The sequence below is a fragment of the Profundibacterium mesophilum KAUST100406-0324 genome, from assembly GCF_009835145.1.
In the GTDB taxonomy this organism is placed as follows: Bacteria; Pseudomonadota; Alphaproteobacteria; order Rhodobacterales; family Rhodobacteraceae; genus Profundibacterium; species Profundibacterium mesophilum.
Map to the genome: position 1 here is coordinate 276,516 of NZ_APKE01000014.1, position 104,095 is coordinate 380,610.

The following is a 104,095-nucleotide window of genomic DNA, read 5'->3' on the forward strand; positions in this document are numbered from 1 at the left end:
CCTAGGGGGCTCGCGAACGGGGGCGTGCCGCCCCGGCGATCACAGGAGCCCATGATGGCAGATTACGACAGGCTGCGCGCCACGATCGCCAGCCTCACGGAGGGGGAAACCGACAGCGTGGCGCTCATGGCCACGGTTGCATGCGAGATCCACCATGCCGATACGCGGTTCGACTGGACCGGGTTCTACCGCGTCACCGCGCCCGAGCTTCTGAAGATCGGGCCCTACCAGGGCGGGCATGGCTGCCTCGTGATCCCGTTCTCGCGCGGGGTCTGCGGGGTCGCCGCGCGCCAGGCGCAGGTGCAGATCGTGGACGACGTGGAGGCCTTTCCGGGCCATATCGCCTGTGCGAGCTCGACCCGCTCCGAGCTGGTCCTGCCGGTCTTCGGCCCGGGGGGGGAGGTGATCGCGGTGCTCGATATCGACAGCGACCGGCCCGGCGCTTTCGATCAGGCGGATGCGGATGCCCTCGCGGCGATCCTCGACGATGTCTTCCGCCGCGAAGGCGTGCACTGACCGCCCGCTTCCCACCATAAGACCAATAAAGGTATTCCCAGATGGACATCACCCTTCTCGACGGCGGCATGGGCCAGGAGCTGATCGCCCGCCACGACGCGCCGGCGACACCGCTCTGGTCGACATCCGTGATGATGGATGCGCCCGAGCTGGTGCGCGCCGTGCATGACGATTTCTTCGCCGCCGGTGCCACGATCGCGACCACCAACAGCTATGCGCTGCATGCCGACCGGCTCGATCCGGCGGGGCTCGGCGCCGAGCGTGACGCGTTGATCGCGGTCGCCCTGCGCTTGGCCGCCGAGGCCCGCAACGGCAATGGCGGCGGCAGGATCGCCGGCTCGATCGGACCGCTCGGCGCATCCTACCGCCCCGACCTCGGCCCGCCCGTGGAGCGCACCGCCGCCCTCTACGAGGAGATGGCGCGGAAACTCGCGCCCGGATGCGACATCATCCTCGCCGAGACGCTGTCATCGGTGGAGCAGGCCACCGGCGCGCTGCAGGGGTCCGCGAAGGCGTCCCTTCCGGTGTGGATCGGACTGACGGTCAAGGACGATGACGGAACGCGGCTGCGTTCCGGCGAGCCCCTGGAGGCGCTGCTCGAGGTTCTCGAGGCGCATCCCTGCGCCGCGGTCATGCTCAACTGCTCGCGCCCCGAGGCGATCGCCGAGGGCCTGCCGGTTCTGGCGCGCACGGGGCGGGCCTTCGGAGCCTATGCCAACGGGTTCACGAAGATCTCGGAGGCGTTCCTTGGAAGCCGCCCGACGGTGGACATGCTTTCCGGACGCACCGATCTTGGCCCCGAGGCCTATGCCGATCATGCCATGAGCTGGATCGAACAGGGCGCGAGCATCGTGGGGGGATGCTGCGAGGTCGGGCCGGCCCATATCGCCGCGCTCGCGGAGCGCCTGCGCGCGGCGGGGCACCGGATCGTCTGAGCGGCCGCGCGGGCCCCGCGAAGATCGGATGGCAGAAGACGGGCCGGCAGGGAGCAGGCGCCCGGCACCCTCAAACGCGGTCGCGCGCAATCCCGGCACACGGGTTGCGCGCGGGCACGCGGCGGGCTAACCGCAGCCGCCATGGAGCCTTATGATCCCCCGAGCGATCCGCTCGACATCGTGCATCTCGATCACGAGATCCTTATCGTGAGCAAGCCGGCGGGCCTTCTGTCGGTGCCGGGCAAGGGGCCCGAGCTAGCCGATTGCCTGATCGCGCGCCTTGGCAAGCGTCATCCCGGGGTGTTGCTGGTGCACCGGCTCGACCGCGACACGTCGGGAATCATGGTCTTCGCACGCACGCCGCATGCCCAGCGCCATCTGGGGCTTCAATTCGAGAAGCGCTACACGAAAAAGGCCTACGTGGCGCGCGTCTGGGGCCAGATGGACGAGAAGACGGGCACCGTCGACGCGCCGATCGGCGTCGACTGGCCCAATCGCCCGAGGCAGATGATCGACCCCGAGAACGGGCGCGCGGCGCGGACCGATTGGCGGGTGATGCGGATCGAGGACAACGAGACACGGGTGCGTCTTCATCCCTTCTCGGGGCGGACGCACCAACTCAGGGTGCACATGCTCTCCCTGGGACACCCGATCCTCGGCGACAGCCTCTATGCGCGCGGGGCGGCGCGGAATGCGCCGCGCCTGATGCTCCATGCCGAGAGCCTGCGCCTGCGTCACCCCGATGGTGGTGCATGGATGACCTTCCGCGCGCCCTGTCCGTTCTGAGGGCGCGCGGGGGGCGGGCGCGTCAGTTCAGGAAGGCGTGGATCGCCTGCACTTCCGATTGGGGGATCTCGTGTCCGCCGGGATGCCATGCCAGCGTCACATCGGCCTTCTGCGCCTCGAAATAGGCCGCGAGGGCCTGGGTGGCCGCGGCGGGGCAGATCGGATCGCGCTGGCCGGCAGTGATGAGCACCCGCCTGCCGCCAAGGCCCGGCTGCGGCGCCGGGCTCCACGGGATCAGGGGATGCATCAGCGCCATCACGTCGAAAAGGTCAGGCCGCTCCAGCGCGACGGCTGCCAGGATATTGGCCCCGTTGGAATACCCCATCCCGATCACCGAGGCGGGGGAATGGCGTTCGATCTCGGCCGCGACGAAATCAGCCATCGCGTCCCGCCGGCGCGCCAGATCCTCCATGTCGTAGACCCCTTCGGCCTCCCGGCGGAAATAGCGCAGCATGCCCCCCTCGGAGACATCGCCGCGCGGCGAGACGACATGCGCGCCGGGCACCAGATGCGCGGCCGCGCCGTGAAACTGCGTCTCGTCGGCGCCTGTGCCGTGGAAGGTGAAGACGAGCGGCGCCCCGGGCGCCCCCTCGTGACGGGCGGCTTCATAGCTCATGCGGCATCTCCGATCGGGGCGAGGTGGCGCTCGAGGCGGGCGCGCAGATGTTCGTGCTGCGAAGGCAGCTTCAATGTCTCGCCGAGATGGTCCTGCGGCTCGTCGCGCGTGAAGCCCGGCTCGTTCGTGGCCACCTCGAAGAGGACCCCGCCGGGGGGCCGGAAATAGATCGCCCAGAAATAGTCGCGGTCGATGACCGGGGTGACCTGGTAGCCAGTATCGAGCAACGCCTCGCGCACTTCGAGCTGCCGCGCGCGGTTCTCGACGGCGAAGGCGATGTGATGGACCGAGCCTGCGCCCTGCGCCGCGTGACCGGCCATCGGCAGTTCCTCAAGATCGACGATCGCAGCGGGTCCGCCCCCGGGCACCGCAAGGCGGGTCACGCCATTCTCGCGCCCCAGGGTCTCGTAGCCCATGAAGCCGAGCAATTCGCGCGTCGCACCGACATCGCGAAGCCGCATGGAGGCCGAGTGGAAGCCGCGGATCGCCTGCTCGGCGCCGATATCGCCGCCCGTCCAGGGCGCACGCGGATCGGCGCTTTCGACCAGCACGAGCCGTTCGCCATCGGGCCCGTCGAAGCTGAGCCGCGTCTCGCCGAAACGCTCCTCGGGCGTGATCGCCGTCACGCCCTTCTGCGCCAAGCGCTCGGCCCAGGCGGTGCTGCTGCCTTCTGGAATGGCGAAACCGGTGGCGCCGACCTCCCCGGTGCCGGGCTTGCCGCGGCCCGCGCCGGGGAAGGGGAAATAGGTCATGACCGAGCCGGGGCTGCCGGTCTCGTCCCCGTAGTAGAGATGATAGACATCGGGCGCGTCGAAATTCACCGTCTTCTTCACCCGGCGCAGCCCGAGAATATCGGTGAAGAACGCATTGTTGCGGCGTGCATCGGAACCGAGCGCGGTCACGTGATGCAGTCCCGTGATCTGTTTGAGCATTGGAAACCTCCTCGACTGTTGACGCAGAGATAGGTGATTGCGCCGTCGCATAAAACCATCGCCGTATTGTGCTTAATGTGCATTTCCGAACATGAACGGCGTTGCAATGCGCGCGTGGGGGGGCGGCCGGCGGCGGCTTCCAGCGCAGGACCTGTGCAAGCGGAACGCGCATGCCTACCTGTAGAGGGCAACAACCGGAAAAAGGAGGCCGATATGGCACTTCGCCTGGGCGATACAGCCCCCGACTTCACCGCCGACACCACGGAAGGCGAGATCAACTTCCATGACTGGATCGGCGATGGCTACGCGATCCTCTTCAGTCATCCCAAGGATTTCACCCCCGTCTGCACGACCGAATTGGGGATGATGGCCGGGATGAGCGAGGCTTTCGCCGAGCGAAATGCCAAGATCATCGGCATCTCGGTGGACCCGGTGGAGGATCACCACCGCTGGAAAGAGGATATCAAGGCCTATACCGGCAACCCGGTTTCCTATCCGATGATCGGCGATCCTGACATGAAGATCGCCAAGCTCTACGACATGCTTCCCGCGGAGGCGTCCGGCACCCCCGGCGATCGCAGCCCGGCCGACAACCAGACGGTCCGCACGGTCTTCATCATCGGGCCCGACAAGAAGGTGAAGCTCTCGCTGACCTACCCGATGACGACGGGGCGCAATTTCAACGAGATCCTGCGAGCACTCGATTCGATCCGCCTGACCGCCGAGCACAAGGTCGCGACGCCCGCCGGCTGGACGCAGGGCGGCGATGTGATCGTGACGGGAGCGGTGAGCGACGAGGATGCCGAGAAGGCGTTTGGTGGCTTCGAGCGGAAGCTGCCCTACTTGCGCACCACCAAGCAGCCCGGCTGAACACGGCCGCGAGGCGCAGGAGGGCCCCGCCGCCGGCGGGGCCCTTCGATCACAGGATCATCAGCCGGATCAGGTAGGCGATCATGCCGAGCAGCGTGACGCTTGCCGCCCAGATGAGCACGAACCATCCCGCCCGGCGCCACCACATCAGTGATAACCCTGGTCCGGGTCGAGCTTGCCGCGGAACACCCAGTAGGCATAGGCGGTATAGGCCAGGATGATCGGCACGAGGAAGATCGCGCCCACGAACATGAAGAGCTGGCTCTTGCGCGGGCTCGCCGCATCCCAGAGCGTCAGTTCGGTCGGGATCACGTAAGGCCACATCGACACCCCGAGCCCGGCGAAGCACAGCAAGAAGAGCAGCAGCGTCAGGACCATCGGCATCCAGTCGCGCCCCTCGACGAAGAGCGAACGGGCAAGCAGCACGATCAGCCCCGCCACCAGAAGCGGCACGATCGCGACCTCGAGGATGCCGGGCCATGCGAACCAGCGCTGGAAATATTCCATCTCGAGGAACGGGGTCGCGACGCTCACGGCGATGATGAAGAGCACCGTGATGAAGGCCGCGATGCGCGCCGCGTGCCGCACCCGGTGCTGCACGTCGCCCTCGATCTTCATGTTGAGCCAGCAGGCCCCCAGCAGGGCATAGCCCGCCACCACGGCCGCGCCGCAAAGCAGCGAGAAGGGCGTGAGCCAGTCGAACCAGCCGCCGGCATAGGCGCGGCCCTCGACCTCGATCCCCTGGAGCAGGGTGCCCAGGATGATGCCTTGCGTCAGCGCCGCCATCACCGAGCCGCCGATGAAGGCCGCGTCCCAGAAACGCTCCGAGAAGCGCCGCCCGGCGCGCCAGCGGAACTCGAAGGCGACGCCGCGGAAGATCAGCGCCAGGAGCATCGCGATGATCGGCGGATAGACCGCGGGCATGATGATGGCATAGGCGAGGGGAAAGGCGGCAAAGAGACCGCCGCCGCCGAGCACCAGCCAGGTCTCGTTGCCGTCCCAGACCGGCGCGACGGTGTTCATCAGAAGGTCGCGGTCGCGCTTTTCGGGAAAGAACGGGTAGAGGATGCCGATCCCGAGGTCGAACCCGTCGAGCACCACGTAGACATAGACCGAGAAGGCGAGGAGCAGCGCCCAGGCCACGGTGAGGTCGAAGCTGATTTCCATGGCTGTGATCCTATTTGGCGGTGGCGGTGCCGGTGGCGACGGGCGCGGAGGCCGTGTGACCGGCGGTCCGGATCGGACCGGGTTCGGAGCGCACGCCGCGCTGGCCGGGCTGCGGCGGTACGTGCATCAGCTTTAGCAGGTAGACGATGCCCGCGCCGAAGATCGCGAAATAGATCACGATGAAGGCGATGAGGGAGGCCCCGACCGCCTGTGCCCCGAGGGGCGAGACGGCATCCGCAGTGCGCAGCGTGTTGTAGACCACGTAAGGCTGCCGTCCGACCTCCGTCGTGATCCAGCCGGCGATCACCGCGACCAGCCCCGAGGGGCCCATCACGAGCGCCACCCGGTGCAGCCACTTGTCGTCGAAGAGCCGCCCGCGCACCCGGCTCAGGAGCGACCAGAGCCCGACCAGCGCCATCGCCATGCCGATGGCCACCATCACCCGGAAGGACCAGAAAACGATCGCCACGGGCGGCTCCTCGTCATCGGGAATGGTGTCGAGCCCGGCGAGGGGGGCGTTGAAATCGTGCTTCAGGATGAAGGAGGACAGCTTGGGCACTTCGAGCGCGTAGCGGATGGTGCGGTTCTCGGAATCGGGAATGCCGAAGAGGATGAGGGGCGCGCCATCGGGATGGCTGTCGTAATGCCCCTCCATCGCCATGACCTTGGCGGGCTGATGCTCGAGGGTGTTGAGCCCGTGCAGATCGCCCAGGAAGATCTGCAGCGGTGCGACGATCGCGGCCATCCACATCGCCATGGAGAACATGGTGGTGACGCCGACATTCTTCTTCTCGCCCCGCAGCAGGTGCCAGGCGCCGACGCCGCCGACGATGAAGGCGGTGCTCAGGTAGGCGGCGGTCAGGGTATGGGCGAGGCGGTAGGGGAAGGAGGGATTGAAGACGATCGCCCACCAATCCTCGGGAAGGAACTGCCCATTCTCGCCGATCGAAAAGCCGACCGGGGTCTGCATCCAGCTGTTGACCGACAGAATCCAGGTCGCCGAGATCGCCGTTCCCACGGCCACCATGAGGCAGGCGAACATGTGCAGCCCGTTGCCGACCTTCTCGCGCCCGAAGAGCATGATCCCCAGGAAGCCCGCCTCGAGGAAGAAGGCGGTGAGCACTTCGTAGGCCATCAGCGGGCCGACCACCGGGCCGGCCTTGTCCGAAAAGACGGACCAGTTGGTGCCGAACTGGTAGGACATCACGATGCCCGACACGACGCCCATCGCGAAGGAGATGGCGAAGATCTTGATCCAGTACTTGAAGAGCCGCAGGTAGGCTTCGTTCTTGGTAATCAGGTAGCGGGCGTTGAGCACCGCGAGAAAACTGGCCAGCCCGATCGAAAAGGCGGGGAAGATGAAGTGGAAGGCGACAGTGAAGCCGAATTGTATCCGGGCCAGTGTCACCGCGTCGAAGCCTAGGAATGAGTCCATCTTGTCCCACCGAACTGCTGAAGCGTTGGCTTTCCTTATAGGGCGGAACGGGGGGGAGGTCACGCGGCGGCGGCGGCGCATCGCATCCATGAATGGCGGCAGGATGACGCGGGACCCTGGCGCGGGGAGGCGGGCGGTCCCGGTGCCGGCCGGGCAGGGTGCATTAGAAAAGGGCCGCCCGATCGGCGGGCGGCCCTTCTGTGCGTGTCGTCGGAACGGGCGCGGCGGGGGCCGCGCGCGGTCAGCCGGTGCCCTTGGGGTAGAGGATGACCCGCGTATCCATCGGAACGTCGTTGTAGAGCATCACGATATGCTCGTTGGTCAGACGGGCGCAGCCATTCGAGACGGCGGTGCCGACCGTCCATGGCTGCCCGGTGCCGTGGATGCGCAGGTAGGTGTCGCCCCGCTCGGGCGTGAAGAGATAGAGCGCCCGTGCCCCGAGGGGGTTGTCCGGTCCGCCGGGCATCCCGTCCTCGTACTGTTTGTATTTCTCGGGCTCGCGCTCGATCATGCCGGGCGTGGGGGTCCAGCTCGGCCATTCCTTCTTGGCGCCGACGGTGAACTCGCCGCTCTCGTAAAGGCCCTCGCGACCGACGCCGCAGGTGTAGCTGATCGCCTCGGCCCCCGGCAGTGTCCAGTAGAGCTTGAAGTAATCGGGAAATACGTGGATTTCACCGGGCGCGATGTCATCCCGGATGGTTACCCGCCTGGGAAGGTACTCCTCCGGCAAGACGAAATTCTCGTGCGCGCGCCCTGCGCCGGCGAGCCCTGCGCCCAGGGCCGCGGAACCTGCGGCAAGGAATGTCCGTCTCTTCATATTCATTCTCCGTTCGTGCATCTCGGGTTACCCCCTAACGTATCAGGTGGGGATAAAGTCCCTCAAATATACAGATCTCAATATATCGTGTCCTGCGGGACGCACTGCCCCGTGCCAATGGCGCGGGGAGGTGACCAGGCAAGGCCGGTCACGCCGCTCGTCCGCATGGCAAGCATGGCGCCCCGGGGTCTTTCGGAGCGCCGCGGGGCGCGTGATGCGTATCGACCGGGGCTAATGGCCGCGCAGGGCCTCGATCGTCTCGATCAGAATGATCTCCGCCTCCCGGAAGGCCATGATCGGTTCGTTCGCGGGATTGGTCATCGCGGTGAAAGCCGATTCGCGCAGCTCCGCTGCAAGTTCGGCATCCTCGGACTTTACCCGGATCCGCGAGAAGCCGGCACCGACAGCCTGGTTGGGCGGTGCGGCCTGGTCCGATGCGGCGAGCGGGGCGATCAGGTCGGTGATCGTGTCGCGCAGGGCCTCGAGAGCGTCGGGTTCCAGATGCGCGGTCTGCCTTTGCCCGCCGGGGCCGCGCATGGTGACAGCGCCGTCATCCTCGATGCTCAGCAGGGCCGGCGTGTCGGGGGAGCGGGCCCCCGTCACGTCATATGTCAGGACCGGCTCCGCCATGCCGGGCAGGGCCCGGATGGCGAGAGCGAGGGTCAGGAGAGCGCCGGCGGCCTTCATGCGGCCTTGTTGCGCCGGCGACGAATGGCCCCGAAGGCGCCGAGCCCGGCAACCAGCATCACGCCGCTGGCCGGCAGCGGAACGGGGGAGGGGGCGATCACTTCCTCGAACCCGGCAAGACGGTAGCCCAGGTCGGTGAAGCTGGCGAGGCTGGTGTCGGAGAAGAACGCGTTGGAGCTCAGGAAGCCGGTCATCAGCTCCCTGTTGCCGCAGCCGAATTCCTCGTCCCAGTGGGCGTTGCGCGTGCCTTCGCCGCTGACGATGTCGACGGGAATGAAGGTCGCGTTCGCGTCGCATTCGCCACGATAGGCCTCGAGAGCGGCCGCGCCGGTGTAACGGCCCGATTCGGCTTCATAGAGACCGTTCTCCTCCCACAGGGTGCCGAGGCCGAGCACATGAGCCACCTCGTGGTTGACGAGATCCTCGAGCTGATCGTTGCGCTCGATGTAGTAGAGGTCGATCTGGTCAAGGATCAGCCCGCCGCCGGTGGAGTAGACGTATTCCCCGGCATGCACGGCGCCCGTCGGGCCGGCGGAGGCGAGGGTGCCGAAGGAGCCGTCGATATGGACCGCGCTGGCGTCGATCTGGAACGTGTTGAAGCCCGGGTCGACGATATAGCCGGAGATCATGCTTTCCCAGAACGTCTCGATCCGGCCGAACACGCTCCGCTGGGAGTCGTTGAAGCCGCTGAGGTTGAAGGAAAGGTCGAACGTCGAGGCTTGGACGCTGGCGGCAGCCATAGGAATAGCGGCCGCGGCGAAAGCCGCAGTAAGATAATAGTTCACCTGAGAACTCCTCGATTTTGTCCCGTAACGCGGTTTGTCCGCGCTGTTTGTGTGTAAGGGGACTATCGGAAAGGAATGCTTAAGCGTCAAAGAGAGGGATTGAGATGACCTGCAAATAAGCAGATATGCGCTTCTGGCGCATCGCCCCGGCGGCATTTCGCCGCCGGAGCGTTATTAGGGGAACTACTGACCGGAGGCCTCGGGCAGTTTTTCCTTGCCTGTATCCTGATCGACCATCTTCATCGCGAGTCGCACCTTGCCGCGATCGTCGAAGCCGAGCAGCTTGACCCAGACCTCCTGGCCCTCCTTGAGTACGTCGGAGGGATGATTGAGGCGCTTCTCCTCGATCTGGCTGACATGGACGAGACCGTCACGCTTGCCGAAGAAGTTCACGAAGGCGCCGAAATCGACGATCTTCACGACCTTGCCCTTGTAAACCTTGCCTTCTTCCGGCTCGGCCACGATCGAGTGGATCATGTCATAGGCCTTCTGGATGGCCTCGCCATTGGCGGACGCGATCTTGATGATGCCGTCATCGTTGATGTCGACCTTGGCGCCCGAGGTCTCGACGATCTCGCGGATCACCTTGCCGCCCGAACCGATCACTTCGCGGATCTTGTCGGTCGGGATCTGCATCGTCTCGATGCGCGGGGCGTGGGGGCTGAAATCCGACGCGCCGGAGAGGGCCTTGTTCATCTCGCCGAGGATATGGATGCGGCCATCCTTGGCCTGGGCCAGGGCCTTCTCCATGATCTCGGGCGTGATGCCTGCGACCTTGATGTCCATCTGCAGCGAGGTGATGCCCTTCTCGGTCCCGGCGACCTTGAAGTCCATGTCGCCCAAGTGGTCCTCGTCGCCGAGGATGTCGGTCAGGATCGCGTAATCACCGTCCTCCTCGAGCACGAGGCCCATCGCCACGCCGGCCACGGGGGAGGTCAGCGGAACGCCGGCATCCATCATCGACAGCGAGCCGCCGCAGACCGAGGCCATCGACGAGGAGCCGTTGGATTCGGTGATCTCGGAGACCAGACGGATCGTATAGGGGAAATCCGTCGCCGCCGGCAGGACCGCCTGAAGCGCGCGCCAGGCCAGCTTGCCGTGGCCGATCTCGCGGCGGCCCGGAGGTCCGAAGCGGCCGACCTCGCCCACCGAGTAGGGGGGGAAGTTGTAATGCAGCAGGAAGTTGGAGCGGTAGGTGCCGTGCAGCGCGTCGATCATCTGCTCGTCATCGCCGGTGCCAAGCGTGGTGACGACAAGGCCCTGCGTCTCGCCGCGCGTGAAGAGCGCCGAGCCATGGGTGCGGGGCAGCAGGCCCGTTTCGGCCACAATCGGACGCACCTCGTCGGTGCGGCGTCCGTCGATGCGCTTGCCGTTCTTGACGACATCGCCGCGCAGGACCGCGGATTCGAGCTTCTTGAAGGCGGAGCCGAGATTCTCGTCCTCGAGCTGCTCCTCGCTGAGCTGGCCGCGGATCTGCTCGCGGGCCTGCGAGACGGCAGCGACGCGCTCCTGCTTGTCGGTGATCGCGAAGGCATCGCGCATCTTTTGCTCGCCCGCCGATTTCACCGCTGCATAAAGGTCGGAGTAGTCGGCCGGCTGGAAGTCGAAGGGCTCCTTTGCGGCGTCCTCGGCCAGGTCGATGATCAGGTCGATCACCGGCTGGATCTGCTCATGGGCGAACTTCACCGCGCCCAGCATCTCTTCCTCGGTCAGCTCGTAGGCTTCCGATTCGACCATCATGACGGCGTTCTTGGTGCCGGCCACGACAAGGTCGAGACGCTGCTCGGGCTTGTTGCGCAGATCGTGCATGTCCTCGATCTCGGGGTTCAGCACGTATTCGCCGCCCTCGAAGCCGACGCGGCAGCCGGCGATCGGGCCCATGAAGGGCGCGCCGGAGATGGTCAGCGCCGCGGAGGCCGCGATCATCGCGACCATGTCGGGGTCGTTGACCAGGTCGTGGCTCAGCACGGTGCAGATCACCAGGACCTCGTTCTTGAAGCCCGGAACGAAGAGCGGACGGATCGGACGGTCGATCAGGCGGCTGGTCAGCGTCTCCTTCTCGGTGGGACGCGCCTCGCGCTTGAAGAAGCCGCCGGGCACCTTGCCCGCGGCATAGTATTTCTCGTTGTAATGCACGGTCAGCGGAAAGAAGTCCTGACCGGGCTTTTGCTGCTTGGCGAAGGTGACGTTGGCCATCACGCTGGTCTCGCCGAGCGTGGCGATGACCGAGCCGTCGGCCTGACGGGCGACCTTGCCGGTTTCAAGCGTCAGGGTCTCTTCACCCCATTGCATCGATTTCTTCGTAACGTTGAACATCTACGTTTCCTGTCTCGGCCTCGCGGGCGTTCCCGGACGGCCGTTTGCGTGCGGGGCCCCATGCCCCTTGGCCTTTCGTCATCATTTCCCGGTCGGCAAGGCCCGGACCGCGCGGAAAGATCGCAAGCGTCACGCCCCGCGCCAGGTTCGGCGCGGGGCGTGAGCGATGTCCTTAGCGGCGGATGCCCAGGCGCTTGATCAGGTCCTGATAGCGCGAGACGTCCTTGGCCTTGGTGTAGTCGAGCAGCTTGCGGCGCTGGGCCACCAGCTTGAGCAGACCCCGACGCGAATGGTTGTCTTTCTTGTGGGTCTTGAAGTGCTCGGTCAGCGTGGTGATCCGGCTGGTCAGAATCGCGACCTGGACTTCCGGCGAGCCGGTGTCGCCGTCCTTGGTGGCGAAGTCCTTCATGATCTTCTGCTTGTCTTCTGCGGTGATCGACATCGGGGTCTCCTTTTCAAGTGAGTGTCAGGTATGGCGCAGGCCGGGATGTCGTCCAGCACAGGCCCATGGAGCCCCCCCGCGCGAACGGAAGGGATGCGCGCGTATAGGGGAAAACCCGCCACAAGGGAAGCGCCGCGTCATTTGCGGCGCGAATCGGGCGGGCGGGCCGCGATCATGCCTTGATTGGGGGAACGAACCGGCGGATTTGACCGATTTTCCGGATCAATCTCCCTGTTTCCGGCAGATTGGCGATTGGGTGGCGACAAAAGGGCGGAAAAAAGGCGAAATTCGGGCATGATCCGGAAGAGCGTGTCATTACTTTGTCATCACCACGGCCCAGGCAGAACGCCCAGGTCTCCGTCTGCCAACGGGAGTGCCTTATGATTTACCTGATTGCCTTGTCCCTCGGCGTCGCCCTTGGCGCCTACCTCGTCGGCGAAAGCCGCGCCGCCCGTCCCGCGGCGCCGGTCTTTCCCCGTGCCCGTCTCTCCGAGCCGGGAGCGCCGCGCCGCGCCATGCCCCGGCATGGAAACCGCGGTGCCCATGAATGGGTGCGCGCCGGTGCCCGCGCCCAGCTTCAGCAGACGCTGATCCCGATCGAGGCGCATGCGTCCCACGTGCCCGTCCGGCTCGACCGTCCCTGCCGGATGATCGGCTGAACGCGGCTCCCCCCCCTGCAAGGGTCGCGCCCCCGCGCCGCTGCCATCCGCATCCCGGCCTCGTCCGGCAGTCGCAAGGGCCGCTTCGGATGTCGCTCAGACGGAGAAGAAGGGGACGAAGCTGCGCAGCACGGCCTCGGGGTTCTCTTCCATGACGAAATGTCCGCTGATGCAGGACGCGCTCGTCAGGTCGGGTGCCCAGGAGCGCCAGATGCCCTCCGGATCGCCCGTTTTCGCCGGCATTCCCTCCGCTCCATAAAGATAGAAGACCGGCATGCCGAGCATGCGCCCCGCCGCGCGATCCTCCCGGTCGAGCCGCCGGTCGATGCCGGCTCCGGCACGGTAATCGGCGCACATCGCCGCGCGGCGTGCGGGGTCCGACATCTGCGCCCTGTAGGCGGCAAGGGCGTCCGGCGCGAAGGCCGACAGATCGCCACTGCCCGACCAGTGCGACAGGGTCCAGTCGACATAGCCTGAAGGATCGGCGCCGATCATCCGCTCGGGCAGGGGGGCGGGCTGGGCAAGGAAGGTCCAGTGATAGGCCGTCATCGCAAGCTCCGCCGACCAGGCATCCCAGAAATCGCCCGTGGGAACGATCTCGACCAGGCCGAGACGGCGCACGCGGGCGGGATGGTCGAGCGCCATCCTGTAGGCGGCGCGCGCGCCCCGGTCATGCCCGAGCACACAGGCCGCCTCGATCCCCAGCGCATCGAGCAGCCCGGCGATGTCGTCACCCATGCGCCTCTTGGAGTAGGTTTCATGCGCCGGATCGTCCACCGGGGCGTCGCTCGCGCCGTAGCCGCGCAGATCGGGCACGATCACGTCGAACCGCTCCGCCAGCGCAGGCGCCACTTGCGACCAGCACAGGGAATTTTGCGGATAGCCATGCAGGAGCACCAGCGGCCTGCCGCGTCCCGCGCGCCGCACCGACAGGCGGAGCGGCCCTACATCGACCATGCGGTGATCGAACTGCGAGAATTCCATTCAATATCCTCGTCCGGGCAGGAGGGGTTTCTAAGCATTCATGACGAAGGTGATCTTCTTTCGATACCCCGCTTCAACACAAGTCCCCTAGAGCGACGGAACGCAGGAAAAGCGTCAGGAAGGATCGGCGGTCATGTTCGCGGGAATGTTCTTTGCAAGTCTGCTCGCCGCGACGGCGCTTCCCGATTTCCTCGCGGGGCGGGCCGAGCCGGAGGACGAGGACGATGTCGTGGGCCATCTTCCGGACCCCGACCGCACCTTGCCGGGGGACGCGGCCGGCGCCGAGCCGGCCTCGGCGGAGCGCCCCGGCATGCAGCCGCCGCCATGGCTCGCGCTCCAGGGGCCGCTCGCCCTTGATCCGGGGGGCGCGCCGCGCCTGCCCGCGACGCTCGCCCTCAGTCCCGAACCGGGCGAAACCGTGATCGAGGATTTCATGCCGGGCCGCGATCGCCTGGTGCTCAGCCTCAGCGCGGAGGCCGGCGATTTCGAGTTGGTCGACCGCGGCGATGCGTTGGAGGAGGCGGTGCCGAGCGAGCAGTCGCGCCTGTCCTGGCGTGAGCCCGGCGGCGGCGTCACCGTGATCTTCGCCGATCTCGATCGCCTGCCATCGCACAGCATCGATATGGTCCTCGTCGACCCGAAGACCGGCGAGGCCACGGAACCGGTGATCCTGGCGGAGGTCATGGAGTTCGCGCAGGATGCGGAACCTTCGGATGCCGGCGGGGACCCTGTCGATGATGCGCCCGCCGGTGCGGCCGTCTCGGCCGCGGTGCCCGGCGACATGCCCGAACTGGCCGCCGTGTCGCCGATGCCCTTCGCGGATGCGGCCACGCAACCGCTCGCCGCGGCGGCAGGTCACCTGCCGGAGGGTGGGGGCGTGCATGGCGGTGCCGGCGCGCAGGTGGTGGCGCTGCATCCCAGGTCCCTCCCCGAGGAGGGCACCGCGCCGCCCGGGACCCGCGCGGTCGGGACCCACGAAGCGTCGCCCGCAACGCTCCATGTCCTGCCCAGTGCCGACGAGGGCGGCGAGGATGACATGGTGATCGTGCCGGTTGGCGGGGCAGTCGGGGAGCCTGCCGGGGCGATCGGCCCCTCGGGTGCATATGATGTGCGGGGCGTCCTCGAACCCGAAGCGCCATCCGGCCCCGTCACCGATGAAAACCTCGATGGAAGCGCCGCTGACGGGTCCGCCGGCGAGCCGGTTCTCGTTCCCGTTCCGGGCGCCGATCCGGAGACGTTCTGGCTGACGCGCGGCGGAGAGAGCCTTGCCGAGATCCACGGCTTCCTGCCCGGAGAGGACATTCTCAGGATCAGTCTCGACCCGGAGCAATCGCCGGGGGATCCCACGGTCCGCGTGCTGACGGCGGGTGATGCGGGCGATGCCCTCGTCCTCGTCAATGGCGAGGCGATGGCGATCCTGCGCGGGGCGCCATCCGCACGGGCCGACGATATATATGTCGACCGGAGCCGCACGCTGTTCCGGTAGGGCCTAGTCCTGGCCGGGCCAGGGCTGCGGCTGCGCGGCATAGGGTATGTAGAGCGGATGCTTGGGGTGACCGTGCTTGGTCAGCCCGAGATGACTTATCTCGTGGCCCGCCTGCCGGAGCAGCGTCTCGACCGCCGGTCCGCGATCCTGATAGGCCCCGTGCGTTCCCCAGGCGCAGACGATGCTGTCGGCCCATTCGGCCGAGCCTGCGATCGCGGCATCGTTCTGGGGGCCCACGGGATCGTTCGCGCGGCGCAGGGCCCTGGGATCGGTGTCGCGCCAGGCGAAGATGTTGCAGACCCGGAACCCGCCGAAGCCGAGCGCCCTGGCGCGCCGTTCGCAGCGCTCGACCGTGGGATCGTTCGCCAGCTCCGTCGCGGTGGAGGGGTTGAGCATGACGAAGAGCACGCGGGCGCCCGCGCTGTCCCAGACACGGGTCAGCTCGTAGCGATAACGTTCGCAAGGCGAGTAGAGGGCGCTGCTCTCGGCATCGTTCTTGCGCGCCTCACGCCGGATCATCGCCCGCCTCCCCGCCCGCCGGTGGAACCGGGGCCGCCGCTCCGCCCGAATGCGGCAGGAGCACGCGGCTCGGATGGATCATCCCGGCCCTGTAGGTGCCGATCGCCACCGCGGCGCCCTGATGGGATGCCCAGCAGGTCTCGCCGAACTCGGCCTCGGAGCTGAGAACCTGCGCGGGATTGCCGTTGCGAAGGGCGCGGGCCGCTTCCTGGGTGCAGCGCACCTGCGGCAGATCGACCAGCGCGACCTCGATCGGGTGCAGGAAATCGTCGATCCGTTCCGTCCGCGCATGCGCCTCGAGCGCCTCCAGCGTCACCGCGTCCTCAAGCTCGAACGGACCGGACCAGATGCGCCTGAGGCTGCGCACATGGGCATGGCAGCCCAGCATCTCTCCCAGATCGCGCGCGATCGCCCGCACGTAACCGCCCTTGCCGCAGACCATGCGCAGCACGGCATGATCGTCATCGGGGCGCGCGGTCATCACAAGCTCGTCGACGTGAAGCGGGCGGGCGGCGATCTCGACCGCCTCCCCCGCACGCGCGCGCACATAGGCACGCTCGCCGTCGATCTTGACGGCGGAATATTGCGGCGGCGTCTGCGCGATATCCCCGGTCAGCGCGGGAAGCGCGTCGGCGATCTGCGCGTCGCTCGGACGCGCCTCGCTGCTGGCGATGACCCGGCCCTCGGCATCGTCGGTATCGGTGGCCTGACCGAAGCGGATGGTGAACTCGTATGCCTTCAGCGCATCGGCGATATGGGGCACGGTTTTCGTCGCCTCGCCAAAGGCCACCGCGAGGATGCCCGTCGCATCCGGATCGAGCGTTCCGGCATGCCCGGCCTTGCGCGCCTCGAAGGCCCAGCGCAGCTTGTTGACCACGGCGGTCGAGGTCATTCCGGCCGGTTTGTCCACGATAACCCAGCCGGAGATGTCGCGGCCTTTGCGTCTGCGTGCCATGGATTGGTCCTTCGTCGTCGGGGAGGGGTTCTGGGGGCGGCGCGCCTGTCAGCCGGCGGGAACGGCGGTGCCCAGGATCGGTCCCATGGGCAGGCCGATATCGCGGCGCCCCATCTGCGGCGCGTAGAGCTTGGAGACGCTGCCATCGAGATAGAGTGCGTCCGGTGTGCCGAGCACGTCGCGGAAGAAGCGTGCGAAGCCGTGGAAGTTCACCGGCCCGTCGGACATCGCCAGCCAGACGGTGCGGCCCCCGTCGCGCACGCCCACCCCGTTGCGCAGGTTCAGCGAATCGCTGTCCTCGATGAAGCGCGGATGCAGCGCCCCGTCCAGCACGAGCATCGGCCCGCTCTGCGTGGCATGCAGGCAATCGGGCTCCTGCGCGGCGAAGGCCCGGCTTTCGAGGATGGCGGCGCGGCGCGGCTGCAGGCACAGGACCCCGTTTGGAAGCAGCCCGAAATTGCCGGGCCCCTCCGAAGTGACGACACGCATCGCCTCCTGCCCGTCCTCGACATAGTGCCCGACGGGGGTGCGGTCGGGATGATACATGCCGCCATTCATCGCGATGCCGAGCCGTTCGCCGCCGCGTTCGAGATGGGCGTCGAGCGCCGAGAAACTGCCGAAAGGACGCCCGTCTGGCCCATCGAGCCAGAGGCGCAGGGTCTCGCGCTCCATGTCCACGGCACAGGCGGTGAATTGGGTGCCCTCGAAACGCATCTTGCGGCATTGCCCGCCCTCGCCGGCATCCTCGGCAAGGGCCGGCGCGCCGAGCGCCAGCAGAAGAAGGGCCGCACGCCGCAGCATGGGCTAGGCGCCGTCCCGGCCGTCGGGCGCGCCGCTTCCGTCCTCGCCCCCGCCGCCCTCAGCCTCGCCGTCCTCGTCCCCATCCACGTCCCGGCGCACCTCCTCGCGTGCGAAGAGAGCCCGCGTCTCGTCCATCCGGTCGAAGGTCTCGTCGATCAAGAAACGCAGGTCGGGCGCGAATTTCAGGCTCATCTCCTTGGAGATCGCACGCCGCAGCTCCGACTTGTTGCGCTTGAGCGCCTGGATCGCCATCTCGCGGTTGCCACCCCCGAGCGGCAGGACATAGGCCGTCGCGATGCGCAGGTCCGGCGAGGCGCGCACCTCGCTCACCGTGATCGACATCGCGTTGAGGTCGGGATCGTGGATGTCGGCACGGTTGAGCACATCGGACAGGGTCCGGCGAATCAGTTCGCCGACGCGCAACTGTCGTTGTGAGGGACCGTGCCCGTCTGAGAAGCGGTTCTTTGCCATGGGCCTGCATTTAGGATGCCGGGCGCGGTTGCGCAACTATGGCTTTGCGCCGGGTGGCGCCGCGAGCTAAGCCGGAGGTCTCTGAATGAGGAGGACGAGATGAGCAAGCTTCCCGGAATCGTCGTCACGGGGGCGTCCGGCCGGATGGGCCGGATGCTGATCGAGGCGGTCTGCGCCAGCGACGCGGCACGGCTCGTGGGCGCGGTCGAGCAGCCCGGCCATGACTGGATCGGACAGGATGCCGGCACCGCGATGGGCAATGCGCCGGTCGGGGTCACGGTCACCGACGATCCTCTCGAATGCTTCGCCGCCGCCCATGCCGTCATCGACTTCACCGCGCCGGCCGCCACCCTGGACTACGCCCTGCTGGCCGCACAGGCCCGTGCCGTGCATGTCATCGGCACAACGGGGCTGAGCGAGGCGGATATCGCCAAGATCGACGCCGCGGCACGCCACGCGGCCGTGATCCGGGCGGGCAACATGAGCCTTGGTGTCAATCTGCTGACCCGGCTGGTGGCCCGGGTGGCCGCGGCGCTCGACGACAGTTATGACATCGAAGTGGTAGAGAGCCACCACCGCCACAAGGTCGATGCGCCCTCCGGCACGGCCCTGATGCTCGGCGAGGCCGCGGCCGAGGGGCGCGGCGTCAACCTCGGCGCGATGTCCGACCGTGGACGCGACGGGATGACCGGCGCGCGCGAACCCGGCCGCATCGGTTTCTCGGCCATCCGTGGCGGCGACATCATCGGCACGCATGACGTGATCTTCGCCGGCCAGGGCGAGACGATCACGCTGAGCCATGTCGCGACCGACCGCTGCCTTTTCGCCCGCGGCGCGGTGAAGGCGGCCCTGTGGGGTGTCGGAAAGCCGCCCGGTCATTACGACATGCTCGACGTTCTCGGCCTGAACTGACGCGCCGAGACTGCGCGCGTCCAGGGGCGCGCGCTTTTGCCGGCGGCGCACCCGTGCGTGGAGCCGCCGGCGCGAAGGTGTCGCGGGCTCAGAAGTCGATGGCGAGGCCGCTTTTCTCCCAGTCGCCGTAGCGCACCGGCTCGGGTCCGTCGCGCCCGCCCAGTTCGACGGGGGCGGGATGCGCGGCGGCCTGCGCGAGGCGGCTGGCGCGGCGCTCCTCGGCTTCTGCAAGCGCCCGGCGTGCGGCGGGAGGGAGATCTTCACCTGTTTGCGTTGTCATGGCGTGCGATCCTTGTTGTGGCCCTTGGCTTGATATAACTGCGAACTCGGCCTGCTCAAGGCCGGGGCCGCCGGCGCGGCCCCGCAAATCCGGGCGTGACGACTTGGATCCATGGAGAACGGCCGATGCCAGCACCGACAATCGATCCCGCACGTGCGGCAGCCCACGCGCTGCTGTGGCAGGTCCACAGCGAGCAGCGCCTCCTGCTCGACGTCATGCCCAAGGTGCTTGGCCCACTCGATCCGCCGGTCAGGGCCCGTGCGCAGCGTCTCGCCCTCGGCAGCCTGCGCTGGGCGGATCGCTCCGATCGGGCCCTGGGCCCGTTCCTGCGGATAAAGCCGTGGCCGGGCGTGCATCACGCGATGCATCTGGCGCTCTACGAGGTTTTCGTCGAGGGGGCCGCGGCTCACGGCGCGGTCAACGCGGCCGTTGATCTCGCCCGTCTCTCCGAGCGGGGCCGCGGGCAGGCCGGCCTCGTCAACGGCGTGCTGCGCAACGTGCTGCGACAGGGGCCGGAGGCCTGGGAAAAGCTACCGATACCGCGCCTGCCCAAGTGGTTGCGCAAGCCTCTGATCGCCGATTTCGGCAAGCCTGCGGTGGCCGCCATGGAGGAGGTCTTCGCCGCCGCCCCGCCGCTCGATCTGACGCCGGGCGACGGCGATGGCGCCGGTTGGGCCGAGCGGCTTGGCGGGCGCCTCATGCCGGGCGGTTCGGTGCGTATCGACCAACCGAGACAGGTCAGCGCGATGGAGGGGTTCGCCGAGGGGCGCTGGTGGGTGCAGGACATGGCCGCGGCCTTTCCCGCGCGGGCGCTCGGCGCGGCGCCCGGAATGCGGGTGCTCGACATGTGCGCGGCCCCCGGCGGCAAGACGATGCAGCTCGCGGCGGCCGGCGCGCAGGTGACGGCGCTCGACATCTCCGAGCGGCGGATGCAGCGCGTGGCGCAGAATCTCGACCGCTGCGGCCTGTCTGCAGAGTTGGTGATCGGTGACGCGCTCGAACACGATGCCGAACCCTACGACGCGGTCCTGCTCGATGCGCCCTGCACCGCGACAGGCACGATCCGCCGCCATCCCGACCTGCCGCATGCCAAGACCGGCGAGGATTTTCCCGACCTCTTCGCGCTGCAGGCGAGGATGATCGACAAGGCGCTGTCGCTGGTGAAGCCCGGCGGGCGTGTCGTCTTCTGCACCTGCTCCTTGCTGATCGACGAGGGCGAGGAGCAGGTGCGCGACGCCATGGACCGCCATCCCGGCCTGCGCGCCTGTCCCGAAGCGCTGGACCTGCCGGGGCTCGATCCGTCATGGATTGGTCCGGAGGGCGGCGCGCGGCTGCGTCCGGACTTCGCCGCCGGGATCGGCGGGATGGACGGGTTCTATATCGTGGTGCTGCAGCGGCCCTGAGCCGCGGGCGCCGAGGATGGAGGCGGCGATGACAGGGATCGCGGCGATGCCGGGCAGGGGCGACAGGCCGAAGATCGAAGCCCGGCCGGGGATCTGCGCCGGGCCGGGGGCGCGGCGATGAGCGGCCGTGACGCGTCGGCGCCGGATGCGCCCGCGCGGCCCGGCGGTTTGCGGGCCGGCCTGTCGCGGCTCTTGCGGCGCGAGACAGGTTTCGCGCGCTGGCCCGCCCCGCGCGCCCATGGCCGCCCCGAGGCCGGGCGCCACCTGATGGCGGGCCGCTTCCTGCAGGGCGGGCATCTGGTGGAGGTGCCGCCGGCCGATCTCTGGACTGCCGAGGCGCCGGGCTCGGGCTTCACCGACGCGGTGCAGGGGTTCGCCTGGTTGGACGATCTGGCCGCCGAGGGCGGCATGGCCGCACGCGAGACCGCGCGCCGCCTCGCCGCGGACTGGGTCGCGGCCTTCGGGGCCGGGCAGGGGCCGGGCTGGCGTCCCGACATCGCCGGACGCCGGCTTTCGCGGCTGGTGCTCCATGCCGAGTTCCTCGGGGCGGGGCAGCTTGACGCGCCGGGCCGGGGGGCGGCGGCGCATCGCCGGACGCTGGCGCGGCATATGCGCTTCCTGTCGCGGGGCTGGCGCCATGCGGCGCCGGGCGTGCCGCGGGTCGAGGCGCTGATGGGCCTCGTGCTCGGGGCGCTGACGCTGCGCGGCCAAACGCGGCAGCAACGCCCGGCGCTGCGGCATCTGGGCGAGGAATGCGCCCGCCTCGTGGACCGCGAGGGCGGGATCGCGAGCCGCACGCCCGAGACGCTCGCCATGCTCTTCACGCAGTTGACCTGGTGCGCCGAGGCGCTCGCGGAGGCGGGCCGCCCGCCCGTGCCCGCCATGATCGCGGCACTCGCGCATATGGCGCCGACCCTGCGCGCGCTGCGCCACGGAGACGGCAGCCTCGCGCGGTTCCATGGCGGCGGGCCGGGGCATGCCGCGCAGCTCGACGCCGCGCTCGCAAGTCCCGCGGCCGGGCCGCGCGGACGCCCCCCGCAAGGCATGGCGATGGGCTTTGCACGCCTTGCACGCGGCCGGGTGACGCTGATCCTCGACGCGGCGGCGCCGTATCCCGCCTCTCCCCGCGCGCATGCCTCCACGCTTGCCTTCGAGCTGAGCTCGGGCCGCCGCCATCTCGTGGTCAATTGCGGCTCCGGCCGCGCATTCGGCGAGAAATGGGCGCGTGCGGGAAGGGCCACGGCCTCGCATTCGACCCTGTCGATCGACGGTCATTCCTCCGCGCGCCTCGCGGCGCCCGCGGCCGACCGGGCGCAGATGATGGTCGAGGCCCCCCTCCACGTGCAGATCGAGCGCCGCCGCGCGGTCACGGGCATCGGCCTGATGGTACGCCATGACGGCTACGTGCCGAGCCACGGGCTTACCCACAAGCGCGAGATCGAGCTCGATCACGAGGGGCGGACGCTGCGCGGCGAGGATACGCTCGGCGTTCAGGCCGATACCCATGTTCCGCTGTTCCAGAACGCGCTGCGCGCGGAGGGGCAGGACGGCATTCCCTACCGCATCCGGTTCCACCTGCACCCTTCGGTGGGCGCGCGGCTCGACGATGCGGGGCGGATGGTCGAGTTGATGCTGCCCAGCGGCGAGCCGTGGGTCTTCCGCCATGAAGGGTCGGCGCGGCTTCTGCTCGAGCCGTCGGTCTATTTCGCCGAAGGCAGCCTTTCTCCGCTGGCAAGCAAACAAATCGTTCTAACTTCGCGCGCGGTGGAGTATGCGAACCGCGTCAGCTGGACGCTGGCCAAGGCTTATGGCTCGCCGGATACCGTTCGCGATCTCGATTGGGATCCGTCCGGACGCTCCGGCGGGGATGGATGATAAAGGACCAGACATGACCGCTTCCACCGCCCCGATCCGCCGCGCGCTGATCTCCGTTTCCGACAAGACTGGACTGACGGAGCTTGGCGCGGCCCTGGCCGAACGGGGGGTCGAGCTGCTCTCCACCGGGGGCAGCGCCGCGGCGTTGCGCGGCGCGGGATTGACGGTGCGCGACGTCTCCGAGATCACCGGCTTTCCCGAGATGATGGACGGCCGTGTCAAGACGCTCCACCCCAAGGTGCATGGCGGGCTCCTGGCGCTGCGCGACGCGCCGGAACATCTCGCCGCGATGCAGGAGCACGACATCCTTCCCATCGACCTGCTGGTGGTCAACCTCTACCCGTTCGAGCGCACGGTCGCCGGCGGCGGCAGCTATGACGACTGCATCGAGAACATCGACATCGGCGGGCCCGCGATGATCCGCGCCGCGGCCAAGAACCACGGCGACGTGACGGTGATCGTGGATACCGGCGATTACGATGCCCTGCTGTCCGAGATGGACGCGCAATCGGGCGGCACGCGGCTCGAGTTCCGCAAGTCGATGGCACAGATCGCCTATGCCCGAACCGCCGCCTATGACGCGGCCGTCTCCGGCTGGATGGCCGGGGCGATCGGCGAAGGCGCCCCGCGCCGCAGGGCCGTGGCCGGAACCCTTGCCCAGACGCTGCGCTACGGCGAGAACCCGCACCAGTCGGCGGCCTTCTACCGCGACGGATCGGAGCGTCCCGGCGTGGCCACCGCGCGGCAGCACCAGGGCAAGGAGCTGTCCTACAACAACATCAACGATACCGACGCGGCCTTCGAGCTGATCTCCGAGTTCAGGCCCGAGGACGGGCCGGCCTGCGCCATCATCAAGCATGCCAACCCTTGCGGCGTGGCGCGCGGCGACAGCCCGGCGGAAGCTTACGGGCGGGCCTTCGATTGCGACCGCACCTCGGCCTTCGGCGGGATCATCGCGCTCAACATGCCGCTCGATGCGGCCACCGCCGAGGCGATCACCGGCATCTTCACCGAGGTGGTGATCGCACCGGGCGCGGACGAGGGCGCGCGGGAGGTCTTTGCCCGCAAGAAGAACCTTCGCCTGCTGACCACCGAGGGGCTCGCCGATCCGGCGGCGCCCGGCCTGACCTTCCGGCAGGTGGCCGGCGGTCTGCTGGTGCAGGACCGCGACAGCGGCCGCCCCGACCCCGATGCGCTGCGCTGCGTCACCCGCCGGCAGCCATCCGAGGCAGAGATGGCGGACCTGCTCTTTGCGTGGACCGTGGCCAAGCACGTCAAGTCCAACGCCATCATCTATGCCCGCGACGGGGCGACGGTGGGCGTGGGCGCCGGGCAGATGAGCCGCATCGACAGCACCCGCATTGCCGCCCGCAAGGCCGAGGACATGGCCGAGGCGCTCGGCCTCGATCAGGCCCCGACGCATGGATCGGTGGTCGCGTCGGATGCCTTCTTCCCCTTCGCCGACGGTTTGCTCGCGGCGGCGGGCGCCGGGGCGCGGGCGGTGATCCAGCCGGGCGGATCGATGCGCGACGATGAGGTGATCGCGGCGGCGGACGAGGCGGGGATCGCCATGATCTTCACCGGCATGCGTCACTTCAGGCATTGAGTATGTGGGTCCTGGCCAAGGTCGCGGCGGCGATCATCCTCCTCGATCAAATCACCAAGATCATCGTCGTCGAATGGCTCGGGCTCAGGCATGTGGGCGAGATCGACGTGTTGCCGCCCTATCTCAACCTGCGCATGGCGTGGAACGAGGGGGTCAATTTCGGGCTCTTCGCGAGCGGCAGCGACGTGGTGCGATGGGGGCTGATCGGCGTGGCGCTGGCGATCTCGGCCTGGGTGGTGATCTGGGTCTGGCGCGAGGGCGCGCGCCATGCGGCGCTGATCTGCGCGGGACTGCTCGTCGGCGGAGCGCTCGGCAACGTGATCGACCGGCTGCGCTACGGCGCCGTGGCCGATTTTCTCAACGTCTCGTGCTGCGGTTTCGACAATCCCTATGCCTTCAACATTGCCGATATCGCGATCTTCGCGGGGGCGATCGGCCTCGTGCTCTTCACCGGGCGCAAGGACACGGCAGGCTGACCCGGGAGAGGGCATCGACCGGGCCTCGTGCGGGCTGGCCCGGTCGGGCAATCCCGTTAACGACCCCCCGTGACGGCGCCCGCGGATTGCGGTAAACCCGCCGTCACGGGGGATGGCGCGCGGGGCGCGCGGGTGAAAGGGAAGCGGATGAAGCTCAGGATCGTGACACGTGGCGGCGTCGCTCTCGCAATGGCCCTCCTGGCGGGTTGCGGCGGCGGCGAGCCGCGCCTGATGAGCTTTTCGGGTTCGGGCAGCGGTCCGGACGAATTCGCGATCCTTCCCGGCAAGCCGCTCGAGCTGCCGCCCCCCGCGGCGCCGCTTCCGGTGCCCGTTCCCGGCGGTGCCAATCTTGCCGATCCCACGCCGCAGGCCGACGCGGTCGCGGCCCTCGGGGGCAGCCGCGCGGCATTGGCCGGCGGCGCGATCACCGACCAGGCGCTGATCGCCCATGCGGGGCGCAACGGGATCGACGGCAACATCCGCGGCGAGCTTGCCAGCCGCGATCTCGATTACCGCCGCCGCAATGACGGCCGGCTTCTCGAGCGGCTTTTCGGGGTGAATGTCTACCTGCGGGCCTACGAGCCGCAATCGCTCGACCAGTATGGCGAGCTCGAACGCCTGCGCGCCTCCGGCATCCGCACCCCCGCCGCCCCGCCGCCCAGCGCCGCCCGGTGATCCGCTGGCGCAGGTTTCACCCTGCGCTCTCGCGTCCCGCCGCGGGCCTGCCGGATGCGCCGCGCCGCCCCGGCATGGTCACAAGAGTGGCACCGGGGATTGAAGCGGCGCGGCCCGCCGATAAATTGATCGCATATCTCACCCGAGGAGAATTCATGCCGCGTTTCCATGCCCCGGCCCTGTGCGCCGGCTTCCTGTCCCTCCTTGCCGTGCCACCGGCCCTGGCCGCCGAGGTCAGCAGCTTCACCCTCGACAACGGCATGGACGTGGTCGTGCTCGAGGATCACCGCGCGCCCGCCGTGGTGCAGATGGTCTGGTACAAGGTCGGCGCGGCCGACGAGCCGGCAGGGGTCTCCGGCATCGCCCACTACCTCGAGCACCTGATGTTCAAGGGTACCGACACCCTGGCGCCGGGCGAGTTCTCCGAGGTGGTCGCGGCGCAGGGCGGCAGCGACAACGCCTTCACCGGGCAGGACTACACCGGCTATTTCCAGCGCGTGGCCGCCGATAGGCTCGAGCTGATGATGGAGATGGAGGCGGACCGGATGCGCAACCTCCAGCTCGACGGCACCGATATCGTGACCGAGCGGCAGGTGATCCTCGAGGAGCGCAACCAGCGCACCGAGAGCGATCCAGGCGCGCTCTTCGGCGAGCAACGCGACGCGGCGCAATACCAGAACCACCCCTATGGCATTCCGGTGATCGGCTGGAAGCACGAGGTCGAGCAGCTCGAGTTGCATGATGCGCTTGATTTCTACGAAACCTATTATGCGCCGAACAACGCCATCCTGATCGTGGCGGGCGATGTCGAGCCGGACGAGGTGCGCCGCCTTGCCGAAACCTATTACGGCCCCGTGGCGCCGACGCCGGGCCTCGAGGAGCGGACCCGCCCGCAGGAGCCGCCGCAGCGTGCCGAGCGGCGCATCGTCTACGAGGATGCCCGCGTCGCGCAGCCCTATGTCATCCGCAGCTATCTCGCGCCCGAGCGCGATCCGGGCGCTCAAGAGACGGCGGCGGCGCTGACATTGCTGGCCGAGCTCCTGGGCGGCGGGCAGACCTCCGAGCTTACGCGCGCCCTGCAATTCGGCACCGGCGAGGCGCTCTATACCTCGGCCTTCTACAACGGCACCGCCTATGACGACACGACCTTCGGGCTGGTCATCGTGCCCGCGCCGGGCGTGAGCCTCGAGGCGGCGGAAGATGCGCTCGACCGGGAAGTGGCCGCCTTCATGGAGCGCGGCGTCGACGAGGCGCAGCTCGAGCGGATCAAGATGCAGCTGCGCGCCGCGCAGATCTACGAGGAGGACAGTGTTCAGGCGCTTGCCCGCCGCTATGGCGCCGGCCTGACCACCGGTCTCGGGATCGACGATATCGAGGCTTGGCCGCAGATCCTGCAGGAAGTGACGCCGGAGCAGATCATCGCGGCGGGACGCGAAGTCCTGCGCCGCGACGCGGCCGTCACGGGCTGGCTGCGCGCGCCCGAGCCCGATGTCGAGGCATCCCGGGACGCCGCCGCGAGCCCCGCGCAGGCGACCATCGCGCCGCTCGATCTGCCGGCGGGCCAGAACGCCGATCCCGAGCCGCAGGAGGCCGGGCCCGGCGGAGATGCCACCGGCGACGAGGACACCGCGCCCCGCGGCGCTTCCACCGATGAGGTGACACAATGATCAGATTCGCGCTCTCCGCCGCCGCCGCCGCGGTGCTTGGCCTGCTCTCCACGGCGCCGGTCCATGCCATCGAGATCGAGCAGGTGAAATCGCCGGGCGGCATCGAAGCCTGGCTGGTCGAGGAACCCTCGATCCCCTTCACCGCGCTCGAGATCCGCTTTCGCGGCGGCACGGTGCTCGACCGGCCGGGCAAGCGCGGCGCGGTCAATCTGATGACCGGGCTTCTGGAGGAGGGCGCGGGGGATCGCGACGCGCAGGCATTCGCCCTTGCCCGTGAGAGCCTCGCCGCCAGCTTCGCCTTCGACGCCTATGACGACGCGGTGTCGATCTCGGCCCGGTTCCTGACCGAGAACCGCGACCGAGCGGTCGCACTCCTGCGCGATGCGCTGGTCGCGCCGCGCTTCGAGCAGGACGCGATCGACCGGGTGCGCGACCAGGTGCTCTCGATCATCGCGACCGACAGCACCGATCCGGGCGCCATCGCCCGGCGCAGCTTCGATGCCGCCGCCTTCGCGGGCCATCCCTATGCCACCCCCAAGGACGGCACCGCCGAGACGGTCGGCGCGCTGACCCGCGAGGACATCGTGCAGGCCCATGCCGACACGCTCGTGCGCGACCGGGTCTTCGTGGGCGCGGTCGGTGACATCACCCCCGACGAGCTTGGGCTCCTGCTCGACAATCTCCTGGGTGACCTGCCGCAAAGCGGTGCGCCCTTGCCCGGGGATGCGGGATACGCGCTCGAAGGCGGTGTGAACGTGGTGCCGCTCGACACGCCGCAATCGACCATCCTCTTCGGGCACGAGGGGATCGAACGTGACGATCCGGATTTCTTCGCCGCCTATGTGGTCAATCAGATTTTCGGCGGGAGCGGCTTTGAATCGCGCCTCATGCAGGAGGTCCGCGAGAAGCGCGGCCTGACCTACGGCATCGGCACCTATCTCGCGCCGATGCTCAACGGCGAGCTGCTCATGGGATCGGCCGCGACGGCCAATGCCCGTGTCGGCGAGACGATCGAGGTGATCCGCGACGAATGGGCCGCGATCGCGCAGGGCGTCACGCAGGAGGAGCTGGACGCGGCGAAGACTTTCCTGACCGGGGCCTACCCACTGCGCTTCGACGGCAACGCGACCATTGCCGGGATCATGGTCGGCATGCAGATGGAGGGCCTTCCGCCCGAATACATCACCAGCCGCAACGAGATGGTCGAAGCCGTGACCCTCGACGATGCCCGCCGGGTGGCCGAGCGGATCTTCCATCCCGAGGATCTGCATTTCACCGTGGTGGGACAGTCCGAGGGGCTCCCCGGCCAGGAGTGAGACGAGCGCGCGCCCGACCGGAAGGCGCGCGTTTTCACCATGTCGAATCGCGAAGTGGCATGCTACCCATGGTGGCATGTCACTTGATGCACCCAACATGAGCCAGCAGCGCCCGATCATCAGGCAGCTTGACGACGCCGCGATCAACCGCATCGCGGCGGGCGAGGTCGTCGAGCGGCCCGCCTCCGCGGTCAAGGAACTGGTCGAGAATGCCCTTGATGCCGGGGCCCGCCGTATCGATGTCGAGATCGCCGATGGCGGCAAGACGCTGATCCGTGTTGTGGATGACGGCTGCGGGATGTCGGCGGCCGAACTGCCGCTCGCGTTGTCGCGGCATGCCACGTCCAAGATCGACGGTACCGACCTTCTCAACATCACCAGCTTCGGGTTTCGGGGCGAGGCGCTCCCATCGTTGGGCGCGGTGGGCCGCTTGTCGGTCACCTCGCGCGCTGCGGGCGAGGAGGGGGCTTGCCTGAAGGTCAATGGCGGGGCGCTCGACCCGGTTCGCCCCGCCGCGCATAACGGCGGCACCACGGTCGAGCTGCGCGATCTGTTTCACGCGACCCCGGCGCGGCTCAAGTTCATGCGCACCGACCGCGCCGAGGCGCAGGCGGTGGGCGAGGTGCTGCGGCGCCTCGCGATGGCCGAGCCCTTCGTCTCCTTCACCCTGCGCGACGTGAGCGGGGCGGCCGGCGGGGCGGGGCGGTTGAGCTTTCGCGCCGATGCGCAGACCGGCGATCTCTTCGATGCGATGCGCGCGCGCCTTGGCCGGGTGCTCGGCCAGGACTTCGCCGAGAACGCCCTCAGGATCGAGGCGGAGCGCGAGGGGATCGGCCTGTCGGGCTTTGCTGCCCTTCCCACCTATTCGCGCGGTTCGGCCAGCCTGCAGCATCTCTTCGTCAATGGCCGCCCGGTGCGCGACAAGCTGCTCTACGGCGCGTTGCGCGGGGCCTATGCCGATTTCCTGTCGCGCGACCGGCATCCCGCCGCCGCCCTTTTCGTCGAATGCCCGCCCGAACTCGTCGATGTGAATGTCCACCCCGCCAAGGCCGAGGTGCGGTTCCGCGATCCGGGCCTCGTGCGTGGGCTGATCGTCTCGGCGCTGCGCCATGCGCTGGCCGAGGCGGGGCACCGTGCCTCGACGACCGTCGCGCATGGCGTGCTCGGCGCGATGCGGCCGCAAGGGGAGGGGCCGCCCCGCGCCTACCAGATGGACCGCCCCTCTGCCGGGGCGCGGCAGGCAGCTTATGCGGCGCAGGAGCCGGACCTTGCCGGTTTCGGCGAGCAAAGCGCCCGCGTCGTGACGCCGGAGGCACATCCGGAAGTCCGGCCGGGACAGGCCGTGGCGGCGCAAGACATCCCGCAGGGCGCCGATCCCGCGCCGGCGCCGGAGGGCGCGCATCTGCCCCTCGGGGCGGCGCGCGGCCAGGTGCACGAGAATTACATCATCGCCCAGACCCGCGACGGCATGGTCATCGTCGACCAGCACGCCGCGCATGAACGGCTCGTCTACGAGAAGCTCAAGGGCCAGATGGCGCGCAACGGGGTCGCGGCGCAGGCGCTTTTGATCCCCGAGATCGTCGAGATCGGCGCGGAGGGTGCCGAAAGGCTTCTCGATCACGCGCAGGAACTCTCGCGGATGGGCCTGACGATCGAGCCGTTCGGCGCGGGGGCGGTGGCGGTGCGCGAGACGCCGGCCATTCTTGGCACGGTGGATGCGGGCGCGATGCTGCGCGACATCCTCGACGAGCTGGACGATCTGGGCGACAGCCAGGCGGTGCAGGCCCGCATCGAAGCGGTGCTCAGCCGCGTCGCCTGCCACGGCTCGATCCGTTCGGGACGCTGGATGCGCGCCGAGGAGATGAACGCGCTCCTGCGCGAGATGGAGGCGACGCCGCATTCGGGGCAGTGCAACCATGGCCGGCCCACCTATGTCGAGCTGAAGCTTTCCGACATCGAGCGGCTTTTCGGGCGCACGTGAGCGTGGAGGGCACATCCCTCGCGGCGGCCCTGCCGGCGCTGCTCCTGGGGGCGGCACTGCTTCTGGGATTGATGCTCGTGCTTCTGGTCATGGCGGTACGGCGCGCCGGCCGCAGCGCCGCCCTGGCTGCCCCGCTCGCGCGCCAGATCGAGCGGCTCGGCGCCGCGCAGCAGCAGCTCGCCGGCGGCCTCGTGCAGGTCTCCGAGGCGCAGGCTTCCAGCCAGTCGGGAATGCTCCAGCTGATGGAGGCGCGGCTTGCCGATGTCTCGGCGCGCATGGAAGGGAGCCTGCATGGCTCGAGCACGCGCACCTCGCGCTCCTTGGGCGAGCTGCACCAGAAGCTCGAGACGATCGACCGGGCGCAGGCCAAGATCGAGCGGCTGAGCGGCGAGGTCCTGGGGCTCCAGGACATCCTGTCGAACAAGCAGACACGCGGCGCCTTCGGGGAAATCCAGCTGCGCGACATCCTCTCCAGCGCCCTGCCGCCCGACGGCTACAGTTGGCAGGCGACGCTGGGCAACGGCAAGCGGGCCGATTGCCTCGTGCATCTTCCCGACCCGCCGGGACCGATCGTCATCGACAGCAAGTTCCCCCTCGAAGCCTACGAGGCGCTGCGCCGGGCCACGAGCCAGGCCGAGAAGATCGAGGCCGCCCGCCAGATGCGCGTGGCCCTGCGCACCCATATCAAGGCGATCGCGTCGAAATACATCCTGCCCGGGGAGACGGCGGAGGGGGCGATCCTCTTTCTGCCCAGCGAGGCTGTTTATGCCGAGCTTCACGGCAATTTCCCCGAACTGGTGCGCGAGGGGTTCGAGGCGAAGGTCTGGATCGTCTCTCCGACGACCTGCATGGCGACGCTGACGACGATGCGCGCGATTCTCAAGGATGCGCGGATGCGCGAGCAGACCGGCGCGATCCGGTCCCTTCTGCGCCAGCTGCACCGCGACATGGAGCTGGTGGTAAGCCGCGCGCAGAAGCTCGAGACCCATTTCGGCCAGGCGCGCAGCGATCTGGAGGGCATCACGATCGCCGCCGAGCGGGCGGGGCGCCGGGCCTCGAAGCTCGACGATTTCGAGTTCGGCGAGGAGGAGCCGCCCGCCAGAAGCCCGCAAGCGCCCGGCCCGTCCCCCGCCCAAGCTCAGGCGCCCGCCCGCGATCATGTCCGCGAACCCGCGCGCGATCCCGGTCCTGATTTCAGCCGCGATCCCGGCGCGGACCCCGGCGTACCGGCAGACGCCGCGCCCGCCTTCATCCGGCGCGGATTGACCATCCGCCGGGATTGAAAACGCCAGGAGCGGATCGCGCGGGCCGGGCCTGGGTGCGCTAGATCCGCAAGAAGGGCTGCGCGAGGCGGGGCAGCAGGCTTGTGAAGCGCAAGGGCGCGTCGGTCACCGCGAGGCAGATGCAGGGCTGGCCCTCCTCGGCCACGGGCATATGTTCGAGCGCGGGAGCGGCGACCTGCATATCGCCGCGGGCGAACCGTTCGGTGCCGTCATGGAAGGCGCCGCCGAGAACCAGGGTAAGTTCGATCCCGCGATGACCGTGATGGGGCATCGCCATGCCGCCGGGAATGCGCAGGAGGCGCGCCCGCCCCGGCCCTTCGGCTTTCAGGATGATCTGCATCACGCCGCCGCCCACGGCACGCCAGCGCAGACGCGCGCTGCTGGTGCCCGCATAGCGCTCCAGCGGCGCTGGCAGATCGCCGTCCCGCGCGGCGGCCTCCTGCATCCCCGGCGTGGCCTGCGGCCGGCGATCGGCGGCGGGCTCCGGCATCGCGCGTGCGAGGGGGGCGGGCGGCATCGTCTCGAGCAGGCCCCCGCCGAGCGCCTCGAAGCTCATCACCTCGGCCCGGCAGGCATCGCACAGGCTCACATGCGCCGCGATCGTCAGATCGAAGCTCTCGCTCAGGGTGCCGGCCGCATAGGCCGACAGAAGCGCCGCGCCGGGGTGTTTCGCCGGGGCATGCGGGGCGCCGGCCGTATCGTCGCGATCGGTCATGACCTGTCCATCCCATGGCGCAACCTGTCGAGGGCGAGACGGATGCGCGACTTGATCGTTCCAAGCGGAAGCCCCGTCAGGACGGCGATCTCCCTGTGGCTCTGCTCGCCGAAATAGGCCCGCTCGATCAGCTCGCGTTGCGCTTGCGGCAAGCCGTGCAGCGCCCGGTGCAGAAGGTCGGTTTCGGCCTGCACCGACAATGCCTCCGTGGGGTCGGGTTCGGGTTCGGGCCCCCAGTCGAGCACCTCGGGCTCCGGCCGTGCGGCGCGGCGTTGATCGTCGATCCGCCGGTTTCGCGCGATCGTGAAGATCCATGTCGATGCGCCCGCCCGCGCGGCGTCGAATTGCGGGGCCTTGTGCCAGACGCTCGCCATCACGTCCTGCGCGATATCCTCGGCAAGGGTCTCGCCGGCGCCACTGCGCAGCATGAACGACTTGAGCCGCGGTGCGAAATGCGCGTAGAGCAAGGCGAAGGCGGCCCGGTCGCCCTCTGCGACCCGCCGCAGCTGGGCGCTCCAGTCCGTATCGCCGGGCTCTGGGCTCATCGGGGCGTCATGTCCGTTCCTGCTTCGGCCTGAGAGGGGCACACTAGCTCCCGGGCAGCCGCTGGCAACCGCGCGCGCCATCCCGGCAGGTGCGGATACGGGTGCGGCATGGAGGGCGGAGGGCTGGAGATGCATCATTCCCTCTTTACGTGCCGGACGCATCGGCGGATCAGATCGAGGGCACGATTTTCTGGCGATGCGGCGCGGGGCGCGAGTGATCCGGCCTCCTCCCTCCGCCGTATCAGAACAGAACCTACGGAGCAGAGCACCACATGCCATTCGAAACCTTCAAGGCCCCGCCGCGCAACATCGCGGTCATCGGCGGCGGCATCTCGGGCATGGCGGCGGCACATCTGCTATGCGGCGCCAACAGGGTCGTCCTGTTCGAGGCCGGCGCGCGGCTCGGCGGTCACGCACGCACCGTCATCGCCGGGCGGAACGGCGATCAGCCGGTGGATACGGGCTTCATCGTCTACAACCGCAGCAACTATCCGCATCTGAGCGCCCTGTTCGACGAGCTGGACGTCCCGGTCGTGCCCAGCGACATGAGCTTCGGCGTCTCGGCGGCCGGCGGGCGGATCGAATATGCCCTGCACGGGCTGCGCAGCCTCTTTTGCCAGCCGCGCAACGCCGCCGATCCGCGCTTCCTGCGCATGGTGGCCGACATCTTCCGCTTCAATTCAAAGGCCCTCGCGGCCTGCGACGATCCGGGGATGACGATCCGCGATCTGCTGGCGCGTCTGCGCACCGGGCCGTGGTTCCGGGATTACTACCTGTTGCCGCTTTCCGGCGCGATCTGGTCCACGCCGGTGCAAGGGATCCTCGATTTCCCGGCCCATGCGCTTGTCGAGTTCCTCGACAATCACAACCTGCTCCAGCACAGCGGCCAGCATCAGTGGTATACGGTGAAGGGCGGTTCGGCGCGTTATGTCGAGCGGCTGGAGGCCGACCTGATCCGGCGCGGCGCGCGGATCCGCACGAATGCCGCCGTGAGCGCCGTTCACCGGGTGCCCGGCGGGGTCGAGATCACCTGCGCCGGGGGTATGCCCGAGCAGTTCGACGAGGTGGTCATGGCCACGCATTCCGATGACAGCCTGGCGCTGCTGGCCGATGCGCGGCCCGCCGAGAAGGTCCTCCTTGGCGCCGTGCGATACCAGCCCAACCGCGCCGTGCTGCACCGCGACACGGCGGTGATGCCGCGCCGCCGGCGGGCCTGGGCGAGCTGGATCTACTCCGAGCCCGCGCCCCTGCCCGAAGGCGCCGCGCGCGAGCGGATCGACCTGACCTACTGGATGAACTCGTTGCAGCCGATCCCGCATGACGATCCTCTCTTCGTCACCCTCAACACCGAGCGGCATATCGACGAGGCGCTGATCTACGACGAGACCACGTTCCGTCATCCGGTCTTCGATCTCGCCGCGATCGACGCGCAGTCCGGCATCGCCGCGCGCAACGGCACGGATGGCACCTGGTTCTGCGGCGCATGGATGCGCAACGGCTTCCACGAGGACGGCTTCGCCAGTGCCGTGGCGGTGCGCGATGCGATGCTGGCACGCGACGAGAAGGCCCAGGACGGCGCGGTGGCCGCGGCGTGAGCGACGCGGTGGAATATCTCGCCGGCACCACCTTCCACGGGCGGCGCGGGGCTGTCGCGAACCGGTTTTCCTACAAGGTGGATTACCTGATCGTCGATCCCGAACACGCGCAGACCGCGCCGCGCCTGTTCGGACGCAACCGCGCCGGGGCGATCTCCCTGCACGACAGCGATCACGGCGGGCCGCCGAAGAGCGGGCTCGGGGCGCGTTGGCTGCGCACCGCGCTCGAGCAGCGCGGCCTGGGCGATATCGGCGGCGGGCGGATCGAGCTGATCACCCAGCCGCGCGTGCTCGGGCATGTCTTCAACCCGGTGAGCTTCTGGCTGGTGCATGACCGGGCCGGCGCGCTGCGGATCGTGGTGCCCGAGGTCAGCAACACCTTCGGGGACCGTCACAGCTATCTGTGTCATCGCGACGACCTGGCGCCGATCACCCGCGACGACCGGCTGGAGGCGCGCAAGGTCTTCCATGTCTCGCCCTTCCAGCCGGTCGAGGGTCTTTATCGTTTCCGCTTCGACATCCGCGCCGAACGGGTCGAGATCGCGATCGATTACGAGCGCGCCGATGGCGGGCTGCTCGCCACCCTGGGCGGGCCGCGCCGTCCCCTGCGCACGCGCGACATCCTGCGGGCGGCGCTGCGCCGGCCCTTCGGCTCGCGCCGGGTGCTGGGCCTCATCCATTGGCAGGCGCTGAAGCTGTGGTGGCGCGGTGCGCGGTTCCGCCCGAGGCCGGCTCCGCCGGTCTCGCCGATCAGCCGGTGAGACCTATGCGCCTTCCGAACCAACCGGCTCCCATGGTGGAACCTTGCAAGGGAGCCACGCGCTTGTCAGGCGGACGGAACCGCGCCACGGCATCGCCCTGCCGAGCTCTGTTTCGCACACGACCGCAATTCCGGAAGGCATAGGCTTGGAACTCGTCATCATCTTCATCGTCTGTGCCGCCATCGTGCTGCTGCCCGTCTGGCTGCGCTGGCGCTTCGTGTCGTTTCGCGGGCAGGCGGTGGATGAATACCAGGCGCTCGGACCGGAGCTCGATCCGCAGGTGCATCTTGCCGGGCCGCTCCTGTGCGAGGGGGTGATCTACGGGCCGACCGGACGCGTCACCTCCCGCTTCGTCGCGAAGATGATGGGGACATGGTCGGACGGGAAGGGCATCCTGACCGAGGATTTCGTCTATGACAGCGGCATCAAGCAGCGCCGGGAATGGCGGATCGAGCTCGACGGGCAGGCGATGCGTGCCGAGGCGGATGACGTGAAGGGACAAAGCCGGGGGTGGCTTGCCGGCCCCGCGCTGAGGATGCGCTACAAGATCGTGCTGCCGCCCGAGGATGGCGGGCATGTGCTCGACGCGGTGGACTGGATGTACCTTCTGGACAATGGCACCCTGGTCAACCGCAGCCAGTTCCGGAAGTTCGGCATCCTGGCGGCCGAGCTCGTGGCGACCATACGCAAGGACGAGACGGCATGAGGGACTGGGCATCGAAGCGCTACTGGATCGTCGGAGCCTCGGAGGGGCTGGGACGGGCGCTGTGCGAGCGGCTGAGCGCGGCGGGTGCGGAACTGGTACTCAGCGCGCGGAACGAGGAGCGGCTCGAGACACTGGCCGCCCGCCTGCCGGCGCCGGCGCGCGCGGTGCGTGTCGATGTCTCCGATTCGCGCGATGTCGCCCGCGCGGCCGGTGCCGCGGGCGAGATCGACGGTCTGGTCTATGCCGCCGGGGTCTACTGGCCGCAGGCGGCGCGTGACTGGACCCCCGAGGAGGTGACGGCGATGTGCGACATCAACTTCACCGGCGCCGCGCGGGTGCTGGGCGAGGTGGTGCCGGGCATGGTGGCGCGCGGGCACGGGCATGTCGTGCTGACCGGCTCGCTATCGGGGTTCAGGGGGCTTCCGGGCTCGATAGGCTACAGCGCGTCCAAGGCGGGGGTCATGCATCTCGCCGAATGCCTGAGGGCGGATCTGAACGGCACCGGGGTCGAGGTGCAGCTGGTCAATCCCGGCTTCGTGCGCACCCGGCTGACCGACAAGAATGATTTCAGGATGCCGATGATCATGGAGCCGGAGGCCGCCGCGCGCGAGATCTTCGAGCATATGTGCAGCGGCGGCTTTTCCAAGTCCTTCCCGCGCAGTTTCGGCGCGCTGTTCCAGCTCTCGCGCTTCGTTCCGGCGCCGCTCTACTACCGGCTCTTCGGTCGCGGCTGAGCATCGCCGGCGGCGCCGATGCCGCAATCGGGCCGTCATGGGGCGCAACGGGGCGTCCGCGATCGGCCGGGCGATACGAAAGTCTGCAGGGGCACCGTCCCGTCAAGACCTGACACGGTGCCACGGGGCGTTATGATGGCCCAAGGCACAGGGAGGTTGCGCCATGTCCGACACGATCAGGTTCACCCTCGATGGAAGCACGCTCGAGGCGCGCCCCGGCGAGACGATCTGGGAGGTGGCCAAGCGCAACGGCACCGTGATCCCGCACCTGTGCCACAAGGATGCGCCGGGCTATCGCTCGGACGGCAACTGCCGCGCCTGCATGGTCGAGATCGAGGGCGAGCGCGTCCTCGCCGCCTCCTGCATCCGCGCGCCCGCCGAGGGCATGGTGGTCTCCTCGCAGGGCCAGCGCGAGACACAGGCGCGCCGGATGGTGATGGAGATGCTCCTGGCCGATCAGCCCGAGCGCGCCGCCGCCCATGACCGCAGCTCGCACATGTGGGACATGGCCGAGATGCAGGGCGTCACCGAGAGCCGTTTTCCGACCATCGAGCCCGAGCGCATTCCGTTGCTCGATGACAGCCACATCGCGATGTCGGTCAATCTCGACGCCTGCATCCAGTGCGGGCTGTGCGTGCGGGCCTGCCGCGAGGTGCAGGTCAATGACGTGATCGGCATGGCGGGACGCGGGCACGACGCCTACCCGGTCTTCGACATCGACGATCCGATGGGCGCGAGCAGCTGCGTGGCCTGCGGCGAATGCGTGCAGGCCTGCCCGACGGGCGCCTTGATGCCCGCCTCGGTGCTCGACGAGGCGCAGGAGGGCGACAGCGCCGATTTCGACAGCGAGACGAAATCCATCTGCCCCTTCTGCGGAGTGGGCTGCCAGGTCTCGATCAAGGTCAAGGATGGCAAGGTGCGCAACGTGGACGGCATCAACGGGCCGTCCAACGAGGGAAGGCTTTGCGTCAAGGGCCGCTTCGGCTTCGATTACATCCATCACGGGCACCGGCTCACCAAGCCGCTGATCCGGCGCGAGGACGCGCCCGAGAAGGGGCTCAACGTCGATCCGGGCAACCCGCTGACCCATTTCCGCGAGGCCAGTTGGGACGAGGCGCTCGCCAAGGCGGCAGAGGGGCTCGTCGATCTGCGCAGCTATTACGGCGGCAAGACCGTGGCCGGCTTCGGCAGCGCCAAATGCACCAACGAGGAGGCCTACCTCTTCCAGAAGCTGATCCGGCAGGGCTTCCAGCACAACAACGTCGATCATTGCACACGCCTATGCCATGCCTCCTCGGTCGCCGCCCTGATGGAGAACGTGGGCTCTGGCGCCGTCACGGCGAGCTTCAACGAGATCGAGAATGCCGACGTGGCCATCGTCATCGGCGCCAACCCGACCGAGAACCATCCCGTCGCGGCGACCTTCTTCAAGCAGTTCGCCAAGCGGGGCGGCGATCTCATCATCATGGATCCGCGCGGCCAGGCGCTGGGCCGTCACGCCCGCTCGATGCTGCAATTCCGACCCGGCTCGGATGTCGCGATGCTCAACGCGATCATGAACGTGATCGTCGAGGAAAAGCTCTATGACAGGCAGTATGTCGAGGGCTTCACCGAAGGCTTCTTCGAGTTTCGCGAGCATATCCGCGCCTTCACCCCCGAGCGGATGGCCGAGCAATGCGGCATTGCGCCGGACATCCTGCGCGACGTGGCGCGCCGCTTCGCCGGTGCCCAGCGCGGCATGATCTTCTGGGGCATGGGGATCAGTCAGCACGTGCACGGCACCGACAATTCGCGCTGCCTGATCAGTCTCGCGCTGCTTTGCGGTCATGTCGGACGGCCCGGCACCGGGCTGCATCCGCTGCGCGGGCAGAACAACGTGCAAGGCGCCTCCGATGCCGGCCTGATCCCGCAGGTCATGCCGGATTACCAGAGCGTCACCGATCCCGAAGTGCGCGAGCTCTTCCGCCACATCTGGAAGGGCACGCAGATCAATGCGGCACCGGGCCTGACGGTGGTCGAGATCATCGACGCGATGTATCGCGGCGAGATCAAGGGCCTTTACGTGCTGGGCGAGAACCCCGCCATGTCCGACCCCGATGTCGAGCATGCGCGCGCCTCGCTCGCCAAGCTCGATCACCTTGTGGTGCAGGACATCTTCCTGACGGAAACGGCGATGTTCGCCGATGTCGTCCTGCCGGCCGCGGCCTTCCCCGAGAAGCGCGGCACCGTCACCAATACCAACCGGCAGGTGCAGATGGGCCGCCGCGCGGTGCAGGCGCCGGGCGAGGCGCGCGAGGACTGGCGGATCATCGTCGACCTGGCACGCCGGATCGGGCTCGACTGGGATTACGACGGGCCGCGGGGGGTCTTCGACGAGATGAAGATGTCGATGCGCTCGCTGCATCACATCACCTGGAAGCGGCTCGAGGCCGAGGATTCGGTGACCTATCCGTGCAGCGGCCCCGACGATCCGGGGCAATCGGTCGTCTTCGGCGACGGCTTCCCGCGCCGCGCGGGGCGCGCCAAGTTCACCCCGGCCCGCGTCACGCCCCCCGCGGAGCTGCCGGACGAGAATTTCCCGATGGTCCTGACCACGGGCCGGCAGCTGGAGCATTGGCATACCGGCTCGATGACCCGGCGGGCCAGCGTGCTCGACGCGGTCGAGCCGGAGGCGAACTGCTCGCTGCATCCCGACACGCTGCGCCGCATCGGGGTGGTGCCCGGCGGCATGATCCGCCTGACGACGCGGCGCGGGACGCTCACCGTCATGGCCCGCGCCGACCGCGCGGTGGCCGAGGACATGGTCTTCCTGCCCTTCGCCTATGTCGAGGCGGCGGCGAATATCCTGACGAACCCGGCGCTCGATCCCTTCGGCAAGATCCCCGAGTTCAAATATGCCGCCGTCAGGGTCGAAAAGGCCGAGGACACGCTCGCCGCCGAATGAGCGGCCCGCGCCGCCGGTGGCCCGATGCCGGTGCGTGCGGCCGGGAGACGGCGCGTGAAGCCGTCTATCCAGCATTAAAATATTGATAAAGCTTCGCGCCGATTCGAGAGTTTTCGCTAACATGGGGCAGAACCTGTCGCTTCTGGCAAAAGGCGTCGCGTCGTTCTGGGAAAATGTTGACCCGTTGAAAAAACTCGCCACGGTAGGGGCAAGGATCCGCGGAAAGCGGACACGGGGTCGGGGAGACCCGGCAAGGGAGGAACATTCGTGACAGAGACATTCGTCTCCATCCCCGCGCTTCTGGCGCGGAATGCGGTGCAGTATGCGGACAAGACCGCCTACCGCGAGAAGGAATTCGGCATCTGGCAAAGCTGGAGCTGGTCCGAAACCGCCGGGGAGATCGAGGCGCTCGCGCTCGGTCTGATCGATCTGGGATTGCAGCCCGGCGAGCATGTCGCGCTGCTGGGACGCAACCGCCCGGCGCTCTACTGGGCCATGGTCGCGGTGCAATGCGCCGGCGCGGTCCCGGTGCCGCTCTATCACGACGCCGCCGCCGAGGAGGTCGCCTACGCGCTTGATCACTGCGGCGCGGTCTTCGTCATCGCCGCCGACCAGGAGCAGGTCGACAAGGTCGCGGACATCGCCTCCGGGTTGCCCAGGCTACGCCAGACGGTCTATCTCGACGGGCGCGGTCTGCGCCGCTACGACCATACCGCCCTGACATCCTATGCCGACATCCAGGAACGCGGACGCGGGGCGAAGGACCGCCTCGGGGGCGAGTTGAAGTCGCGCCGCGACGCGCTGGGATATGACGATACCTGCGTGATGCTCTACACCTCCGGGACGACCGGGCGGCCCAAGGGCGTCGTGCTGAGCAATCGCAACATCGTCGAAAGCTCCCGCAATTCCGCCCAGTTCGACCGGCTCACCCGCGACGAGGAGGTGCTGGCCTACCTGCCGATCGCCTGGGTGGGGGATTTCATCTTCTCGATCGGGCAGGCCTACTGGACCGGCTTCTGCGTCAACTGTCCCGAGAGCCCCGAGACGATGATGACCGACCTGCGCGAGATCGGGCCGACCTATTACTTCGCGCCGCCGCGGGTCTTCGAGACGCAGCTGACCTCGGTGATGATCCGCATGGAGGATGCGACGTGGGGCAAGAAATGGCTCTTCGACCGCTGCATGGCGCTCGCGCGCAAGGTCGGGCCGGCGATCCTCGACGGACGGCCGGTCGGCATGGCGGACAAGCTGGCCTACAGGCTGGGCGAGCTGCTGATCTACGGCCCGCTGAAGAACACGCTCGGGCTGAGCCGGGTGCGTGTCGGCTATACCGCCGGCGAGGCGATCGGGCCGGAACTCTTCGATTTCTACCGCGGTCTTGGCATCAACCTCAAGCAGCTCTACGGCCAGACCGAGGCCAGCGTCTTCATCACCCAGCAGCCCGATAACGAGGTCCGTTCGGACACCGTGGGCGTGCCCTCTCCGGGGGTCGAGCTCAGGATCGACGATGGCGGCGAGGTTTATTACCGCTCCCCCGGCAGTTTCGTGGAATACTACAAGAATCCCGAGAGCACCGCCTCGACAAAGGATGCCGAGGGCTGGGTCGCGACGGGAGATGCCGGCTTCATCGAGGAGGAGAGCGGCCATCTGCGGATCATCGACCGCGCCAAGGATGTCGGAAAGCTGTCGGACGGGCGGATGTTCGCGCCCAAATACGTGGAGAACAAGCTCAAGTTCTATCCCAGCATCCTCGAGGCGGTGGTCTTCGGGGCAGGCCGAGACACCTGCTGCGCCTTTCTCAACATCGACCTGACAGCGGTGGGCAACTGGGCCGAGCGCAACAACATCGCCTACGGCTCCTACCAGGAGCTGAGCCAGCATCCACGGGTGCTCGAGGCGATGCGCGATCACGTGCGCGAGGTCAACGAGAGCGTCAGCGCCGACCCGATGCTGTCGGGGTGCCAGGTGAGCCGCTTTCTGGTGCTGCACAAGCAGCTCGATGCCGATGACGGCGAGTTGACGCGCACCCAGAAGGTGCGCCGCCGCATCATCGAGGAGAAATACGGCGACCTGATCGATGCGCTCTACGGGGGGCAGGACGAGATCAGCACCGAAACCGAGGTGACCTACGAGGACGGCCGGCGCGGCAAGATCAGGGCGAGGCTGAACATCCAGGATGCCGAGATCTTCCCCGCCGAGCAGCGGATCGCGGCGCAATGACGGGGCCGGGGATGAGCGCGGGCGCGCGAGGGAGGAGCGATGTGAGGGACAGTCTGGACCATGAGGTGACGGCCGATGGCCGCAAGATCGGCGGTGTCCTGATGGACATGCGCAGCATCACCCTGCGTTTCGGCGGCGTCGAAGCGATCAAGAATATCAGTTTCGACATCCGCGAAGGGGAGATCAGGGCGATCATCGGGCCCAACGGCGCCGGCAAGTCCTCGATGCTCAACGTGATCTCGGGTTTCTACGTCCCGCAGGAGGGCGAGGTCTGGTTCAGGGGATCGCGGCGGCCGCCGATGAAACCCTACCAGGTGGCGCGCCAGGGCATCGCGCGCACCTTCCAGAACATCGCGCTCTTCGAGGGGATGAGCGTGCTCGACAACGTGATGACCGGGCGCCTGACGCAGATGAAGACAGGCATGGCGGCGCAGGCGCTCTGGTGGGGCAAGGCCCAGCGCGAGGAGGTCGAGAACCGGGCCCGCGTCGAGCAGATCATCGACTTCCTGGAGATCCAGCATATCCGCAAGACCCCCGTGGGGCGGCTTCCCTACGGGCTGAAGAAGCGGGTGGAGCTGGCGCGCGCGCTGGCCGCCGATCCGATGCTGCTGCTGCTCGACGAGCCGATGGCGGGGATGAATGTGGAGGAGAAGGAGGACATGTCGCGCTTCATCCTCGACGTGAACGACGAGTTCGGCACCACCATCGCGCTGATCGAGCATGACATGGGGGTGGTGATGGATCTCAGCGACCGGGTGGTGGTGATGGATTACGGCCGCAAAATCGGCGATGGCACCCCCGCCGAGGTGCGCAGCAACCAGGATGTCATCGACGCCTATCTGGGGGTGTCCCATGACTGATGCGGCCAGCTTGCCCGCCCCGCACGCGTGGACCCTCGCGCGCGCCGGCACCCGCCATGCATTCGTGACAGGAGGCATCGATGCCTGACCAACTTCTCTTCGCGATCGAGGTGACGCTGAACGGGCTGATGGCGGGCGTGCTCTACGCGCTCGTGGCGCTCGGCTTCGTGCTGATCTTCAAGGCCAGCGGCATCTTCAACTATGCCCAAGGTGTCATGGCGCTCTTCGCCGCGCTCACTCTTGTCGGCATCATGGAGGGGCAGGTGCCGTTCGAGCACCTGATCAACGTGACATTCGGCACCGAGATCCACGGCTTCGGCTGGGAGGTGCCGGCCCTGCTGGCCATCCTGCTGACCATGGTGGTGATGGTGCTCTTTGCCTGGGCGGTGAACTGGATCGTGCTGCGCCATCTCGTGAACCAGGAGCCGATCATCCTCTTCATGGCAACCATCGGCCTTGCCTATTTCCTCGAGGGGCTCGGGGACATGATGTGGGGCTCCGACATCAAGACCCTCGACGTGGGGCTGCCGCAGGGGATCAACACCTGGATCGACGAGACGACCTTCAACGCGTTCGGCTACGGCTTCTTCATCGACAATCTCGACCTGGTGGCGACGTTGATCGCGATCCTGCTGGTCGCGGCCCTCGTGGCATTCTCGCAATACACCAAGCAGGGCCGGGCCTTGCGGGCGGTGGCGGACGATCACCAGGCGGCGCTTTCGGTGGGCATCTCGCTCAACTTCATCTGGGTGCTGACCTGGTCGATCGCCGGTTTCGTGGCGCTGGTCGCCGGGATCATGTGGGGCGCCAAGTCCGGCGTGCAGTTCAGTCTCTCGCTGATCGCGCTGAAGGCGCTTCCGGTGCTGATGCTGGGCGGCTTCACCTCGATCCCCGGGGCCATCGTCGGCGGGCTGATCATCGGGGTCGGGGAGAAACTCTTCGAGTTCCTGATCGGACCGCTGGTGGGCGGCGCGACGGAGAACTGGTTCGCCTACGTGCTGGCGCTGATCTTCCTGGTGTTCCGCCCGCAGGGGCTTTTCGGGGAGAAGATCATTGAGCGCGTCTGAGCGGGTAGCGGCCCCGCGGGGGCCGCGCGCCTCCGGCGGAGGTATTTTCGGCGAAGCTGAAGGGGCGGGCCGCGCGGCCGGATGGCGGAATGCGCGGAACGGACGGGCGGCGGTAACAGGAGGGCGGCACGATGCTCTATCGTGAGGCGGGCGATTTCAAGACGAGCTACGAGGCGGACGGACAGACCTTCCCCATCAGGCTCGACCGGCGCGGCTATTACGCGATCCTCGTGATGGCGCTGGCGGTGGTTCCGTTCGTGCTCAACGATTACTGGGTCAATGCGGTCTTCCTGCCGTTCCTGATCTACGCGATCGCGGCGCTCGGGCTGAATATCCTGACGGGCTATTGCGGGCAGGTCAGCCTCGGGACGGGCGGGTTCATGGCGGTGGGGGCCTACTCGGTCTACAAGCTGATGACGGCCTTCCCCGAGATCAGCATTGCGATCCACGTGGTTCTCGCCGGTCTGATTACTGCTTTGGTGGGGGTTCTTTTCGGATTGCCCTCGCTCAGGATCAAGGGCTTCTATCTCGCGGTCGCGACATTGGCGGCGCAGTTCTTCCTGGTCTGGCTCTTCAACCGGGTGCCGTGGTTCTACAACTACTCCGCCTCGGGCCAGATCAGCGCGCCGGAGCGCACGCTCCTGGGCTACCGGATCACCGGGCCGGAGACGCAGGCCTGGGCGGTCTATCTCTTCTGCCTCGTATTCCTCGTGGCCAGCGCCTGGATCGCGCGGAACCTCACGCGCGGCTCGGTGGGCCGCAAGTGGATGGCGATCCGCGACATGGACATCGCGGCCGAGATCATCGGGGTCAACCCGCTCACGGCCAAGTTGAGTGCCTTCGCGGTCTCGTCCTTCTTTGTCGGGATCAGCGGGGCGCTCTTCTTCGCGGTCTATCTGGGCGCGGTCGAGGTGGGGGAGGCCTTCGGGATCAACAAGTCCTTCCTGGTGCTCTTCATGATCATCATCGGCGGGCTCGGCAGCATCTTCGGCAGTTTCGCGGGCGCCGCCTTCATGGTCCTGATGCCGGTCTTCCTCAAGAACGTGCTGGTGGGCGGGCTTGGATGGCCGACCGATCTCGCGGCGCATCTGGAGTTCATGATCGTGGGCGCGCTGATCATCCTCTTCCTGGTGCTCGAGCCGCATGGGCTGGCACAGCTGTGGCGGATGACGAAGGAAAAATTGCGGTTGTGGCCCTTCCCGCATTGAGGGGGCGCCACGCAACGTGACGATCAAAGAAAAAACGGGAGGAGAACGACAATGAAACTCAAACTGGCGACCCTCGCCCTCGGCACGGCACTCGCGGCCGGACCGGCCATGGCGGAGCTGGTCTTTCCCTCGCTCAGCTATCGCACCGGGCCCTATGCCGCGAACGGCATTCCCTTCGCGGACGGCTATGCCGACTACCTGACGCTCGTGAACGAGCGCGATGGCGGTATCGGCGGCGAGAAGATCAACATGATCGAATGCGAGACCGGCTATAACACCGAGAAGGGCGTCGAGTGCTATGAAAGCACCAAGAGCCAGGGCGCTCTGGTCTACCAGCCGCTCTCGACCGGCATCACCTACCAGCTGATCCCGAAGGCGACCGCCGACGGCATCCCGATCCATTCGCTGGGCTATGGACGCACCTCGGCCAAGAACGGCAAGGTGTTCAGCCATGTCTTCAACTACCCGGCCAATTACTGGGACGGCGCGTCGATCGCGGTCAAGCACCTGCTCGACGAGAATGGCGGCGATCTGTCCAGCAAGACGATCGCGCTGATCTATCACAACTCCGCCTATGGCAAGGAGCCGATCCGCACGCTCGAAGAGCTGAGCGAGAAGCACAACTTCGACCTGACGCTGCTGCCGGTGGACCATCCCGGTCAGGAGCAGAAATCGCAATGGCTGCAGATCCGCCGCGAGAAGCCCGACTACGTCCTGATGTGGGGCTGGGGCGTGATGAACCAGGTGGCGATCCAGGAAGCGGCCAACATCCGCTACCCGATGGATCAGTTCATCGGCATCTGGTGGTCCGGCTCGGAGAATGACGTGAAGCCCGCCGGCAAGGCCGCCGATGGCTACAAGGCGCTCAATTTCCACGCGCCCGGCGACGATTTCGCGGTCTATGACGCGCTGGAGGAGCATGTCTGGTCCGCCGGCAAGGGCGCGGGCGCGGGCGACCAGAAGGGCACGGTGCTCTACAACCGCGGCCTTTATGCCGCGATGCTGGCCGTCGAGGCCGCCCGCAAGGCGCAGGAAATCCACGGCACCATGCAGATCGACGCCTCGATGATGCGCGACGGGCTTGAGCAGCTCAGCATGACCGAGGCGAAGATGGAGGAGCTCGGGCTCAAGGATTTCGGCCCCACTTTCGAGGCAAGCTGCGAGAACCATGGCGGATCGGGCAAGGCCGCGGTCAACCAGTGGGATGCCGAGAGCGGCACATGGGAAGTGATCACCGATTACATCCAGTCCGACCAGGAGGTGCTCGACGCGCTGATCGAAGAGGACAGCGCCGCCTACGCCGCCGAGAACAACATCGAGCAGAGCTGCTCGTAAGGGTGGCGGCCCGCCCCGTTTCGGGGGGCGGGCCATGACGGACGCGGCCCGCCCCTCGAAACCGGGCGGGTCGCGAAAAAGACCCCCGCATGCAAGAAGGAAACCCGATCATGCTCGACGCCGGACGCACCGAAGAGACATTGCTCGAGGTCAAGAATATCGAAGTGATCTACAATTCGGTCATCCTCGTGCTCAAGGGGGTCAGCCTGTCCGTGCCAAGGGGCGGTATCACGGCGCTACTGGGCGGCAACGGCGCTGGCAAGACGACCACGCTCAAGGCGATCTCCAACCTGCTGCGCTCGGAGCGCGGAATGGTCACGAAGGGCTCGATCCTGCATCGCGGCGAGCGGATCCAGGACCTCAACCCCTCCGACATGGTCAAGCGCGGGGTGGTGCAGGTGATGGAGGGGCGCCACTGCTTCGAGCATCTCACGGTCGAGGAGAACCTGCTGACGGGGGCCTACACGCGCAGCGATGGGCGCGCCAAGATCGATGCCGATCTGGAGATGGTCTATGCCTATTTCCCCCGCCTCAAGGAGCGCAGGCGCAGCCAGGCCGGCTATACTTCCGGCGGCGAGCAGCAGATGGTCGCGATCGGACGCGCGATGATGGCACGTCCCGAGACGATCCTGCTGGACGAGCCGTCGATGGGATTGGCACCGCAGCTGGTCGAGGAGATCTTCGGCATCGTCAAGAGCCTGAACGAGAACGAGGGGGTGAGCTTCCTGCTCGCCGAGCAGAACACCAATGTGGCGCTGCGTTTCGCCCATCACGGCTACATTCTGGAATCAGGGCGCGTGGTGATGGATGGCGCGGCTGCGGATCTACGCGAGAACCCCGACGTGAAGGAGTTCTACCTGGGAATGTCCGACGAGGGCCGCAAGAGTTTCCGCGACGTGCGCAGCTACCGGCGCCGCAAGCGCTGGCTGAGCTGAACGGCGCGCGGGCAGCCGCACCGGCGCTTTGAAACGCACCCCGGTTATCGGATAACATGGGCACGGATATTGCATGACCGGTCCGGCCGGGCCCAGATCGGCCCGCGCCCCGGTGGCGAGAGGATCGAGATCGCATGACAACCCAACGAGATGACGCCCCCTTCGACGCGCTGGAGCGCCGCACGCCGCGAGCCCGCGAGGCGGCCCTCGCCGAGGCGCTGCCGGCGCAGATCGCCCGTGCCGCCGCCCTTCCGGGCTATGCGAGCAGCCTGTCCGGGATCGCGCCCGAGCGGATCACCACACGCGCCGCGCTCGCCGCGCTGCCGGTGCTGCGCAAGTCGGCGCTGACCGAGGCGCAGGGGCCAGGGGCGCCGCTCGGCGGCTTTGCCGGCGCCGTCACCGACTTCACCCATCTCTTCCAGTCGCCCGGACCGATCTACGAGCCCGGCCGGATCGATGGCGATTGGTGGCGCGTGGGGCGTTTCCTGCATGCCTGCGGCATCGGGCCCGGCGACATCGTGCAGAATTGCTTCGGCTATCACCTCACCCCGGCGGGGATGATCTTCGAATCGGGCGCGCGGGCGGTCGGGGCGACCGTGATCCCCGCGGGAACCGGACAGACGGACCTTCAGGTGCGCGCCGCGCATGATCTCGGCAGCACCGCCTATGCCGGCACGCCCGACTACCTCAAGGTTCTGCTCGAGAAGGCGGACGAGATGGGGCTGAAACTGAAGATCTCGAAGGCGGCTGTGGGCGGCGGGGCACTCTTTCCTTCCTTGCGCGACTTCTACGAGGCGCGCGGGATCACCTGCCTGCAGAATTACGCGACCGCCGACCTGGGCAACATCGCCTATGAAAGCCCCGCGCAGGAGGGCTTGATCGTCGACGAGGGGGTGATCGTCGAGATCGTGACCCCCGGCACCGGCGATCCGGTGGCCCCCGGCGAGGTCGGAGAGGTGGTGGTGACGACCCTGACGCCGGACTACCCGCTGATCCGTTTCGCGACCGGCGATCTGTCGGCGCAGATGGAGGGGACGAGCCCGTGCGGGCGCAGCAACATGCGCATCAAGGGCTGGATGGGCCGTGCCGACCAGACCGCGAAGATCAAGGGCATGTTCGTGCGGCCCGAACAGGTCGCGCAATTCGTGGCGAGCGATCCGCGCATCGAGCGCGCCCGCGTCATCGTCACCCGCGCCGACGAGGCGGACCGGATGGAGGTCCGGATCGAGTGCCGCGAGGGCGATCCGTCGGAGTTCGAGCCGGCCCTGAAGGACGCGCTGAAGCTGCGTGGACGGATCGAGATCGTTGCACCCGGCAGCCTGCCGCGCGATGGCAAGGTCATCGACGATCAGCGCAGTTACGAGTAATACCAAGGAGACGCGACATGGCATCGACACGTTTGGCCGGATGGCTCTTGACCACGGCGCTCTGCACCATCGCCGCCCCGCTGGCGGCGGCCGATATCGGGCTCGTTCTGGGCAATGGCGACTATCGGCGCGGCACCGATCCGGCCGGCGCCGAGCGGGTGCTGGGCGCGGTGGACCGGCTCGAGGATGCCGGGGTGGACGTGATCTCGGGGCGCAACGCCGATCACGACAGGCTGCGCCGGGCCCTGTCGGAGTTCGAGCAGATGGCGCCGGAGGCCGATGGCCTTCTCGTCGTCCTCTCCGGCCGGTTCGTCCATAGCAGCACGGAGACCTGGTTCCTGCCGGTCGACACGCAGGCCGAGACGCTCTCGGAGCTGTCGCGCGAGGCGCTCGCGCTCTCCAGCGTGATGGCGATGCTCGAGAAGGCGCCGCGCCGCGCGGTGCTGGCGCTGGCGGCCAGCGACGAGACCGAGACCGAGCTCGGCCCCTATCTTCGCAGCGGTCCCGGACGCATCGAGGCCGCGCAGGGCGTGACCGTGATCACCGGCAGGCCGGACGCGCTGGAGGGGGTGCTGCGCGACACGCTGGCCGTGCCGGGCGCGTCGATCCCCGCGCGGCTGCGAAACGAGCGCAGCGTGCGCGCCTACGGTTTCGTGCCCGAGGATCATGCCTTCCTGCCGCGCGGCGCCGAGCGTGAGCGCGACAGCGCGCTCGCCGAGGTGCTGCGCCGGCGCGAAGCGGAGCGCGACCGTGAAGCGGCCGAGCGCAGGCGCCAGGAGGATCTGCGGGAGCGTGAGCGCGCCGCGGCCGAACAGCTCGCGCGCGAACGGGAGGCCGCGAGCGCCGCCGAGAAGGCGCGCCGTGACCGCCGCGACGACGGGCTCTGGGCCGAGACCGTGCAGCGCAACACCGAGGCCGCCTATGCCGCCTATCTCGAGGCTTTCCCGCAAGGGCGCCGCGCCGATGCCGCGCGCACCCGCCTCGACGAGATCCGCAACGGACCGGCCAATGACGAGGCACGGCTCAATCTCGGCCGCGATGCCAGACGGCAGATCCAGCGCGATCTTTCCTTGCTGGGCTATGACACGCGCGGGATCGACGGGATCTTCGGCCAGGGCACCCGGCAGGCGATCCGCGCCTGGCAGGGCGACCGCAATTTCGGGCAGACCGGCTATCTCGATGTCAGGCTGATCCGCCAGCTCGAGGCGCAGGCGGAGGCCCGTGCCGCCGAGCTTGAAGCCGAAAGCCGCAAGCGGCGCGACGAGCTCGACCGTGCCGACGCGGCCTATTGGAAGAAGCTTGGATCGGGCAATAACGAGCTGGGGATCCGCACCTATCTCGAGCGTTATCCCGATGGACGCTACGCCGAGGTCGGCCGCGAGAACCTCGTGGAACTGGAGCGGCGCCGCGTGCAGCAGGCCGATCCGGGCGACCGGAGCACCTGGCGCGAGGCGCGGCAGACGAACACGCGGCGCGCCTACCAGGGTTACCTGTCGCGCTATCCGCAAGGCAGTTTCACCGACCAGGCCGTCGAGGCGATCAAGGAGCTCGACCGGCAGCCCGATCCGGCCATCGCTCAGGCCGAGGCCGCCGAGGCCGCGCTGAACATGGCGCCCCTTGCCAAGCGGCTGGTCGAGCAGCGTCTCGACGCGCTGGGCCATGCCCCCGGCGAGATCGACGGCGTCTTCGACGACCGCACCCGCCGGGCGTTGCGGCGCTACCAGGACGAGGCGCGGCTGCCGGTCACCGGCTACATGACGCAGGACACCGTCGTGCGGCTCCTGGCGGACACGGTGCGCGGCATCCTGCGATAGGCCGCGCCCGGCGGCGCGCTCCCGCTCTCAAGGGACCGGGAGCGCGCTTTCGTCAAGTCCGGTTCACGCGGTCCGGTTCACGCGGTCCGGGTCGCGGCGCCGATGGGGGCCGGATGGCACCGGGCAGGGCCCGCATGGCGGCAGACGCACTGCTACGTTCGCCGTGACCGCCGTGGCGGTCAGGCGCAGACATCCTCGAGATCGGCCTGCGGGTAGGGCAAGATCACCCGCGCCGCCGGCAGGGCCTCCGGCCGCCGCAGGGGCGGGAAATGTGGTGCCAGCAGCGCCCTGAGCCGTTCGGTGCGCGCCCCGTCCGGCGCAAGGGTGCGGCAGCAGACATATTCCTCGAGCAAGGCGGCCTGCTGCTCGTAGGGAAAATCGAGAAACCGGCGTCCGGGGACAATCTCGAAGAGGTAGGGATCGCCGCCCGGACGGTGCTCGGCGGCCGCCGCGAGCGGACTGTAGCCGGTCGTGCCGCGCTGTTGCCATTGCCAGACATGGGTCAGCTCATGGGCAAGGAGCATCGCATCCGACAGACGCAGCTTCCGCGGCCAGTCCCGAAGGTAGTTCTCGCGCCACCAGGGCCGCGAGATGAAGATCGTCTCGAAAAGCACGAAGGCCGCGGTCGAGGTGGTGACGCTCGGGCCCGTTTCCGGCGGGCCGATGCGCTCGCGGCAGGCGATCTGCGGTCGCGGTGGGCGCTGGCGGGTGATCCCGCCGATCAACGTCCCCCTGTTGAGCCGCACCGATCGCGTATCGAGGGCGGCGCCGTGAAAGGCCATGGCGAAGTCGTGCTCCTGCGGGGCAAGCGGACGGGTGCAGGCCGCCAGCAAGGCCATGCAGGCCAGCAGGCAGGCGTTGAGGGACAAGGTCGCGGGCATTGCGGGCTCCTGCGTGTCGGGGGCGGCGAGGGGGCCGAAGCGGCCTCGATGCGCGGCATGACGCAGTCTCGATTGCCGGTGGCCGCGGCGCAAGCGCGAGTTGCCGGCGCCGCGCGCCGCGATGACAGGCTCGTGATGCGACGTGAATGGCGCGGGCCGCCGTTCGGGTGCAGGCTCGCGGCTCGGTGCCCCCTTCGTGCACCGCGCAACCACGGAAGGTGATGCCCCATGTCCAGACCCGAAGCGCAGCCGCGCCGCTCGCCGGCCCTTCGGATGGCCCTGCCGCTCGCGGCCCTTGCCGGGGCTCTCCTGGCAGGCACACCCGCCGCCGCCGCGCAGATCGCCTTCTCGGGTTGGACACTGCAGAAGTTCTCGCTCTTCTCGAAGGTCGATTTCGGCCAGCAGGGCGCGGTTCTGACGATCGACGCACAGGATGCCGCATCGCTGCTCTGGACGGCGGTGCCCGCTTCGGATCGCGGCCGCGGTTCGGCCGCGTGGGACTGGTCGGTCGCGCGCTCGGTGCCGGCCACGGACCTCACGCGCAAGGGCGGGGACGACCGCAACGCGGCGGTCTATTTCGTGTTCCTGCCCGAGGCACAGGCGGCCGCGGCGGCGGGCGGCTCCATCGCCTCGCTGCTTTCGAACGAGGCGGCGCGGGTGCTGGTCTATACCTGGGGCGGGGCTCATCGGCGCGGCGAGATGTTGGCATCGCCCTATCTGGGTCCGCGCGGCCGCACGGTGGTCCTGCGTCCCGCGGGCACCGGACGTCATTCCGAGAAGGTCTCGCTCGCCAAGGATTACGCGGCCGCCTTCGGCGGTGCGCCCGGTGCGCTCGTGGGGGTCGCCGTCTCCGCCGACAGCGACGATACGGACGGTGTCATCGCGGCGCAGGTCTCGGGACTGCGGCTCGACTAAGCGCCGCGCGGGTCCGCCGCGTCCGGCGTCTCGATGCGGTAGGTGTCGAGCGCGGCGGCGGGCTGCGGATCCTCCGCCAGCCGCTCGAGGAATTCGATCACGTTGCCTTTGGGCAAGATGTCGAGTTGCGATTTGGGCAGTTCCCACCAGCGCGAGGCTTCGAGCCCTTCGCGCACCGGCTCCGAGAAGCGCCGCTTGAGCACCCGCGCGGGCACGCCCCCCATGACCGAATAAGGGGCCACGTCGCCGATCACCACAGCATTGGCGGCGAGCACGGCGCCCACCCCGATCCGGATGCCGGGCAGGATGACCACCCCGTCGCCGATCCACACATCGCTGCCGATCACGGTGAACTGCTCGGAGGGACGCGGGGCGATCCCAAGGGCCTCGCGTTCTGATGAGGTGTAGGGGCGGCTCGGCCCGCCCCTGAAGGCCGGAGAGGTGGAGACGCCGCTCATGCCGTGCATTCCGGCACCGATCGTGACCCTGCGGCCGATCGAGCAATAGCGCCCGATGATCGTGCCGCCCCTGAAATAGCCGCCATCGTTCATGTAGGAATGCGCCCCGATCAAGCAGCGCGCAGCACGGGCACCTGCGATCATCGGGGATCGCAGCATCGTGCCTTCCTCGAAGAAGTAGCTGCAGGCCGCGGGAGGGGTCGCGGTCAGGTGGAACCCCCGCGCGGGCGCGGCCGGCACGGCGGGCAGGTGCCCCGTCCCGGTGAGGATCTCGATCTTGCGGGAGAAAGCCACGGCCGCGTCCTCCCCCGCAGAAGGCTTTCGTTCAGACATCGAGATCCTCGACGAATTGCGCGTTCTGCGAAATGTACTGGAAGCGCATCTCCGGCTTCTTGCCCATGAGGCGCTCGACGAGATCATCGGTCTCGCCCGGCTCGTCCTCGTCGATGGTCACCCGGATCAGCTTGCGCGTCTCGGGGTTCATCGTCGTGTCCTTGAGGTCCTTGGCATCCATCTCGCCAAGGCCCTTGAAGCGCGAGACGTCGATCTTGCCCTTGCCGCCCAGCCCGCGCGCCATCCACGCCTCGCGCTCGGCCTCGTCGAGGCAATAGACGCGGCGGGCGCCCTGCGTCAGCCTGTAGAGGGGCGGGCAGGCGAGGTAGAGATGCCCCGCATCGATCATCGGGCGCATCTGCGAGAAGAAGAACGTCATCAGCAGCGAGGCGATATGGGCGCCGTCGACATCGGCATCGGTCATGATGATGATCTTGTCGTAGCGCAGATCGTCGAGGTTGAATTTCGATCCCATGCCGACGCCGAGCGCCTGGCACAGATCGTTGATCTCGGCATTGCTGCCCAGCTTGGAGCTGGCCGCGCCCAGCACGTTGAGGATCTTGCCGCGCAGGGGCAGGAGGGCCTGGGACTTGCGCTCGCGGGCCATCTTGGCGCTTCCCCCGGCCGAATCGCCCTCCACGATGAAAAGCTCGGTGCCCTCGCGCGCATTCGAGGAGCAATCGACCAGCTTGCCGGGAAGCCGCAGCTTCTTGGTCGCGCTCTTGCGCGCGGTCTCCTTTTCCTGGCGGCGGCGCATCCGCTCCTCGGCCCGCAGCACGAGGTAGTCGAGGATCGCCCCGGCGGCCTTGGTATCGGCGGCCAGCCAGTTGTCGAAATGGTCGCGCACCGCCCCCTCGACAAGGCGCCCGGCCTCCGTGGTGGCAAGGCGGTCCTTGGTCTGGCCCACGAATTCGGGCTCGCGGATGAAACACGAGACGAGCGCGCAGCCGCCCCCCGTCAGATCCTCGCGCATGATGTCCTTGGCCTTGCGGTTGTTCACCAGTTCGCCATAGGCGCGGATGCCCTTGAGCACGGCGGCCCAGAATCCCGCCTCGTGGGTGCCGCCCTCGGGGGTCGGCACGGTGTTGCAGTAGGACTGGATGAAGCCGTCACGCGAGGGGGTCCAGTTGATCGCCCATTCGACGCTGCCGGGGGTGGAGAACTTCTCCTGGAAGGAGACCTTGCCGGCGAAGGGACGCTCGGCATAGGTCGCGGCGCCTCCCAGCGTCTCGGCGAGGTAGTCGGCAAGCCCGCCCGGGAAGTGGAAGGTCGCCTCGCGCGGGGTCTCGCCATCGTCGATCGCGCTCTTCCAGCGGATCTCGACCCCCGAGAAGAGATAGGCCTTCGAGCGCACCATCTTCAAAAGCCGTGCCGGCTTGAACTTCAGCGCGCCGAAGATCTCGGCATCCGGGTGAAAGGTCACGGACGTGCCGCGCCGGTTCGGCGCCGCGCCGATCTCCGCCACCGGGCCTTGCACGATGCCGCGGCTGAATTCCTGCGCGTAGAGGCGGCGATCGCGCGCCACCTCGACCCGGACATGATCGCTCAGCGCGTTGACCACCGAGATCCCCACGCCGTGCAGGCCGCCCGAGGTCTCGTAGGCCTTGCCACCGAACTTGCCCCCCGCATGCAGGGTGCACAGGATCACCTCGAGCGCGGACTTGCCGGGAAACTTGGGATGCGGGTCGATCGGGATGCCGCGCCCGTTGTCGCGCACGGTGATCGAATGATCGGCATGCAGCTCGATCTCGATCCGGTTGGCATGGCCGGCCACCGCCTCGTCCATCGAGTTGTCGAGGACTTCCGCGACGAGGTGATGCAGCGCCCGCTCGTCGGTGCCGCCGATATACATGCCGGGGCGTTTGCGGACCGGCTCCAGCCCCTCCAGAACCTCGATCGAGGAGGCGTCGTAGGACTGCTCGGGAGCTCCGCCAAGAAGGTCGCTTGCCATGTCTGCCGCTCTTTTGTGTAACTGCTCTCGTGCATAGTCATAGAGTAAAAGCGCGGGGCGGGGAAAGGCGCGACTGCCGGCGCCTCTGCGCATCCCCCATCACGCGGGCCGGCGATCGAGCACGGACCGCACAGACAGGAAACGGAGCGGCGCATGCGAATACTTCTGACCGGCGGCAGCGGCAAGGCGGGGGCCCATGTCGCCGCGCATCTGGCCGCCGAAGGGCACAAGGTGACCAATCTCGATCTCGTTCCGCTCGGCGCGGAAGGGGTGGAGGACCTGCGCGCCGACATCACGCAAGGGGGGCAGGTCTGGGGCGCGCTGCGGATGTATGCCGGCTTCGACGAGCTGGAGCCGGGCACCGGGGTGCCGAGCTACGACGCGGTCGTCCATCTCGCCGCCGTGCCCCGGATCGGCCTGACCCCCGACGGGGAATGCTACAGGGTCAACACGGTGGGAACCTACAACATCCTCGAAGCGGCGACGGGCCTCGGGATTCCCAAGATCGTGATCGCCTCGTCGGAGACGGTCTACGGGGTCTGCTTCGCCGATGGCGAACGGCTGCCCGAATACCTGCCGCTCGACGAGGATCACCCCACCGTGCCCGAGGACAGCTACGCCATGTCCAAGGTCGCGAACGAGGCCGCCGCGCGCAGCTTCCAAAGGCGCAGCGGCGCCGACATCTACGCGCTGAGGATCAACAACGTGGTGGAGCCGGGCGATTACGCCCGCGATTTTCCCGCCTACCTGGCCGATCCGTCGCTGCGGCGGCGCAACTTCTTCGCCTATATCGACGCGCGGGATCTCGGCGGCTTCGTCTCGCGCTGCCTGGCGGTGGACGGGCTGGGATACCAGGTCTTCAACGTCGCCAATGAAGATCATTCGGTAAAGGAAAACACTCAGGAGCTGATCGAACGATTCTATCCCGAGGTGCCGGTCCGCCGCGAGATGGGCCCGGCCGAGAGCTTCTATGACACCACGCGGGCGCGCCGGCTTCTCGATTGGCGCCCGCGCCATTCGTGGCGCGGGGCGCTCGGCCGGATGACCTGAGGCCCCGCCCGGAGCGGGCGCGGGCGCAGATCGGGGCATCGCGGTACATATCCCGATGCCCCGATCGTGAGGGCCGGAGCCTTCAGAGTTCGGCGGCTGCCTTGTCCCCCGGCCACACTTTCACGATGATCGGGTTGATCACCTTGGTGACGATGGGGATCAGGATGAAGCCGAGGATCAGGCCGATGATCCCGTCGAGCAGCGCGGTGACGGTCCATTCCACCGTGCCGGCGATGGCGGGCACGGCATGGCCGGCCTGCACCGCGATGTCATGGATGATCTCGTAGGGTGCCTTCCAGCCCATTTCCGCGAGGCTGTGCACGATGATCGACCCGCCGACCCAGATCATCGCGGCGGTCCCGATGATCACCAGGGCCTGCATGAAATAGGGCATCGCCTTGACAATGGCGCGTCCAAGGCTGCGCATCGCCCCGCTGCGGCTCTCGTTGGCCAGGTGCAGTCCGACATCGTCGGCCTTCACGATCAGCGCGACCGAGCCGTAGACGGCGATGGTGATGATGACGGCGGCGGCGGCGAGGCTCCCGGCCGTCATCCAGATCGACCCGTCATCGGGCAGGGCGCTCAGGACGATGGTCATGATCTCCGCCGACAGGATGAAGTCGGTCTTCACCGCGCCCTTGACCTTTTTCTCCTCGAGCTGCGCGGCGGTCAGCTTCTGGCCGACCAGCTCCTCGCTGCTGTGATCGGAGGGGTTGATCACGTGCCAGACCTTCTCGGCCCCCTCGAAGCACAGGTAGAGCCCGCCCAGCATCAGGAGGGGCGGGATCGCCCATGGCGCGAAGCTGGCCAGCAGCAGGGCCACCGGCAGCAGGATCACCAGCTTGTTGAAGATGGACCCGCGGGCGATCTTCCACACGATCGGCAATTCGCGTTCGGCCGAGAAGCCGCGCAGGTATTTCGGGGTCACGGCGGCATCATCGATTACCGCGCCGGCGGCCTTGGACGACGCCTTCACCGCCTGTCCGACCACGTCGTCGACGGAGGCCGAGGCGACCTTGGCGATCGCCGCGACATCGTCGAGGAGGGCGACCAGCCCGCTCATGTTTTCTGATCCATCTGTCCCGGCTCCGTCTGTTTCGGTGTCAATCTGCTGCTCTGTCGACGCGCGAGGCAAGTTAGGACATTTCACGCATATTGACAGCCCCGCATGCCGTTCACCGCGCATCAATGCCGCGCCCCGCTGCATCTGGCCGCCCGTTCGGGGCCGGGCCCTTCGATGAGGCCGCCGCATATGCCCGGGGGCGCCGATCCTGTGCCGGGCGCGCTATGCTTCCGGGCGGGCCTTGCCGGCCGGAGCGCATGCCGCTACGGCTTCGCGGATGCACATGCCGGAAGTGACATCGCGGATCGGAACGGCCGGGCATCTGCGCCGGATCCTGACGCTCGGACTGCCCCTCGTGGGCAGCCATGTCGCGCAATTCGCCATCACCCTGACCGATGCGCTGATGCTGGGCTGGTACGGCGTCGCCGACCTTGCGGGGCAGGTGCTGGGCGGGACGCTCTTCTTCGTGCTCTTCATCATGGGCTCGGGCTTTGCCTGGGCGGTGATGCCGATGGTGGCCCGCGCCTCGGGGGCGGGGGAGGACGCGCAGGTGCGCCGTGTCACGAGGATGGCCCTGTGGCTGTCGCTGCTTTTCGCGGCGCTGGTCATGCCGGTCTTTCTCTTCGCGCGGCCGCTGCTGGACGCGATGGGGCAGGAGCCGAAAGTCTCCGCCCTTGCGGGCGGCTACCTCGCGCTGCAGGGCTGGGCCATCGCGCCGGCGCTGGTGGTGATGGTGCTGAAAAGCTACCTTGCCGCGCTCGAGCGCACGCAGTTCGTGCTGTGGGTGACGCTCGCGGCGGTGGCGCTCAACGCCGCGGTGAACTACGCGCTGATCTTCGGGAACTGGGGAATGCCCGAGCTTGGGATCATCGGCGCGGCCTGGGCCTCGCTCGCCGTCAATATCGCCTCGATGCTCGCGATCATCGCCTACGTCATCGTGAGCACGCCGAAACATGCCCTCTTCACCAGGTTCTGGAAGCCCGATGGCGAGGCTTTCGTCACCGTCTTCCGTCTCGGCTGGCCGATCGGGCTGACCAATCTCGCCGAGGTGGGGCTTTTCGCGGCCTCCTCGGTGATGATGGGCTGGCTGGGGACGGTGGCCCTCGCCGCGCACGGGATCGCGCTGCAGATCGCCTCGGTCAGCTTCATGGTGCATCTGGGGCTGAGCAACGCGGCCACGGTGCGCGCGGGCAACGCGATGGGGCGCGGCAACGGGCCGGAGCTGCGGCACGGGGCCTGGGTCGTGACGGTCCTGTCTCTCGTCTTCGCCGTGGCGACGATGCTGCTGTTCGTGCTGCTGCCGCGTCCCTTGCTGGGACTGTTCATCGATCCCGCCGACCCCGCGCGCGGCGAGGTGCTCGCGATCGGCACCGGCCTTCTGGCGGCGGCCGCGCTCTTCCAGCTCGTCGATGCCGCGCAGGTGATGGCGCTGGGACTGCTGCGCGGGGTGCAGGATACCCGCGTGCCAATGGTCATCGCGGGGATCAGCTACTGGCTGATCGGGATCACCATCAGCTACGTGCTGGGCTTCACCCTGGGCTGGGGCGGGGTCGGCATCTGGCTGGGGCTGGCGGCGGGCCTCGGCGCGGCGGCGGTGCTGCTGATGGTGCGCTTCTGGCGGCCCGGCGGCCTTGCCTGGACGCTCGATCAGCCGGTGAAGGCCCCGGGCGCCGCGAAGGGATCCTCGGGGTAGCCGACCCCCGTGAGATAGAGCCCCTGCGGCGGCGCAACCGGCCCGCAGGCTGCCCTGTCGCGCGCGGCGAGCGCCTCGGCCACGGCGTCCGGTGCCCATGCGCCCGTTCCCACCCGCTCCAGCGTTCCTGCGATGCTGCGCACCTGGTTGTGCAGGAAACTGCGCGCGCGCAGGTGGAAGCGGAACTCGGTGCCGGGCTCCGCGTCGCGCTCCTCGATCTCCAGCGCGTCGAGGGTGCGCATGGGAGAGTCGGCCTGGCACATGGTCGAGCGGAAGGTGGTGAAGTCGTGATGGCCCAGAAGATGCGCCGCCCCGGCGCGCATCGCGTCGGCGTCCAGCGGATGGCGCAGATGCCAGACCAGCCCGGCGAGGTGAACGGGCGGCGCCCGCCGGCACAGGACGCGGAAGAGATAGCGCCGCTCGGTGGCCGAGAAGCGCGCATGCCAGTCATCCGCCACGCGCGCCGCCGCCGTGATCGCCACGGGGGCGGGCTTGAGGTGATAGTTCAGCGCCTCGGCAAGACGGAAGGGGGACCAGTCGCGCGGCAGGTCGCAATGGGCCACCTGACCGGTGGCATGCACGCCCGAATCGGTGCGCCCCGCCGCCGCGATCCCCTCGAGGCCCGGCGAGATCCTGCGCAAGGCCGCCTCGACCGCGCCCTGCACCGAAGGCTGGTCCTTCTGACGTTGCCAGCCGGCGAAGGGATGGCCGTCATATTCGATCCTGAGAGCATAGCGCGGCATGGCGGGGCAGTAGCGCGGCGCGCGCGCGCGGGCAAGCATCACTGGCAACCGGCCCTGCCGCGCCCTATGTTCGCGCCGAGGCCAGAGGAGCGCTGCGACGTGATCATCGGAGATATCGCCGAAGGGCTGACGCGCGGGGTCGAGACCGTGACGGGCACCGTGTCCGAAACATTCTTCGAGCCGACGATCCGGCTCGGGGTGACAGGGCTCAGCCGTGCGGGAAAGACGGTTTTTATCACCTCGCTCGTGGCCAACCTGCTCAACCGCAGCCGGATGCCCCAGCTCGCCGCCGCCGCGAACGGGTCGATCCGCTCGGCCTACCTGCAGCCGCAGCCCGACGACACCCTGCCGCGCTTCGACTTCGAGACCCATCTCGCGGCAATGACCGGCCAGCAGCCGCATTGGCCCGAAAGCACTCGGGCGATCTCGGAGCTGCGGCTGTCGTTCAGGGTGCAGCCCGGCGGCATGATCGGGGGCTTGCGCGGGCTGCGCAAACTGCATCTCGATATCGTGGATTATCCCGGCGAATGGCTGCTCGACCTGTCGCTGATGGAGCGCAGCTACGAGGAATGGGCCGGCGAGGTGCTGGAGCGGATCGCGAAGCGCCCGATGGCGGCCGATTTCCTGAACGCGCAAGGCGCCGCCGATCCCGCCGCTCCGCTCGACGAGCCGCGCGCCCAGGCGCTGGCGCGCAGCTTCACCGGCTACCTGACCGAAGCGCGCGAGGCCGGTTTCTCGGACTGCACGCCCGGGCGGTTCCTGCTGCCCGGCGATCTCGCCGGCTCGCCGGTCCTGACATTCGCGCCCCTGCGCAAGGAGGGGCAGATGCCGCGCGGCAGCCTGTGGCGTGAGATGGAGCGGCGCTTCGAGGCCTACAAGCGCGAGGTGGTGCGCCCGTTCTTTCGCGATCATTTCGCGCGGATCGACCGGCAGGTGGTGCTGATCGACGCGCTGGGCGCGATCCATGCCGGGCCGCAGGCCGTCGATGACATGCGGCGGGCGATGACCGATATCCTCGGGGCCTTCCGTCCGGGGCGCAATGCCTGGCTCAGCCGCCTTCTGATGGGGCGAAGGGTGGAGAGGATCCTCTTCGCCGCCACCAAGGCCGATCACCTCCATCACCGCCAGCATGCGCGCCTCGCCGGCATCATGCAGGCGCTGGCCGCCGATGCGCGCGCCCGCGCCGATTTCGCCGGGGCGCAGACGGCGGCGATGGCGATCGCCTCCCTGCGCGCCACGACCGAGGACACCATCACCCACGAGGGCCACTCACTCGACGTGGTGCGCGGCACCCTGCTGGACAGCGGGCGGCGCGCCGCGTTCCATCCCGGCGAGCTGCCGGAGGATCCGGGACGCCTGCTTGGACCGGCGCGGCAGGGGGCGGATCGCTGGCTGGACGAGGATTACTCCGTCATGCGCTTCGCGCCGCAGCCGCTCGCGCTCAAGCCCGGCGAGGGACCGCCGCATATCCGGCTCGACCGGGCGGCGCAGTTCCTGATCGGCGACCGGCTGTGACGCGGCCCCAATCCCCACCGCAGCAGGAGTGCCGATGATGGCAGCCAGCCCCTCAGCAGGCCCCCGCGGCCCGATCCTGATCGAGGATGACATGCCGGGGGCCGAGCGCCCCGGTCCGGCGGAGGCCCCGCCCGTGCCGGACCTGCCGCAAGGCGCGCCGGACGGCGCGGCGATGCGCAGCATGGCGGCGCTTGCGACACGGCGCAGCACCGCGCTGGGGCGCTGGTTCTGGCGCCTCCTCGGGGCGCTGGCGGTCCTGTCGATCTCGCTGGCGGGCTGGGCCGCGATCGATGCGCTCATCACGGCGCAGCCGGTGCTTGGGATGATCGCACTCGCGCTGGCGGCGGCCTTCGTCGCGGTCTGCCTGCTGATCGTCCTGCGCGAGGCTCTCGCCCTGCGGCGGCTCGCGCGGCTCGACCACCTGCACACGGCCGCGGCCGCCGCCCTCGCCGGCAACGACCTGCCCGCCGCGCGGGCCGTCACGGGCGAGCTTGCGGGACTTTATGCCGCGCGCGAGGAGCTGCGCTGGGGGCGCGAGCGCCTCGCCGAGCGCAGCGCCGAGGCCTTCGACGCGGATGGTCTGTTCCACTTGGCAGAAGCCGAGCTTCTCGCCCCGCTCGATGCCGCCGCCCGGCTCGAGGTCGAGGCCGCCGCCCGGCAGGTGGCCATGGTCACCGCCATCGTCCCGCTCGCGCTTGCCGACGTGGTCTCGGCGCTCGGGGCGAACCTGCGGATGATCCGCCGCATCGCCGAGATCTACGGCGGACGCGGCGGCACATTGGGAAGCTGGCGACTGACCCGCGCGGTGATGACCCATCTCGTGGCGACCGGCGCGGTGGCGGTCGGGGACGATCTGATCGGATCGGTCGCCGGCGGCTCGGTCCTGTCGAAGCTGTCGCGCCGCTTCGGCGAGGGCATCGTCAACGGGGCGCTGACCGCGCGGGTGGGGGTCGCGGCGATGGAGGTCTGCCGGCCCTTGCCCTTCTCGGGCCAGAAACGCCCGCAGATCCATGCCGTGGTGAGCCGGGCGCTGACCGGGCTCTTCGGCGGTGCGGGGCGCTGAGCACGGCCATGGCGGCTTGTCCTGCCCCGGCGGGATGCCTATAAACGCGGCTGATATGTGGGCCTTTGCGATCATTCCGCGAATTATCTGCCCGGCGCTCTGATCCGCGAGCCGCCGGGACAAGGCGCATGGACCGCCGCGCCGCCCCCCACCTTCTTCCAGACATTCCTGCCCAGAGGACGATCCTCCATGTGCGCCGATACGCCCGCCGATACCGACCGGACCGCCGATTACAAATCCACCCTGAACCTGCCGCAGACCGATTTTCCGATGCGCGCGGGCCTGCCCAAGCGCGAGCCCGAATGGCTGGCCCGCTGGGCCGAGATCGGCATCTATGACCGGCTGCGCGAGAAGGCAGAGGGGCGCAAGCCCTTCACCCTGCATGACGGCCCGCCCTACGCCAACGGCAACCTGCATATCGGCCACGCGCTCAACAAGATCCTCAAGGACATGGTGGTGCGCTCGCAGCAGATGATGGGCCGCGACGCGCGCTACATTCCCGGCTGGGACTGCCACGGCCTGCCGATCGAGTGGAAGATCGAGGAGCAGTACCGCAAGAAGGGCCGCGACAAGGACGCCGTGCCGGTCGTCGAGTTCCGCCGCGAATGCCGTGATTTCGCCGCCGGCTGGATCGACATCCAGCGCGACGAGTTCAAGCGGCTCGGCATTACCGGCGCCTGGGACGATCCCTACCTGACGATGGATTACCATGCCGAGCGGGTGATCGCCGAGGAGTTCCAGAAGTTCCTGATGAACGGCACGCTCTACCAGGGCTCCAAGCCGGTGATGTGGTCGCCGGTCGAGAAGACCGCGCTTGCCGAGGCCGAGGTCGAATACCACGATCATGTCAGCCACACGATCTGGGTGAAATTCCCGCTGACCAAGCTGCCATCCTCGGCGATGGACGCGGTGATGTTCATCGGCGATGACGAGGGACAGTTCGACCTCGCCTCGCTCGATCACACGCTGCGACAGGCATCGGTGGTGATCTGGACGACGACGCCCTGGACCATCCCGCAGAACCGCGCCATCGCTTTCAGCTCGGACATCAAGTACGGCGTCTACCAGGTGACGGAGGCGGCCGGGGACAACTGGGCCAAGCCGGGCGATGTGCTGATCCTTGCCGATGACCTGGCCGAGGAGGTCCGCAAGAGCGCGCGCATCGATGCCTGGCAGCGGGTGATCGGCTTCAACCCCGATGGCGCGGAATGCGCGCACCCGCTGCGCGGCGCCGAGGGCGGCGAAGGCGAATGGGACTTCGACGTGCCGATGATCTCGGGCGATCACGTCACCGCCGAGGCCGGCACGGGCTTCGTCCACACCGCCCCCAGCCATGGCGACGACGATTACCAGATGGGCCTGAAATACGGGCTGCCAATGACCTATAACGTGATGGAGGACGGGCGCTACCGCGATGATCTGCCGCTCTTCGGCGGCAAGGCGATCCTGAAGCCGAACGGCAAGGAGGGCAACGCCAACAAGGCCGTGATCGAGGCGCTGCAGGAAGCCGGCGGCCTGATCGCGCGCGGCAAGCTCACCCACAGCTATCCGCATAGCTGGCGCTCCAAGGCGCCGCTGATCTACCGCAACACGCCGCAATGGTTCGCCGCCATCGACCGCGAGGTCGGCGACGGGCTGGACACCCATGGCAAGACCATCCGCGAGCGCGCGCTGACCTCGATCGACGAGCTGGTGACATGGACGCCGCCGCGCGGGCGCAACCGGCTTCACGCGATGATCGAGCAGCGCCCCGACTGGGTGCTCTCGCGCCAGCGCGCCTGGGGCGTGCCGCTGACCTGTTTCGTCAAGAAGGGCGCCAAGCCCGATGACGAGGGCTTCCTGCTGCGCAACGAGGAGGTCAACGCCCGCATCGTCGAGGCCTTCGAGGCCGAGGGGGCCGATTGCTGGTACGAGGAGGGCGCCAAGGAGCGGTTCCTCTCCGGCATCGTATCCCCTGACGATTACGCGCAGGTCTTCGACATCCTCGACGTGTGGTTCGACAGCGGCTCAACCCATGCCTTCGTGCTGCGCGACCGCGAGGACGGCTCCGGGGACGGGCTTGCCGATCTCTATCTCGAGGGCACCGATCAGCATCGCGGCTGGTTCCACTCCTCGATGCTGCAGGCCTGCGGCACGATCGGGCGCGCGCCCTATCGGGGCGTGCTGACCCACGGCTTCACCCTCGATGCCAAGGGCAACAAGATGTCGAAATCGGTGGGCAATACCGTGGCCCCCGAGAAGGTCGTGCAGCAATACGGCGCCGACATCCTGCGGCTCTGGGTGGCGCAGTCCGACTATACCGGCGATCTGCGCATCGGGGACGAGATCCTCAAGGGTGTCGCGGACAGCTACCGCCGGCTGCGCAACACGTTGCGCTTCGTGCTCGGCAGCCTGCCCGAGACCGTGCCGGACCTGCCCGCCCAGGGCGATCTGCCGGAGCTCGAGCGGCTCATGCTGCACCGGCTCTGGCAGCTCGACGGGCAGGTGCGCGCCGCCTATGACGCCTATGACTTCCAGAAGGCCTGGCGCGCGATCTTCGATTTCGCGACGCTGGACCTGTCGGCCTTCTACTTCGATATCCGCAAGGACGCGCTCTATTGCGATGCGCCGGACAGCCCGCGCCGCCTGGCCTGCGAGGCGGTTCTGGGGGCGATCTACGACCGGCTGATCCCGTGGCTCGCGCCGATCCTGACCTTCACCACCGAAGAGGTCTGGCTTGAGCGGCACAAGGATGCGGGGGCCTCGGTTCACCTCGCGGACATGCCCGCCACACCTGAGGACTGGCGCGACGATGCGCTGGCCGAGCGGATGGGCCGGGTGCGGTCGGTGCGCCGCGTGGTGACCGGCGCGCTCGAGGAGAAGCGCCGCGACAAGACCATCGGCGCGAGCCTCGAAGCGGCGCCGGTCGTCTACCTCGCCGACGAACTGGCGCGGGCCGTGAGCGATCCGGCAACCTTCGCCGACCTGTGCATCACCAGCGGCATCACCCTGAGCACCAACACGGCACCCGAAGGGGCCTTCACGCTGGAGGGCGTCGAGGGCGTCGCGGTTGTCTTCGACGAGGCGGATGGCGCAAAATGCCAGCGCTGCTGGAAGATCCTGCCGGATGTGGGAACGCATGCGCATCCGGATGTCTGCGGCCGCTGCGACGCGGCCCTGGCGGAGATCGAATGACCGCCCGCCCCGGTGACGCGGAGATCGCGGCGGTCCTGATGGACCTGGCGCATCGACGGGGCACCGGGGCGAGCTTCTGCCCCTCGGAGGCGGCGCGCGTGCTTGCCGCCGATTGGCGCCCGCTGATGCAGGACGTGCGGCGCGTGGCGGCCGGACTGCCGCTCAGGGCATCGCGCAAAGGGGTCGAGATCGCGCCGGAAGCCCCCGGCGGCCCGATCCGCCTGAGCCTTCGACCGGGCGCATGAGCGCGGGGGTCTTCGCGGCCGTCCTCCTGGCCGCTTTCCTGCACGCCTTCTGGAACGCCCTGGTGAAGACCGGCGAGGACAAGGTCGCGGCGATGCTCTTGCTAAGCGCGGGGAATGCCGCCGTCGCGGCGGTCTTCGTCGCCTTCAAGCCGCTTCCCCCCGCCGAGCTGTGGCCATGGCTCCTGGCATCCGGCCTTATCCACACCGCCTACCAGGTCTGTCTCGCGATGGCCTACGAGCGCGGCGATCTGAGCCGGGTCTACCCCATTTCACGTGGAACAGCGCCGCTCCTCGTGCTCGCGGCGGGAGCGTTCGTCCTTCCCGACCGGCTCATGCCGACCGAGATCGCCGGCATCGCGCTCCTGGGTCTCGGGATCGTGTCGATGGCCCGTGGCATCGGCCGGGACGGCGAGCGGACCGCGCTGCTGCCCTTCGCCCTGGGGGCCGCGATCTGCACCGCGGGCTACTCCATCGTCGATGGCAGCGGGGCGCGCCTTCTGGGCGATGGGCCGACCTACGTGGCCTGGTCGCTCCTCGTGGGGCTGGTCTTCTTCGTGCCCGTTGCCCTGCTGCTGCGCGGGCCCGGGGTGCTGCGGGCGCGCCCGGCGGCCCTGCTGCGCGGCGGGCTTGGGGGGGCGGCTTCCTTTACCGCCTACGCGATCGCCGTCTGGGCCATGACGCAGGCGCCGATCGCGCTTGTCAGCGCGCTGCGCGAAAGCTCGATACTTTTCGCGATGCTCATCGGCTGGGTGCTGGTCGGCGAGCCGATGAGCCGCCACAAGCTCGCCTCCGGCGCGGTCATCCTCGCGGGCGTCGTCCTGACCCGGCTCTGAAACCGCGCGCGGGACCTCAGCCGTCGGGCCCGTAGAGCGCCTGCTGCAGCACCCCGGCGAACGCGAGGTAGGCCGACGTGACGACCAAGCCCCAATGCGCCCAGCTTGCCGGATCGAAATCGACCCATGCCGCCCATGCCCCGAAGAAGACCCAAGCCAGTGCCATCGGCAGGGTGACCGCGCGCCAGCGCTGGGTGCGGACGGGATGGACGAATTTCAGCGGCAGGAACATTGCCACCGACAAGAACCCGGTGATGATCAGGATCGCCCACCAGGGCGGGGCCACGGCGAACATCACGAGCACCATCATGTTCCAGCAGCCCGGAAAGCCGGAAAAGCTGTAATCCTTGGTCTTCATGCCGGTATCGGCGAAATAGACGACGCTGGCGAAGGTGATCACGATGATCGCGATCCACCCGGTCCAGCCCGGCAGCAGCCCCGAGCTGAAAAGCGCGAAGGCGGGGATGAAGACATAGGTGATGTAGTCGATGATCAGGTCCATCAGCACGCCGTCATAGCGCGGCGCGTTGCGGCCGACATCGTATTTGCGTGCAAGGGGCCCGTCGATCCCGTCGACGAAGAAGGCCACGACGAGCCAGAGCCACATCAGCCCCCATTGCTCGTCGACGGCGGCCAGCAGGGCCAGCATGGCGAAGACCACCCCCGTGGCGGTCAGAAGGTGAACGAGGAGGGCACGGAACTGAACTGTCATCGCATTGTCATGACGCAATCGTGCCCAAGGCGCAAACACAATGACGCAAGGGGCCGGGAGGGGCGAAGCTCCGCCGCCGGGCGGACGGGACAGGGCGGGACGGGCCGGGCGCGCGCGGCGGCGCCGGCCCTGCGCAAGGTGCCGGCGGGCGCGGGAAAGCCGCCCCATGCCGCGCGTTCGGCGGCACGAAGGTGGCCTCAGGAGACGGGTCGGTGCTGACGCTCGATGCGCGCGGCGATGGTGTCGATCCGCGTGTCGAGCCGGCGCGACAGGGCCGGTTTCGTCAGCTTCATCGATTGCACGAGGATGCGGGCCGGCAAGGTGCGCGGGCGCAGCTCGATCCCGAGCGCCAGGCGGGTGCGGTCGGGGGCAAGGGCGATCACCTCGATGTCGATCTGAAGGGTGATCCCGTCGGAGACGCCCGAGATCGTGAAGCCCTCCGGCGGCGTGTAGGAGGTCACATGCGCATCGAGCCGGCGCTCGCGCCCGCGAAACTCGTAGCTGATCATCCAGCGCGAGGCTTCGGGGGGCGGGCCTGCCAGGCGCTCGACCCGGACGCCGCGACCCTGCGCCAGGCGTTCGGCGGCCGAGAAATCGGACAGCTGATCGAACACGACCTCCTGCGGAGCGGCGATATCCCTGCGCGACGAGAACTTCATGAGGCTTGGTTCCGTGTGCTTTATCTTGGTGTCCCCGTTGTCGCGTCAATCCAGCCTGTCCGCAAGCCAGTTGGCCAGCAGAAACCGCGCGATGGCCCCCTCGCGCGGGGGCGCGATGCGCGGATGGTCACCGGCAAAGGCCAGCGCGACATCCTCGCGGCTGACCCAGAGCGCCTCATCGATCTCGGTGGGGTCGATGGTTATCGCGGTCTCGAGCGCCTCGCCCCGGCAGCCGATCATCAGCGAGGCGGGAAAGGGCCAGGGCTGGCTGGCCAGGTAGCGCACGGGCCCCACCACGACGCCGCTCTCCTCGCGCACCTCGCGCCGTACCGCGGCCTCGACGGTCTCTCCGGGCTCGACGAAGCCCGCGAGCAGCGAGAACATTCCCTCCGGCCAGCCCGGCGAGCGGCCCAGAAGGACCTCGTTGCCATGGGTGATGAGCATGATGACGACCGGATCGGTGCGCGGGAAATGGGACGCGCCGCAGGAGGGGCAATGCCTTTGCCAGCCGCCTTGCGCGCTTTGCGAGGCGGCCCCGCAGCGTGCGCAGAAACCGTGGGTGCGATGCCATTCGAGCAATCCGCGGGCGGTCGCGGCAAGCTCGGCTTCATGGGGTTCGAGGCGGGCCATCACCCCGCGCAGGTCGGCAAAGCCCAGATCCGGTGACAGGGCAGGGTGGGGCTGCACCGAATCGTCGCCGAAGCCGCCCGGTCCCGAAAGCGGGGCGCAGCCCGGCCAGTCGCGCAGCTCCGCCGCGAATCGGGGGGCGCCTTCATCGAGCCCGAGAAAGAGCAGCGGGCCGCAGCCGGCATCGGCGGCCACAGGCCGGCGCGACCAGCCCAGCCGCGGATCCTGCCCCCCCTGGACCAGCAACGGCTTGCCGCGCCACATGAGCAATACCCGCGCCCGCGCATCGTCGGCGAGGGTGGCCAGCGTCTCCGGCGCGGCACGAAGTTGCGCGGTCCGGTCGAGCCGGGCCGATCCGCCGAAGGTCACCGTTTCCGCAAGGCGCATGACTGTTCTCCCGATGCCGCACGGGCATATCCATTCCAGAGCGACGATTGCAACGCCACCCGAAACGGCTTATGCAACCTTAGGTAGAGAAGGCCGCGGCTTGCCCGAAAGCGGCTCTTCCTGCACTGTCGGAGGATCGGAACGATGCAGCGCATCACGCTCGGCAGCACAGCAAGGACAGTGGTATGGGGAGCATTGCGGCACACTCTGGCATATCGATGAGCCGGCGCGGGTTCATCGGGGGCGCGGCCTGCGGCGGGGGGCTGGCGATCGTGCATCCCTTTACCGCCAATGCCGCCGCCGGGCAGGTCCATCTGCGGGTGATGGAGACCACCGACCTGCACATGCATATCTGGCCCTATGACTATTACGCGGACCGGCCCGATGCCGCCGTGGGGCTCGCGCGGACCGCCACCCACGTCGCGGCGATCCGCGCCGAGGCCCGCAACAGCCTGCTGCTCGACAACGGTGATTTCCTGCAGGGCAACCCGATGGGCGATTACATGGCCTATGATCGCGGGATGCTCGCCGGCGACCGCCACCCGATGATCACCGCCTTCAACACGCTGGGCTTCGATGGCGCGACGCTGGGAAACCACGAGTTCAACTACGGGCTCGATTTCCTGCTGAACTCGCTGGCCGGTGCGAAATTTCCGCTCGTCCTGTCCAATGTCGTGACCGAGCGGGGCGCGTCGCCGCTCGATGACACCACCCTCCTGCCGCCCTATGTCATCCTCGATCGCGTCCTGCTGGACGGGTCGGGCGAGGGACACCCCATCCGCATCGGCCTCATCGGGTTCACCCCGCCGCAGATCATGAAATGGGACCGCCATCACCTCGAGGGACGGGTAACGGTGCGCGACATCGTCGACTGCGCGCGGGCCTATGTCCCGCGGATGCGGGCGGAGGGGGCCGATATCGTCATCGCCCTGTCGCATTCCGGCATCGGTGCCCCCGAGGCGCTGGAGATGATGGAGAACGCCTCGACCGCGCTGGGCGCGGTGCCGGGGATCGACGCGATCCTGGCGGGCCATTCGCACCGTGTCTTTCCGGGTCCCGATTACGAGGGGCATGCCGGCGTGGACGTGGCCGGCGGCACGTTGCAGGGCACCCCGGCGGTGATGGCCGGTTTCTGGGGCTCCGATCTGGGGGTGATCGACCTGCTGCTCGAGCGCGCCGGGGCGGGCTGGCGCGTGGCGGGGCACGAGGTGGCGATCCGCCCGATCGCGCAGCGCGGCGGGGCGGGCCGGGCGGAGGCGCTGGTGCCGAGCGATGACAGGGTGCTGGCCGTCACGCAGGCCGATCACGAGGCGACCCTCGACTACGTGCGCCGGCCGGTGGGACGCAGCGACGCGCCGCTGCACAGCTACTTCGCCCTGGTCGCCGACGATCCCTCGGTGCAGATCGTCAACCGCGCCCAGAAATGGTATATCGAGCAGATGCTCGAAGGCACGCCCTACGAGGATTTGCCGGTGCTGAGCGCCGCCGCCCCCTTCAAGGCCGGGGGGCGCGGCGGGCCGCAATACTATACCGACGTGCCCGCGGGGGACCTGGCGATCAGGAACATCGCCGATCTCTACCTGTATCCCAACACGATCCGCGCGGTGAAGGTGAGCGGCGCACAAGTGCGCGAATGGCTCGAACGCGCGGCGGGCATGTTCAACCAGATCGCGCCGGGGGCGGTGGACCAGATGCTGCTCGATCCTGACTTCCCGAGCTACAATTTCGATGTCATCGACGGGCTGAGCTACACGATCGACCTGTCGCAGCCGTCGAGATACGGGCGCGACGGCGCGCTTCTGCACCCCGGCGCGCATCGCATCGTCGATCTGCGCCACGAGGGCGACCGGGTGAAACCCGATGACGGTTTCGTCGTCGCCACGAACAACTACCGCGCCGCGGGGGGCGGCGATTTTCCGGGCGCCGACGGCGACACGATCATCTTCGAGGGGCCCGATACCAACCGCGACGTGATCGTGCGCTACATCATGGAGCGCGGCACGATCAGCCCGCGCGCCGACGGCAACTGGCGCTTCGCGCCGATGCCGGGCGCCACGGTGCTCTTCGACAGCGGACCGGGGGCGGGCGCGCATGCCGGCGCGGTGCCGGGCATGTCGATCTCGCCGGCGGGGCAAGGGCCGGACGGCTTCGATCGGTTCCGCATCGCCCTGTAATGGGCTAGACCGGGGGCGCGTTTGCAAGAAGGATCGCGCTCGATGTCCCACCCACCCGCCGGCCGGCCATTCGCCGCGGAGATCTTCGATCTCGACGGCACGCTGCTTGACACCGAGAGCCTTGGGCTCGAGGCCGGGATCGAGGCGCTCGCGGAGCTGGGGCACAATGTCGATGCCGCCACGATGCGCGGATTGATCGGTCTCGACAGCCCCACCGCCCTCGCCGTCCTGTCGCGCCACCTGGGGGTGGTGCTCGAGCAGGAGCGCACGATGTCGCATTGGCGCGCCGCGATGGCCCGGCGCTGCCGCAGCGGCGTGCCGGTCATGGAGGGTGCGCTCGCTCTTCTCGACCGGATCGACGCGCTCGGACTGCCGCGCGCGGTGGCCACGAACAGCCGCACGCAGGGCGCCGTCAGCAAGCTCGAGGCCTCATCGCTCGCCGGACGCTTCGAGGTGGTGATCGGCTTCGAACAGGTGGCGCGCGGCAAGCCGGCGCCCGATGTCTTCATCGAGGCCGCGCGGCGCCTCGGGATCGCGCCCGCGCGCTGCCTCGTTTTCGAGGATTCGGATGTCGGAACGCGGGCCGCCCTCGCGGCCGGAATGACCGTGGTGCAGATCCCCGATCAATCCGCCCGGGGTCCGAGCGGCGCGCATTTCCTCGCCAGAACCCTCGCCGAAGGGGCCGCCTGGGCTGATCTGGTGCCCGCCGGGGGTTGATCTCGGCCATGGCGGCGCGTATTTGGGGCGTGAGAGGTTGGCGCGGGCAGGCACCTCGCCAACCCGGTCAGGTCCGGAAGGAAGCAGCCGTAACGAGCCTCGCTTGGGTCGTTGTCCAGCCTCTCACCTCACGCCCCCTCGCGCGGCAGGCCGCCCTGCCCGGAGCGGCGCAGGCCCCGGCGCTAGCGCAGCGCGGAGACGAGGAAGCCCCAGCCCAGCAAGGCGATCAGACCCAGAACCAGCGCCCCCGACAGAAGACCCGGCACGGCGGCCGCGCGGCGCAATGTCGTTCTGGGCGCAAGGCGCGGGCGCAGGCACCAAAGGACGGTCGCGGCCGTTCCGGCGCCGAGCTGCCAGATGGCAAAGCCGCGAATCGCTCCGATCGCATCCGCCGCGCGCAGCGACGCGATCACGCTTGCCACCGTGAGAGCCGTCCAGACGGCCAGCCAGACCGCCACTTTCATCCTGTTGTTCATCCGCCTGGGACCCCGTGCGTCTTGCGCTGCGGTCCTCATATCACCGCGCCCCGGATCGTCCATGCGGCAAAACCCTGCATGTCCATGGCGCTTGGCCGCCCGGCATATGCCCCAGCGGCTCGACATGCCCGGCCCGCGCATTAAAATGCCCCTCATGGGAACACGCGACAAGAAAAGCGCTCTCGCACGGGATCGCACCGACTGGGCGGAGGACCGCACGGACTGGGCCGAGGACCGCACCATTCTGGCGAACGAGCGCACCTTCGCAAGCTGGCTGCGCACCGGGCTGACCGCGCTCGCGGTGGCGATCGCCCTGGCGGCGATCTTCGGCGATGCCGAGGGGCCGATCTCCCCCGCGCGCAGCGTCGCCAGCATCTTCGTGCTCGGGGCGATCATCGTCTTCTGGATGGCGCGCGGCAAGACGCTCTCCTCGCTCGACGATCTCGACCGGCACAGCGTGGACGCGATGCGCCGGCGGGGGATCACCGCGATCACCGTTCTGATGATGCTCGGTGCGGCGGGGACGGGCGTGCTGCTGTGGATCGTCTGAGCCGGGTGGACGCGCCGCATCGGCGCGCCTAGTCTGCCGCCGGTCCGCTCCCTTCTTTCCACAAGCCGCAGGCCCCCATGTCAGACAGTCCCGCCTATCAGGTGCTCGCCCGGAAATACCGCCCCGCGACCTTCGCCGACCTGATCGGCCAGGAGGCGATGGTGCGCACGCTCAGGAACGCCTTCGAGGCGGACCGGATCGCCCAAGCCTTCATCATGACCGGCATCCGCGGCACCGGCAAGACGACGACGGCACGCATCATCGCCAAGGGCATGAACTGCATCGGGCCGGACGGGCAGGGCGGCCCGACCACCGAGCCCTGCGGTGTCTGCGAGCATTGCCGGGCGATCGCCGAAGGGCGCCATGTCGATGTCCTGGAGATGGACGGCGCCAGCCAGACGCGGATCGACGACATCCGCGACAACGTCCTGAACTCGGTGCAATACGCGCCCGGGTCCGCGCGCTACAAGATCTACATCATCGACGAGGTGCACATGCTCAGCACCTCCGCCTTCAACGCGCTCCTCAAGACCCTCGAGGAGCCGCCGGCGCATGTGAAGTTCATCTTCGCCACCACCGAGATCCGCAAGGTCCCGGTGACGGTGCTCTCGCGGTGCCAGCGCTTCGATCTGCGGCGCATCGAGCCCGAGGTGATGATGGCCCATCTGGGCGCGATCGCGGCGAAGGAGGGGGCCGAGATCGACGAGGAGGCCCTGGCGCTGATTTCCCGCGCCGCCGAAGGCTCGGTGCGCGATGCGATGAGCCTGATGGATCAGGCGATCGCCCATGGCGCCGGCGCGACCACCGCCGAACAGGTGCGCGCCATGCTCGGCCTTGCCGACCGGGGGCGGGTGCTTGACCTGTTCGACCTGATCATGGCCGGCGATCCCGGCGGCGCGCTCTCCGAGCTTGCCGGGCAATATGCCGACGGGGCGGACCCGGTGGCGGTGCTGCGCGATCTGGCGGAGATCACCCATTGGGTCAGCGTGGTGAAGATCACGCCGGCCGCGGCCGAGGATCCGACCGTGGGGCCCGACGAGCGGAGCCGCGGCCTGTCGATGGCAGAGCGCCTGCCGATGCGCGTGCTGACGCGGACATGGCAGATGCTGCTCAAGGCGCTCGAAGAGGTCTCCTCCGCGCCGAACGCGATGATGGCGGCCGAGATGTCGATCATCCGCCTGACCCATGTGGCGGACCTGCCGCCGCCCGAGGATCTGCTGCGCAGGCTGCATGACGCGCCCCCCCGTGGTGGCAGCGGCGCTCAGGCAGGCGGGCAAGAGGGCGGCCAGGGCACCGGTGGCGGAGCGGCACGGTCCTCCGCCGCTCCGGCGGCCGGCGCATCCGGCGGTGCGCGGGCCGGGGGACAGGAACCCCGTCACGCACCGAACCCGGGGGCCGCGCAAGGCGCCACGGCGAGCCCGCGGGCGAGCGGCGCGGGTCCCGGCCCCTCGGCGGCACTGGCGCCCGAGACCGTGCCGGCCCTTGCCCGTTTCGCCAGTTTCGACCAGGTCGTCGCGCTGGTGCGCGCCAATCGCGACGCCAAGCTGCTGATCGAGATCGAGACCTGCCTGCGCCTTGCGAGCTACGCCCCCGGACGGATCGAGTTCGAGCCGACGGGCGATGCGCCGCGCGATCTTGCCGGGCGGCTCGCGCAGCGGTTGCAGCTGTGGACCGGGGTGCGCTGGGCGGTCAGCCTGGTCAACGAGGGCGGCGCGCCCACCATCGCCGAGGAGCGCGACGCCGAAGGGGCCGCCCTGCGCGCTCGTGCCGAGGCCCATCCGCTGATGCAGGCGGTGCGCAGCGCCTTTCCCGCCGCCAGGATCGAGGACATCCGCAGCATGGGCGAGATCGCAGCCGCGGCCGCCGTCGAGGCGCTGCCCGAGGTCGAGGACGAATGGGACCCCTTCGAGGAAGACTGAGCGTCCCTTGCCGCGGGGGGCGCGGGTGAATACATGGCAAGTGATCGACAACAGGGAGACGACGTGATGTTCAAAGGTTTGGGCGGGCTCGGTGACATGGGCAAGATGATGAAGGCCGCGCAGGAGATGCAGGGCAAGGTCGAACAGCTTCAGACCGAGCTCGCGTCGATCAGCGTGACGGGAGAGTCGGGCGCCGGACTGGTCAAGGCGACCGCAACCGCCAAGGGCGAGCTGACCGGGCTCGACATCGATCCCTCGATCTTCAACCCCGACGAGAAGGAAGTCGTCGAGGACCTGATCCTCGCCGCGATCAAGGATGCCCAGCAGAAGGCCAGCGCCAAGAGCCAGGAAGAGATGGGCAAGCTGACCGAGGGGCTGGGACTGCCCGCCGGCATGAAGCTGCCCTTCTGAGCGGGGAGGACGGGGCGCCCCACGGGCGCCCGGATGCCAGATGAGCGACGCCGCCACCGATATCGACGATCTGATCGCGCTGATGGCGCGGCTTCCGGGGCTCGGGCCACGCTCGGCGCGCCGTGCCGTGCTGCATCTCGTGAAGAAGCGCTCGATCCTGATGAAGCCCCTTGCCGAGCAGATGGGCCGGGTCGCGGCGACGGCGCGCGAATGCACGCTCTGCGGCAACATCTCCGGAACCGAGCTTTGCGCGATCTGCGCGTCCGAGGCCAGGGCGAATGGCGAGCTTTGCGTGGTCGAGGATGTCTCCGACCTGTGGGCCATGGAACGCTCGGGGATCTTCAAGGGCCGCTACCACGTCCTTGGCGGGACGCTCTCCGCGCTTGATGCCGTCGGGCCGGACGAGCTGCGCATCCCGCGCCTTGTCGCCCGCCTCGCGCCCGAGGGGGTGCGCGAGGTGATCCTGGCGCTCGGTGCGACCGTGGACGGGCAGACGACCGCCCATTACATCGCAGAGCAGATCGAGCCGCACGGGATCGAGCTGACATCCCTGGCGCAGGGCGTGCCGATCGGCGGTGAGCTCGACTACCTCGATGACGGCACCATCACCGCCGCCCTGAACGCCCGCCGTGCCTTCTGAGCCGCGCTCCCCGAGGGCGCCGGGTCATTCCGCAGGAGATCTTCCGTGAAGCTGACACATCTGCAATCCGCGACCGTGATGATCGAGACCAACGGCACGCGCATCCTTACCGATCCCTGGCTGGTGGATGGCGAGTATTACGGAAGCTGGTTCCATTACCCGCCTTATCCCGGGCGGCCCGAGGACCTGGAATACGACTACATCTATGTCAGCCATATCCACCCGGACCACATGTCGCGCAAGACGATGGCGCGTCTTGACAAATCCAAGCCGGTCCTCATCCACGACTTCGAGGAGAAGTTCCTCAGGATGAACCTCGAGCGGATGGGTTTCGAGGTGATCGAGCTGCCGCATAACGAGCGCTTCGATCTGCCGGGTGGCGGGTTCATCCAGATCCTCGGTGCCGACAACTGCGACCCCGAGCTTTGCGCGCGCTATTTCGGCTGCGCCCCGGTGGAGGCGAAGTTCCGGATGACCCGGATCGACACGCTCTCGGTGATCTCGGACGGAACCCACGTCATCCTCAATACCAACGACTGCCCCGAGCCGCTGGCGCGCGACGCCGTGGACCGGGTATTGGCCGAGCATGGCTCGATCGACCTGATGCTGGTCGGCTATGCCGGCGCCGGGCCCTTCCCGCAATGCTTCGCCTTTGCCGACACCGCGCAGATGCGCGCCGCCGCCGACCGCAAGAGGGCGCAGTTCATCGACCAGGCGGTCGCCTATATCGAGCGTGTGCGCCCGGCGGCGTTCATGCCCTTCGCCGGCACCTATGTGCTGGGCGGGCGCAAGGGGGCGCTCAACGACGCACGCGGGGTGCCCGGCCTCGACGAGGCCCTCGCCGAGATCGTCCCGCGCGTTCCCGCCGAATGCCAGGGCTTCATTCTGGATGCGGCTCAGAGCTGGGATCTCGGGGCCCGCGAGGCAAGCGCGCCGCCCACCGCCCCCGATCCCGCCGCCCGCGCGGCCTATCTCGCGCAGATCGCGGAGCATCCCTACGACTACGACGCGCTGCCCGCCCCGGGCGATGACGCGCTCCTTGAGATGGCGCAGGCCGCCTATCCCCGGTTTGCCGGCAAGGCCGCCCAGATCGGACTGTCGGATGCCACGCGGATCGTGGTAACCGCCGATGATTTCGCGATCGGCTTCGATGCCGCCCGCCCGCCCGAGCGCATCCATGCGCTGCCGGCGGGAGATTATGTCAGGATCGAAACCGATCGCCGGCTTCTCGGCGCGTTGTTGCAAGGGCCGCGACACGCGCATTGGAACAATGCCGAGATCGGCTCGCATCTCAGCTACGAGCGCCGGCCTGACAGGTTCGACCGAGAGCTCTACCATGCAATGTCCTTCTTCCATTCGTGAGGACGGCCGGGCCGGGCATTGCGCGGCATATCCACAACTTGCGCGGCCCGGCTGCCACGAAAACGCTTTACAGGCTTGACCTGTTGCAACACGATGCCACCCAGAGTGGTCGATCCTGAACGAACCATTCCCCGCAGGCATTTCGCCGCGACGCCGATCGGCGCATCGCGGCTGCAAGTTATGAGGCCGAGGATGGCATCAACCCACGATCTCGACGGCGCCGAGGCGTTCGATCCGATCGATATCGTCGAGAGCATCGCAGCGCGTCATGACTGGGAGTTCGACCGGATCGCCGACGATCAGATCACCATGTCCGTCGAGGGGCAATGGCGGACCTATGCGCTGACGCTGGCCTGGTCGTCGGCCGACGAGATGCTGCGTCTCATCTCGACCTTCGAGATGGAGCCGCCGGAGGATCGCCTTCCGCAGCTCTACGAACTGCTCAACCTGACCAATGACCAATGCTGGGCGGGGGCCTTCACCTACTGGGCGGATCAGCGCCTGATGGTCTGGCGCTACGGGCTCGCCCTCGATGGCGGACAGGTGGCCGACCCCGAACAGATCGCGCGCATGATCAGCGCGGCGGTATCGGCGGCGGAACGCTTCTATCCCGCCTTCCAGCTGGCCACCTGGGGCCGCCGTACCGTGGACAGCTCGATGAAGATCGCGATCTGCGAGGCTTACGGGCGCGCCTGACCGGCCGCTCCGGTCCGCCCCGCCCCGACCGACCCGGACCGGCCCCGATTTTCCGCGACGCCCGCACACCCTGACACGCCTTGCCGGGGCATCCGTGCGGCGCGCTCCCCCAAGGCGATCGCGCGAATGCCGTCCCGTTTCTCCCCCTTCTTCCTGCTTGCCCCTTGCGCGCGGTGCGGTCCCCCAAGGCGCCGCGGGGCGCGTGCCTTGCAATTCCTGCCTTCCGCTCCCCGGCCTATGGGGCTTGCGCCGCCGGCGTTCCGCAGAGTGCTTGCACCCCGCGCCGCGCCGCGACACTCTGCGCCGACGGGGCCGGGGACCGCGGCCCGGCAAGGGGAGTTGGACGGTATGGATGATCTTCGGACGCGCGGACTGGTGCTCGTCGGCTGCGGCAAGATGGGCTCGGCGATGCTCGATGGCTGGCTGCGCAGCGGCTTTCCGGCAAGCTCGGTCTGGGTGATCGATCCCAAGCCGGGCGACTGGCTCGCGGCGAGCGGTGTGCACCTCAACGAAGGTCTGCCCGAACGTCCCGCGATGGTCGTCGTGGCGGTGAAGCCGCAGGTGATGGACACCGCCCTTCCGGGCATATCGGAGCTGGGCCGCGGTGATACGACCTTCCTTTCGGTGGCGGCCGGGGTTACGATCGCGACATTCGAGGATCGCCTTGGCGCCGGTACCCCGGTGATCCGCGCGATGCCCAACACGCCCGCCGCGATCGGCCGGGGCATCACCGCGATCGCGTGCAACGCCGCGGCCCAATCGGCCCTCCCGGATGCCGAGGCCCTTCTGGGGGCCGTGGGACAGACGGTGCGCCTGGATGGCGAGGCGCAGATCGACGCCGTGACGGCGCTCTCGGGATCGGGTCCGGCCTATGTCTTCGCCCTGATCGAGGCGATGGCCGCCGCTGGCGAGGCCGAGGGTCTGCCGGCGGACATGGCGATGCGTCTTGCCAAGGCGACCGTCGGCGGGGCCGGACAGCTGGCCGAGGAAAGCACCGAGCCGCCCGGCATCCTGCGCCGCAATGTGACCTCGCCCAATGGCACGACGCAGGCCGGGCTGGAGGTCCTGCTGTCCGACCGCGACGGGCTCGGGGGGCTCATCGGACGCACGGTCGCCGCGGCGGCCGCCCGCTCGCGCGAGCTGCGCGAATGAGCGCGAGTTTCGACGATTTCCTCAAGCTCGACATCCGCGTCGGGCGGATCACTCGCGCGGAGCCCTTTCCGGAGGCGCGCAAGCCGGCCATCAAGCTCTGGATCGATTTCGGACCCGAGCTGGGCGAGAAGCGCAGCTCGGCGCAGATCACCGCCCATTACACCCCGGAATCGCTCATCGGCAGGAACGTGCTCGCGGTGGTGAACTTCCCGCCCCGGCAGATCGGCAAGGTCATGTCCGAGGTTCTCGTGCTGGGTCTGCCGGATGCGGCCGGCGAGGTCGTGCTGGCCGTGCCCGATCCGTCGGTGACGGGTGAGGGGCCCGCCCCTGGCGCGCGGCTTTACTAGGGCGCCCCGACCGCGCGGCGCCAATGGCGGCGGCACAGGGAGACGTAGCGCTCGTTGCCGCCGATCTCGACCTGCTCGCCCTCGGTGAGAATCCGGCCCCCGGCATCCTGCCTCACGACCATCGTCGCCTTGCGCCCGCAATGGCAGATGGTGCGCACTTCGCGCAGATGGTCTGCGATCGCCAGAAGCGCAGCCGAGCCTGGAAAGAGCGCACCCCTGAAATCCACACGTAATCCGTAGCACATCACCGGCACCGACAAATCATCCGCGATCCTGGCCAGCTGCCAAACCTGCTCATGGGTGAGAAACTGCGCCTCGTCGATAAAGAGGCAAGCAAGGGGGCCATGGGCCATATGCGCCTCGGCTAGGCCGAGAAGGTCGGTGCGCGGCGTGTATGTGCGCGCATCCGACCCGATGCCGATCCGGCTGGCGATCTTGGCCTGTCCGGCTCGCGCATCGAGCTGTGCGGTCAGAAGAAGCACCTCCATGCCGCGCTCGCGGTAGTTATGCGCCGCCTGCAAGAGCAGCGTCGACTTGCCCGCATTCATCGTGGAGTAGTGGAAATAGAGCTTGGCCATGAGGCGGTCAGGTAGCGGCTGCCGCGCCGGTGGGCAAGGGCATCCCGGCCCCGGACATCTCCCAGGGCCGGCGCGGTGTCAGTCCTGCAGCGCCCTGACGGTCAGTTCGCCCTCGCCGCGCACCCGCATCGCGAGCGCCGCGGCATGGCTGGCAGCGAGCGTGGTGAAGTAGGGGATCTTGTCGTAGAGCGCCACCGAACGCATCGAGCGGCTGTCATCGACCGCGCGCGCCCCTTCGGTCGTGTTCATCACCAGGGCGATCTCGCCATCCTTCATGATGTCGACGATCGAGCGTCCGCCCTCGTAGACCTTGTTGACGATGCGTGCCTCGATCCCGTTCTCGGCGAGGAATTTGGCCGTCCCGCGCGTCGCGACGATGCTCATGCCCAGATCGCGCAGTGTCGCGGCCGTCTCGATGAGCTGTGCGGTCTTGTCGGCATCCTTGATCGACAGGAAGGCAGTGCCCTCGGTCGGCAGGTTGGTGCCCGCGCCCATCTGTGCCTTGAGGAAGGCGCGCGGGAAATCGCGGTCCCAGCCCATGACCTCGCCGGTCGAGCGCATCTCGGGGCCAAGCAGCGTGTCGACGCCCGGGAAGCGGGCGAAGGGCAGCACCGATTCCTTGACCGAGAACCACGGCATGTTGGGATCGGCCAGGGTCATCGGGTCGGCGAAGGGCAGGGTGTCATCCACCCCGGTGCCATCGGGATAGGCCGCGCGCAGCGGGAAGTTCGAAAGGGGCTCGCCCGCCATCAGGCGCGCGGCAATGGAGGCGATGGCGCTGTCGGTGGCCTTGGCGACGAAAGGCACGGTGCGGCTGGCACGCGGGTTCACCTCGAGCACGTAGATCGTGCCGTCCTTGATCGCGAATTGCACGTTCATCAGGCCGACGACACCGAGCTTGAGTGCCATCGCCTTGGTCTGGCGCTCCATCTCCTCGACCATGTCGCGCCCGAGCGTGTAAGGCGGCAGCGAGCAGGCGCTGTCACCCGAATGGACGCCGGCCTCCTCGATATGCTGCATGACGCCGGCGACATGGACATCCTTGCCATCCGACAGCGCGTCGACATCGACCTCGACCGCGCCGGCCAGGTAACTGTCGAGCAGGACCGGGTTCTTGCCCGAGACATTCACCGCGTCACGGATGTAGCGCTTGAGGTGATCGTCGTCGCGCACGATCTCCATCGCCCGGCCGCCCAGAACGTAGGAGGGGCGGATCACCAGCGGGTAGCCCACCTCGCCGGCGATGCGCATCGCCTCCTCGTCCGAGCGCGCAAGCCCGTTGACCGGCTGTTTCAGGCCCAGCTCGCCGAGCATCTTCTGGAACCGTTCGCGGTCCTCGGCGAGATCGATCGCATCGGGCGAGGTGCCGAGGATCGGGATGCCCGCCGCGTGCAACGCATCGGCGAGTTTCAGGGGGGTCTGGCCGCCGAATTGCACGATCACGCCGTGCAGCGTGCCGTTCTCCTGCTCGACGCGCAGGATCTCCATCACGTGCTCGAAGGTGAGCGGCTCGAAATAGAGCCGGTCGGACGTGTCGTAATCGGTGCTGACCGTCTCGGGGTTGCAGTTGATCATGATCGTCTCGTAGCCCTGATCGGTCAGGGCGAAACAGGCATGACAGCAGCAATAGTCGAACTCGATCCCCTGGCCGATCCGGTTCGGGCCGCCGCCCAGGATCACCACCTTCTTGGCATCCGATGGGCGCGCCTCGTCCTCGGCCTCGCCCATCACAGGATGCTCGTAGGTCGAATACATGTAGGGGGTCTGCGCCTCGAACTCGGCGGCGCAGGTGTCGATCCGCTTGAAGACCGCCTTCACCCCGAGATTGTGCCGCGCCCGGCGCACCTGGTCCTCGTCCCGCCCGGTCAGGCTGGCAAGGCGCGCGTCGGTGAAGCCCATCATCTTGAGCGCGCGCAGTTCCTCTTCGGTGACCGGAAGGCCGCCCGCGCGGATCTCGGCCTCCTTGTCCACGATCTCGCGGATCCGGGCCAGGAACCACGGGTCATAGGAGGTCGCGGCACCGATATCGTCGTCGCTCAGCCCGTGGCGCATCGCCTCGGCGATGACCCGGATGCGGTCCGGGGTCTGGCGCGACAGGGCGGCCACGACGGAGGCATGGTCCGGTTTCTGGACAGTCGAGCCGGGAATGACGATCTCGTCGAAGCCGGTCAGGCCGGTCTCCATCGAGGCCAGCGCCTTCTGCATCGATTCGTGGAAGCTGCGCCCGATCGCCATCGCCTCGCCCACGGATTTCATCGCGGTGGAGAGGAGCGGCTCGGAGCCTGCGAATTTCTCGAATGCGAAGCGCGGGATCTTGGTGACGACGTAGTCGATCGTCGGCTCGAAGCTGGCGGGCGTCACCTTGGTGATGTCGTTGTCGAGCTCGTCGAGCGTGTAGCCCACGGCCAGCTTGGCGGCGATCTTGGCGATCGGGAAGCCCGTGGCCTTGGAGGCCAGCGCCGAGGAGCGCGACACGCGCGGGTTCATCTCGATCACGACCATGCGCCCGTCGACGGGGTTCACCGCCCATTGCACGTTGGAGCCGCCCGTCTCGACGCCGATCTCGCGCAGCACGGCGATGCTGGCGCTGCGCATCCGCTGATATTCCTTGTCCGTCAGCGTGAGCGAGGGCGCGACGGTAATCGAATCGCCCGTATGCACGCCCATCGGATCGACGTTCTCGATGGCACAGACGATGATGGCGTTGTCGGCGCGGTCGCGCACGACTTCCATCTCGTATTCCTTCCAGCCCAGCAGCGACTCGTCCACAAGGATCTGCCCGACAGGCGAGGCGTCCATGCCGCTGCGGCAATAGTGCATGTATTCTTCGCGGTTATAGGCCACGCCGCCGCCGGTGCCGCCCAGCGTGAAGGCGGGGCGGATGATCGCCGGCAGGCCGATATGCTCGAGCGCATCGAGCGCTTCCTGCACCCCGGCGGCAAGATCATAGGCGCCGTTCGCCTTCTTGGGCGCGGAGATGATGGTCGCCTTGGGATTCTCCAGCCCGATCCGGTCCATCGCCTCGCGGAAGAGCTTGCGGTCCTCGGCCATCTCGATCGCGCGCCGGTTGGCCCCGATCAGCTCGACACCGTATTTCTCCAGCACGCCCATATCCGCAAGGGCCAGAGCGGTGTTGAGCCCGGTCTGGCCGCCCATCGTCGGCAGCAGCGCGTCGGGGCGCTCCTTGTCGATGATGCGTGCGACGGTGTCGGGGGTGATCGGCTCGATATAGGTCGCATCGGCAAGACCCGGATCGGTCATGATCGTGGCCGGGTTGGAGTTGACCAGGATGACCCTGTAGCCTTCCTCGCGCAGGGCCTTGCAGGCCTGTGCGCCGGAATAGTCGAACTCGCATGCCTGCCCGATGATGATCGGCCCCGCTCCGATGATCATGATCGACTGGATGTCGGTTCTTTTCGGCATAGCTGGGGTCCCTTCCACGCAAAACGTCGTGAGGTATAGGGATTGGTGGCGGCGGTGCAAGGGGGGATCGCGCGAGCCTGCGCGAAAGCCGGCATGCGGCCGGTCAGGCGCGCCCCTTCGCGGTGGCTCCTCCCGCCCGCGCGGGCAGCAGGGCGAAGCCGGCGGCCAGCCCCGCCATCGCGAGCGCCCCGATGGGCGCCACGGCATTCATCGACGCGCCCGCCATCTGCAACAGCGCGAGCCCGCCATAGGACAGGGGCCCGAAGATCGCGAGAAGGGCGAGAAGCCGCGCCGCGCCGATCCCGCCTCCCGGCCCGGGCCCCGGCTCCGATCCCGATCTCGAAGCACAGAGCAGTCCCGGTGCCAGAAGGGCCGGTGCCAGGAAATGGTAGCTCCAGGCGAGCGGCCCCGCGAGCGACAGGACGATCATCGCCGCCGGCCAGACCGACCGGATGCGCCGCGGCGCCGCGCAGCGATGCGCCCAGAGCGCCAGCCCGCACAGCGCCGCCACGAGAAGCGCGCGGGTGGCCCATAGCCAGGGGGCCGGTTTCTCGAGCACCAGCCATTCGGGCAGGCCGGCCGCGCCGGGCGCGGCGGCGGCCACCACCGCCGTGCCGCCGCCGAGAAGCCCGCCCACGAGGCCGTCGAGCCCGAAGGAGAGCGGGATGATGATCGCGCTGCGGCTGATCGAGGAGATCACCGAGAGGAAATCGGCATGGAGCGGCCAGCCGGCAAGCGTGATGGAGAGCGCGGCAAGGCCGCCCCCCGCCGCCGCGAAGCCGCCAAGCGCGCGCCAGTTGCCGCTGGCCAGCCACAGGACCGCGTAGAGCGCGGGATAGAGTTTGATCGCGGCGGCGAGCGCGAGGATTGCCCCGGCCCGCGCCTCGGCCCCGGCGCGCATCCGCTCGAGGGTGAAGAGGACGAGCACGCTCACGAGGATCTGCGGCTGGTTCTGCATCAAGGCGACGCCGCCGATGACGGTGCCGTAGGCGATGAGCTGCCCTGCCGCCACGAAGAGCCAGAGCGGCGGGCCGGGACGCATCGCGCGCCATGCCGCCACGCTGCCCGCAAGGAGCAGCAGCGGATTGAGCAGGTTCGCGCTCATCCGCAGGAACGCGAAGCTCGGCGGGTCGGGCAGCGCGGCCAGGAGCGCCGCCCAGAGCGGCGGATAGATATAGGGATAGATCGGGGCATCATGCCCGATCGCCGCGGCCCGCGCCGTCCAGCCCTCTGGCGGGCGCATCGTGAAGGGCAGCTCCGGCGGGGCATAGATCGGCAGCCCCTCGGCAAGGGAGCCCGCCGCCAGATGCAGTGCCAGCAGGTCACTCGAGACATGGGGCGCCAGGAGGACGTCGCCCATGACCGCACCGAGCGCCGCGAGGCATACCAGCGCGATCGCGCCACGGATCGGGTTGTCGGCCGCCGCCGTGATCGGCTTGATGGCCTCGGGGCGGGAACATCTCGTCATTGCGCAAGGCTAGGGGGCCGCCGCGCGCCACGCATCCCCGCATGTCGCCGCCGGCGCGTGTGCACCGGCGTCTGTGGCTACGGTGCCGCATGGACGGGCGGGGCACGGGGGCCGCGCAGGCGGGCGGAATGCACGCCGGCGGCGGGGGCGCGCGGATCGCGGCCGGCGCGCGCGGCGGGCGGCAAAGCTTGACTTATCGGGCAAGGCACGATGTATCGGCGCGGACCTGATCCTTGACACGAGCACGCCCCCCGGAGGGATGACCCATGCACGCCTACCGCTCCCATACCTGCGCCGATCTCGACAAGAGCAATGTCGGTGATACCGTCCGTCTCGCTGGCTGGGTGCACCGCGTGCGCGACCATGGCGGGGTGCTCTTCATCGATCTGCGCGACCATTATGGCATCACGCAGATCCTGTGCGACAGCGACAGCCCGGCCTTCTCGGAGGTCGAGAAGGTGCGCGCCGAATGGTGCATCCGCATCGATGGCAGCGTGAAGGCCCGTGACGAGGGGCTGGTCAATGCCAAGATCCCCACGGGCGAGATCGAGGTCTATATCCGCGATATGGAAGTGCTGGGCCGCGCCGGCGAGCTGCCGCTGCCGGTCTTCGGCGAGCAGGACTATCCCGAGGAGACGCGCCTGCGCTACCGCTTCCTCGATCTGCGCCGGCAGGGCCTGCATGACAACATGGTGCTGCGCTCGGACGTGGTGCGCGATTTGCGCGAGCGGATGTGGGACCAGAAGTTCAACGAGTTCCAGACCCCGATCATCACCGCCTCCAGCCCCGAGGGCGCGCGCGACTTCCTCGTGCCCTCGCGCCTGCATCCGGGCAAGTTCTATGCCCTGCCGCAGGCCCCGCAGCAGTTCAAGCAGCTGATCATGGTCTCAGGCTTCGACAAGTATTTCCAGATCGCGCCGTGCTTTCGGGACGAGGATCCGCGCGCCGACCGCTCGCCCACCGATTTTTACCAGCTCGACATGGAGATGAGCTTCGTCACCCAGCAGGACGTGTTCAACACGATCGAGCCGGTGATGCGCGGCTGCTTCGAGCGCTTCGGCGGGGGCCGCAAGGTCGACCAGACCTTCGAACAGATTTCCTACAAGGATGCGGCGCTGTGGTACGGCACCGACAAGCCCGACCTGCGCAACCCGATTAGGATGCAGGTCGTCTCGGAGCATTTCGAAGGCTCGGGCTTTGCCATCTTTGCCAAGCTGCTCGAGCAGGAGGGCACCGAAATCCGCGCCATTCCCGCGCCCAAGGGGGGCAGCCGCAAGTTCTGCGACCGAATGAACAAGTTCGCACAGGAGCAGGGCCTGCCCGGCATGGGGTATATCTTCTGGCGTGAGGGCGAGAATGGCCTCGAGGCCGCCGGTCCGCTCGCCAAGAATATCGGACCAGAGCGCACCGAGGCGATCCGTCAGCAGCTCGGTCTCGAGATGGGCGACGCGGCCTTTTTCCTCGGCGGCAAGCCGGGCGATTTCGAGGGCGTCGCGGGACGTGCGCGCACCGTGATCGGCGAGGAGCTGGAGCTGACCGACAAGGACCGCTTCGCCTTTTGCTGGATCGTCGATTTCCCGATGTACGAGAAGGATGACGAGGGCCGCATCGATTTCAGCCATAACCCCTTCTCGATGCCGCAGGGCGGGATGGAAGCGCTGGACGGTGATCCGCTGGAGGTGCTCGGCTACCAGTACGATCTGGCCTGCAACGGTTACGAGCTGATCTCCGGGGCGATCCGGAACCACCGGCCCGAGATCATGTTCAAGGCCTTCGAGATTGCCGGCTATGACGAGGCCGAGGTGCGCAAGCGGTTCGGCGGCATGGTCAACGCGTTCCAATACGGCGCCCCCCCGCATGGTGGCTGCGCCGCCGGGATCGACCGGATGGTGATGCTCCTTGCCGAGGAGGAGAATATCCGCGAAGTCATCATGTTCCCGATGAACCAGCGCGCCGAGGACCTGATGATGGGCGCGCCGTCCGAGCCGGTGAACGAGCAGCTGCGCGAGCTGCACCTGCGCGTGATCCCGCGCGAGGCGTGAAACCGAAACCGCGCCCGGGCGTTGGACCTTCGATTCTGGACAGGAGGATGTCATGCGCAGATTCGTGAAGTTCTTCGCCCTGTGGAAGATCGTGCGCCGCGTGATGCGGCGCTGAGGATCGTCGGCGGCGCGTGACGCGCGGCGCCGTGATGGGGATACGAGATGACAGGGCGTCGCATCATGCGGCGCCCTTTCTCCATTCTGCGAGGGGTGATACCCTCTTTCGTCGTCGTGAGGATCGGCTTTGTGCCGCCCTCCGAACGCCCCGCTGCCCCGCCTGCGCAGTTTGGCGCATCCTGTCGGTGCGCTTGGCGCGGCAAAATCCGCGTGCTTTCCTTTCGGGCGATCCTGCTCTCGACCGGCTTCGATCTCGTCTCGTGCTGGCGCAGGGGGGATCGAACGGAAAACTGGCCGCGATCCGCTCGAGAGTTTGTGCGCCGGGCCGTCCTCGCCCCAAGACCGCTCGCCGCGTCGCGAGCAAACCGGCAAGCGACAATGAAATCTGGACCGATCGCTCCGGTTCAGGGAAAGCTGCTGCAATCGGGGAGGGCTCGTGGCGTCATCGCACGCTGGAAACCGGGATCGGGGACGATAGGGCTGCGGCGTTTATCCACGAGACGGTCGCGGATGCGGTCTTGCCTATGAAATCGTGGCCCCGATGGTCCATGGCGCACGGATTCGGCGGCACTCGGCCGGCAAACGCGGGATCATTCTGCCGCGACACCGGAGTTGTAGCCGTAAGTCTTCCAGCCGGGTTTGTAATCGGCATCCGCCTGGTTGCCCCAAACCGTCCAGCCCTCGCGAAGGCCCCTGCCGAAAAGCTCCAGGTAAGGCCCCCAGGAACAGCTCTCGATCAGGTCATATTGCTCGTCGGGCTTGCGCGAGTGCTCACGCTTGCGGGTCTGCATCATGTTGACCTGCCGGCGACCGGGCGCCTCGGTGCGCACGTTCCTGCCGCGAGTGCCAAAAAGCAGGATCTCGGTCACGTTGCGGAAGTAGAAGCCGACGCCGCGCCCGTCGCTGCCGCCATCCTTGCGGATCTTGTGCCAGATAATGTTCGACTTGTAGTCGAACCCCCATGCCGACAGCACCCGGAGCCCGTCCGGCAACAGCGCGTTGGGCACCCAGATGTAGCAATGCGCCCGATCGGCGAGATGCTCGGCCACCGGAAGCGCGCAGATGTCGTCGAGCGTCATCGTGGGATACCGGTTGAGCCGCCTGTGCTCGGGCGCGACCTTGCCGGTGCGGTTGGTGAAGCGCCATGGCGGGTCGGCCATGACGCATCCGAAACGGTCATCGCCAAGAAATTGCCGCAGGTCGCTGGAGGGATCGGTGCTCATATCCGGCATGTTCCGCCTTTGACGGCGCGTATGCAACGCGAAGTTCGCCCCGGGCCCCGGCCGGCTCCGAAGATGGCGGGAAATAGGAGCCGGGCGCGATCCCGCGAGGGGTCAGTCCTCGAGGCTGTCCTCACGCTTCTCGTCGACGAGCTTGCGCTCTTCTTTCTTCCGCTCGAGGAAACGGGTGCCGTAACCCTCGATCTCCTTTTCCTCGATCACCTCGCGCGCGCGGGTAAAGACCTCGTCCTCTTCTTCGTCGATATGGTGCTCGTAATCGTGGCGCAGGGTCTTGAATTTCTCAATCCACTGCGGCGCGCCCATGTCCATCTCGTTGAGCTCTTCCATCAGGTCGTCGAGCTGCTGATGCTCATGCACCGAATGGCGGGCCGAATCCTGGCCCCATGTCTTGGAGATCAGCTTGGAGTAGAAGGTCTCTTCCTCGGCGGCGGCATGGCTTTTGACGTCGTAGTAGAACTTCTCCCATGCCGTGCGCCTCGCCTCGCTGCCACTCTCGCTGCCGGAAATGGTTTCAAGCAAGGCACGGTGGTCGTCGTGATCCTTCTTGATCGCGTCGTAGATGGAAGGCATGGGGCATCCTCTTTCGGTCGGGTTCCCGGCCCAACCCGGATGCGGGGGAGGGGGTTCCGCCGATGCGGGACGCGCCTCAGACGTAGAGCGTCAGCGTTCCGAAGACCGCGACGGAGAGCGACAGGATGCCGGCGCCGAAGACGGCGCGGTCGAGGGCCGCGTTGCGCGCCTCCGCGAGCAGAACGGTATCGATAAGTTTCAACATCATGGCACTGGTCCCTGGTTGCATTGTTGCGGGCCGCTCCCCGGTTTGGCCACCATCCTTGCGGCGCATTATGGCGGAAACGAGGAGCGTTCGGCGTTTTCACGTGACGGCCTTGGTGCGAGGCGTCCTGCGATCCCCATCATCGGACAGAAAGTGTTGACGTTGTGCTAAGAGGCGGCGCGGAAGGGCTGCGGCCTTGCGCCGCTTGCACAAGTGCCGCCCGGGCCGCATATCAGGGGCAACACGCAGCCAGAGGGGAGTTGAGCGCGATGATCGGACGGTTGAACCATGTGGCGATCGCGGTGCCCGATCTCGAGGCCGCCGCGCAGCAATATCGCGGCACGCTCGGCGCCGAGGTCGGAGCGCCGCAGGACGAGCCCGATCACGGCGTGACGGTGATCTTCATCACCCTGCCCAACACCAAGATCGAGCTTCTCTACCCCTTGGGAGAGGACTCCCCGATCGCCGGCTTCCTGCAAAAGAACCCCGCCGGCGGCATCCATCACATCTGCTACGAGGTGGAGGATATCATCGTCGCCCGCGACCGGCTGCGCGCCGAGGGTGCGCGGGTGCTCGGCGATGGCGAGCCCAAGATCGGGGCGCATGGCAAACCCGTTCTTTTCCTCCATCCCAAGGATTTCAACGGCTGTCTCGTCGAACTCGAGCAGACCTGAGCCAAGGAGCCCGCCGCGATGACCATCACCTCCGCCATCGTTCTTTACGCCGTGATCTGGTTCATGGTGCTCTTCATCGCCCTGCCGATCCGCCTGCGCACGCAGGGGGACATGGGCGAGGTGCTGCGCGGCACGCCCGCCGGGGCGCCCGCCGAATTCGCGATGAAGCGCAAACTGCTCTGGGTCAGCGCGATCTCGGCGGTATTGTGGGTCTTCTTCGCCGGCGTGATCCTCTCTGGCTGGATCAGCCCGCGCGATCTGGACTGGTTCGACCGGATGGAGCCGGGGGTTTCGGCAAGCGGTGATAAAGATGGGTGAAGGTCGCGGCGCCGAGGACGGGCACCAGCAGGTTGGCGACCGGCACCAGTAGCGGCAGCGCCATCACCACGCCGGCGATCCAGATCCGCACCGCGTGACGCCTTCGCATCCGCGCCGCGCCCTCCCGTCCCAGCCGCCGCGCCGCGATCAACTGGAAATATTCGCGCCCCAGCAGGTAGCCGTTGAGCGACAGGAAGATCAGCGGCGCGGCGGGAGGCAGCAGCAGGTAGGCGATGAGCGCCGCCGCGTTCCCGAGCAGAAGCACCCCGAGAAAGCCGAGCGCGTCACCGGCGCTTGCCAGCAGGCCAAGCCGCGGCGCCGGGGGCAGGTGGGCGTAATGCCGTGCCTCGACCGCGTCGGTCACGTCGTCGAGGAGGAACGAGATCGCGAAGGAAGCCACCGGGATCATCAGGAAGACCGAGGCCAGCAGGAAGGCCGGCACCGTGGCGAAGGAGGCCAGATCGTCGATCCAGGTGACAGGGCCGATCCATGGCAGGTTCAGCTCTTCGGGGATCGCGCGGTCCAATAGCAGCAAGATGGCGCCGTAGCTGGCACCAAGGACCAGCAGCGTCGCGCCAACGCCGCGCAGAAGCACGCTGCGAAACGCCCTGTCGCCCATCTGCGCCGCGGCGCGGGTCACGTCACGTGTAAGGCTCATTCCGTCATCCAGGTGATCGCGCGCTCGGGATCGGGACGGGGACGCTCGGGCGGTGCGCTGCTTTCGGTGCCGATATGGATCAGCCCCGCGATCCATTCGCCCTCGTCAAGGCCGAGCCCCTCGGCGGCGAAACCGCTGTCATGGCTGGCCCAGCCCGAGAGCCAGTTCGCGCCCCAGCCGGCGGCGAGCGCGGCATTGAGCAGTTGCATGCAGACGGCGCCCGCCGAAAGGGTTTGCTCGATCCGCGGGATCTTCTCGGAAGGGACGGGGCAGGCGATGACCGCCACGGCGAGATGCGCGTTTGAAAAATGGCTGCCCTGCTTTTCGATATCCGCCGGTTCGCGGCCCAGCGCGTCGCCCCGCACGGCCGCGAGCCGGCCGAGACGCTGCAGCGCGGCCCGTTCGAGCACGATGAGGCGCCATGGCTCGAGCTTGCCGTGATCGGGGCTGCGCAGCGCGATCTGCAAAAGCGGCAAGAGCGCCTCGCGCGCGGGAATCGGCGGGCCGAGCGTCTTGGCCGGCCGCGAGCGGCGGCTTGACAGGAAGGCGAGGGTCTCTGGGCTGGGGCGCGGCATCGCGAAGCTCCTTCGGCAGGTGAACGTCGTCCGGTCGGGCAAGGTTCGGTAGGGCGGGGTTCGGGCGAGATCGGGTTGGGTGGAGGGCATGCGGGCCGAGGCCTCGGACGCGTTTGCCCGGCGGCGGCCGGCCCCGCCCGGCGGCACACGGTTTTCCGCAGTTTCCGTGCCGGGGTCAAGCGGTGCGCGATGCACGGAAATGGCGCCGTGGCCGATCACCGCGCAAGCCGGGGCAGGCCGCATTCCGGTCCCACGGGCGGGATGACTCGCACGTTGAGGCATTGGCGCCGGGAGGGCGATTTTCCCTAGCGCCGGCGCGACAGTCGGTAGCTGCCTTCCGGAAGGTCAAGCGCGGCGGCGAGATCGGCAAGCTGCGCGCTCGACAAGGTGACGGTGGCGACGCTGTCGGTGCGCGGATCGTATTGCTCGAGCGTGACGCATTCGGCGAAGGCGTTCACGGTCACATCCTCCTGTCGGTGCCCGGCGGGGTCGTCGACGAGGGTGATCACGGTCGCGTCGAATTCGTGTTCGATGGTAAACATGACCCGAGCCTAGCGGATCGGCAAGGCGCCGCAAGCGGTCACTGCACGGGGCAAGGTGCGGGCGGGCGGTGGGGACGGGGCGACCCCGGAGGGGTGGAGGTCCGTGCCGCGCGGGCTATGCTGTGGGCTACAGGGACATGCAGCAGGAGCTTTCGATGATGAGATGGATCGCCATTGTGGGACTGGCCGCCGTGACGGCCTGCGGCCCGGTCGTGGTGAGCGGACCCGGACCGCTCGGCGCGCCCGGCACCGGCACATCCGCGCCGCGTCCGGCGCCCGCACCGGCGCCGAGCCGCGCCGAGGTCCCGCGCGCCCAGGTGAACGCCCAGCTCGCGGCGCGCAACTTCGTCTCCGTCGTCTCGCGGGTGGAGCCGGTGGCCGAGGCCGAATGCCGGGCCCGCACGCGCGGCACGAATTGCGACTTCGCCATCGCGGTGGACGATACGCGCGGCGCCCCGCCCAACGCCTTCCAGACGCTCGACCGCAATGGGCGGCCGGTGATCGGCTTCACCCTCGCGCTCATCGCGCAGGTGCGCAACCAGGACGAACTGGCCTTCATCCTCGGGCACGAGGCGGCGCATCATATCGCCGGCCATATCTCGCGCGGGCAGCGATCGGCTGTGACGGGCGCGGTGCTGGCCGGGATCCTGGCACAGGTGGGCGGCGCGGATGCGACCGTGGTGCGGGAGGCGCAGAATGTCGGCGCGACCCTCAATTCACGCCGTTTCTCCAAGGATTTCGAGCTCGAGGCCGATGCACTGGGAACGGTGATCGCGGCCAGGAGCGGGTTTGATCCGGTGCGCGGGGCCGAATATTTCGCCCGCATCCCCGATCCGGGCAATCGCTTCCTTGGCACCCATCCGCCCAATGCCGAGCGCATCGCCACCGTGCGCCGCACCGCCGCCGGCCTCTGAGGGGAGGGGCGTGGCGCTCAGGGTCCTGACGGGCGTTCTGAACGACCGGGGGTCGAAATATGCCGTCTCCGGCGGCCCGGCTCGTGACCGGGCCGGCGCCGAGGCCCTGCGCGCCGAGCTTCTGCGGCGCAAGAAATTCGCGAAGGCCACGCATAACAGCTGGGCCCTGCTGCCCAGTTCCGGCGATCCGGTCAAGGCCGATGACAGCGAGGCCGGCGCCGGGATGGTGATCCTCAGGATGCTCGAGCGCGAAGGGCTCCACGATCACATGGTCATCGTCACCCGCTGGTTCGGTGGCACCCATCTCGGCGGCGACCGCTTTCGCCACGTGCAGGACTGTGTGCGCCATTACCTGGCACAGCGCGGCGCAGGCGACTGACCGGCCCGTTCGTGGTATCCTGACCGGGCGAATCCCGCCGCGCGCCAGCGAGCAGTGCGGGTATCGAGGGCCGCACGCGCGCGCACGAGAAAGCGGCGCGCGCTTGATGCCCGCGCCGCGCCGTCGGTCAGCGCCGGAATGGTAATCCGGCCGGCCGGGTTCGCGTCATAGCGTCGAGTTGGCCGGAGATGAAGGAATGAACTTCTACCAGCGGACGAACCTGTCGATGGGGCTCGCGGTGATCTTCGGTCTGGAGCTGGCGATCGCGGACTGGATGCGTGGTCCGGGGATTTCGGGGCCTGCGCTTCAGGCCTTCTTCTGGATCGCCTTCCAGTTCATGTTCCGCATCAAGCTGACGCTCGACGATCACTGGCATTTCGGCGCGTCGGGTCCGCCCCTGAGCGATCGGCAACTTTTCACCGATCACATCCTGTCGTCGGTCTCCGCGCTGTTCTTCGCCCTCGCCGCGATCTTCTCGTTCCGCTTCGGCCCGAGCCTTTTGTTTTTCTGCTCAGGGCTGGCCACTGCGACCATCTGGATCCTGGTCCGTGCCGGAACACAGGCGCGCAACCTCGCCTGGCTCCGCTTCAACCTCGGCTATGGGGGGCTCGCCGCGCTGGCCTACTTGCTGCCGGGCGGGCTTGGCGTGATTGTCCTGCTGGGGGCCATGGCCCTTCTGCTGCGTGACCTGATCGTGAGCGAGACACCCGACAGGATGCCGGCCCGCTGAGCGCGCGCCGCAGGCTCTTGGTCAGACCCGGCAGCCCCAGAGATCGTATTCGCCGGCCTCGTCGACCTTGACGGTGACCATATCGCCGACCTTCAGCCCTTGCGTGCCCTCGTCGATGAAGAGGTTGCCGTCGATCTCGGGCGCGTCGGCGGCGGTGCGGCAGGTGGCCACGCCATCCTCGTCGATCTCGTCGACCAGAACCTGCATCACCTGCCCGAGCTTGGCGGCGAGCTTTTCCTCTGAAATGGCCTGCGCCTTTTCCATGAACCGCTCCCAGCGCTCCTGCTTGATCGCCTCGGGGACGTGATCGGGCAGGGCATTGGAGCGTGCGCCGGCGACATTCTCGTATTTGAAGCAGCCCACCCGGTCGAGCCGGGCCTCGTCGAGCCAGTCCAGCAGGTGGGTGAACTCTTCCTCGGTCTCGCCGGGATAGCCGACGATGAAGGTCGAGCGCAGCGTGATGTCGGGACAGACGGCGCGCCAGGCCGCGATCTCCTCGAGCGTCTTCGAGCCGGCGGCGGGACGGGCCATGCGGCGCAGCACGTCGGGATGCGAGTGCTGGAAGGGAATGTCGAGATAGGGCAGCAGCCCGTTCGAGGGGTCGGCCATGATCGGGATCAGGTCACGCACATGGGGGTAGGGATAGATGTAATGCAGCCGCACCCATGCGCCGAGGCTCCCCAGGTCACGCGCGAGATCGGTGACATGCGCCCGGTGGCCGCGCTCCTCGGCATATTTGATGTCGAGCCCGTAGGCGCTGGTATCCTGGCTGATGACGAGCAGCTCCTTCACCCCCGCGCTCACCAGTTTTTCGGCCTCGCGCATCACCGCATGGGCGGGGCGCGAGCGCAGCCGGCCGCGCATGTCGGGAATGATGCAGAACTTGCACTTGTGATTGCAGCCCTCGGAGATCTTCACATAGCTGTAATGGCGCGGCGTCAGCGACACCCCGCTGGCGGGCAGCAAATCGACGAAGGGATCGGGGCTGGGCGGCACGGCACCATGCACCGCGTCGAGCACCTGTTCGTATTGATGCGGCCCGGTGACGGCGAGGATGCGCGGATGATGCTCGCGAATATAGTCGGGCTCGGCCCCAAGGCAGCCGGTGACGATGACCTTGCCGTTCTCGCTCAGGGCCTCGCCGATCGCATCGAGGCTTTCGGCCTTGGCACTGTCGAGAAAGCCGCAGGTATTCACGATCACCGCATCCGCCCCGGCATAATCGGCCGAGATGCCGTAGCCCTCTGCGCGCAGCCGCGTCAGGATGCGCTCGCTGTCCACGAGGGCCTTGGGACAGCCGAGGCTGACCATGCCGATGGTGGGCTGACCGCTGCGCGCGGTCTCGGTGACGCGGGCGCGGGCAAGATCGGGGCGGAGGTCGGGCGGGTTCTGGCTCATGGCGGTGCTATAGGCGAAAGGATGCATGGGGGGAATGTGCAACTTGAACGCAGGGGGCAGCGCCCCGTGCCCGGCCGCTAATTGTCGCTTGCCCCTCTTTTAGCCTGGAGCCGTTCTGGAGAGCCCGCCCGGGACCGGTAGGTGCTCTAGGAAGAACGTGCACTGGCTCGGCTGCAAGAGCACTTGGGTGACGACTTGATCCAACCAACCAATTCCGCGCGAGGAAAAGCCGACATCCCAGTGGCCACGAAAATCAGATCGTGTAGAAGGCCAGGCGTCAGGAAAACCGTCTCGGTATCGACGCGGTGAAATCATGCTCCCGCTCAAGCTCGTCGTTGCACCAGGCGCGCAGCTTTGCGCTGATGTGGTAGGATTCGCCATCACATGTCAGACGTGTCCATGTCTCGGTTCGGACGCGCCAGTCATCACGAGCCATCTCGTGCATCCAGGTTGCCTCTCCCTCCGCGGATCGCGGATCGGATGGCAGCACCGAATAGCGCTCGTTTCCTTCGGCGGAATGGAAGAACCGGTGCGGCTCGATTATTGCGGCCCCCTCGTGGTCGCGGGTCTCCACGGTCACGCGGCCTGTGTCGAGATCCTCACTCAGGCGCCATTCCGAGCGGGGGGGCTGGCGGAACGAGACGTCCAGCGGCGTGCCGGCACGGGGCGGGGGAAAATCCGGCAAAGGCAGGACCGGATCCGCGCGCAGCGGCAAGACAAGCTCCGAGGCGCCGGGCAAGATGGTCAGTGTCACGGGGTCCGGTGCGGGCCAGGCGATCGGAAAATAGCTCGTGGACAGCGACAGGCGCAGGCGATGGCCGGCGCGCAGGGTCTGGGCGATGTGTTTGAACGAGATCTCCATGATATAGATCTCGCCCGGGACCAGATCGGCGGGCGCGGCATGTCCGTCGCGGTGGCAGAGATTGAGAAGGCCGTAGCTGATGCGGGTGGACGCGCCGCCGGGCGAGACATCGACCAAACGGGCGGCGATCTGCGCGACCGGTTGATCGACGCGGCAGTGCAGGCGCAGGCGGGCGTCGCCGACGATGTGGAGGTCGGCCTCCAGGGGGGCGGTCTCGAAGGGCAGGCTGCCGGCATCGTCGCGCCGCTGGTCGCTCGGCTGGTCGCCCGGATGGGCATAGGAGCACCACTTGCCGCCATGCACGCCGACCCAAAGCGGCGAGCAGATCGAGAGGTCCGGGCCGGACCGACCGGGGCCGCGGATGAGGGATTGATCCGATCCCAGGCCAAACGCGACCGGCTCGACATTCGGCGAGGGCCAGGCCGGCTCGCCGATCCAGACACCGTCGCGCGAATCGTAATGGCTGCGCGGCTCGGCTGCATCCTGCAGGAACAGGCGGAGGGGGGGCTCGGCCATGATGCCGGTCTCGCGCCCCTTGAGCCAGTGATCCCACCAGCGGGTCTCTTCCGACAGCCAGTCGATCGCCGGACCCGGCGCGCCAAGGTGCGGATAGCGGTGTGCCCACGGTCCGACGATGCCCTTGGCGGGGCTTTTCAAATTCTCGAGCAGCCGGAATACCGAGCGGCAGTAGCCGTCGGCCCAGCCGGAGACCGCATAGACCGGAACCTGGATGTCGTCCCAGTTCTCGCAGACCGAGCCGTGACGCCAGAAGTCGTCGCGGGTCTGGTGGGACAACCAGGTTTCCAGCCAGAGACCGGAGTCGTCGAGCCTCTGGTGCCACATCTCGCGCCATTTCTCGCCGACGTGCTCGGGGTCCGGGGGCAGCGTGTTGATCCCGAACATAACCGACGCCCAGGAGAGTTGGTCGCAGAGCGGCACACCGCCCATGTAATGGATGTCGTCGGCATAGCGGTCGTCGGTCGAGCAGATCGTCACTACCGCCTTCAGCGCAGGTGGTCGGAGCGCCGCGATCTGGAGGCCGTTGAATCCGCCCCAGGAAATACCAACGATCCCGACGCCGCCGTCGCACCAGGGCTGCTCTGCGAGCCAAGCGATCACGTCGCAGCCGTCGGCCAGTTCGATCTCGGTGTATTCGTCCTCCATCAGGCCTTCGGATTCGCCGGTGCCTCGCAGGTCGACGCGGACATAGGCGTAGTCGCGGGCAGCAAGCCAGGGCGCGCGGGCAGCGTCGCGTTCCAGCGTCTTGTCGTTCTTGCGATAGGGAATGTATTCGAGGATCGCGGGCACCGGCGCGGTCTCGGCCCCCTCGGGCATCCAGATGCGCGCGGCCAGCAATGTGCCGTCGGGCATCGGGATCTCGACATGTTCGCGTTCAACCACGCGACGTGGCAGGTCGGTGTCGATCTTCATGTAACTGTCTCCGGTCCGGTCGGCATTTCACTACCGCGCCGCGTTGGCGGGAGCCAGCGCGGCTAGTCCTCGATGTCGGTGAACTCGTAGTTCAACCGTTTCATCACCTGCTCGTAGTTCCACAAGAGCTTCGATGTCGTGCCGGCTCCCATCCAGACCGAGGCCACGGCGAAACTATAGGCATCCTGTTCCGGTAACTCCGACAGCTTCATGCCCTTGCTCAGGTTCGACACGATGCGTGTGCCCTCCACCTGCTCGGCGGCCACCTCGATCTCGGCCCGCGACGGGACACGCGCAGCGGTCGCATCACCGAAGAACACACGGTAGAAGAACTCCGCCGCGACGTTCTGCGTGCCTTGGCGCTGCGGCATGTCCGGCTTGCGGCCAAGCCCCAGATCGACCGTCACCTGCTGATGGCTCACTCCGTCGACCATTTCAAACAGGTCGCAGTGGGATTGGGCGATGCGGGTGTTGATCTCGAGCAGCCAGATCTTGTCGTCCACTTCGTCCCAGAAATATTCGATGTTGAAACCGGCATTGTCATAACCGATGTGCTTCATCACCTTGCGCGAGATTTTCCACATCTGGTCCTGCACCTGGCGCGGCAGCGTCGATGGATAGAGGTAGTAGAAGAAGCTCAGCACCTGTGGATAGCGGATCGAATCCACGGTGCCGTACAAGGTAACCTCGCCGTCGTGAACATACCCTTCGACGGTGCACTGCCGCCCGCCGATGACCCTTTCGGCCATGCAGTAATGCCCTTCGATGGCGCGGATGTCGTCTGGCAGGTCGGCCCTGTCGAGCACGACGTTGAAGGGCTCCGAGATCTGGCCGATTTCGGCCCGCAGCTTTTGGACCGCGAAATCGAAGTCCTCGGGGCTGTCGATGCGAAAGCCCAGCCGCGAACCCGAGGATTTGATCGGCTTGACGAAGAACGGAAACCGCAGGTTCGACTCCCCGATCTTCGAAAGCGCGTCGTCGTCGAACGGATCGAAGGCGGTGAATGCGGGCACGTGGTCCGGGATCACCTCGGCCATCACCTTGCGCGACCAGAACTTGTGCTCGCATTTCAGGAGGCTTTCCAACGAGGTGTTGGGCGTGCCGTATTTCCTGCTGAGCAGCGGCAGCATGGTCGAGACCGGGAAGTCCATGTAACCCACGATCGCATCGATCGAGCCGTCGAAGGCGTCCAACGTCGCTTCGGCCTCGGCCAGCATCGAAGGGATGTCGAACTCCTGGGTCTCGTAGACCTGCGCGGGGGTCAGAAGCTGGTGGAAGACAACATCCTCCACCATGCGCAAGGTCTTGAGGCGTTCGGCATTGTAGTCGTTCAGACCGACGACGAAGACGTTTCTGGTCATTGCTGGTTCCTTCCGCGCCGATGCACCGGCGCTTGCCGGTGTCGGCGGATTCCATGGTTCAGGGCTGGGCGAGCTCGGCCTGGCGCTGGAAACTCCGGCCCTTTAGGCGTTCGGTCGTTCCCTCGATGTCGTCAACCAGCAGCAACAGGAAGTCGCCCGTCTTGGCCTCGTCTATCGCCTCGGCCACTGCCTCGTGTTCCTCCGGAACGGTCTTGACCTCGCAGGACGTCCCGGCACCTTCCGCTCCCTCGTGGATCAGCTTTGCCGTTTCGCCGGCCTCCCGGCCACGGGCATCTGTTTCGCACACGTAGAGAGTGTCGCACATCCGGGCGAGTTGTGCGCCCAACGCGGCCAGATCCTCGTCGCGCCGGTTGCCCGGGGCGGAGGCGACACCGATCCGGCGCTGGTTGCCAAGCTCGCGCACCAGCGGCTCCAGCGCCTCCAGCGCCGGCACGTTGTGGCCGTAGTCGATCAGGCACTTCACGCCGTCGGCCTCGAAGTAATTGGTACGGCCGGGCATCTGCGCGGGCGTCGGGTGGAACGTCATGAGACCCGCACGCACGTCGCCGACCTCGATCCCGTGGGCGATGGCGGCCGCAGCTGCTGCCATGGCGTTCTGCACGTTGAAGCGTGCATGGCCTTCGAAGGCGATCGGGACGTCGTTGACCTCGCAGATCTCGACCGTGACCTTGCCGCGGAGCATGACGATCTTGCCATGCTGCACCGTCAGGACCATGCCGAGTTCGCTCAGATGCTGCTTGAGCGCCGCGTTCTCCGGGTCCATCGTGAAATAGATGATCTCGCCGCGCGCCCAGTAGGTGCCTTGGTCCATCACCAGAGGGTCGTCGGCGTTCAGCACGCAGTAGCCGCCCTCGCGTTTGACCGCGTCGACGATGACAGTCTTGCAGCGCGCAAGTTCCTCAAGCGTGTGGATGTCGCGTTCGCCCAGGTGGTCGGAGGCGATATTCAGCAGCACGCCCACGTCGCATTCGTCAAAGCCGAGGCCCCGCCGCATGATGCCGCCACGGGCGCATTCGAGCACCGCGTGTTCGACCGTCGGTTCGCGCAGGACCGCATGTGCGGCGGCGGGTCCGGAATAGTCGCCGCGCAGGATGACGTGGTTGTCGATCTCCACAGTTCCAGTGCAGCCCATACCAACCGAATGGCCCGCCTGCCGCAGGATGTGCGAGATCAGCCGTGTCGTCGTGGTCTTGCCGTTGGTGCCGGTGATCGCCGTGATCGGGATGCGCCCGTTATCGGTGGAATCGGGGAACAGCATGTCGACCACGTGTTCGCCCACCGGGCGCGGGGTGCCATGCGTAGGCGCCATGTGCATACGGAAGCCAGGGCCGGCATTGACCTCGACCACACCCGCCGATTGCTCTTCGAGCGGTTTCGCCAGGGTCTCGGCCAACAGGTCAATGCCGATGACGTCGAGCCCGACAAGGCGCCCGATCCGCTCCATCGAGAACTTCACTGCGGGATGCACTTCGTCGGTCAGGTCCGTCGCGGTGCCGCCGGTGGAGATGTTGGCGGTGGACTTGAGAAATGCCACCTCTCCCTCGGGCAGCACGGTGTCCAGCGCCAGTCCGGCCTGATCGAGCATGCGGTGGGTCTGTTCGTCAACTTCGATCCGGGTGAGCAGATTCTCATGACCCACACCGCGGCGGGGATCCGCGTTCTCGCGCTCGATCAGCGCCTGGACGGTGCTTGTGCCGTCTCCGGTGACATGCGCCGGGCGGCGGCGGGCGGCGGCGACCAGCTTGCCGCCGATCACCAGGATCCGATGATCCTCGCCCTTGATGTAGCTTTCGACGATGACGCCGTCCGAGCCCTCGCGCAGTCGCTGGACCGCCGCGTCATAGCCCGAACGCAGATCCTCCTCCGAGCGGATATCGGTGGTCACACCGCGGCCGTGATTGCCGGAAAGCGGCTTGGTGACCACCGGCCAGCCGATCCATGCGGCCGCCTCCTGCGCCTCTTCGAAGGAATAGCAGGTCTGGCCCTGCGGCACCTGCACGCCGGCCTCACCCAGGATCTGCTTGGTCCAGTCCTTGTCGTCGGCGATGGAGTGGCCGATGATGCCCGAGGCATCCGTGACCGTCGCTTGGAACCGGCGCTGCTTCACACCATGGCCGAGCTGGGTGTAGCTCGTCCCTCTGGTCAGATTGTAGTACGGGATGTTCCGCGCCTTGGCCGCGTCCACGATCGCGCCAGTCGACGGGCCGAGCGCATGGGCGTCGCGCACCTCTTTCAGATGATCGATGTATGGCCCGAGGTCGATGTCCTCGCTATCGTAAAGCTTTCGGACGATCTCGACCGCAGCCTCGCCCGCGGCAAGCCCCGTCGCCTCGTCCCGGTAACGATAGACGACGTTGTAGATGCCCTTTTCATAGCTGTCGACGGTCTTGCCGTAGCCCACCAAAAAGCCGACCTGGTTCTGCAGTTCGATGGCGAGATGCTCGACCACGTGTCCGGCATAGGTTCCGTTGCGCACCCTTTGAAGAAATCCCCCGGGCTCGCCGACCGAGCAGCGATGTTCGTAGATGTCGGGGATGAGCGTCTGCAATCTCTCGGCCAGGTCAGACACCTTATCGCTGGGCCGCTGTTCGAGGTCGCCGATATCGAGCCGCATGTAGATGGCCTGATATCGGCTGTAATAGTTTGGCCCACGCAGGGCACGGTGTTCAAGTATAAGCAATCCTTGGCTCCAGGCTGGTCGCCTTGAGCTCTTCAGGCCCAAGGACACGCCGGTCGCTCAGGCTGTATCCATACCCGTCGACCAACGCATGCATCCTGACGTTGAGGACCGAGACAGCCTCTCCATCGTCAAGCTCAAAAACATTCGAACTTGTAACGTCCGAACTGTCTACAAGGATGACGTGACCGGGGCCAAAGGCAAGGATGGTATTTTTGTCGAAAAGAACGGCGGCATCTTCACCGATGCCGACGCCAAGGAATTCGGGGTTTGTCGCGCCCACTTCCATCAGTCGCGAAAAGCGGCCCCGCTCGAGGAAATGCGTGTCGATGATCACCCCGTCGACCAGACCGAAACCGGCCGCCATCTTCACCGCGCCTTTGCGCAGGCTGTCGGTCGCCGCGCCGCCATAGACCATGGTAGTGGATTGGCAGGCCGCGCCGGCGCTGGTGCCCGCGATGACCGCGCCTTCTTGGTGACGTCTGCGCAGGGCGTGCAGCACGGGTGAGCCGCCTAGAATGCTGGTCAGCCGCATCTGATCCCCGCCAGAGATGAAGATGACGTCGGCCCGCTTTATCATCGCGACGAATTCCGGCGCGGCCGCATCAATCCGGTCGCGTATGCGCAGGTCAAGCACCTCCGCGGCGCCAAGCATGGAGAACACGTCTTTGTAGCTGTCAAAAACCTCCTGCGGGATCGAGCTTGCCGTGGTGATGACGGCCACAACCGGGGCTTCGCCGCCCGAGAAATTCATGACACGGCTCAGGATGGCCGCTTCCTGCGACCGGTCCTCTGCACCACCGATCGCGACGAGAGGACCGGGTCTGGGCACCTGTAGTTGCATGTTCATCCGTAGGCCTATCGTTCGTTTGCGCTGTCTCTACATTGCCGTCGACTGTATCACCAAAGAATGAAATGCCCACTGTTGCAGCAGGGTATTGACGGTATAGTGTGCTATTGCGACTAGATGTGGCGCTCAGGCAGGCTTTCGCCCTCCGTTTTTGCCGGATTGGACTGGTCAGGGATCGCTGGAGGCGTTCATGGGTTACACTCTTGCAATCCACGGTGGAGCCGGTGTCATCCCGCGCGACCGTCTCACGTGCGCGCGCGAAGCAGACGTGCGGGCGGCTCTCGACCGGGCCCTCAATGCCGGTGAGGATGTCCTCTCAACGGGCGGGTCTGCTCTTGATGCGGTCACCGCGGCGGTCTGCGCCTTGGAGGACGAACCGCTGTTCAACGCCGGCCGCGGCGCTGTCTTCACGCGCGAGGGGTGCCACGAAATGGACGCCGCCGTGATGAACGGAAGCGACCGCCGCGCAGGCTGCGTGGCGGGGATTTTCGGCCCCCGCAATCCGGTGCGGCTGGCGCGCTGCGTCATGGAGCGAACCGACCACGTGCTGATGATTGGTGAAGGCGCGCTGCGTCTGGGCCGTGAGGCCGGGCTCGAGGACGCGCCGGCAGAGTATTTCTTCACGCAGGAGCGTTACGATACGCTTCAGGAAACGCTGCGGATGGAGGCGGCCGGCACGCTCGATGACGATCCTGCACGACGCCATGGCACGGTAGGCGCCGTAGCGCGGGACCTTTCGGGTGGGCTGGCCGCGGCGACCTCGACGGGCGGGATGACCGCCAAGCGCCCCGGCCGGGTCGGTGACAGCCCGCTGATCGGCGCCGGGACCTTCGCCGACGACCGCACCTGCGCCATCTCGGCTACAGGAGACGGCGAGGCCTTCATCCGCCTTAGCGTCGCGCACGAGATCGACGCCCGGATGCGGCTGGCGGGAGAGACGCTTTCCGAAGCCGCCGATCATGTCGTCAAAGTGGAGCTCGCAAGGTTGAATGGCTCCGGCGGTCTCGTCGCAGTCAACGCGGAGGGCCGAGTCGCGGCACCCTTCAACTGCGAGGGCATGTATCGCGGATGGACCGGCGATGGACTCGAACGGTCGATACTCATCTATTGAAACATTGACCAGAGTACTCCATTCATATCGCAGCCATCCGACCTGCGGAATTTCTTAAGAGCGAGGACCGACAGGGGCAGGTCAACGGGACGATTTCCATGTTGAGGCGCCGCAAGGCGCTCGAGATGACAATTTTCGGTTCACCATCCACCGGGCTACCCCGAACACCGACGCAGCGCAGGGGAGCTTTGCATGATACCCAATCTCCGCACCGTCGAAGCTGCGGGGCGGCCCCCGGAAGCCGGACGAGCGGCAGCTATGGGCCGGTCTTGTCCATAGTTCTGGGTAGGGAGCCGATGTCTTGTAAGCGTCCGGCCTGACCGTCCCTACGATGCAGTTTTCCAAGGTAGCAGCTCATCGACGCGGTTGCTCTTGTAGTCTGGGATGCGGGCGAGTGTGTCGGCACGCCATGCCTGCGGAACGACGCCATTCAGTTTGGCGGTTTCGATGAGGGAGTAGGCGATGGCCAGCGGCCTTTCCGCCGGTCTGTGTTCCGACGAACAGGTAGGTTTTGGGCCCGACTGCGACGGATCGCATGGCGCGTTCTGCGGTGTTGATGTCCAGTTCCAGAATGCCGTGATCGAGGTAGGGCCGTAGCCGTACCATGCGCGTCAGAGCATAGTGGATGGCTCCCGCCAGAGGCGATTTTCCGGAGATACTGTGAATAGCCCCGTGTTTCTTAGACGCCCTCGTGCCTCAGTTTCTGCTGCCGCTCGAACTCGAGGGGCGACAGCATTCCGTTCCG

The 104,095-nt window shown here is 67.8% G+C and carries 95 protein-coding genes, 1 other RNA gene and 1 pseudogene; 55 read left to right on the forward strand and 42 right to left on the reverse strand.

The genetic code is table 11. From position 1 onward, the window contains the following. Positions 1 to 51: 51 nt before the first annotated feature. The 3 genes from PMES_RS06360 (at position 52) to PMES_RS06370 (ending at position 2,237) form a co-directional block, all read left to right on the forward strand. Complete coding sequence (locus PMES_RS06360) at positions 52 to 516, forward strand: free L-methionine (R)-S-oxide reductase MsrC (protein WP_159964674.1); 465 nt, start codon at positions 52 to 54, stop codon at positions 514 to 516. Positions 517 to 557: 41 nt separating this feature from the next. After that, complete coding sequence (locus tag PMES_RS06365) at positions 558 to 1,451, forward strand: homocysteine S-methyltransferase family protein (protein ID WP_159964675.1); 894 nt, start codon at positions 558 to 560, stop codon at positions 1,449 to 1,451. Between the two features lie 141 nt (positions 1,452 to 1,592). Beyond that, complete coding sequence (locus PMES_RS06370; protein WP_159964676.1) at positions 1,593 to 2,237, forward strand: RluA family pseudouridine synthase; 645 nt, start codon at positions 1,593 to 1,595, stop codon at positions 2,235 to 2,237. Between the two features lie 22 nt (positions 2,238 to 2,259). On the opposite strand, the gene PMES_RS06375 is transcribed toward PMES_RS06370, so the two are convergent. Together PMES_RS06375 and PMES_RS06380 are read right to left on the reverse strand one after the other, a co-directional pair. After that, positions 2,260 to 2,853 (reverse strand): alpha/beta hydrolase, encoded by a 594-nt coding sequence (locus PMES_RS06375; RefSeq protein ID WP_159964677.1) that lies wholly within the window; start codon positions 2,851 to 2,853, stop codon positions 2,260 to 2,262. After that, positions 2,850 to 3,785 carry a ring-cleaving dioxygenase gene (locus PMES_RS06380; protein ID WP_159964678.1) on the reverse strand — a complete coding sequence of 312 codons (936 nt, stop codon included), beginning with the start codon at positions 3,783 to 3,785 and terminating at the stop codon, positions 2,850 to 2,852. The genes PMES_RS06375 and PMES_RS06380 overlap by 4 nt, the downstream gene beginning before the upstream one ends. Before the next feature lie 213 nt (positions 3,786 to 3,998). Here PMES_RS06380 and PMES_RS06385 point away from each other — a divergent pair, with 213 nt between their 5' ends. Then, entirely contained in the window at positions 3,999 to 4,655 is a 657-nt protein-coding gene (locus PMES_RS06385; protein WP_159964679.1) for a peroxiredoxin, read from the forward strand. A gap of 49 nt (positions 4,656 to 4,704) precedes the next feature. Here PMES_RS06385 and PMES_RS06390 read toward each other — a convergent pair whose 3' ends face one another. The 8 genes from PMES_RS06390 to rpsO all read right to left on the reverse strand — a co-directional run bounded on the left by PMES_RS06390 (position 4,705) and on the right by rpsO (position 12,304). Then, on the reverse strand, positions 4,705 to 4,803 hold the full coding sequence (locus PMES_RS06390) for a DUF2474 family protein (protein WP_159964680.1): 99 nt from the start codon (positions 4,801 to 4,803) through the stop codon (positions 4,705 to 4,707). Further along, the gene (gene cydB, locus PMES_RS06395) at positions 4,803 to 5,822 is read right to left on the reverse strand and encodes a cytochrome d ubiquinol oxidase subunit II (protein WP_328809148.1); all 1,020 of its coding nucleotides are present in this window, start codon (positions 5,820 to 5,822) and stop codon (positions 4,803 to 4,805) included. The genes PMES_RS06390 and cydB overlap by 1 nt, the downstream gene beginning before the upstream one ends. A gap of 10 nt (positions 5,823 to 5,832) precedes the next feature. Further along, the gene (locus PMES_RS06400; RefSeq protein WP_159964681.1) at positions 5,833 to 7,257 is read right to left on the reverse strand and encodes a cytochrome ubiquinol oxidase subunit I; all 1,425 of its coding nucleotides are present in this window, start codon (positions 7,255 to 7,257) and stop codon (positions 5,833 to 5,835) included. Positions 7,258 to 7,498: 241 nt separating this feature from the next. Continuing rightward, positions 7,499 to 8,074 carry a L,D-transpeptidase gene (locus PMES_RS06405; protein WP_159964682.1) on the reverse strand — a complete coding sequence of 192 codons (576 nt, stop codon included), beginning with the start codon at positions 8,072 to 8,074 and terminating at the stop codon, positions 7,499 to 7,501. A gap of 231 nt (positions 8,075 to 8,305) precedes the next feature. Next, a complete protein-coding gene (locus PMES_RS06410) occupies positions 8,306 to 8,761 on the reverse strand; it encodes a hypothetical protein (RefSeq protein WP_159964683.1) in 456 nt (151 codons plus the stop codon). Further along, a complete protein-coding gene (locus PMES_RS06415; protein ID WP_159964684.1) occupies positions 8,758 to 9,546 on the reverse strand; it encodes a VPLPA-CTERM sorting domain-containing protein in 789 nt (262 codons plus the stop codon). Before PMES_RS06415 ends, PMES_RS06410 begins: the two co-directional genes overlap by 4 nt. 183 nt (positions 9,547 to 9,729) lie before the next feature. Continuing rightward, positions 9,730 to 11,862, reverse strand: coding sequence for a polyribonucleotide nucleotidyltransferase (pnp, locus tag PMES_RS06420; RefSeq protein ID WP_159964685.1), 2,133 nt, complete (start codon positions 11,860 to 11,862; stop codon positions 9,730 to 9,732). Between the two features lie 172 nt (positions 11,863 to 12,034). Further along, entirely contained in the window at positions 12,035 to 12,304 is a 270-nt protein-coding gene (gene rpsO, locus PMES_RS06425; RefSeq protein ID WP_159964686.1) for a 30S ribosomal protein S15, read from the reverse strand. Between the two features lie 380 nt (positions 12,305 to 12,684). On the opposite strand from rpsO, the gene PMES_RS06430 reads away from it, so the two are divergent. Then, positions 12,685 to 12,963, forward strand: a complete 279-nt coding sequence (locus tag PMES_RS06430; RefSeq protein ID WP_159964687.1) for a hypothetical protein — start codon at positions 12,685 to 12,687, stop codon at positions 12,961 to 12,963. A 96-nt stretch (positions 12,964 to 13,059) separates the two neighbouring features. Here PMES_RS06430 and PMES_RS06435 read toward each other — a convergent pair whose 3' ends face one another. Continuing rightward, positions 13,060 to 13,947 carry an alpha/beta hydrolase gene (locus PMES_RS06435; RefSeq protein ID WP_159964688.1) on the reverse strand — a complete coding sequence of 296 codons (888 nt, stop codon included), beginning with the start codon at positions 13,945 to 13,947 and terminating at the stop codon, positions 13,060 to 13,062. 133 nt (positions 13,948 to 14,080) lie between these two features. On the opposite strand from PMES_RS06435, the gene PMES_RS06440 reads away from it, so the two are divergent. Further along, positions 14,081 to 15,433: a hypothetical protein gene (locus PMES_RS06440; protein ID WP_159964689.1), complete on the forward strand. Its 1,353-nt coding sequence runs from the start codon at positions 14,081 to 14,083 to the stop codon at positions 15,431 to 15,433. Between the two features lie 3 nt (positions 15,434 to 15,436). Here PMES_RS06440 and PMES_RS06445 read toward each other — a convergent pair whose 3' ends face one another. From PMES_RS06445 to rbfA, 4 genes are read right to left on the reverse strand one after another with little or no spacing between them, the layout of a single operon-like run. Next, positions 15,437 to 15,952, reverse strand: a complete 516-nt coding sequence (locus PMES_RS06445; protein ID WP_159964690.1) for a DUF1643 domain-containing protein — start codon at positions 15,950 to 15,952, stop codon at positions 15,437 to 15,439. Then, positions 15,939 to 16,907 carry a tRNA pseudouridine(55) synthase TruB gene (truB, locus tag PMES_RS06450; RefSeq protein ID WP_159964691.1) on the reverse strand — a complete coding sequence of 323 codons (969 nt, stop codon included), beginning with the start codon at positions 16,905 to 16,907 and terminating at the stop codon, positions 15,939 to 15,941. The genes PMES_RS06445 and truB overlap by 14 nt, the downstream gene beginning before the upstream one ends. A 48-nt stretch (positions 16,908 to 16,955) precedes the next feature. After that, positions 16,956 to 17,708 carry a phosphodiester glycosidase family protein gene (locus PMES_RS06455; protein WP_159964692.1) on the reverse strand — a complete coding sequence of 251 codons (753 nt, stop codon included), beginning with the start codon at positions 17,706 to 17,708 and terminating at the stop codon, positions 16,956 to 16,958. Between the two features lie 3 nt (positions 17,709 to 17,711). Continuing rightward, positions 17,712 to 18,179: a 30S ribosome-binding factor RbfA gene (rbfA, locus tag PMES_RS06460; protein ID WP_159964693.1), complete on the reverse strand. Its 468-nt coding sequence runs from the start codon at positions 18,177 to 18,179 to the stop codon at positions 17,712 to 17,714. Between the two features lie 99 nt (positions 18,180 to 18,278). Between rbfA and dapB the strand changes: the two genes are divergently transcribed. Further along, on the forward strand, positions 18,279 to 19,091 hold the full coding sequence (dapB, locus tag PMES_RS06465) for a 4-hydroxy-tetrahydrodipicolinate reductase (RefSeq protein WP_159964694.1): 813 nt from the start codon (positions 18,279 to 18,281) through the stop codon (positions 19,089 to 19,091). Between the two features lie 88 nt (positions 19,092 to 19,179). Here the strand turns inward: dapB and PMES_RS06470 are convergent, their stop codons facing one another. Beyond that, positions 19,180 to 19,371: a DUF1674 domain-containing protein gene (locus PMES_RS06470; protein WP_159964695.1), complete on the reverse strand. Its 192-nt coding sequence runs from the start codon at positions 19,369 to 19,371 to the stop codon at positions 19,180 to 19,182. Positions 19,372 to 19,496: 125 nt separating this feature from the next. On the opposite strand from PMES_RS06470, the gene PMES_RS06475 reads away from it, so the two are divergent. The 9 genes from PMES_RS06475 (at position 19,497) to PMES_RS06515 (ending at position 31,653) form a co-directional block, all read left to right on the forward strand. Further along, positions 19,497 to 20,774: an RsmB/NOP family class I SAM-dependent RNA methyltransferase gene (locus PMES_RS06475; RefSeq protein WP_159964696.1), complete on the forward strand. Its 1,278-nt coding sequence runs from the start codon at positions 19,497 to 19,499 to the stop codon at positions 20,772 to 20,774. 117 nt (positions 20,775 to 20,891) lie between these two features. Beyond that, positions 20,892 to 22,649 (forward strand): heparinase II/III family protein, encoded by a 1,758-nt coding sequence (locus tag PMES_RS06480; RefSeq protein ID WP_159964697.1) that lies wholly within the window; start codon positions 20,892 to 20,894, stop codon positions 22,647 to 22,649. A 13-nt stretch (positions 22,650 to 22,662) separates the two neighbouring features. Then, on the forward strand, positions 22,663 to 24,255 hold the full coding sequence (gene purH / locus PMES_RS06485) for a bifunctional phosphoribosylaminoimidazolecarboxamide formyltransferase/IMP cyclohydrolase (protein ID WP_159964698.1): 1,593 nt from the start codon (positions 22,663 to 22,665) through the stop codon (positions 24,253 to 24,255). Between the two features lie 2 nt (positions 24,256 to 24,257). Then, complete coding sequence (gene lspA, locus PMES_RS06490) at positions 24,258 to 24,731, forward strand: signal peptidase II (protein ID WP_159964699.1); 474 nt, start codon at positions 24,258 to 24,260, stop codon at positions 24,729 to 24,731. A gap of 147 nt (positions 24,732 to 24,878) precedes the next feature. Next, the gene (locus tag PMES_RS06495; RefSeq protein ID WP_159964700.1) at positions 24,879 to 25,406 is read left to right on the forward strand and encodes a DUF3035 domain-containing protein; all 528 of its coding nucleotides are present in this window, start codon (positions 24,879 to 24,881) and stop codon (positions 25,404 to 25,406) included. A 155-nt stretch (positions 25,407 to 25,561) separates the two neighbouring features. Next, entirely contained in the window at positions 25,562 to 27,073 is a 1,512-nt protein-coding gene (locus PMES_RS06500) for a M16 family metallopeptidase (protein WP_159964701.1), read from the forward strand. Then, entirely contained in the window at positions 27,070 to 28,389 is a 1,320-nt protein-coding gene (locus PMES_RS06505) for a M16 family metallopeptidase (protein WP_159964702.1), read from the forward strand. The genes PMES_RS06500 and PMES_RS06505 overlap by 4 nt, the downstream gene beginning before the upstream one ends. A gap of 76 nt (positions 28,390 to 28,465) precedes the next feature. Then, positions 28,466 to 30,370 carry a DNA mismatch repair endonuclease MutL gene (gene mutL / locus PMES_RS06510; RefSeq protein ID WP_159964703.1) on the forward strand — a complete coding sequence of 635 codons (1,905 nt, stop codon included), beginning with the start codon at positions 28,466 to 28,468 and terminating at the stop codon, positions 30,368 to 30,370. 2 nt (positions 30,371 to 30,372) lie between these two features. Then, positions 30,373 to 31,653 (forward strand): DNA recombination protein RmuC, encoded by a 1,281-nt coding sequence (locus PMES_RS06515; RefSeq protein WP_236549717.1) that lies wholly within the window; start codon positions 30,373 to 30,375, stop codon positions 31,651 to 31,653. Between the two features lie 40 nt (positions 31,654 to 31,693). Here PMES_RS06515 and PMES_RS06520 read toward each other — a convergent pair whose 3' ends face one another. Further along, on the reverse strand, positions 31,694 to 32,368 hold the full coding sequence (locus tag PMES_RS06520; RefSeq protein WP_159964704.1) for a ChrR family anti-sigma-E factor: 675 nt from the start codon (positions 32,366 to 32,368) through the stop codon (positions 31,694 to 31,696). Then, complete coding sequence (locus tag PMES_RS06525; RefSeq protein WP_201288964.1) at positions 32,365 to 32,913, reverse strand: sigma-70 family RNA polymerase sigma factor; 549 nt, start codon at positions 32,911 to 32,913, stop codon at positions 32,365 to 32,367. The genes PMES_RS06520 and PMES_RS06525 overlap by 4 nt, the downstream gene beginning before the upstream one ends. Positions 32,914 to 33,185: 272 nt before the next feature. On the opposite strand from PMES_RS06525, the gene PMES_RS06530 reads away from it, so the two are divergent. The 13 genes from PMES_RS06530 (at position 33,186) to PMES_RS06590 (ending at position 50,459) form a co-directional block, all read left to right on the forward strand. Next, positions 33,186 to 34,508 carry an NAD(P)/FAD-dependent oxidoreductase gene (locus tag PMES_RS06530; RefSeq protein WP_159964705.1) on the forward strand — a complete coding sequence of 441 codons (1,323 nt, stop codon included), beginning with the start codon at positions 33,186 to 33,188 and terminating at the stop codon, positions 34,506 to 34,508. Beyond that, positions 34,505 to 35,269, forward strand: a complete 765-nt coding sequence (locus PMES_RS06535; protein WP_236549718.1) for a DUF1365 domain-containing protein — start codon at positions 34,505 to 34,507, stop codon at positions 35,267 to 35,269. The genes PMES_RS06530 and PMES_RS06535 overlap by 4 nt, the downstream gene beginning before the upstream one ends. A 145-nt stretch (positions 35,270 to 35,414) precedes the next feature. After that, positions 35,415 to 35,975, forward strand: coding sequence for a DUF3833 family protein (locus PMES_RS06540; RefSeq protein ID WP_159964707.1), 561 nt, complete (start codon positions 35,415 to 35,417; stop codon positions 35,973 to 35,975). Then, on the forward strand, positions 35,972 to 36,709 hold the full coding sequence (locus PMES_RS06545) for an SDR family NAD(P)-dependent oxidoreductase (protein WP_159964708.1): 738 nt from the start codon (positions 35,972 to 35,974) through the stop codon (positions 36,707 to 36,709). Before PMES_RS06540 ends, PMES_RS06545 begins: the two co-directional genes overlap by 4 nt. Positions 36,710 to 36,872: 163 nt before the next feature. Further along, on the forward strand, positions 36,873 to 39,653 hold the full coding sequence (fdhF, locus tag PMES_RS06550; protein ID WP_159964709.1) for a formate dehydrogenase subunit alpha: 2,781 nt from the start codon (positions 36,873 to 36,875) through the stop codon (positions 39,651 to 39,653). Positions 39,654 to 39,920: 267 nt separating this feature from the next. Beyond that, positions 39,921 to 41,873 carry an AMP-binding protein gene (locus tag PMES_RS06555; protein ID WP_159964710.1) on the forward strand — a complete coding sequence of 651 codons (1,953 nt, stop codon included), beginning with the start codon at positions 39,921 to 39,923 and terminating at the stop codon, positions 41,871 to 41,873. Between the two features lie 101 nt (positions 41,874 to 41,974). Further along, positions 41,975 to 42,733 (forward strand): ABC transporter ATP-binding protein, encoded by a 759-nt coding sequence (locus PMES_RS06560; RefSeq protein ID WP_438943228.1) that lies wholly within the window; start codon positions 41,975 to 41,977, stop codon positions 42,731 to 42,733. 80 nt (positions 42,734 to 42,813) lie between these two features. Continuing rightward, positions 42,814 to 43,800: a branched-chain amino acid ABC transporter permease gene (locus PMES_RS06565; protein ID WP_159964712.1), complete on the forward strand. Its 987-nt coding sequence runs from the start codon at positions 42,814 to 42,816 to the stop codon at positions 43,798 to 43,800. Positions 43,801 to 43,931: 131 nt separating this feature from the next. Next, positions 43,932 to 45,008: a branched-chain amino acid ABC transporter permease gene (locus tag PMES_RS06570; RefSeq protein ID WP_159964713.1), complete on the forward strand. Its 1,077-nt coding sequence runs from the start codon at positions 43,932 to 43,934 to the stop codon at positions 45,006 to 45,008. Between the two features lie 51 nt (positions 45,009 to 45,059). Then, a complete protein-coding gene (locus PMES_RS06575; RefSeq protein WP_159964714.1) occupies positions 45,060 to 46,343 on the forward strand; it encodes an ABC transporter substrate-binding protein in 1,284 nt (427 codons plus the stop codon). A 110-nt stretch (positions 46,344 to 46,453) separates the two neighbouring features. Then, positions 46,454 to 47,278, forward strand: a complete 825-nt coding sequence (locus PMES_RS06580) for an ABC transporter ATP-binding protein (protein ID WP_159964805.1) — start codon at positions 46,454 to 46,456, stop codon at positions 47,276 to 47,278. Between the two features lie 134 nt (positions 47,279 to 47,412). After that, positions 47,413 to 48,645 carry a phenylacetate--CoA ligase family protein gene (locus PMES_RS06585; protein ID WP_159964715.1) on the forward strand — a complete coding sequence of 411 codons (1,233 nt, stop codon included), beginning with the start codon at positions 47,413 to 47,415 and terminating at the stop codon, positions 48,643 to 48,645. A 17-nt stretch (positions 48,646 to 48,662) separates the two neighbouring features. Further along, entirely contained in the window at positions 48,663 to 50,459 is a 1,797-nt protein-coding gene (locus tag PMES_RS06590) for a peptidoglycan-binding domain-containing protein (protein ID WP_159964716.1), read from the forward strand. A gap of 179 nt (positions 50,460 to 50,638) precedes the next feature. On the opposite strand, the gene PMES_RS06595 is transcribed toward PMES_RS06590, so the two are convergent. Further along, positions 50,639 to 51,340, reverse strand: a complete 702-nt coding sequence (locus tag PMES_RS06595) for a hypothetical protein (protein WP_159964717.1) — start codon at positions 51,338 to 51,340, stop codon at positions 50,639 to 50,641. A 228-nt stretch (positions 51,341 to 51,568) separates the two neighbouring features. Between PMES_RS06595 and PMES_RS06600 the strand changes: the two genes are divergently transcribed. Further along, positions 51,569 to 52,255: a DUF3047 domain-containing protein gene (locus PMES_RS06600; protein WP_236549720.1), complete on the forward strand. Its 687-nt coding sequence runs from the start codon at positions 51,569 to 51,571 to the stop codon at positions 52,253 to 52,255. Here the strand turns inward: PMES_RS06600 and PMES_RS06605 are convergent. Then, positions 52,252 to 53,007, reverse strand: a complete 756-nt coding sequence (locus tag PMES_RS06605) for a CatB-related O-acetyltransferase (RefSeq protein WP_159964718.1) — start codon at positions 53,005 to 53,007, stop codon at positions 52,252 to 52,254. The genes PMES_RS06600 and PMES_RS06605 overlap by 4 nt on opposite strands. Positions 53,008 to 53,038: 31 nt before the next feature. After that, the gene (gene parE / locus PMES_RS06610; protein WP_159964719.1) at positions 53,039 to 54,997 is read right to left on the reverse strand and encodes a DNA topoisomerase IV subunit B; all 1,959 of its coding nucleotides are present in this window, start codon (positions 54,995 to 54,997) and stop codon (positions 53,039 to 53,041) included. A gap of 153 nt (positions 54,998 to 55,150) precedes the next feature. On the opposite strand from parE, the gene PMES_RS06615 reads away from it, so the two are divergent. Then, the gene (locus PMES_RS06615) at positions 55,151 to 56,047 is read left to right on the forward strand and encodes an NAD-dependent epimerase/dehydratase family protein (RefSeq protein WP_159964720.1); all 897 of its coding nucleotides are present in this window, start codon (positions 55,151 to 55,153) and stop codon (positions 56,045 to 56,047) included. A gap of 82 nt (positions 56,048 to 56,129) precedes the next feature. Here PMES_RS06615 and PMES_RS06620 read toward each other — a convergent pair whose 3' ends face one another. Beyond that, positions 56,130 to 57,110, reverse strand: coding sequence for a DUF808 domain-containing protein (locus tag PMES_RS06620; RefSeq protein WP_159964721.1), 981 nt, complete (start codon positions 57,108 to 57,110; stop codon positions 56,130 to 56,132). 283 nt (positions 57,111 to 57,393) lie between these two features. Between PMES_RS06620 and PMES_RS06625 the strand changes: the two genes are divergently transcribed. Continuing rightward, the gene (locus PMES_RS06625; RefSeq protein WP_159964722.1) at positions 57,394 to 58,803 is read left to right on the forward strand and encodes an MATE family efflux transporter; all 1,410 of its coding nucleotides are present in this window, start codon (positions 57,394 to 57,396) and stop codon (positions 58,801 to 58,803) included. On the opposite strand, the gene truA is transcribed toward PMES_RS06625, so the two are convergent. After that, positions 58,758 to 59,546 carry a tRNA pseudouridine(38-40) synthase TruA gene (gene truA, locus PMES_RS06630; protein ID WP_159964808.1) on the reverse strand — a complete coding sequence of 263 codons (789 nt, stop codon included), beginning with the start codon at positions 59,544 to 59,546 and terminating at the stop codon, positions 58,758 to 58,760. The genes PMES_RS06625 and truA overlap by 46 nt on opposite strands. 99 nt (positions 59,547 to 59,645) lie before the next feature. On the opposite strand from truA, the gene PMES_RS06635 reads away from it, so the two are divergent. From PMES_RS06635 to PMES_RS06655, 5 genes are all read left to right on the forward strand, one after another. Then, positions 59,646 to 61,061 (forward strand): YcjX family GTP-binding protein, encoded by a 1,416-nt coding sequence (locus tag PMES_RS06635; RefSeq protein WP_159964723.1) that lies wholly within the window; start codon positions 59,646 to 59,648, stop codon positions 61,059 to 61,061. Between the two features lie 34 nt (positions 61,062 to 61,095). Beyond that, positions 61,096 to 62,124, forward strand: a complete 1,029-nt coding sequence (locus PMES_RS06640; protein WP_159964724.1) for a YcjF family protein — start codon at positions 61,096 to 61,098, stop codon at positions 62,122 to 62,124. 189 nt (positions 62,125 to 62,313) lie between these two features. Next, positions 62,314 to 65,298: an isoleucine--tRNA ligase gene (gene ileS / locus PMES_RS06645; protein WP_159964725.1), complete on the forward strand. Its 2,985-nt coding sequence runs from the start codon at positions 62,314 to 62,316 to the stop codon at positions 65,296 to 65,298. Then, positions 65,295 to 65,543: a DUF3253 domain-containing protein gene (locus PMES_RS06650; protein ID WP_159964726.1), complete on the forward strand. Its 249-nt coding sequence runs from the start codon at positions 65,295 to 65,297 to the stop codon at positions 65,541 to 65,543. Before ileS ends, PMES_RS06650 begins: the two co-directional genes overlap by 4 nt. Further along, a complete protein-coding gene (locus tag PMES_RS06655) occupies positions 65,540 to 66,376 on the forward strand; it encodes a DMT family transporter (protein WP_159964727.1) in 837 nt (278 codons plus the stop codon). Before PMES_RS06650 ends, PMES_RS06655 begins: the two co-directional genes overlap by 4 nt. Positions 66,377 to 66,392: 16 nt before the next feature. Here PMES_RS06655 and PMES_RS06660 read toward each other — a convergent pair whose 3' ends face one another. From PMES_RS06660 to nudC, 3 genes are all read right to left on the reverse strand, one after another. After that, positions 66,393 to 67,088 (reverse strand): CDP-alcohol phosphatidyltransferase family protein, encoded by a 696-nt coding sequence (locus tag PMES_RS06660; RefSeq protein WP_159964728.1) that lies wholly within the window; start codon positions 67,086 to 67,088, stop codon positions 66,393 to 66,395. A 197-nt stretch (positions 67,089 to 67,285) separates the two neighbouring features. Then, a complete protein-coding gene (locus PMES_RS06665; RefSeq protein WP_159964729.1) occupies positions 67,286 to 67,747 on the reverse strand; it encodes an SRPBCC family protein in 462 nt (153 codons plus the stop codon). 45 nt (positions 67,748 to 67,792) lie between these two features. Continuing rightward, positions 67,793 to 68,761, reverse strand: a complete 969-nt coding sequence (nudC, locus tag PMES_RS06670; protein WP_159964730.1) for an NAD(+) diphosphatase — start codon at positions 68,759 to 68,761, stop codon at positions 67,793 to 67,795. Positions 68,762 to 68,946: 185 nt separating this feature from the next. On the opposite strand from nudC, the gene PMES_RS06675 reads away from it, so the two are divergent. The 3 genes from PMES_RS06675 (at position 68,947) to ffs (ending at position 71,781) form a co-directional block, all read left to right on the forward strand. Then, positions 68,947 to 70,935, forward strand: a complete 1,989-nt coding sequence (locus PMES_RS06675) for a bifunctional 2',3'-cyclic-nucleotide 2'-phosphodiesterase/3'-nucleotidase (protein WP_159964731.1) — start codon at positions 68,947 to 68,949, stop codon at positions 70,933 to 70,935. A gap of 42 nt (positions 70,936 to 70,977) precedes the next feature. Beyond that, the gene (locus tag PMES_RS06680; protein WP_159964732.1) at positions 70,978 to 71,652 is read left to right on the forward strand and encodes an HAD family hydrolase; all 675 of its coding nucleotides are present in this window, start codon (positions 70,978 to 70,980) and stop codon (positions 71,650 to 71,652) included. 30 nt (positions 71,653 to 71,682) lie between these two features. Further along, an RNA gene (gene ffs / locus PMES_RS06685) (signal recognition particle sRNA small type) lies at positions 71,683 to 71,781 on the forward strand. Between the two features lie 53 nt (positions 71,782 to 71,834). Here ffs and PMES_RS06690 read toward each other — a convergent pair. Continuing rightward, positions 71,835 to 72,116: a hypothetical protein gene (locus PMES_RS06690; protein ID WP_159964733.1), complete on the reverse strand. Its 282-nt coding sequence runs from the start codon at positions 72,114 to 72,116 to the stop codon at positions 71,835 to 71,837. Positions 72,117 to 72,282: 166 nt separating this feature from the next. On the opposite strand from PMES_RS06690, the gene PMES_RS06695 reads away from it, so the two are divergent. From PMES_RS06695 to PMES_RS06730, 8 genes are all read left to right on the forward strand, one after another. Next, positions 72,283 to 72,678, forward strand: a complete 396-nt coding sequence (locus tag PMES_RS06695; protein WP_159964734.1) for a DUF202 domain-containing protein — start codon at positions 72,283 to 72,285, stop codon at positions 72,676 to 72,678. 77 nt (positions 72,679 to 72,755) lie between these two features. Then, positions 72,756 to 74,597, forward strand: a complete 1,842-nt coding sequence (locus PMES_RS06700; protein ID WP_159964735.1) for a DNA polymerase III subunit gamma/tau — start codon at positions 72,756 to 72,758, stop codon at positions 74,595 to 74,597. Between the two features lie 66 nt (positions 74,598 to 74,663). Then, a complete protein-coding gene (locus tag PMES_RS06705) occupies positions 74,664 to 75,008 on the forward strand; it encodes a YbaB/EbfC family nucleoid-associated protein (RefSeq protein ID WP_159964736.1) in 345 nt (114 codons plus the stop codon). A 40-nt stretch (positions 75,009 to 75,048) separates the two neighbouring features. Next, positions 75,049 to 75,648 (forward strand): recombination mediator RecR, encoded by a 600-nt coding sequence (recR, locus tag PMES_RS06710; RefSeq protein WP_159964737.1) that lies wholly within the window; start codon positions 75,049 to 75,051, stop codon positions 75,646 to 75,648. Positions 75,649 to 75,693: 45 nt separating this feature from the next. Next, on the forward strand, positions 75,694 to 77,010 hold the full coding sequence (locus tag PMES_RS06715; protein ID WP_159964738.1) for an MBL fold metallo-hydrolase: 1,317 nt from the start codon (positions 75,694 to 75,696) through the stop codon (positions 77,008 to 77,010). 192 nt (positions 77,011 to 77,202) lie between these two features. Then, positions 77,203 to 77,706, forward strand: coding sequence for a type III secretion system chaperone family protein (locus PMES_RS06720; protein ID WP_159964739.1), 504 nt, complete (start codon positions 77,203 to 77,205; stop codon positions 77,704 to 77,706). Between the two features lie 348 nt (positions 77,707 to 78,054). After that, positions 78,055 to 78,858 carry a pyrroline-5-carboxylate reductase gene (gene proC / locus PMES_RS06725; RefSeq protein ID WP_201288966.1) on the forward strand — a complete coding sequence of 268 codons (804 nt, stop codon included), beginning with the start codon at positions 78,055 to 78,057 and terminating at the stop codon, positions 78,856 to 78,858. Next, a complete protein-coding gene (locus PMES_RS06730; protein ID WP_159964741.1) occupies positions 78,855 to 79,205 on the forward strand; it encodes a tRNA-binding protein in 351 nt (116 codons plus the stop codon). The genes proC and PMES_RS06730 overlap by 4 nt, the downstream gene beginning before the upstream one ends. On the opposite strand, the gene PMES_RS06735 is transcribed toward PMES_RS06730, so the two are convergent. The 3 genes from PMES_RS06735 to PMES_RS06745 form a co-directional block, all read right to left on the reverse strand. Further along, on the reverse strand, positions 79,202 to 79,783 hold the full coding sequence (locus PMES_RS06735; RefSeq protein ID WP_159964742.1) for a thymidine kinase: 582 nt from the start codon (positions 79,781 to 79,783) through the stop codon (positions 79,202 to 79,204). The two genes, PMES_RS06730 and PMES_RS06735, sit on opposite strands and share 4 nt — an antisense overlap. A 78-nt stretch (positions 79,784 to 79,861) precedes the next feature. Next, positions 79,862 to 83,206, reverse strand: a complete 3,345-nt coding sequence (gene carB, locus PMES_RS06740) for a carbamoyl-phosphate synthase large subunit (protein WP_159964743.1) — start codon at positions 83,204 to 83,206, stop codon at positions 79,862 to 79,864. Between the two features lie 103 nt (positions 83,207 to 83,309). After that, positions 83,310 to 84,674 carry a glycosyltransferase 87 family protein gene (locus PMES_RS06745; RefSeq protein WP_159964744.1) on the reverse strand — a complete coding sequence of 455 codons (1,365 nt, stop codon included), beginning with the start codon at positions 84,672 to 84,674 and terminating at the stop codon, positions 83,310 to 83,312. 266 nt (positions 84,675 to 84,940) lie between these two features. Between PMES_RS06745 and aspS the strand changes: the two genes are divergently transcribed. Next, positions 84,941 to 86,716, forward strand: a complete 1,776-nt coding sequence (gene aspS, locus PMES_RS06750) for an aspartate--tRNA ligase (RefSeq protein ID WP_159964745.1) — start codon at positions 84,941 to 84,943, stop codon at positions 86,714 to 86,716. 707 nt (positions 86,717 to 87,423) lie between these two features. Here the strand turns inward: aspS and PMES_RS06755 are convergent. The 3 genes from PMES_RS06755 to PMES_RS16845 all read right to left on the reverse strand — a co-directional run bounded on the left by PMES_RS06755 (position 87,424) and on the right by PMES_RS16845 (position 88,852). After that, the gene (locus PMES_RS06755) at positions 87,424 to 88,056 is read right to left on the reverse strand and encodes an MT-A70 family methyltransferase (RefSeq protein WP_159964809.1); all 633 of its coding nucleotides are present in this window, start codon (positions 88,054 to 88,056) and stop codon (positions 87,424 to 87,426) included. A 111-nt stretch (positions 88,057 to 88,167) separates the two neighbouring features. Continuing rightward, complete coding sequence (locus tag PMES_RS06760) at positions 88,168 to 88,644, reverse strand: hemerythrin domain-containing protein (protein ID WP_159964746.1); 477 nt, start codon at positions 88,642 to 88,644, stop codon at positions 88,168 to 88,170. Positions 88,645 to 88,720: 76 nt separating this feature from the next. Further along, a complete protein-coding gene (locus PMES_RS16845) occupies positions 88,721 to 88,852 on the reverse strand; it encodes a hypothetical protein (RefSeq protein ID WP_268892413.1) in 132 nt (43 codons plus the stop codon). A 266-nt stretch (positions 88,853 to 89,118) separates the two neighbouring features. Here PMES_RS16845 and mce point away from each other — a divergent pair, with 266 nt between their 5' ends. Together mce and PMES_RS06770 are read left to right on the forward strand one after the other, a co-directional pair. After that, positions 89,119 to 89,523 carry a methylmalonyl-CoA epimerase gene (gene mce, locus PMES_RS06765; protein WP_159964747.1) on the forward strand — a complete coding sequence of 135 codons (405 nt, stop codon included), beginning with the start codon at positions 89,119 to 89,121 and terminating at the stop codon, positions 89,521 to 89,523. Between the two features lie 18 nt (positions 89,524 to 89,541). Continuing rightward, complete coding sequence (locus tag PMES_RS06770) at positions 89,542 to 89,841, forward strand: DUF1467 family protein (RefSeq protein ID WP_159964748.1); 300 nt, start codon at positions 89,542 to 89,544, stop codon at positions 89,839 to 89,841. Here the strand turns inward: PMES_RS06770 and PMES_RS06775 are convergent. The 3 genes from PMES_RS06775 to PMES_RS06785 all read right to left on the reverse strand — a co-directional run bounded on the left by PMES_RS06775 (position 89,768) and on the right by PMES_RS06785 (position 91,616). After that, a complete protein-coding gene (locus tag PMES_RS06775) occupies positions 89,768 to 90,499 on the reverse strand; it encodes an EI24 domain-containing protein (RefSeq protein WP_159964749.1) in 732 nt (243 codons plus the stop codon). The two genes, PMES_RS06770 and PMES_RS06775, sit on opposite strands and share 74 nt — an antisense overlap. Beyond that, positions 90,496 to 91,074, reverse strand: a complete 579-nt coding sequence (locus PMES_RS06780; RefSeq protein ID WP_159964750.1) for a nitroreductase family protein — start codon at positions 91,072 to 91,074, stop codon at positions 90,496 to 90,498. The genes PMES_RS06775 and PMES_RS06780 overlap by 4 nt, the downstream gene beginning before the upstream one ends. A gap of 305 nt (positions 91,075 to 91,379) precedes the next feature. Continuing rightward, positions 91,380 to 91,616 (reverse strand): DUF8831 family protein, encoded by a 237-nt coding sequence (locus tag PMES_RS06785; protein ID WP_159964751.1) that lies wholly within the window; start codon positions 91,614 to 91,616, stop codon positions 91,380 to 91,382. A gap of 155 nt (positions 91,617 to 91,771) precedes the next feature. Between PMES_RS06785 and PMES_RS06790 the strand changes: the two genes are divergently transcribed. The 3 genes from PMES_RS06790 to PMES_RS06800 all read left to right on the forward strand — a co-directional run bounded on the left by PMES_RS06790 (position 91,772) and on the right by PMES_RS06800 (position 93,639). Further along, positions 91,772 to 92,530, forward strand: a complete 759-nt coding sequence (locus tag PMES_RS06790) for a M48 family metallopeptidase (RefSeq protein WP_438943226.1) — start codon at positions 91,772 to 91,774, stop codon at positions 92,528 to 92,530. Positions 92,531 to 92,540: 10 nt separating this feature from the next. Beyond that, complete coding sequence (locus PMES_RS06795; RefSeq protein WP_236549721.1) at positions 92,541 to 92,909, forward strand: YigZ family protein; 369 nt, start codon at positions 92,541 to 92,543, stop codon at positions 92,907 to 92,909. A gap of 196 nt (positions 92,910 to 93,105) precedes the next feature. Beyond that, on the forward strand, positions 93,106 to 93,639 hold the full coding sequence (locus tag PMES_RS06800) for a hypothetical protein (RefSeq protein ID WP_159964753.1): 534 nt from the start codon (positions 93,106 to 93,108) through the stop codon (positions 93,637 to 93,639). Positions 93,640 to 93,660: 21 nt separating this feature from the next. Here PMES_RS06800 and rimO read toward each other — a convergent pair whose 3' ends face one another. The 5 genes from rimO to PMES_RS06825 form a co-directional block, all read right to left on the reverse strand. Next, the gene (gene rimO / locus PMES_RS06805) at positions 93,661 to 95,037 is read right to left on the reverse strand and encodes a 30S ribosomal protein S12 methylthiotransferase RimO (protein ID WP_159964754.1); all 1,377 of its coding nucleotides are present in this window, start codon (positions 95,035 to 95,037) and stop codon (positions 93,661 to 93,663) included. Between the two features lie 277 nt (positions 95,038 to 95,314). Further along, positions 95,315 to 97,330, reverse strand: coding sequence for a CocE/NonD family hydrolase (locus PMES_RS06810; RefSeq protein ID WP_159964755.1), 2,016 nt, complete (start codon positions 97,328 to 97,330; stop codon positions 95,315 to 95,317). Between the two features lie 62 nt (positions 97,331 to 97,392). Next, entirely contained in the window at positions 97,393 to 98,691 is a 1,299-nt protein-coding gene (locus PMES_RS06815; RefSeq protein WP_159964757.1) for an ATP-grasp domain-containing protein, read from the reverse strand. A 58-nt stretch (positions 98,692 to 98,749) separates the two neighbouring features. Next, positions 98,750 to 101,326, reverse strand: a complete 2,577-nt coding sequence (gene cphA, locus PMES_RS06820) for a cyanophycin synthetase (protein ID WP_236549722.1) — start codon at positions 101,324 to 101,326, stop codon at positions 98,750 to 98,752. Positions 101,327 to 101,378: 52 nt separating this feature from the next. Continuing rightward, positions 101,379 to 102,239 carry a cyanophycinase gene (locus PMES_RS06825; RefSeq protein ID WP_159964760.1) on the reverse strand — a complete coding sequence of 287 codons (861 nt, stop codon included), beginning with the start codon at positions 102,237 to 102,239 and terminating at the stop codon, positions 101,379 to 101,381. 190 nt (positions 102,240 to 102,429) lie between these two features. Here PMES_RS06825 and PMES_RS06830 point away from each other — a divergent pair, with 190 nt between their 5' ends. Next, entirely contained in the window at positions 102,430 to 103,350 is a 921-nt protein-coding gene (locus tag PMES_RS06830) for an isoaspartyl peptidase/L-asparaginase family protein (RefSeq protein WP_159964762.1), read from the forward strand. A gap of 326 nt (positions 103,351 to 103,676) precedes the next feature. On the opposite strand, the pseudogene PMES_RS06835 reads toward PMES_RS06830, so the two are convergent. Next, a pseudogene (locus PMES_RS06835) lies at positions 103,677 to 104,007 on the reverse strand (transposase domain-containing protein); the annotation flags it as partial. Positions 104,008 to 104,095 lie beyond the last annotated feature (88 nt).

Excerpts from the sequence above, each read along its gene's own strand:
- PMES_RS06815 (WP_159964757.1), bottom strand. The coding sequence starts at position 98,691 with ATGACCAGAAACGTCTTCGTCGTCGGTCTGAACGACTACAATGCCGAA.
- PMES_RS06825 (WP_159964760.1), bottom strand. The coding sequence starts at position 102,239 with ATGAACATGCAACTACAGGTGCCCAGACCCGGTCCTCTCGTCGCGATC.
- cydB (WP_328809148.1), bottom strand. The coding sequence starts at position 5,822 with ATGGAAATCAGCTTCGACCTCACCGTGGCCTGGGCGCTGCTCCTCGCC.
- PMES_RS06475 (WP_159964696.1), top strand. The coding sequence starts at position 19,497 with ATGCCAGCACCGACAATCGATCCCGCACGTGCGGCAGCCCACGCGCTG.
- truA (WP_159964808.1), bottom strand. The coding sequence starts at position 59,546 with ATGCCGCGCTATGCTCTCAGGATCGAATATGACGGCCATCCCTTCGCC.
- PMES_RS06775 (WP_159964749.1), bottom strand. The coding sequence starts at position 90,499 with ATGAGCCTTACACGTGACGTGACCCGCGCCGCGGCGCAGATGGGCGAC.
- PMES_RS06590 (WP_159964716.1), top strand. The coding sequence starts at position 48,663 with ATGGCATCGACACGTTTGGCCGGATGGCTCTTGACCACGGCGCTCTGC.
- PMES_RS06585 (WP_159964715.1), top strand. The coding sequence starts at position 47,413 with ATGACAACCCAACGAGATGACGCCCCCTTCGACGCGCTGGAGCGCCGC.
- PMES_RS06780 (WP_159964750.1), bottom strand. The coding sequence starts at position 91,074 with ATGCCGCGCCCCAGCCCAGAGACCCTCGCCTTCCTGTCAAGCCGCCGC.
- PMES_RS06700 (WP_159964735.1), top strand. The coding sequence starts at position 72,756 with ATGTCAGACAGTCCCGCCTATCAGGTGCTCGCCCGGAAATACCGCCCC.
- PMES_RS06655 (WP_159964727.1), top strand. The coding sequence starts at position 65,540 with ATGAGCGCGGGGGTCTTCGCGGCCGTCCTCCTGGCCGCTTTCCTGCAC.
- PMES_RS06790 (WP_438943226.1), top strand. The coding sequence starts at position 91,772 with ATGATGAGATGGATCGCCATTGTGGGACTGGCCGCCGTGACGGCCTGC.
- pnp (WP_159964685.1), bottom strand. The coding sequence starts at position 11,862 with ATGTTCAACGTTACGAAGAAATCGATGCAATGGGGTGAAGAGACCCTG.
- nudC (WP_159964730.1), bottom strand. The coding sequence starts at position 68,761 with ATGCGCCTTGCGGAAACGGTGACCTTCGGCGGATCGGCCCGGCTCGAC.
- PMES_RS06760 (WP_159964746.1), bottom strand. The coding sequence starts at position 88,644 with ATGCCTTCCATCTACGACGCGATCAAGAAGGATCACGACGACCACCGT.
- cphA (WP_236549722.1), bottom strand. The coding sequence starts at position 101,326 with ATGCGGCTCGATATCGGCGACCTCGAACAGCGGCCCAGCGATAAGGTG.
- PMES_RS06400 (WP_159964681.1), bottom strand. The coding sequence starts at position 7,257 with ATGGACTCATTCCTAGGCTTCGACGCGGTGACACTGGCCCGGATACAA.
- PMES_RS06735 (WP_159964742.1), bottom strand. The coding sequence starts at position 79,783 with ATGGCCAAGCTCTATTTCCACTACTCCACGATGAATGCGGGCAAGTCG.
- ileS (WP_159964725.1), top strand. The coding sequence starts at position 62,314 with ATGTGCGCCGATACGCCCGCCGATACCGACCGGACCGCCGATTACAAA.
- PMES_RS06440 (WP_159964689.1), top strand. The coding sequence starts at position 14,081 with ATGTTCGCGGGAATGTTCTTTGCAAGTCTGCTCGCCGCGACGGCGCTT.
- recR (WP_159964737.1), top strand. The coding sequence starts at position 75,049 with ATGAGCGACGCCGCCACCGATATCGACGATCTGATCGCGCTGATGGCG.
- PMES_RS06530 (WP_159964705.1), top strand. The coding sequence starts at position 33,186 with ATGCCATTCGAAACCTTCAAGGCCCCGCCGCGCAACATCGCGGTCATC.
- truB (WP_159964691.1), bottom strand. The coding sequence starts at position 16,907 with ATGGCACGCAGACGCAAAGGCCGCGACATCTCCGGCTGGGTTATCGTG.
- PMES_RS06770 (WP_159964748.1), top strand. The coding sequence starts at position 89,542 with ATGACCATCACCTCCGCCATCGTTCTTTACGCCGTGATCTGGTTCATG.
- PMES_RS06650 (WP_159964726.1), top strand. The coding sequence starts at position 65,295 with ATGACCGCCCGCCCCGGTGACGCGGAGATCGCGGCGGTCCTGATGGAC.
- PMES_RS06665 (WP_159964729.1), bottom strand. The coding sequence starts at position 67,747 with ATGAAGTTCTCGTCGCGCAGGGATATCGCCGCTCCGCAGGAGGTCGTG.
- lspA (WP_159964699.1), top strand. The coding sequence starts at position 24,258 with ATGTGGGTCCTGGCCAAGGTCGCGGCGGCGATCATCCTCCTCGATCAA.
- rbfA (WP_159964693.1), bottom strand. The coding sequence starts at position 18,179 with ATGGCAAAGAACCGCTTCTCAGACGGGCACGGTCCCTCACAACGACAG.
- PMES_RS06800 (WP_159964753.1), top strand. The coding sequence starts at position 93,106 with ATGAACTTCTACCAGCGGACGAACCTGTCGATGGGGCTCGCGGTGATC.
- PMES_RS06620 (WP_159964721.1), bottom strand. The coding sequence starts at position 57,110 with ATGAGCGGGCTGGTCGCCCTCCTCGACGATGTCGCGGCGATCGCCAAG.
- PMES_RS06375 (WP_159964677.1), bottom strand. The coding sequence starts at position 2,853 with ATGAGCTATGAAGCCGCCCGTCACGAGGGGGCGCCCGGGGCGCCGCTC.
- PMES_RS06500 (WP_159964701.1), top strand. The coding sequence starts at position 25,562 with ATGCCGCGTTTCCATGCCCCGGCCCTGTGCGCCGGCTTCCTGTCCCTC.
- PMES_RS06545 (WP_159964708.1), top strand. The coding sequence starts at position 35,972 with ATGAGGGACTGGGCATCGAAGCGCTACTGGATCGTCGGAGCCTCGGAG.
- proC (WP_201288966.1), top strand. The coding sequence starts at position 78,055 with ATGGATGATCTTCGGACGCGCGGACTGGTGCTCGTCGGCTGCGGCAAG.
- PMES_RS06520 (WP_159964704.1), bottom strand. The coding sequence starts at position 32,368 with ATGACCGATCGCGACGATACGGCCGGCGCCCCGCATGCCCCGGCGAAA.
- PMES_RS06370 (WP_159964676.1), top strand. The coding sequence starts at position 1,593 with ATGGAGCCTTATGATCCCCCGAGCGATCCGCTCGACATCGTGCATCTC.
- PMES_RS06705 (WP_159964736.1), top strand. The coding sequence starts at position 74,664 with ATGTTCAAAGGTTTGGGCGGGCTCGGTGACATGGGCAAGATGATGAAG.
- PMES_RS06810 (WP_159964755.1), bottom strand. The coding sequence starts at position 97,330 with ATGAAGATCGACACCGACCTGCCACGTCGCGTGGTTGAACGCGAACAT.
- PMES_RS06785 (WP_159964751.1), bottom strand. The coding sequence starts at position 91,616 with ATGTTTACCATCGAACACGAATTCGACGCGACCGTGATCACCCTCGTC.
- mutL (WP_159964703.1), top strand. The coding sequence starts at position 28,466 with ATGTCACTTGATGCACCCAACATGAGCCAGCAGCGCCCGATCATCAGG.
- mce (WP_159964747.1), top strand. The coding sequence starts at position 89,119 with ATGATCGGACGGTTGAACCATGTGGCGATCGCGGTGCCCGATCTCGAG.
- PMES_RS06660 (WP_159964728.1), bottom strand. The coding sequence starts at position 67,088 with ATGACAGTTCAGTTCCGTGCCCTCCTCGTTCACCTTCTGACCGCCACG.
- aspS (WP_159964745.1), top strand. The coding sequence starts at position 84,941 with ATGCACGCCTACCGCTCCCATACCTGCGCCGATCTCGACAAGAGCAAT.
- PMES_RS06405 (WP_159964682.1), bottom strand. The coding sequence starts at position 8,074 with ATGAAGAGACGGACATTCCTTGCCGCAGGTTCCGCGGCCCTGGGCGCA.
- PMES_RS06695 (WP_159964734.1), top strand. The coding sequence starts at position 72,283 with ATGGGAACACGCGACAAGAAAAGCGCTCTCGCACGGGATCGCACCGAC.
- PMES_RS06435 (WP_159964688.1), bottom strand. The coding sequence starts at position 13,947 with ATGGAATTCTCGCAGTTCGATCACCGCATGGTCGATGTAGGGCCGCTC.
- PMES_RS06745 (WP_159964744.1), bottom strand. The coding sequence starts at position 84,674 with ATGACGAGATGTTCCCGCCCCGAGGCCATCAAGCCGATCACGGCGGCG.
- PMES_RS06480 (WP_159964697.1), top strand. The coding sequence starts at position 20,892 with ATGAGCGGCCGTGACGCGTCGGCGCCGGATGCGCCCGCGCGGCCCGGC.
- PMES_RS06675 (WP_159964731.1), top strand. The coding sequence starts at position 68,947 with ATGGGGAGCATTGCGGCACACTCTGGCATATCGATGAGCCGGCGCGGG.
- PMES_RS06430 (WP_159964687.1), top strand. The coding sequence starts at position 12,685 with ATGATTTACCTGATTGCCTTGTCCCTCGGCGTCGCCCTTGGCGCCTAC.
- PMES_RS06580 (WP_159964805.1), top strand. The coding sequence starts at position 46,454 with ATGCTCGACGCCGGACGCACCGAAGAGACATTGCTCGAGGTCAAGAAT.
- fdhF (WP_159964709.1), top strand. The coding sequence starts at position 36,873 with ATGTCCGACACGATCAGGTTCACCCTCGATGGAAGCACGCTCGAGGCG.
- PMES_RS06410 (WP_159964683.1), bottom strand. The coding sequence starts at position 8,761 with ATGAAGGCCGCCGGCGCTCTCCTGACCCTCGCTCTCGCCATCCGGGCC.
- PMES_RS06755 (WP_159964809.1), bottom strand. The coding sequence starts at position 88,056 with ATGAGCACCGATCCCTCCAGCGACCTGCGGCAATTTCTTGGCGATGAC.
- PMES_RS16845 (WP_268892413.1), bottom strand. The coding sequence starts at position 88,852 with ATGATGTTGAAACTTATCGATACCGTTCTGCTCGCGGAGGCGCGCAAC.
- rpsO (WP_159964686.1), bottom strand. The coding sequence starts at position 12,304 with ATGTCGATCACCGCAGAAGACAAGCAGAAGATCATGAAGGACTTCGCC.
- PMES_RS06720 (WP_159964739.1), top strand. The coding sequence starts at position 77,203 with ATGGCATCAACCCACGATCTCGACGGCGCCGAGGCGTTCGATCCGATC.
- PMES_RS06600 (WP_236549720.1), top strand. The coding sequence starts at position 51,569 with ATGTCCAGACCCGAAGCGCAGCCGCGCCGCTCGCCGGCCCTTCGGATG.
- PMES_RS06390 (WP_159964680.1), bottom strand. The coding sequence starts at position 4,803 with ATGTGGTGGCGCCGGGCGGGATGGTTCGTGCTCATCTGGGCGGCAAGC.
- PMES_RS06360 (WP_159964674.1), top strand. The coding sequence starts at position 52 with ATGATGGCAGATTACGACAGGCTGCGCGCCACGATCGCCAGCCTCACG.
- PMES_RS06525 (WP_201288964.1), bottom strand. The coding sequence starts at position 32,913 with ATGAGCCCAGAGCCCGGCGATACGGACTGGAGCGCCCAGCTGCGGCGG.
- PMES_RS06625 (WP_159964722.1), top strand. The coding sequence starts at position 57,394 with ATGCCGGAAGTGACATCGCGGATCGGAACGGCCGGGCATCTGCGCCGG.
- PMES_RS06570 (WP_159964713.1), top strand. The coding sequence starts at position 43,932 with ATGCTCTATCGTGAGGCGGGCGATTTCAAGACGAGCTACGAGGCGGAC.
- PMES_RS06365 (WP_159964675.1), top strand. The coding sequence starts at position 558 with ATGGACATCACCCTTCTCGACGGCGGCATGGGCCAGGAGCTGATCGCC.
- purH (WP_159964698.1), top strand. The coding sequence starts at position 22,663 with ATGACCGCTTCCACCGCCCCGATCCGCCGCGCGCTGATCTCCGTTTCC.
- dapB (WP_159964694.1), top strand. The coding sequence starts at position 18,279 with ATGAGCAAGCTTCCCGGAATCGTCGTCACGGGGGCGTCCGGCCGGATG.
- PMES_RS06730 (WP_159964741.1), top strand. The coding sequence starts at position 78,855 with ATGAGCGCGAGTTTCGACGATTTCCTCAAGCTCGACATCCGCGTCGGG.
- PMES_RS06690 (WP_159964733.1), bottom strand. The coding sequence starts at position 72,116 with ATGAAAGTGGCGGTCTGGCTGGCCGTCTGGACGGCTCTCACGGTGGCA.
- PMES_RS06595 (WP_159964717.1), bottom strand. The coding sequence starts at position 51,340 with ATGCCCGCGACCTTGTCCCTCAACGCCTGCCTGCTGGCCTGCATGGCC.
- PMES_RS06380 (WP_159964678.1), bottom strand. The coding sequence starts at position 3,785 with ATGCTCAAACAGATCACGGGACTGCATCACGTGACCGCGCTCGGTTCC.
- PMES_RS06680 (WP_159964732.1), top strand. The coding sequence starts at position 70,978 with ATGTCCCACCCACCCGCCGGCCGGCCATTCGCCGCGGAGATCTTCGAT.
- PMES_RS06560 (WP_438943228.1), top strand. The coding sequence starts at position 41,975 with ATGGACATGCGCAGCATCACCCTGCGTTTCGGCGGCGTCGAAGCGATC.
- PMES_RS06445 (WP_159964690.1), bottom strand. The coding sequence starts at position 15,952 with ATGATCCGGCGTGAGGCGCGCAAGAACGATGCCGAGAGCAGCGCCCTC.
- PMES_RS06615 (WP_159964720.1), top strand. The coding sequence starts at position 55,151 with ATGCGAATACTTCTGACCGGCGGCAGCGGCAAGGCGGGGGCCCATGTC.
- rimO (WP_159964754.1), bottom strand. The coding sequence starts at position 95,037 with ATGAGCCAGAACCCGCCCGACCTCCGCCCCGATCTTGCCCGCGCCCGC.
- PMES_RS06455 (WP_159964692.1), bottom strand. The coding sequence starts at position 17,708 with ATGCTGCGGCGTGCGGCCCTTCTTCTGCTGGCGCTCGGCGCGCCGGCC.
- parE (WP_159964719.1), bottom strand. The coding sequence starts at position 54,997 with ATGGCAAGCGACCTTCTTGGCGGAGCTCCCGAGCAGTCCTACGACGCC.
- PMES_RS06575 (WP_159964714.1), top strand. The coding sequence starts at position 45,060 with ATGAAACTCAAACTGGCGACCCTCGCCCTCGGCACGGCACTCGCGGCC.
- PMES_RS06495 (WP_159964700.1), top strand. The coding sequence starts at position 24,879 with ATGAAGCTCAGGATCGTGACACGTGGCGGCGTCGCTCTCGCAATGGCC.
- PMES_RS06470 (WP_159964695.1), bottom strand. The coding sequence starts at position 19,371 with ATGACAACGCAAACAGGTGAAGATCTCCCTCCCGCCGCACGCCGGGCG.
- PMES_RS06385 (WP_159964679.1), top strand. The coding sequence starts at position 3,999 with ATGGCACTTCGCCTGGGCGATACAGCCCCCGACTTCACCGCCGACACC.
- PMES_RS06640 (WP_159964724.1), top strand. The coding sequence starts at position 61,096 with ATGATGGCAGCCAGCCCCTCAGCAGGCCCCCGCGGCCCGATCCTGATC.
- carB (WP_159964743.1), bottom strand. The coding sequence starts at position 83,206 with ATGCCGAAAAGAACCGACATCCAGTCGATCATGATCATCGGAGCGGGG.
- PMES_RS06830 (WP_159964762.1), top strand. The coding sequence starts at position 102,430 with ATGGGTTACACTCTTGCAATCCACGGTGGAGCCGGTGTCATCCCGCGC.
- PMES_RS06505 (WP_159964702.1), top strand. The coding sequence starts at position 27,070 with ATGATCAGATTCGCGCTCTCCGCCGCCGCCGCCGCGGTGCTTGGCCTG.
- PMES_RS06565 (WP_159964712.1), top strand. The coding sequence starts at position 42,814 with ATGCCTGACCAACTTCTCTTCGCGATCGAGGTGACGCTGAACGGGCTG.